This is a genomic window from Brachybacterium sp. UMB0905 (assembly GCF_002871795.1).
Classification (GTDB): domain Bacteria; phylum Actinomycetota; class Actinomycetes; order Actinomycetales; family Dermabacteraceae; genus Brachybacterium.
In genome coordinates this window covers 1-115,343 of sequence record NZ_PNHL01000009.1, presented here as the reverse complement: position 1 = coordinate 115,343, position 115,343 = coordinate 1, and the positions used below count along the sequence as shown (strand labels likewise).

Here is a 115,343-nt window from a genome sequence, read left to right as displayed (position 1 = left end):
GAGTTCTACGGCGATCCCGGATACGGTAGCCGCGGCCAGATGTATGGCCAGGACCGTCCCGTCGGCGAACAGTTCACGTGGCAGGATCAGATCTGGGAGGGCACGGAGCTTGATACCCCCTATGGCTCGGCGGATGTCTACGGCGGTGTGAACTACAGTGCGGGCGCTGGGACGACCACCGATCCCTACGGCAACACCACCGGCACTGTCGGCGCGAGGGGCAGCGCAGAGATCGGCGTGGACCAGCATGCCGATCTGCCCGGCGGCTTCGGAGCGGATATCAGCCATCGTGCGGGCATGGAAGCCTATGCCGAGGCGGGCGGCACCGTGGGCCCGGACGGATTCAGCGGCGGCGCTCGCGCAGGCTCGGGCCTGTACGCCGAGCAGACCGGAACCATCTCCCATGAATCCGGGGCATCCGCGTCGGTGACGACCTCCGGTTTCGTTGGAGCGGAAGCCCACGCGAACGCCTACTCCCACGCCACGCGGAACGCCGACGGGCAGATCAACGGCTGGTCGGCAGGATTCGATGCCAGCGCGTTCGCGGGAGCTCAGGTCTCGCAGAAGTACGAGGTCAACAGCCCCGGAGGCTGGTTCAACGCCTCGACGTCCATCAGCGAGAAGGCTGGTGCCGGAGCGGGAATCGGTGCCGGGAGCACCATCTCGACCGACGAAGTCTCCTTCACCGTCGGGGGTTCAGCCGCGAAGGGGCTGGGACTCGGTGGCTCGACCACCATCGGCATCAACCCCAACGCGATCGTGGACACCTTCACCCCGGGCGACTACAACCTCGACGATGCGATCAGCGACGGCGGTGCCTTCGTGAACGATCTGAAGGACTCCACCTCGAAGTACAGCCCCTTCTGGTGAGCTGACGGGGTGCGCGCAGAGGGGTGACGCGCTGGGCGGCTCATCGCCCCCCGCGCGTCAACCACTCCTGATGCGCCTTCTGCACGGCGGCACCAGCCCGCAGATACCACGGAGACAGCGCGGTGCTGTCATCCGGCCCCTGGGTCTTGCGCAGGGGCGTGACGGGAACCTGTCGGCCGTCGTGCAGGTGCAGGATCACGCTGCCGCCGGGCTCATGCGCGCTCGGCACCTGTACGTACGCGATCTGCTGCCACGGCACGGCGGTGCGGCGGGAGAACCCGTGGGACCATGAGATGCCCTGGGCATCCACCCTGGCGTGGGTGCGCCAGCCGAACAGCGCCGCGAGCAGACCCAGGGCGCCGATGAGCGCTCCGATGAGCAGCCATGCGATGCCGGCCAGGGCAGAGCCCTGGAGTAGGGGGACCAGCCCGTACAGGCCGGTGAAGCCGCCCATCAGGAGCAGCAGCGCCCCGATCCAGATCGCCGCTGTGCTGTTGCTGGAGCGTACGGTTCGTGGCGTCATCGGCGTCTCGGTTCCGTCCTGTCAGGTCTGATCCGTCAGCCCCCGCCCCTCAGCGGCGGGCCGGCTTCGCGGGCGGCTCGCCGAGCTCCGCGTCCTCGGCGCGCACGCTCTCACCGTCGGCGGCGCCCAGCTCGAGGGACTCGATGCGGCCCAGTGCCACGAGATCCCCGCGCGCCGCCTCCAGATGCGGGACCGCACCCTCAGCCGCGAGCAGACGCACGGACAGCAGCGGAGTCTTCTGCGAGACCTTCGCATCGGACTTGATGCGACGCAGCGCGATCGCGGCCTGCGCGACGGTGTCCAGCAGCGCGGCCTCCTGCCCCGCGGCGGCCTCCCGCAGCGGCGCAGCCTCAGGCCAGGGCTGGGTGTGCACGCTGCCCTCCCGCCACCAGGACCACACCTCTTCGGTGGCGAACACGACCACGGGGGCGAACAGCCGCAGCTGCACCTCCAGAGCGATCGCGAGCGCCGCCCGGGCGGAGTCCGCCCCGGCCTGGCCGCGCGGCGAGTTGCCGTGGGCGCGCTCCTTGACCAGCTCGATGTAGTCATCGCAGAACGCCCAGAAGAACGGCTCGATGATCTCCAGCGCCCGCGCGTAATCCAGCGCATCCTGCGCGGCGGTCGCCTGCTCCACCACCTCTGCCAGGCGCGCCAGCAGCGCCCGGTCCAGCGGATCGGTCACGGCCGACGGGTCCGCGGCCAGGCGTCCGGTCGGATCCGCGGGCGCAGCCCCGAAGCCGAGGGCGAACTTGGAGGCGTTGAGGATCTTGATGGCCAGGCGCCGCCCGATCTTCATCTGCCCCTCGTCGAAGGCAGTGTCCGCACCCTGCCGGGCGCGGCCTGCCCAGTAGCGCACCCCGTCCGTGCCGTGCTGTTCGAGCAGCCCGACGGGGGTGACCACATTGCCCTTGGACTTCGACATCTTCTTGCGGTCCGGATCCAGGATCCAGCCGTTGATCGACGCGGTGGACCACGGCAGGGAGTTCGTCAGCAGATGCGAGCGCACCACGGTGGAGAACAGCCAGGTGCGGATGATGTCGTGGCCCTGCGGACGCAGATCCATCGGATACACCCGCTCGAACAGCTCCGCATCATCCAGCCAGCCGCTCACCAGCAGCGGGGACAGCGAGGAGGTGGCCCAGGTGTCCAGCACATCGGGGTCGGCGGTGAAACCGCCCGGCTGATCCCGCTGTTCCTCGGTGAAGCCGTCCGGGGCATCCAGGGTCGGATCCACCGGCAGCTGCTCCGCACAGGGGGTGAGGATGCGGTCGTAGTCGATCTCGCCGTGCTCATCCACGCCGTACCACACGGGGATCGGCACTCCGAAGAAGCGCTGGCGGGAAACCAGCCAGTCCCCGGCCAGGTTCTCCACCCAATTGCGGTAGCGCGATTCCATGAACCCCGGATGCCAGTCGAGCTCGCGGCCGCGGGCGATGAGCTGCTCGCGCAGGCCCCCGGCCTCCGTGTCGCGGCCGCCGTTGGCGAAGTACCACTGGCGGCTGGTCACGTACTCCAGCGGCTTATCGCCCTTCTCGAAGAACTTCACCGGGTGGGTGATCTTCGTCGGCTCGCCGACCAGGTCACCGGAGGCGGTCGCCTTCTCCACCACGAGCTTCTGGGCGGTGAACACCGTCTTGCCGACCAGCTCCGCGTAGTGGGCGCGCCCCTCCGCGGTGGTGATCCAGGGGGCATCTGCGAGGAAGCGGCCATCCCGGCCGATCACCGCGCGGGTGGGCAGCTCGAGCTCTCGCCACCAGATCACGTCGGTCGCATCACCGAAGGTGCAGATCATCGCGATGCCGGCGCCCTTGTCAGGCTTGGCCAGCGGATGGGGGTGCACCGGCACCTCCACACCGAACAGCGGAGAGGTCACCGTCGTGCCGAACAGATCCTGGTACCGCTCATCATCGGGATGCGCCACGAGCGCCACGCAGGCGGGCAGCAGCTCCGGGCGGGTGGTCTCGATGAAGACCTTCTGCCCGCTGCCATCGGTCTTGGTGAAACCCAAGCGGTGGTAGGCGCCCGGCAGGTCCTTGTCCTCCTGCTCGGCCTGCGCCACCGCGGTGCGGAAGGTGACATCCCAGGCCGTCGGCGCCTCCGCCTGGTAGGCGGTGCCGGCGGCGTAGTGGTCCAGGAACGCCTTCTGTGAGACCCGCCGGGAGGTGTCATCGATGGTCTGGTAGCCCAGGCTCCAGTCCACCGACAGCCCCAGGGTGCGGAAGACGTGCTCGAAAGCCTTCTCGTCCTCGGTGGTCAGCTCGAGGCACAGCTCGATGAAGTTGCGCCGCGAGATCGGCATCTGGTTCTGCGGCTTGGCGGTCTGCGCATTGCCGCCGCGATGCGGAGGCTCGAAGTCCTCCACGTAGGGCAGTGACGGGTCGCAGCGCACGCCGTAGTAGTTCTGCACCCGCCGCTCGGTGGGCAGACCGTTGTCGTCCCAGCCCATCGGGTAGAAGCAGTTCTTGCCGCGCATGCGCTGGTAGCGCACGATCATGTCCGCCTGCGAGTAGCCGAACACGTGGCCGATGTGCAGGGCGCCGCTCGCGGTGGGCGGCGGGGTGTCCACGCTGAAGACCTGCTCACGGGTGGTGTCGCGGTCGAAGGCGTAGAGCTGCTGCTCATCCCATACCCGATCCCACTTCTCCTCCAGCCCCTCGAGGGAAGGACGGTCGGGGATCGCGGAGTCAGGGCGCGGTGCAGTCTCGTTCATGAGGGCCATTGTTCCAGGTCTGACGGACGGTGCAACGCGCGCGGACGTGGAGGGGTTCACGTGGGCGGGGGCGGGCGAGCGCAGGAGGAGAGGTCGGAGAGCACAATAGGAGGGGTCTCGCTCCTTGATTCGGAGGATTCGCATGTCCCTCGAGCGCATCGCCGTCATCTCCGACGTGCACGGCAACCTCACCGCCTACCGGGCTGTCCTCGCCGACATCGCCGCGCGCGGCATCAGGCGGATCATGAACCTCGGGGATGTGATCGGCAAGGGCCCGCGCGGGGGCGCGTGCACGGACCTGACCCGCGAGCGCTGCGAGGTGACCGTGCGGGGGAACTGGGAGGTGTTCATCGCGGGGGACGCTCCGCCGCGCACCGCCGGCTCCGCCTGGTGGAAGGCAGAGCTGAGCACGGAGCAGCGCCGCTGGCTGGTGGACCTGCCGGGCTCGCATGACCTGGTGCTCTCGGGCCGGCGCATCCGCCTGGTTCACGCCTCCCCGGTGGATGAGTTCACCCGCATCCGCCGCGACCACACCGAGGAGGAGTACGTGACGCTCATGGGGCCGACGGAGTTCGTCCGCTCCGAGGCGCCCGCAGACGTCCTCGTCTACGGCGACATCCATGATCCGTATCTGCGCTCGGGCGACCTGGGGCAGGTGGTGAGCGTCGGCTCCGTGGGCAATCAGCTCGATGACCCGGTGCCCTCCTACGCGATCCTCGAGGGGGATTCGAGCGGCGGACGCGAGGCTCCCTTCGGCATCCAGTTCGTGCGCGTGCCCTATGACGTCGAGGCCGAGATCGCCGTCGCCGAGGCGTCGACGATGCCCGCCGAGGAGACCGCGGCGTACGCGAGCGAGCTGCGCACCGGGGTGTACCGCGGCTAGCGCCCGGAACTTTCGCACCATCGCACCTTCGTCTCGAATTTTCCTCACCGGTAACCGGCACCTTCGATGGAGCGGGGTGCGCTGAGCAGGGGCGACGCGGGGGGCTCCACATATTGTTCCGGCGCTAGAAGTTACCCGTCAGAAACGCGGGGCCTGTTTATGGGTTAGCGTGCCGATCGGCAGCTCGGGAAGAGCGCCCTTTCGATCGGCACGATGGCATGCAGGACCTCCCCACCTGTATCGATGGGGCATTGTGCTGACCCTCAAAAGGGACGCTTCCCGTATTCGATGATGCAAGGAGAACATCATGCGCAGGACTCGAGGAATTGTCGGAATCATGGGCGGCGCGGCGCTTCTCGCGGCCGCCTTCGCCGGACCCGCCGCGGCAGAGACCGTCGAGGAGCACGGCCCGGAGACCCCGGAGAACAACGCCAGCCTCCCCCTGGTGGACACCTACCGGAAGTCCGACCACCTCAAGGCGAACATCCTCAACCCCAAGCCCGTGTGCAACGCCCACGAGGACTACCGCACCGTCATCTACAAGGTCACCGACGACTTCAGCCCCGTCGGCACCGTCTCCACCACCAACGAGACCGACAGCCCCATCCCGCTGACGCAGGAGACTTCCCGCAGCCAGACCATCTCCCTGACCGTCAACGGCTCGCGCACCGAGAAGGTCGACGCGAACCTCGGCGGCACCGGCAGCGGCGACAAGGGCAGCATCAACGCTGGCATCGCCTACTCGCTGGCCACCACCGTCGGCGCCGAGGCCTCCTACTCCCTGTCCTGGCAGGTCGGCCAAACCATCGGCCCCTACGAGATCCCTGCCGGCCACACCGGCGAGGCCACCTACGGCTTCCGCACCGTCTCCATGACCGGAACCCAGCAGCGATGCAAGGCCAACGGCACCTGGTCCACCCCCACCGCGTGGCGGGCCTTCGTCCCGGTGAAGAACGAGGTGCGCGTGAACACCTACGCGAACCCCGCCGACTCCCACCGCCCCTGAGCCGCACCGCCTTTCCCTGAGGAGAAACCCATGACCACGCATCAGCCCACCCGCCGCGCCGCGCTCGCCGGATCCCTGCTGGGTCTTAGCGCCCTCGCCCTCGCCCCGCAGGCCGCGCTCGCCGCGGAGCCCGCTCCCGAAAAGCCCGCCCTGGACCTCGTCCCGCATTTCACCGTCTCCGCCGCCAAGGCCGACGGGTTCGCGGGCCTGGTCGCCCTGCGGATCACCAACAACGGCGCGAAGCGCTACTACGGGGAGTTCCCGCTGGTGACCTTCCGCCTCGAGGTGCGCACCGACTCCGGCCCCGAGGGCGTGGACCGCCTGATCACTCCCGGCTGGTTCAACGGCGCCTACGCCCGTGACCTCGGCTTCGATCCGGAGACCTCCACCCGCACCTTCGAGGTCGTCCTGTCCAACCCCATCGAGGTGGGGGAGACCCAGCTGGTGGCGAACCTCAACTTCGGTGACGGAGACACCCGCCTGGGCCGCCTGCACAACTACCTGGTGGTGACCCAGACCGGTCGCCTCGAGGGCGATGAGTCCACCGCGAATGATCAGAGCGTCGACTCGCGCGAGCACACCCTGACCGACGGCGGGAAGGAGCATCCCGGCACCTTCTGATCTGAAGCCGTGGATGAGCGGAGCCCCGGGGATGGATGGCCCCGGGGCTCCGTGCTGCCCGTGCCCGCACCACAGCTCGCGCGGCGCATCCTGGCGCGCTCAGGGCACCCGGCGGGTCCACTCCTCGGTGCCGAACTTCGTCTCCACCAGCTCCCGGGCCGCCGCGAGCTCCTCCTCGGTGTAGTCGGAGGGCGTCGTGTCGTACCGGGCACGGAAGTACTCGAGGAAGCCGTCGATGATCTGCTCGCGCGCCAGACCGGTCTGCGAACGCATCGGATCCACCCGCTTGTTCGCGCTCTTGGTGCCCTTGTCGGAGAGCTTCTCCCGGCCGATCCGCAGCACCTCCAACATCTTGTCAGCGTCGATGTCGTAGCTCATCGTCACGTGGTGCAGCATCACCCCGCCGGCGAAGCGACGCTGCGCCGCGCCGCCGATCTTCCCCTGCTCGGAGGCGATGTCGTTCAGCGGCACATAGTGGGCCTTCACCCCGATCTCGGCGAGCGCCCCCATCACCCAGTCGTCCAGGTAGGCGTACGCCTGCTCGAAGGAGAGCCCCTCCACGAGTGAGGTGGGCACGACGAGGGAGTAGGTGATGCAGTTGCCGGCCTCCATGAACATCGCGCCGCCGCCGGTGATGCGGCGCACCACCCCGATGCCGTGACGCTCCGCGCCCTCCGCGTCGATCTCATTGCGCAGCGACTGATAGGAGCCGATCACCACCAGAGGTGAGTCCCAGTCCCAGATGCGGAAGGTAGGCCCGCGCCGCCCGGCCAGCACCTCGCGGGGAATCACCTCATCGAGCGCCACATGCATCACCGGCGGCAGCACCCGCGGGCCGATCACCTCGAAGGACAGGTCATCCCAGCTCGTGGCATGCCCGAGCGCGCGACGGGTCGCGATCGCGACGGCATCTGCGTCAAAGCCGATCATCTCCACCGGCTCTGGCCGGGCCTTGAGCCGCGCGGTGATCGCGGCGGCAAGCTCAGCGGCGGTGGCGCCGACGGGCATGCCCACGAGAGCGGCGTTCAGATCCTCGAGCGCTTCATCGGGCTCGAGGAAGAAATCGCCGTAGACGTGCGCGGTCGCGATCTGGTCCTCGCGGGTGGTCACGTCGACCGACACCAGTTTGCCGCCGCGCACCTTGTACTGGCCGCTCAGCACGTCCGCGGCAGGTGCGGGGATGTCGGGGACGTCGGCGGCGAGGGAGTCATGAGAGTCCATGTGGACCATTGTCGCGCGGACCGGATCCGCCGTTCTGTACCGACGATTCGGCGTTTCTGAGCCACCAGGTGGTACAAAAAGGCCGAATCGCGGGTGGGGTCAGTGCCGCGGGTGGGGTCAGTGCAACGGCGGGGTGAGGGCTTAGCGCGAGGTCAGAGCTCGAGGACGGTGCGGCGCATGCGCAGCTCGCGCTCTGCGCCGTACAGGAGTGACCCCGTGAAACCCAACGCTGACAGGTCGATCCCCGCTGATGCCCGCAGGGCAAGATCTATTGCGCTCGATGCTGCCCGCGCGGGCAACGCGATCGCCGCAGCGAAGGCGTCCCAGTGCCGTCGGTGCAGTCGTCTATCCCGCCCGTCGATGGTGAGCGCCATCGTCATATCCCGATAGACCACGGTCGAGGGGATGTCGTAGATCGGGGAGAGGCCCCAACGTCCGGACGGTTCCTGCAGGACAGCCAGGTTTTTGGCATGCAGATCCCCGTTGCCCGTAAGCTAGGCGAAGAGAAACTGCAGATACAGCGCTCGGGCGGCGATCCGTGGGGCAGAAGTCTGCGCTGCGAGCGCCCGCGTGACCTCCTCGCTGCTGAGCGCATACTTCTGAGCCGGAAGCACCCCGAGCACCTGCGCCCCGTCTTCCATGGCGAAGCGCCGCACGGTCCCGTCCGGAGCGACCTCGCGATCGAAGCGCGTGATCAGCAGCCCCTGCACGCCGTGCACGTCCTCGATGATGCGGTGCGCCGGTCAGAGCACGTAGATCAAGGTGCGCGGGACTCGTAGCGGCGAGGGGTGGGGGGTCGGTGGGCTGCTCCCCGGCGGGAACCACCTGCACGTCTCCCGGTGTGTCGGCGCCGACAGCCAGCAGCAGGCTCAGCTCAGAGGTTGTCATGACCGCAGCTCCAAGCGCATCCCTAGGACATCGGCCACGGTGAGCACGGCTGCCAGGCCGGGTGAGCCGCTGCCCTTCTCGATCTCCCGCACGGTCCGATCCGAGAGCCCCGCGAGCTCGGCGAGCTGCAGTTGGGTGAGCCCTGCCTGCTTGCGGGCGTCCCGCAGCGCGGCCCCGAGGGCGATGGCAGCGGGAGATGGTGACACGGTCATGGCGGAAGGATGCTTCCGGCTGTCACGGGATCGTCAGTGACCGCAGGGCGCGGTGCACCTCCCACACGAAGTCCGCGGTGGACTGGCTCTTGCGCGGTGCGACCGCGTAGGTCTCCGCGGGCCGCTGCGGCGTCTCCTCACGGGTCACGCGCGGGATGAGGTTCTTCCAGTCGCGGTCTCCGCCCACCCAGATGCGGTACTCGGTGGCGGAGTCATCTCCGCGCTGGAGAACCCGCAGCCCCATGGTCGTGGCCGTGAGCGCCGGTTGCCGCCGCGCCGGGGCGAGGTCGAAGCCGCGATCGCGCAGCAGCATCGGGTTCAGCACCGCCCACAGCAGCAGGCGCGCCCCTTCCAGCTCCGGGGTGGCGGCATCGCCGATCAGCTCCCTGGCCGACGGCGGGGTGCCGCCTTCGGTGCGCCAGGCGCTGCGGCGGGCCAGCATTGTCAGACGCTCCTTTGCGGCCGCGTGGTCTGCCTCGGTGCTGATGCGGCCGATGCCCAGCGGTACCGGATCCGCCCCGGCTCGCAGGAAATGCACGGGCGTCCCGTCGATCACCTCACCGAACTCCAGACCAGTGCGACCGCGCCCCACCCCCATCTGCAGGTGGGCGTCGGTCTGCCCGCGCCGGGTCGAGAAATGCGGGCTGCTGCCCAGCAGGCTGCGGCAGGCGTGGTGCATGACATCAAGGTGGGCACGGAAGTCCCGGGCGGTGGAGGTCTTGGTGAGCAGCTTGCGTGCATCCACCGGGAACTGCACGACCGGCCGGCCCGCATTTTCTCCCACCTCGGCAAGGGTCTCCCACAGGTGCGCATGCCCCGGGTCCTTCTTCGGCATCCGCCTTCCCAGCCGCGCCCAGCTGGTGGCGATCACCCCCGGCGGCACCTCCCCGGTGAGCTCCGCCCGATCCGTGCGGCGTGCGATCGCGACCAGCAGATGATCAGGCGAGGATCCGAGCGCGCCACGCATCTTCTGCAGCTGCGGCACGGAGAACGGCCCGCCCACGCGCAACGCGATCCCCAGCCGCGCCGAGCCGCCGTCCTGACCGGCCGGAGGCAGCAGCTCCGCGGTGAGATCCGGGGAGGTGCGGCGCAGGCGTGGGCCGGCAGTGATCGACCCGGTGGTGCGCTCGGTGCGAGCGACCGCGGTCAGGAAGGCATCACGCGAGCGCGGGGACATCAGCACGAACTCGAGCATGTGCCGCAGCAGCACCTCCACCCGGAGCTGACGATCGCGGCCGTCCCCCAGGTCCGGGGAGGCGGCCGAGCGGTCCACCCCGTAGGTGAGCATCTGGCCGACGGTCGCGTACGAGCGGGGCATGGTCCTCCTCCGGCGGGTGCCTGCGCGCCCCGGCTGCCCGGATGCGCGGATCCGTAGCCATTATCCCCGCCGCCCGCCCGCGCGAACAGCGACCGTGACCGTCCAGGCGTGTCCCCATCGGCCGTAAGCTCAACGCCATGAACACCGCTGCTGCCTCCGCCCCCGCCCCGCTCACCGCCATCGTCACCGGCGCCACATCTGGCATCGGCCGCGCCACGGCGCAGCGCCTCGTGGCCGACGGGTGGCGGGTGCTGGCTGTGTCGCGGCGTCAGGAGCGTCTGGATGCGCTGGCGGCGGAGATCGGTTGCGAGGTCCTGGCGGTGGATGTGACCTCCGATGAGTCCGTGAATCGCCTGGTCGCGCGGAGTGTGGAGCTATTCGGGCCGGAGCTGAATGCCGTCGTGCATGTGGCCGGTGGGGCGCTCGGCGTGGATCCTGTTGCGGAAGCGGACCTCGAAAAGTGGCAGCGGATGTATGACATCAACGTGCTGGGCGCCGTGCGCGTCACCCGCGCCCTGCTGCCCGCGCTGCGGGAGAGCGGCCGCGGGGACCTGCTGTACGTCACGTCCGTCGCCGGGCACGAGCCGTACCCGGGCGGCTCCGGATACAACGCCGCGAAGGCCGGAGAGCATATGCTCGCCGCCGCCGCGCGCCTGGAGCTGAACGGGGAGCCGATCCGCGTCATCGAGGTTGCCCCGGGCATGGTGCGCACCGAGGAGTTCTCCCTCGTGCGCCTGGGGGATCAGGAGAAGGCTGATGCCGTCTACGACGGGGTCGAGCAGCCGCTGACCGCCGAGGACTGCGCGGACGTCATCTCCTATGCCCTGAATGCCCCGCATCACGTGAACCTCGACCTCATCACTGTGCGGCCCCTCGCCCAGGCCGCGGCCCACCGCGTGGCCCGCCACCAGGGCCTCTGAGCCGCGGCGGAGCAGCGGGATGCGGCCGGGACCGAACCTGGAGACGCTCAGCCGGCAGGAGGCCAAGGACGCCGTGCGCGGCGCCGACGTGCGGCGCATCCTGGGGCTGTTCCGTCCCTACCGCGGCACGCTCGCGATGGTGTTCGCGCTCATCGTGGGCAGCGCCGTCGTCGGCATCATCTCCCCGTTCCTGATCCGCGAGATCGTCGACGTCGCCCTCCCCGAGCAGCGCGTGACCCTGCTGCTGTGGTGCGTGGCCGGGCTCATCGCCGCGACCGCCGGCACCACCGCCTTGAACGTCACCCAGTCGGTGCTGTCCACCCGGGTGGGCCAGGCGGTGATGCATGACCTGCGCGTCAGCGTCCACACGCACCTGCAGCGCATGGGTCTGGGGTTCTTCACCCGCACCCGTACCGGGGAGCTGCAGTCGCGGATCCTGTCGGACATCGGCTCCATGCAGGCGGTCATCACCTCGGTGATGACCCAGATCGTCTCCTCGAGCGCCGCGATACTCATGGCGATCGTCGCGATGCTCGCCATGGACTGGCGCCTCACCCTGTTCTCCGTGGCGGTGGTGCCGCTCGCCGTGTGGCTGAACCGCCGGGTGGCCCGGCGCCGCCGCGCGATCGTCAAGCGCCGCCAGGAGAAAGCCGCGGACCTGAACTCCTCGATCCAGGAATCTCTGTCCGTCTCCGGGATCCTGCTGGGCACCACCATGGGGCAGACCCGCGCCCTCAACGACGCCTTCACCGGGCGGTCCCGCGAGCTCGCCGACCTCGAGGTCGCCTCCGAGGTCGCCGGGCGCTGGGTGGTCGCGCTGTTCACGGCGCTCATGGCGATCATCCCGGCGCTCACCTACCTGCTGGGCGGCATGCTGCTGTTTCAGGAGGCGGACTCCCGCATCACCATCGGCACCCTCGTGGCGTTCGTCGCCCTGCAGTCCGCACTGATGCCGAACACGAACAACCTGCTGCGGGTCGCCAATCAGGTCTCCGCGTCGCTGGCCCTGTTCACCCGGGTGTTCGAGTATCTCGATGCGCCGATCACCATCACCGACGCCCCCGGTGCGCGGGTGCTCGACCCCGCGGCGGTGCGCGGCAAGGTGCACTTCGCACACGTGACCTTCACCTACCCGGGGGCCGACGGGCCAGCGCTTGCGGACGTGGACTTCACGGTGCCGCCCGGCACCCACACCGCGCTCGTCGGCGCGACCGGTTCCGGTAAGACGACCACCGGCTATCTCATGGCGCGGCTGTATGACCCTGATGCCGGCGCGATCACCCTGGACGGGTATGACCTGCGCGAGGTCACCCTCGAATCCCTCGCCGCGTGCATCGGCGTCGTCACCCAGGAGACGTTCCTGCTGCACGCCACGATCGCCGAGAACTTGCGCTTCGCCCGGCCGGATGCCACGGACGACGAGCTCGAAGCCGCGGCTCGGATCGCTCAGATCCACGACCACATCGCCGCCCTGCCCGACGGCTATGACACGGTGGTGGGGGAGCGGGGCTACCGCTTCTCCGGCGGGGAGAAGCAGCGCCTGGCGCTCGCCCGCACGATCCTGCGCGACCCGCTGGTGCTGCTGCTCGATGAGGCCACCTCAGCGCTGGACACCGCGACCGAGCGTGCTATGGCCGGGGCGCTCGAGGCCGTCTCCCACGGCCGCACCACCGTGTCGATCGCGCATCGGCTCTCCACCATCCGCCACGCCGACCAGATCCTCGTGCTCGAGCGCGGGAGGATCGTGGAGCGCGGCCCCTATGACGAGTTGCTCGCTGCGGACGGTGTCTTCGCGCGCCTCGCCGCCCGGGAGGCTGACATGCTGCCGGAGGCGGAGCGCAGCTGAGCACCGGTTGCTGAGACCGGTCATTGAGCACCGGCGACTGAGGACTACGACCAAGGGCGGATACGGCTCGACGAGGATTCATCCCCTCGCCGGATGTCCCACCCGCGCGAACTCGACAGGATCAATGTCATCACCCGCACCCCTGCGGGACAGCAATGGCAGCAGTGCCGATCAGCAGCACCGATCCGAGGAGGTTCCCGTGACCGTCACCCCGCACGATCCGGCCCGCCGTCCCATCGTCGTCGAGGAGACGAGCACAGGCCGCCCGGTGCTGTTCGCGGTGCTGCTGGCGCTCGCCGTGCTGGGCACGCTCGCGCTGCTGGTGACCGGACCGATGCTCGCCCTGGGGCATGCGATCGTCGCCGCGGTGGCGATCATGAGCGTCATGACCCTCGCCTGGGCGGTGGCCGGTCCCCGCTGGTGAACTGAGCCGCTCCGCGGAGTGCTGTGCCGCCTCGCGGGGTACTGCGGATCAGATGTCGATCTCGATCTCGCCGATGCCGCGGGAGACGCAGGTGGTCATCTGCGTGTCGTGCTCGTCCTCCATGAGGAACTCGTCCAGATGCTCCACCTCGCCGGAGACCAGCGGAACCACGCAGGTGCCGCACACGCCGCCCTCGCACGAGTAGTCCATCGAGATGCCGGCGTCCAACAGCGCCTGCAGCAGGGACTGCCCCTCCTCGACCTCGAGAGTGATGCCCGACTTCAGGCACTTGGCGGTGAAGGGCTCTCCGAACAGCGACATCCTGCATCCTTCCGGTTCGGTCGCCCCCGGCGGGGGCGCAACGCTCAAGACACCAGTGTTCCACGGGGGAGCCGGGACCTGCGGGGTGAGCCTCGCCTCGCGCGGCGTGCATCGCCTCATCCCGGGATGAATCCGGGACGGTGCCGGAGGTGGAATCCGGGGCCGACGGGACATCGTGGAGCCATGTCCAGCGCGCATACCCCCGCCCGGCAGCCCTGCCGACGGGCCATCGCCTGCACGCGGATGATCTGCGCGGCGGTCTCGGTGCTGTGCCTAATGGTCGCGATCACCACCTGCTTCGTGCTGCTGTTGGTCGGGCCGCAGCTGCAACTGTGGCCTGCCCTGCTGCTGGGGCTCATGATCCAGTTCGGGATCGTGGCGGCCCTGGTCGTCGGGCGTCGAGCGCTGTCCTGACCGATGCTGTCCAGGGCGATGTAGCGCCCGGGGGTCAGAGTACGCGCCGGTCGCGCGCCCAGCGGGTGAGCTCCCGACGGTCCGACAGCTGCAGCTTGCGCAGCACGCTCGAGACGTGGCTCTCAACTGTCCGATCGGAGATGAACAGCGAGGAGGCGGCTTCTCGGTACGTGTAGCCGCGGGCGATCAGCCGCATCACCTCCTGCTCACGCGGGGTGAGCAGATCCAGCTCGGTCGGCTCCACCGAAACTGAGCCGCGGAACGCATCGAGCACGAAACCGGCCAGGCGCGGGGAGAACACCGCATCCCCGCCCACCACACGATGCAGCGCATCGACCAGATCCTCGGCCGTGATCGCCTTGGTGACGTAGCCGCGGGCGCCGGCGCGGATCACCGCGAGCACATCCTCCTCCGCATCGGAGACGCTCAGGGCGAGTGCCCGCACGGGTCCGCCCTGCGCGGTGGTCAGCCCGTCGAGGGCGGCGGCGACTTCGGCGCCCCCACCGCCGGCGCCACCGGGCAGATGCACATCCAGCAGCACCACATCGGGTAGCAGCTCGCGCGCCATCCGTACCGCCTCGGTCACCTCATACGCAGTCCCGACCACGGTGATCTGCGGATCGGTGCGGGTGATCTCCCCGGCGACGCCCGCAGCGAAAAGGTGATGGTCATCGACGACGAGAACCCGGATCGGCCCCGACGAGGACTCCGATCCGGATAACGGGGCAGCCCCGGACGTCGGCGTGCTCATCGGCCACCTCCGGGCAGATGCAGTGCGACCTCGGTGCCGCCGCCCGGGGCGGCGGAGACAGTCGCGCTGCCGCCGGCGCGCTCCATCCGCCCGATGATCGACTCGCGCACCCCCAGCCGATCGGGCGGCACTGCAGCCGGGTCGAAGCCCGGGCCGCGATCGCGGACGAACGCCTCCACCGCGTCCTCCCGGATCTCCACGAACACGCCGACGCCGGTGCCGGCATGGCGCACCGCGTTCAGCAGCGCCTCCCGCAGCGCCGCCAGCAGGGCAGGGGAGACGTCCTCGAGCTGCGCATCGCCCACGATCACCGTGTCCACGGCCACGCCGTGCGCATCCTCCACCTGGGCACTCAGCGCCTCGACGGCCGCGCGCAGATCTGTCGGCGCATCCTCGGACTCGGCATCAGCCGCATACAGCCAGTGCCGCAGCTCACGCTCCTGCTGTCGGGCCAGCCGCCGCATATCCTCCTCCGGCATCCCGGCCCTCTGCAGCAGTACGAGGGTCTGCAGCACCGAATCGTGCAGATGTGCGGAGGTCTCCCGGTGATGCTGCGCCACAGCCCGCTGCGCCGTCTCCTCTCGCATCCCTTTCCACAGGCGCCGTCCCCACGGCACTAGCAGCGTCGCGAGCACACCGAGGATCGCCGGGCCCACCGCCAGCAGCACCAGGGCCGGGCCGGTTCCCAGCAGTGCCAGCGCGACGTACACCAGTGTCAGCAGGAGCAGCACCACCGCCGCGCCGAGCGCGGAGAGGGCCGCGCGCGGCACCTCCTGGGTGCGGCCCGACCAGCGCTGACGATCCAGATCCGGCAGCGGCGCGATACCCAGCATCACCGCCCCCGCCATCACCGCCACCGACCAGTGGACCACGAGATACTGCCCCTCCGTGGCGAAGGACTGGTACGTAGGCGGCAGCAGCATCCGCGCCAAATCGGAGATGACGGTCAGAAGTGCCGCCGCCATCGCGATGGTCACCACGAGCGCGAGCCCCAGCCAGCGCAGCACGGCGGGGAGGCGCCCGGCGCCGGGAGACGTGGCGCCGACAGCCCTGGGGGTCCCGCGCACCGCCGCGGAACTCTCCTGCAGCGCCCGGGCCCGATCCTGCTCGGCATCATCCGGCGTGACCCACCACAGCAGCACATAGCCCAGCACGAGGGCCGCACCGAGGCTCAGCTGGCCGTACCACGTGGGCCACGGCGTCCACATCGCGAACATCGTCAGCGTCCCCAGCGGCACGAGCGCCGCGCCCGCCAGCAGGATCCCGCGCACGAGAATCACCGGCAGGCGCAGCCGCGCCGCGAGCAGAGCACACGTGCCCGTCAGCACCGCGTCCTCGCGACGCCGCATCCAGGAAGCCGCCTACGCGGCAGGGATATCGAGCATGAATCCATTGTGCGCTGCGCAGCACCCTGACGCAGGGCGTCAGCGGGGGATTCCGGGGCGGCTCCGGGTGCCCTTCGGGACCGCTCCGGGACAGATCCGGGGCAGGTCAGGGCTCTGCCCGCCCGCGATCACCGCGCCGCTCAGCGAAGATGGAGCCATGTCCACATCGCCGAGAATCGCCACCGCCGCGACGGAGCGGACCGTGCAGGCCGCCCTCACCCCGCGCACGGCCCGCACCGTCGCGGACCGTGCCTGGCGCACCCATGTGCTGCTGCGGGGAGATGACCGCTGGCTCGTCGGCGTGTGCGCGGCGTGCGCCCGCGCCTGGGGCGTGCCGCGTGCGATGGTGCGGGCCCAGATCCTGCTGCTCACTCCGCTCGGGCTCGGCGTGCCCTTGTACCTGCTCGGAGCGTTGCTGCTGCCGCGCCAAAGGGCCGATGGGAACATTGTGGGAGGACCCATTCCGTGGATCGACTTGCCGCGGATCGCCCGGTACCTGTTCCTCCTCGTGGCTGCCGTACCGCTCGTGCTCGTGCTGTACGTATGGCTGAGCTTCCTGGGCTACTGGATCCCGAATGCGCTGGCGGTCTGTCTGGCCCTGGCGATGGGCGGAGGAGTGCTGCTGTGGCTCGCCGCCCGTGCCGCGGCGCGTGACCGCCGTGAGGCGATGTTCGCTCTGCTCGCCCACCGCGCTCAGCTGCTCGATGAGCCCGCGCTGAGCGCGTTCCTCGCCGAACGGCGCACGAGCCTTGAGCTCTCCGGCCTGTTCACGGCGGGCCGGGGCCCGGAGCATGACGGTCCGCACGCTGCCGGGCATGAGCGCGCCGCCCATCGGCCCTTTCGGTCGCGCCAGCCCCGCCGGCCCCGTCGGCCCGCAGCCTCTGCTCGCACGATCCTCGCCGTGCTCGCGGCGATGGTCGCGGTCACCGCCCTCACCGTGCTGCTGCTGAACGTGCAGCCGACCCTGCTGCCCCCGGGCCTGGACGCCCCGGTGCTGCCGCAGGCCGGCCCGGTCACCGTCGGCACCGCCCTCGCGGCCGCCCTCGGCGGAACGATGCTCATCATCCTGGGGGCGCGGGGCAGGCGCAGCGGCATCCTGCTGCTCGCCGCGCTGCTGGCCGCCGGTGGGGCGCTCAGCGGCGGAGCTCTGCTGCGCATCGCCCATGACCCGAGCGCCGAACCGTTCGTCCTCACCACCGCAGATCTCGAGCGGGATGGCTACCACAGCTGTCCGTCCGGGCTCGGGGAGCTGGATCGGCCCGTACTGATCGATCTCAGCGACCTGGACGCGCAGCGCGCCGAGCAGCTGCGCGCCCTCTCCTCCGCCCAGCGTCCGGATGATGTCCCGGAACCAGTGATCATCGACTGCTACCGTCCGATCGGGCAGATCACCGTGCGCCTGCCGGAGGATCCCGGGCTCGTGGCGGTGACCCTCCACGGATCCCGCAGCCCTGAGGTGCAGCGGCAGCCGGAGGACCCCGTCGTGCGCGTGTGGGGGTCTGTCGACGTCGGCGCCGTAGACCTCGAGGAGCCGGCCGCAAAGCAGGACGCTGCCGAGCAGGACGACACAGAGCACGGTGTTTCTGAGCAGGACCAGGAGGACGCATGAGCCGCCCCGAGACCGCACCCGACCTGCAGACCGCACCCGACCTGCAGACCGCGCCCGACCTGCACGCAGCGCCGAGCCCCACCGTCGGCCCGGCCCTCCCGCAGGGCCCCGCACGGAGGAGCATCGGCGGCGGCCTGCTGGTCCTGCTGATCACCGCTCTCGCTGCAGCCGCCGCGCTGCCCGTGCCGCGCTGGGAGCCGTGGCTGCTGGGCGTGCTCGCCCTCCTCGGCCTCGCCATCGTGCTCATCGTCATGGCGCTGCTGCCCCTTCCGGCGTCGGCGGCTACACTGTCGCCCATCGGCACTGACCCGGCCATCACCGGTGAGCCGCGGGAAGAACAGCCCGCTCCGCCCCGCGCGGAGAGCGCCCAGTAGAACCCGCCGGGACCAGCCCGTCACAGCTGAGGAACGAGGGGACCCGCCGCGGCGGGCCAACCGAGGTGGTACCGCGCGATCCGTCGCGTCCTCGGAGGCATAGGCATTGCACGTCCGTCGTCCCCGGAGGAACCCTCATGGTGTACCCGCTGTCCGGAGACCCGCTGGTCTCCTCGCCCGATCTGCCCGCGCTCGAGACCCGCATCATCGAGCGCTGGATCGCTGACGGCACCTTCCTGGAGTCCATCGCCCAGCGGCAGGACGCCGAGGAGTTCACCTTCTACGACGGCCCGCCGTTCGCCAACGGCCTGCCGCACTACGGGCACCTGCTCACCGGATTCGTCAAGGACGTCGTCCCGCGCTTCCAGACCATGCTCGGCAAGAAGGTGGAGCGCCGCTTCGGCTGGGACACCCACGGCCTGCCCGCCGAGCTCGAGGCCATGCGGGAGCTGGGCCTGACGGAGAAGTCTGAGATCGAGGACATGGGCATCAAGGCGTTCAACAACGCTGCCCGTGCCTCCGTGCTGAAGTACACGCAGGAATGGCAGGACTACGTCACCCGCCAGGCCCGCTGGGTGGACTTCGAGAACGACTACAAGACCCTGGACCTGCCGTTCATGGAGTCGGTGCTGTGGGCCTTCAAGACCCTGTGGGACAAGGGTCGCGCCTACGAGGGCTACAAGGTCCTGCCGTACTGCTGGAAGGACCAGACGCCGCTGTCCGCCCATGAGCTGCGGATGGATGATGACGTCTACCAGGACCGCCAGGACACCACCGTCGTGGTCACCTTCCCGCTGATCGGCGAGAAGGCCCGCGAGCTCGGCCTCGAGGGTGCGAAGGCCCTCGCGTGGACCACCACGCCGTGGACGCTGCCCACGAACTTCTCACTCGCCGTCGGCCCCGCGGTGCAGTACGTCCTGGTGCCCTCCGGTCCGCTCGGTGCGGCCGATGGATCCACCGCCGGCGAGTCCACCTATCTGCTGGCCGAGGACCTCGCCGGTTCCTTCGCCAAGGAACTCGGCTACGAGGATGCCGAAGCGGTGCTCGCCGCCGTCGGGGAGCGGCGCCTGACCGGCGCCGAGCTCGAACATGTGGCCTATGAACCGCTGTGGGACGTCTACTCCCGTGACCGCGAGCGCTGGGGGCTGCAGAACGCGTGGATCATCACCGTCGCGGACTATGTCTCCACCACCGACGGCACCGGCGTGGTCCACCAGGCCACCGCCTACGGTGAAGAGGACCAGGCGGTCAATGCCCGCTACGACATCCCCGTCGTGGTGTCCGTGGACGACGGCGCCCAGTTCCTCGACTACTTCCGAGGCACCGCGCTCGACGAGATCGCCGGGATGCAGGTGTTCGAGGCGAACCGGCCGCTGATCCGTATCCTGCGTGCCTCCGGGCGTCTCATGCGCGAAGCCAGCTACGTCCACTCCTACCCGCACTGCTGGCGCTGCCGGACCCCGCTGATCTACAAGGCCGTCTCCTCCTGGTTCGTGAAGGTCGCCGATCAGCGCGAGCGCATGCTCGAGCTGAACGAGCAGATCACCTGGATGCCGGGCAACGTCCAGCACGGCCAGTTCGGGGCGTGGCTCGAGGGTGCCCGCGACTGGGCGATCTCCCGCAACCGCTACTGGGGCACCCCCATCCCGGTGTGGAAGAGCGATGACCCGAACCACCCGCGCATCGACGTCTACGGATCCCTCGCCGAGATCGAGGCGGATTTCGGTGAGCTGCCGCGCGATGAGAACGGCGAGGTGAACCTCCACCGCCCCTACATCGACGAGCTGACCCGCCCGAACCCCGACGACCCGACGGGCACGTCCACGATGCGGCGCATCGAGGAGATCTTCGACGTCTGGTTCGACTCCGGTTCCATGCCGTTCGCGCAGGTCCACTACCCCTTCGAGAACACCGACTGGTTCGAGTCCCACAACCCCGCGGACTTCATCGTCGAGTACATCGGACAGACCCGCGGCTGGTTCTACGTCATGCACGTGCTGTCCACCGCCCTGTTCGACCGCCCCGCCTTCTCGAGCGTGATCTGCCACGGCATCGTGCTGGGCGAGGACGGCAACAAGATGAGCAAGTCCCTGCGCAACTACCCGGACGTGCGCGAGATGTACGACGCGTACGGCGCCGATGCGATGCGCTGGTTCCTCATGTCCTCCCCGATCCTGCGCGGCGGCAACCTGATCGTCGATGAGCCGCGGATCCGCGACGCCGTGCGCCAGACCGTACTGCCGCTGTGGAACGTGTGGTACTTCCTGGCGCTGTACGCCAACGCCGCCGGGGAGAAGGACGCCAGCGGGCAGCCGGCCGGCTACCAGGGACGCACGCGCCATCTGACCGACGGGGTCGACGACGTGCTGGACCGCTACCTGCTCTCGCGCACCGGCATGCTGATCCGCGAAACCCGCGAGCTCATGGAAGGCCTGGACATCGCCGGCACCGCCGCGAGCATCCAAGCGCACCTGGAGATGCTCACCAACTGGTACGTGCGGCGTTCCCGCGACCGCTTCTGGGAAGGCTCCGAGCAGGCCATTGATGTGCTCTCCACCGTGCTCGAGGCGACCCTGCGGGTGGCCGCACCGCTGCTGCCGATGGTCACCGAGGAGATCTGGCGGGGTCTCACCGGTGGGCGCTCGGTGCATCTTGAGGACTGGCCCGATGCCGAGCAGTTCCCGGTGGATGAGGAGCTCGTGATGGCGATGGAGCAGGTGCGCATGGTCGCCTCCGCCGGCAATGCGCTGCGCAAGAAGGAGGGCATCCGGGCCCGTCAGCCGCTCGCGCAGCTGACCGTCGTGCACCGTGACCCCTCCCAGCTCGAGCCCTTCGTCGGCATCATCGCCGATGAGCTGAACGTGAAGCAGGTGCGTCTGCTGGATGTCACCAGCGAGGAAGCCCGCGGCATGGGTGTGGAGCAGAAGCTCCAGGTGAACGCCCGTGCGGCCGGGCCGCGGCTTGGTAAGCAGGTGCAGCAGGTCATCAAGGGCGCGAAGTCCGGGGACTGGTCCGTGGCAGAGGACGGCACCGTCACCGCCGGCGGCCTTGAGCTCGTCGACGGCGAGTACACCCTGGACCTCGTGGCCGGTCAGGCCGCCCAGGACCAGGGCGCCGCGATCGGCGTGCTCGCCGGCGGGAACTTCCTGGTGCTCGATACTCAGCTGAGCCCGGAACTGGAGGCCGAGGGCATCGCCCGCGATGTGGTGCGCGCCGTGCAGGCCGCCCGCAAGCAGGCCGGCCTGGACATCTCCGACCGCATCCACCTCACCGTCGACGGCGACCCGACCGTCACCGAGGCGGTCGCCGCACACCGCGAGCTGCTCGCCGCCGAGGTGCTGGCCCTGGATATCCAGGTGCCTGCCGCCCCGGCGGAGGGCGCGCACGACGCCCAGGAGAAGGTCACCGGCGGCACCGTGCGGATCGGCGTGGCACGGGCCTGATCTGCACCGCACGGCACCGCCCTCGCGCTCGGCAGCGGCCGAGAGTGGGGGCGGTGCTCAATCGACAGGGGAGTTCTCCCCATCGACCACGGCAGGGCGCTCCTATACCGTCGGGGGTGACCTCGGGCACCCCGCTCTCCGAGGCAGTCGACGCCGAGGAGCCGCCATGACGTCGTTCGTCGCTGATCCCACCGCCGCCTTGTCCTTCTCGCTCGCGCGGCTGAAGGAGCCGAGGATCATGAACCCGGCGTGGCTGCCGCGCATCGACGCCGCAGCGCTCGCCCCCTCCTCGCTCGACGCGGCTCAGCAGCGCATCGTGGATCGTGCGCTCATCGCGCCCACGGTGCTGGCCCTCAGCGTCACCACCGCCTCCGAGCGTCGGGAGGTGACCGTGGTGGTGGACCGTGAGGGAGCGATCACTCTGACCCCCGACGCGGAGGGGACCTACCGCTGGGAGGAGATCGAGGTGGCGCAGACGGCGGCGCTGCTGGAAGCCCAGCTGCCCGCCGACACTCCACTCGCGGCCCCGCCGCAGATGACCGCCCGCAGTGAGAGCACCCGGCTCCCGCTCAGCCCCGAGCAGCAGCAGGCCATCGCCGCGCGCCGGGAGAGCGGGGTCCGCGCCCAGGACGCGATCGCCGCGCAAGAGGATCTCTCCCCGTTGCTGCGCGACGCGCTGCTCTCCGACGGGGACCGCGCGGTGCTGGATATCAGCCTCCACGTCCCCGCGGAGGGCGGCGAGGCACCACCGCTGCTGTTCCACCTGCTGCGGCACTGGACCGTGGGGGCGCACGGACTGTACGCGGCCGATGGAGATGAGCCGATCGCGACGGCGATCCACCGGGTTGAGGGTGGCGATGTGCTGGCCACGATGCTGCCGCTCCTGGCCGAGGGCGTGCAGCTCGCGCGCGGCGAGGCGGTGGCGGCATGACCTTCTACGGGATGGATCCGGAACAGGTGCGCACCCAGGCGGGGCGCGTGGGAGATGCCTCGCGCCAGCTGGATGAGCTCCAGCAGCGCCTGGATGCGATCACGCGCGGCGTGAGCTGGGTGGGGGAGGACAGGGAAGCGTTCCTCCAGCAGTGGAGCGGTGGGCCCTCCGCCCGGATGCGCGAGGCCACCGCTGATCTCACCGCCCGCTCCCAGCTGCTGCAGGAGGAAGCCGATCAGCAGGACCGCGCCTCCGGGGCGACCGACGGCCCCGGCCTGCCCGCCACCGGCGCTCCCGGGTCCGCCGCGGACTTCGGCGAGCTCATCGGCGGGGTCGTGGACGGGGTGCGGGACGGGATCGACTGGCTCGGTGATCGTGCCCGGGAGGCCGGTGAGGCCATCGGCGATGCGGTGGAGGGTGCTCGCGACTGGCTGAAGGACCGCTTCCAGGATGCGAAGGACTGGACGTCCGACCGGATCCAGGACGCGAAGGACTGGTTCGCCGACCGCAAGAACGATCTCGACGAGTGGTTCCAGCAGACCAAGGAGCGGTTCGACCGCCTGATCGCGGAGCTGGACCGGCCGTTCGCGGAGGTCGCCGCCGAGCGTCTCGTGAACGACATGGTCGAGGACGGCACGCTCAGCCACGTCACTGATGTGGAGGTGCTCGGGACACGCACGATCCCGGACCAGGAAGCCCCCGACAGCCTCGCGGATCTGCTGCTGGACAACGATGAGACCCGCAGAACGATCGACGGCACGGAGCCTCCGCGACAGTACCTGCCCGAGGATCAGGCCCAGATCCGCGTTCAAAAGGTGGTGGGTGCGGACGGCGTGGAGCGGTATGTGGTGCATGTGCCGCCCACGCAGGGCGCGCCTTTGCACGATGGGCTGAAGAACCCCATTCCGGGCTGGGATCAGCAGAATCAGCCCTTTGGCTGGGACAACAACCTCTATGCCATGGCCGGCAAGGAGAACGCGGGCGCGAATGCCGTGAAGGCGGCGATGGAGGAAGCGGGAATCCCGCCGGGCTCGCAGGTGGCCTTCGTCGGCCACTCCCAGGGTGGCCTGGTGGCGTCGCAGCTCGCGGATGATCCCTCGTTCAACGGTCCGGGTGGCTACCAGGTGACTGATGTGTTCTCGGTGGGCTCCCCGGTGGAGACCTTCACGCCTGCCGATTCCCGCACCGATGTGCTGAACGTCAGTCATGAGCGAGGAGGGTTCCGTCCCGGGGATGTGGTCCCGACGCTGGATATGGACGGGGCCTCGGCCCGGCACCCGTCAGGCAATCCGGCCCCGAATGTGCACGACGTCAGTTTTGGGACGCCGAAGCCCGCCGACGGGTTCGGAGGCGACATGATGGATGTGGCGCACGAGTCCGTGCGTCGCGATGGCAACGGGAACATCGACCCGAACTCCGGGTACTACGGCACGGTGCGCAACAACGGCGATGATGCGATGCTCGCCGCGAAGGATGAGCGGATGCGTGGGAAGTACTACGGGGACGGGACTACGGTCGCCGAGGACATCGTGGTGGATGTGAAGCGCGCCGACCGCTGAGAAAGGAGCCGCGGTGCCCCGGGAGCTGCTCGCGGGGCGCTGGATGAGCGGGAATCTACTCCAGGCCGTAAAGTTCGAAGAAGCGGCCCATCGACACCCAGGAGTTCTCGGAGGTGTCGAGCAGCTCGCCCACCGGCATCTCCGCCCCGTCGGTCACTCCCACGACGCCATCGGCGGGCCACCGCGCCGCGTTCTTGTCCATACGGTGGATCACCTCCACGCCTCGGCGCCACGCCTCGTCCAGAGCGTCAGGCAGCTCGTCAGCAGAGACAGAGAACGTGATGCGGCCGCTCACATTGTTGCCGAGCCCCCCACCGGGCCCGATGGTGAGGTCCACGGCCGTGACCCCTGGGGCGTCCATGATCGCTTCCTCCACAGCTCCGATGCTGGGCCGCAGGAAGCCGCAGCCGGTCAGCAGGGACAGCACGCCCATCGATCCTCCTATCAGGAGAGCTCTGCGCTGCGTCGTCATCGCTCCTCCTGGTGTCCTCGGGTCGCTCGCGGGAGCGTGGCCAGAGTACCGGGGAAGAGAGCTGCTGGCCCGGCCGATCCGTACCATCAGGGCTAGGGCGTGTCTCCAAACCTTGTGGTGGTCCTTGGTGTGATGGTGGACGGATGAGCCGACGAAGCATGTTGTCCGACGCCCAGTGGGGTGAAGCGCCCTGGGTTTCGTTCCGATTCAACTGAAGGAGAGTCGGAAGATGCTCAAGAAGTACACCCCCGGGCTGCGTGAGCGCGTCGTGCGGGTGGTCCTTGAACGCCAAGCCGCTCAAGGAGGGCCTCGCTCGCACTCCATCCGGGCCATCGTCCCGCTGGTCGGAGTCGGTGAAGAGAGGCTGCGGATGTGGTGCCACCGCCACGGCCGCGAGGTAGCACCAGTACCTGCTGGCGGGAGTCCGGCCGTAGAGATCCGCCGGTTCAAACGCGAGCTTGCTGAGGCCCGGCGCGCGAATGAGATCCTGAAGGCCGCCTCGGCTTTTTTCGCCTGGGAGCTCGACCGCCCCACGGCGAGATGATCGCGTTTATCGACGAGCACCGCGATCGTTTCGGGGTCGAGGCCATCTGCCGCACCCTTGGTGCGACAGCGTGTGGGTTCATCACCTGCCGGGCCTACGGTGCTGCGAAGACACGGGCCACCTCCGCGCGGGTGCTGCGAGATGCGATCCTTATCGAGGAACTCCGGCAGATCCGCGCGGAGAACTACAGCGTCTACGGGGTCCGGAAGATGCACCACGCGATGGTCCGGGCCGGCTGGCACATCGGGCGCGACCAGACCGCCCGGCTCATGCGGGCCGCCGGTCTGCAGGGAGTGCGGCGGGGCCGCAAGCCGATACCCAGGGGCTGGGGCTGCTGGCCCTTGAACATGCTCTGGTGAGCTCTGGTGCCAGCCCGGGCCGAGAAGGTCTGATCCACCACCGGGACCGAGGCGCCCAGTACGTCTGTCTGGCGTACTGGGCGCGCTGATCACCGCCGGGGTGAGCGCCTCAGTGGGAACCGTGGGCGACTCCTACGACAACGCACTGGCCGAGAGCGTGAACGGCCTCTACAAGGTAAGAGCTCATCCACTCCAAGCGGCTTTGGAGGTCCGTCGAGGTGGTCGAGCTGGCCACGATGGGGTGGGTGCACTGGTGGAACACCGCCCGCCTGCATGAGGCCCTCGGCTACCGCACTCCCGCGAAGGTCGAGGCGGCTTACACTCACGATCAGGACTCAGCGCCCGCTGCGCCTGACCTCGGAACGAAACCCAGGGCGCTTCGGGTCGGATCAGCGCAGGTCATCGCGCCCTACCTCGACCACCTGGTCTTTGATGACCGTGACGCCGGGGCCGATGTACCGCCCTTCGATGTCCTCCTGCAGCCCGCGAAGGGCCGGGTGCGTTGCGGTGCCCTGACGGACGGAGCCGTAATACCCAGCCGTGGGATCCACCTGGCTCGAGGACGTCCGCAGCACGCTGTTGTGGGCATTGTGGATCTGCGAGGCGGAGTCATAGGTCTGGACGGGGGCGTCGAGCCACACGTCCCGCACATTCGGTGCGCCGATGCGCGAGCCGTCGAGGCGAAAGCCGTTCAGGTCCAGGCGCGGCACCGGGTCGGCTATATGGGTCAACATCGGAGCAGGTGAGAGGGCCCCGAGGCCCTGCGGCGGGTCAGCCCAGACCGGGTTGTGCGCCACATTGATCACCTGGGTCCCGGCCTGTGCCGGGGCCACCGTCTCCACAGGGGAGCCGATGGAGAAGCTGTGGGTCACGGTGTAGGAGCCCGGTGCGCCACTGGTGTTGTTGAACAGGGGATCTGCGGCCAGCTGCGCGGCGGTGAGACCGCCCTGTGAATGCCCCACGAACATCACCTCCGCACCAGGCGGGACGCCAGCCGCCTCCAGCGCTCCCCGGACATCGGCCATGGCCGCGGACTCTTGGCCCGCCATCGACCGCAGATTAGAATCCCACCCCGCCGAGTTGCCCTGGGCACCCCACGCATCGGGAGCCCAGATCGGCTCGCCACCGGTCGGCGGGGCGTACACGATGTATCCCGCGCTGCCATCAGCCTGCCGCACCGTCTGAATGCGGATCTGGCCAGCGGCTGTCGGGTCGAACCCGCCGCCTGGTGCAGCGAGGCCGAACATCTCCCGGCGTGCTTCGTCATGGGTGTACACAAGGTCCGCGAGAGTCTGCGGAGTGCTCGGATCCTGGACCTCACGGATCCGGTGAACCTCGACGTCCGTGCGCGGATCCAGCAGCCCAGTGTCGGTGACGAGCTCCACCGGAGCGAGCGCCATCGAGCCGCCAGCGAGGATCGCACTGGCACCGAGCTCGCTGATGGTCGGCATGCGCTCGCCGGTTGCGGTGTCCTCGAGCAGACCACCGAGATGCTCCAGGTCTCCGCGCGCCTGCTCGATGCCGTCGAGATCCCATCCCAGCGTCCCGGCGCTCCAGACCAGACCGCCCAGCAGCGCGTCCGCGCCCCAGCCGATCCCGTCGGACACCAGCCCAGCCAGATGCGACATCGCGCCCTCCGCGGGAGCCTCGAGCCAGTTCGGAATCCACGGGTTATCGCGGTCCAGATACCCCGAGCCATCCCGGCCAGGCCCGATGGTTCCCCTGTCCGTCGCGCCACGCGGAGACTGAGAAGACATGGCTCCGGTCGGATCGGAGGCCGCCTCCTGCTCCGCGGCGTGGACGTACAGCTCGAGGGCATACCGCCGGAGCGTTCGCTGGGCATCGGCCAGGTCCCGGGCGGCCACGGACTCCCAGGAAGCCTGGAACGTCTCCGCGTCCTCCCCGGTCCACGCCACCGCGTGCACTGCGCAGTCCACTCGGTCCCGGAGTCGCTCGAGTGCTCCCGCAGCGCGCATCACCCGTTGGCCGTGATCGCGGGCCTGCTGCGGTGCCATCCCCCAGAAGCTGCTCATCGCACGGACTCCAGCTGGGGCGCCGCGGTGCAGCGACGCTTCTCAGTGCGCCATGGCACTGCTGCGCCCGGCAGCTCGCGAGCATCGAACGCACAGCTGCCCGCCCCCGGCGCGCTCGCCGTCGCGGGGAGCCTCGCCTGCCGCTGGACCATCATCCGCCTCCTTGGCCACAACCCGTCCCGTCCTCGTGCCGGGAGCGTAGAAGCGCACGGAGCGCCGAATCATGGGTAGGGGCTCCGATGTGGATAAGGGGGCTTTGTGGAGGAGAGGTCGTCCGCCCCGCCCCGTCGTCCCTGGTCTACAACCGTCGGTCCCGTTCGCCCTCGTAGACTGAGCGCCGCCCGATCCATCCCTGTCGACCCCGAGGAGCCGCTTCGTGCCCCGACCGTCCCGTCCGGCGATCTCGCCGCAGCTGCGCGAGGTGTACGCGGCCCTGCTTGCCCGCGCCCCGGAGAACCGCATCGAACCGGACCTGAGCCGCATCACGCGCCTGATGGACCTCATGGGCAACCCGCAAAACTCCTACCGGTCCATCCGCATCGCGGGCACCAACGGCAAGACCACCACCGCCCGCATCCTGGAACGGATCCTGCGCGAGGCCGGTCTGCGCACCGGACGCACCACCAGCCCCCACCTGCATTCGCCCACCGAGCGGATCGCAATCGACGGTGCCCCCATCGACGAGGACGGCTTCATCCAGGCTTACGAGGACGTCGCACCCTTCGCGCAGATCATCGACGCGCAGTCCGCGCAGGCTGGCGGCCCGCCGCTGACGTATTTCGAATACCTCACCGCCATGGCCTTCCAGGCCTTCGCCTCGGCCCCCGTGGACGTCGCCGTGATCGAGACGGGACTCGGCGGCACCTGGGATGCCACCGGTGCGATCAGCCCGGACGTCACGGTCATCACCCCCATCTCCCTGGACCACCAGGACTATCTGGGGGATACCATCGCCGAGATCGCGGGGGAGAAGGCCGGAATCCTCACCCGCGAAGCCACCGCCATCATCGCCGACCAGCCCTTCGAGGACGCCGCCGATGTGCTGCTCGAGCGCATCACCGCGCTCGGCGCCGAGGCCGCGATCGAGGGCCAGCAGATCGGTGTCACCTCCCGCACCCCCGGGGTGGGAGGGCAGATGCTCACCCTGCAGGGCATCGCCGGTCGCTACGAGCAGGTGTTCCTCTCCCTGCTGGGCGAGCATCAGGCCAGCAACGCCCTGCTCGCCGTCGCCGCGGCCGAGGCGCTGCTGGGCGATGGCCGCACCGCCCTGGACGGCGAGCTGCTGCATGCGTCGCTGTCCACCATCACCTCCCCAGGCCGCGCCGAGGTGGTCCGCCAGGCGCCGACGATCCTCGTCGACGCCGCACACAACCCTGCCGGCGCCCAGACCCTCGTCGAGACTGTCCGCGAGAATTTCCGCTTCACCCGCACCATCGGCCTGGTCGGCATCCTGCAGGAGAAAGACGCCACCGAGATCCTCGCCGTCCTCGAACCCCTCCTGGACACCGTGGTCATCACCCGCTCGAGCTCCCCGCGCGCCATCCCCGCCGACCAGCTCGCGGACCTCGCCCGCGACGTGTTCGACGACGAGGACCGCGTGATCGAGGAGGCGAACCTGCCCGATGCGATCCAGGCCGCCGTCGACCTCGCCGAAGAGGGCGGAGACCAGTTCGGTGGGGTCGTCGTCGCCGGATCCGTCACCCTCGCCGCCGAAGTGCGGGACCTGCTGTGCGCCGACGGGGAGGCGTGAGCATGCCGCTGGATCTCACCCCCTCGACCCGCCCCCACGGGGCGCAGCGTGCGATCAGCGCCACCGTGCTGATCATCGAGGCGTTCGTCGTATTCTTCGCCGTTCTCGTCGCCCATCAGCTGGTGCGCGAAGACCGCGTGCTCACCTGGGCTTGGGGGATTGCGACCGTGCTCGCCCTGGTGCTCGCCTCGGGGCTGCTGCGCCGCGGAGCCTGGGCATACTGGCTGGGATTCGCCCTCCAGATCCCCGTGGTGCTGCTGGGTCTGCAGGTCAGCGCCATGTGGGTGGTGGGTCTCGCCTTCGCAGCGCTGTACGCCTACGGCGCGATCAAGGGTCACCAGCTCGATGCGGAGAAGGACGCGGTCGACGCCCGGGTGCTCGCCCAGCGCGATGACTGAGCACCAGCGCCCGGCCGTTACCCTGGTGCCATGACCGCACAGCGCACCCTCGTCCTGCTCAAGCCCGATGCCGTCCAGCGCCAGCTGCGCGGCGAGATCATCCGCCGCATCGAGGCCAAGGGCTACGACATCATCGCCCTCGCTCAGCGCACCGCCACCGCCGAGGAGCTGGCCGCGCACTACGCCGAGCATGAGGGCAAGCCGTTCTACCCCGGTCTCGTGGAGTACATGGGGTCCGCGCCGCTGGTGGCCCTCGTGGTCGAGGGCGTGAACGCCATTCCCGGGTTCCGCTCCCTGGCCGGTGCCACCAATCCCACCGAGGCCGCTCCCGGCACCATCCGCGGCGACCTCGCCTGCGAGCTCGACCTGCCGGTGATCCAGAACCTCGTGCACGGCTCCGACTCCGAGGAGTCCGCCGCCCGCGAGATCGCGATCTGGTTCCCCGAGCTCGGCTGAGCCCGACCCGCCGCCCCAAGACCGTGCCGGTGAGCCCATGAGCGCGATGATCGTCACCGTGATCTTCCTGCTGCTGGCCCTGCTGCTGGCAGCGGGGATCCTCGTCGCCGTCGCGCTGCCGCATCTGCGCTCCTCCCGTGAGCGCCGCGACCAGCGTGCCCCGGAGACTCGCCACCGCTCCCGCACGGGCGAGTGACCGCACGGCTCGAGCGTGCTCGCGGGGCGTGGCGTGGCTGTGGCGTGGTGGCTGTGCGCGGGGGCGGGGCGTGCCCGCGCCTCTGCCTAGACTGTCTGCTGTCCCGCCGCATGCCGGCCCCGTCGACCTCGGAGGTGACCCGTGGAGCCTGATGCCCTACTAGCCCTGATCGCCGGTGGTGGCGGCGGGATCGTCGTCCTCGGCGCCGGTGCCTGGGCGTGGATCCGGCACCGCACGCGCTCCGGCTCCTCCGATCAGCCCGGCGAGGACACGAAGGATTCTCGCAGCACCTCCGGCGGCAGCACCGCCACCGCCGTCAAGGAACGGCCCGCCGCCCCCACCTGGGATGACACGCTCTCCGCCCCCGCGCCGCCGCGACCGAGCGACGAGCAGACCGCCCCGGCGCCGGGCGTCGAGCAGGCCGACCCGGCACAGCCCCCGGCGCCGACCGAGCCCACGGGTGAGATGGCCCCGTCGGCCGATCCCCTTGCCACTCCCACGGCCCCCGCGCCGTCCGATGCGCCCACGGACACAGCAGCGCCGGTCGAACAGGACCCGTCGGCACAGTCCGCCGCACCGGCTGAGCCCGTCGCTCCCGCGGAGCCCGTCGCTCCCGCGGAGCCGGCAGCCCCCGTCGGCCCTGTCATCGAGACCCCCGAGGCGCCCGGCGACCGCATGGTCCGCCTGCGCGAGCGACTCTCCCGCTCCGGCGCTATCGGCCGCGGCATCCTCACCCTCCTCACCCGCGGCGGTGTGGACGAGGACACCTGGGATGAGATCGAGGAGACGCTGCTGCTGGCGGACCTCGGCCCCGACGCCACCGACGAGATGATGCAGAACCTGCGCCGCCGCATCCAGGTGCTCGGCACCGACGACCCCGTGGCCGTGCGCGACGTGCTGCGCGAGGAGCTCATCACCCTCGTCAACCCCGAGCTGGACCGCCGAGTCGCCGCCACCCGCCGCACCGCACCCGACGGTACCGAAGTGCCCTCCGTGCTGCTCATGGTCGGCGTCAACGGCACCGGCAAGACCACCACCGTCGGCAAGCTCGCCCGCGTCCTCGTCGCTGCTGAGCGCAGCGTCGTCCTCGGCGCCGCCGACACTTTCCGCGCCGCCGCCGCGGATCAGCTCGCCACCTGGGGCTCCCGCGTCGGCGTGGACACCGTCCGCTCCGACCGCGACGGCGCCGACCCCGCCGCCGTCGCCTTCGACGCCGTCAAGGAGGGCATCGAGCAGGGCGCCGACGTCGTCATCATCGACACCGCCGGGCGGCTGCAGAACAAGAAGGGTCTGATGGATCAGCTCGGCAAGGTGCGCCGCGTGGCCGAGAAGGGCCTGCATGGAGACACCGTCGCCGAGGTGCTGCTGGTCATCGACGCCACCACCGGGCAGAACGGCATGCAGCAGGCTCGCGTGTTCGCCGAGGCCGTGAACATCACCGGCATCGTGCTGACCAAGCTCGACGGGACCGCCAAGGGCGGCATCGTCGTCAACGTCCAGCGGGAGCTCGGCGTGCCGGTGAAGATGGTCGGGCTCGGCGAGGGCATGGATGACCTCACGCCGTTTGACCCGTACGGCTTCGTCGACGCCCTGCTGGAGGGCTGAGAGGCCGGGGCCCAGGACGCCGGGGCCCAAGGCGCCGGGGGAGAGCGGCGGCCCGGCCTGAGCTGGGAGCCGGTGGCCTGGCCTGGGCTGGGAGCCGACGGCCTGGCCTGAGCTGGACGCGAGCGGCCTGGCCTGCGCCGCATGGCTGCGCCATCCGCCGAAAGGCGCATCGGCCCTGGACCGGGGCGCACGAGAGCCGACGGTCGTGGCGGTTCTCTCCCGGGTGCACCGGGTGCCGCCGCGGGGCGGCCACTACACTGGGGCGGTCCGCACCACCAAGGGGAATCGCTTCGTGTTCAACAACCTCTCCGATCGCATCACAGCGTCGCTGAAGGGACTGCGCGGCCACGGCCGGCTCACTGAAGCGGACGTCGACAAGACGATCCGCGAGATTCGGCGTGCGCTGCTGGACGCCGACGTCGCCGTCTCCGTCGTCCGCGAGTTCACCGGGCGGGTCCGGGAGCGGGCGCTCGGCGAAGAGGTCTCCAAGGCCCTGAACCCTGCCCAGCAGGTCGTCAAGATCGTCAACGACGAGCTGGTGGAAATCCTGGGTGGCGCCACCGGTGAGCTGCACTGGGCGAAGAACCCGCCGACGGTCATCATGCTCGCGGGCCTGCAGGGCGCCGGTAAGACCACCCTGGCCGGCAAGCTCGCGAAGTGGATGAAGTCCGAGGGGCACACCCCGCTGCTGGTCGCAGCCGATCTCCAGCGGCCCAACGCCGTGAACCAGCTGCAGATCGTCGGCGAGCGCGCCGGCGTGCCAGTGTTCGCGCCCGAGCCCGGCAACGGCGTGGGCAACCCCGTGCTGGTGGCCCTCAACGGCGTCTCCAACGCCCAGTTCCAGCAGCATGACGTCGTCATCGTCGACACCGCGGGCCGCCTCGGCATCGACGAGGAGATGATGCAGCAGGCGCGGGACATCCGCGACGCCATCAACCCCCACGAGACCCTGTTCGTGGTCGACGCGATGATCGGCCAGGACGCTGCGCGGGTGGCCGAGTCGTTCCGTGACGGCGTGGGCTTCACCGGCGTGGTGCTCTCCAAGCTCGACGGCGATGCCCGCGGCGGTGCGGCGCTGTCCATCACCGGCGTCACCGAGCGCCCCATCCTCTTCGCCTCCACCGGCGAGAGCCTCGACGACTTCGAACGCTTCCACCCCGACCGGATGGCCAGCCGCATCCTGGACATGGGTGACGTGCTCAGCCTCATCGAGCAGGCGGAGAAGGCCTTCGACCAGAAGGAGGCCCAGAAAGCCGCGGAGAAGCTCGCCAGCGGCGAGGACTTCACCCTCGATGACTTCCTGGCCCAGATGCAGCAGCTCAAGAACATGGGCTCCATCAAGAAGATGCTGGGCATGCTGCCGAACATGGGGCAGTACCGCGAGGCCCTCGAGAACTTCGACGAGTCCGAGCTGGGGAAGGTTGAGGCGATCATCCGGTCGATGACCCCGGCCGAGCGCAACAACCCCAAGATCATCAACGGCTCGCGCCGCTCCCGCATCGCCAAGGGCTCCGGCACTACGGTGCAGCAGGTCAACCAGCTGCTCGAGCGGTTCAAGCAGGCCCAGCAGATGATGCGGCAGATGGGTCGCGGCATGGCTGGCGGCGGCATGCCGGGGATGCCGGGCGGGCCCGGCATGGGCATGGGCAAGAAGTCGCGCGGCCGCCAGGCCCCGCAGCGCAAGGGCAGAAAGCCCAAGTCGAAGAACCCCGCCAAGGCAGCGCGCGAGCAGGCAGAAGCCGCGCGGAAGGCCCCCGAGGGCGGTGCAGGCGCGGGCGGTTCCGCGTTCGGTGCCGGAGCGGCCGGCCAGGGCGGGCAGGGCATGCCGGACCTCGGCGATTTCGACCCCAGCCAGCTGCCGCCGGAGATGCAGAAACTCCTCGGCGGGCGCTGACCCGCGGCGCGCCGGCCCGAGGGCCCGGCGCCTCTCCACCCTGCGAGGGCCCCACGCCGCGCCTCCACCTCGCGAGGGAGTCGTTTTGAGCCAAAATCTGGCTCAAAACGACTCCCTCGCGAGGCCGCGGGGTGCGCTGTGCTGTGGGGCCGTGCGGCGGTGCCTGCATCCACGGCACAGCGCCGGCGCCTCAGGCCGCCCGCTCAGCATGCAGGGCGCGGAGAAAAGCCTGCGGCCTGCGAATATCGGCGATGGAGATGCGCAACACCCTCCATCCCATGCGCCGCAGCGCCGCGTCCTTGCTGAGGTCCTTCTGCCATTGCGTCCGGTCCACGCGGTGGAAGTCGCTGTCGTACTCGATCGCGATGCGTTCTGCCGGATACGCGAGGTCCACGTAGTAGTGACGGCCGGTCGACGGGTCCCGCACCTTGAGGTTCGGCACGGGCTCCGGTAGCCCGGAGTCGATGAGGAGCAGGCGAGCTCGAGTCTCCATCGGCGACCACACGCCCTCGCGGGCTTCCGCCGTCGCTGCGACGACTGCGCGCGCCCCGGCTCCGCGCAGCTGACCAGCCATTCGCCGAACATCCTCGAGCGCCCATGGCATGACACACCCCTGCCCCGTGGTGACCAGCGCGTCGACGCAGATCACCAGGTCTTCGCGAGAGAACCGGCGGCTCAGTTGCTGCAGAACACGCACCGGATGGAAGAGATTCACTCCGCGGTGATCGAACGCCACGATTGGATGCGACTCATGCAGGCGAATGCGGGCTGTGGCTTTCTGACCGCCCCGGCGTTCGACGGCGCAATGCAGTGGCTCGCCGTCTGCGTGTGTCAGGCCGGCGGGGAGCGGGAGCCCGAGGTACTCCGCAGCGGTGACATGGGAGATCGGCGCGCCGGGCACAACGTATTTCTGCAGCGCGCGGACGGTTGTGCGCAAGTCTGCTGGCGCATCGGCGCGCGTCACGAAACCGGGCAACGGTGCGAGGATCTGGTCCGAGGCGAGGACCCGGGTGTGCATACCCTGGGCGAGAAGCTGTTTGCGCTGGTAGATCGCGCCCGGGCGAAGATCGTGTGCATGCCGCAGAGCCATGCTGTGACCCTAGACAGGGGCCGCCGCCCCTCGTCGCCCCGGACACCGCATTGTGGACAGCAGGGCACTGTGGAGGACGTATCGATGCGGGCACGGGGTATCGTGCACTGCGTCCAGCGTGAAGGAGTCATTCTGAGCCATTTTCTGGCTCAAAATGACTCCTTCGCGGGGTGGAGGGGGCCCCGCGCGCGGCTCGCCCGCCCCGCCAGCGCCGCGCCCGCCCCGCGCCGCGCCGCGCCCCGTAGGCTCGGGGCATGCTCCGTGACTCGATGCCTGCCCGCCGCACGCCCTCCTACCTGCGCCCCGCCCCGGACGGCGCGCCGGTGCTGCACCTGATGGGCCCGGTGATCCTCGACGAACAGCGGGAGCTGCCCGAGGCCTGGGTCGTCGGCGGGCTCATCCACCACGAGAAGCCCGAGCTGCCCCACGGCACCGAGGTGCGCACCCTGCGCGGCGCGGTCGTGCCCGGTCTCGCGGACCTGCACTGCCACCTCGGCATCGGAGACGGCGGGGGCGGGATCTCTATCGAGGAGGCCCGCGCCCAGGCCATCATCGACCGTGACACCGGGGTGCTGCTGGTCCGTGACGCCGGCTCGATCATCGACAACTCCCCGCTGCAGCAGCAGGGTGACCTGCCGCGCCTGGTGCGCTCCGGCCGACACCTCGCCCGCACCCGCCGCTACCTCATCGGATACGCCGACGAAGTGGAGCCGGCGGACCTGCCGAGTGCCGTCACCCGCGAGGCGGCCCGCGGCGATGGCTGGGTCAAGCTCGTCGGCGACTGGATCGATCGTGAGGTCGGGGACCTGCGGCCCTGCTGGGACGCGCCGACGTTCGCCGCCGCGATCGATGCGGCGCATGCCGCCGGAGCACGGATCACCACCCACACCTTCGATGAGGAGACGCTGCCGCTGGTGCTGGACGCAGGGATCGACTGCCTCGAGCACGCGACCGGTCTCACTCCCGCGACCATCGAGCGGGCTGCCGCCGATGGCGTCCCCGTGATCACCACGCTCGTGAACGTCGACGAGTTCGAGACCTACGCCAGCCAGGGTGAACGCAAGTTCCCCGACTACGCGGCGCATATGCGGCGCCTGCGGGCCGGGCGCTTCGACCGCACCCGGGACGCCCTTGACGCCGGGGTGCAGCTGCTGGTGGGGACCGATTCCGGGGGAGTGCTCGGCCACGGCATCATTCACGATGAGCTCGACGAGCTGGCCCGGGCTGGGCTGACCGCCTCCGAGATCCTCACCGCCGCGGCCTTCGCCCCGCGCCGGTTCCTCGGCGCACCGCTGCTGGAGGACGGCGACCCCGCGGACCTGCTGGTTCTGCCGGGCGACCCGCGCGATGACCACCGGGTGCTGCGCGATCTCACGCACGTGGTGCTCGGCGGGCAGATCGTCGCCTGAACCGCCGCACCCCGGTCGCCTGACCGCCGCACCCGCATACCTGGCGCCGCCTCATGTGCCCCGGGGCACAGCCTCCTGGGCTGGATCCGTGCCGCCGCCACCTGGCATACTTGACGAGCGTATGTGCCCGAGCCGGCCCTCTACCCGCTCGTGCATGACACCCCGAGGACCGTCAGCGCCCGCATCACCCCACAGGCAGCGGCGGCACTCACCCGAACATCCCTGAAGGAGAGTCCACCCACGTGGCTGTCAAGATCCGCCTGAAGCGCATGGGCAAGATCCGTGCACCGTTCTACCGCGTCGTCGTGGCAGATTCGCGCAAGAAGCGTGATGGCGCCGTGATCGAGGAGATCGGCAAGTACCACCCCACCGAGGAGCCCTCGGTCATCGAGATCGACTCCGAGCGCGCGCAGTACTGGCTGGGCGTCGGCGCGCAGCCGACCGAGCAGGTCGCCGCGCTGCTGAAGGTGACCGGTGACTGGGCGAAGTTCAGCGGTGAGGGCGACTCCGCCGGCTCGCTGAAGTCCGCGGAGGCGAAGAAGTCCGCGGAGGAACTCATCGCCGAGGCCGACAAGGCCGCCTCCGAGTCCCGTGAGGGCGCAAAGAAGGCCAAGGCCGAGGAGGAGGCTGAGAAGGCCGCCGCGGACAGCGACGAGGAGTCCTCCGACGTCGAGCCCGGCTCCGAGGAGGCCCCGGCTGAGGGTGAGTCCGCCGAGGACGCCGACGCCGCCTCCACCGACGAGGCCTGAGATGAGCGCCCGCGCCGAAGCTCTGGACCACCTCGTCCGCGGCATCGTCGACGACCCCGATGCGGTGCGTGTGACCGAGAAGTCCACGCGCCGCGGCCCGCTGCTCGAGGTGCGGGTCGCCCCCGCGGACCTCGGCCGCGTCATCGGCCGCTCGGGCCGTACCGCACGTGCCCTGCGCACGGTGACCACGGCGCTGTCCGAGGACGATGTGCGTGTGGACATCGTCGACGTCGACCGGCGCTGAGGTACCCCGCATGACCATCGGGAGCGGTGCTGCCGCGGTGACCTCCGGGTCCCGGCAGCGCCGCTCCGGTCATTCCCGCTCCCGCGCGCTGACCGGCATCGCCGCATTCGCCGCGGCCGCTGCGCTGCTGGGCGGCTGCACCGACCCCGCGCCAGAACCCACCCCCGGTGCCGGAGTGTCCGACGGGGGTGGGGCGGCCCCGGGCGATCCCACCGCAGACCCCGCCGCGGAGGCTGCGCTCGAGACCGCCTGCACCGAGTTCTACGGCGACCCTGACTACACCGCGCCCCTGTCCCGGGTGGTGCTGGACCGCGCTGCGACAGCGCCCGACATCGGCCCCTCGGACCCCTTCTTCTACACGATGACCGGTGATGACATTGACGCCGTCTTCGACGCTGCCCCCGAGGAGGCGCAGCAGGCTGCGACGGCCCTCGCCGAGTGGTTCCGCACCGAGCCCGAGCACGGCCAGGACGCCGACCGCGACGGATTCCGCGACGCCTGGGAGGGCCTGGCCGCCGCGTGCCAGGGCGCCTCGACGGCCGCCACCTGGATCATCGAGCCCGGGGAGGACGGGACGAAGCCCGCGCCGCTCGTGTGCTCGCGGATCTACGACACTCCCAGCACGCTGATCCATTTCGCCAACGCCAATGTCCTCACCTCGAACATGTTCCGCCTGGTGGGGCTGGGGGGTCGGAATGTTCCCGCGGAGCGGATGGACGATGTGCAGGCCACCGAGGATCTGCTGGCGCGGGAGAGCGCCGCGGTGGACGACGAGGCAGTGCGGGCCGGGATCGACGCGGTGCGCGTGCCATTCCAGGACGCTCTGCAGGGTGACATGTGGTCCGACGGGATCCAGCAGCCCCTGGATCAGCTCGCTGCAGCCTGCCGGGACGTCGGATATGACGTCCCCGCAGTGGTGGAGGACGAGGACAACAGTGCGGTGGTGGGCGCTCCGCGTCCCGGTGACCAGCAGGATCAGGAGACAGCATGAGCATGCGTGACGTCATCGTCGCGACCATCGGCCGGGCCCACGGCCTGCGCGGTGAGGTGGCGCTGCAGCTGCGCACCGACCAGCCCGAGGAGCGTCTGCGCCGCGGGGCGAGCTTCACCGTCATGGTCGATGGGCAGCAGCGCACCCTCACCGTGGCCCGCACCCGCCTCCAGCAGGACCGCTGGTACGTAGCCTTTGACGAGGTCACCGACCGCACCGATGCGGAGTCTCTGCGCGGCGTGGACCTCGTGATCGAGGTGGACGAGGCCGAGGAGGCCGCCGAGGACCCGGACGCCTGGTACCCCTCCCAGCTGAAGGGCCTGCCGGTGCGGCACATCGAGGATGACCGGGAGCTGGGTGTCATCGTGGATGTGGAGCACTACCCGGCGCAGGACCTGCTGGTGGTGCGCGCCGCCACGGGCCGACGGGTGCAACTCCCGCTGGTCACCCAGCTCGTGCCTGAAGTGGACCTCGAGGAAGGCGTGGTGCGGGCCGATCCGCCCGGTGGCCTGCTCGAGGAGTTGCCAGAAGACCAGCAGGGCCCGGAGCCGGAGACCAGCCAGCCGAGCCGGAAGCGCTGAGCGACTGTGCGTCTGGACGTCATCACCCTGTTCCCGGACTACCTGGCCCCGCTAGAACTGTCCTTGATCGGCAAGGCCCGCCGCGAAGGCCTGGTGGACCTGCACGTGTATGACCTGCGCGAATGGACCCATGATCGTCACCGCACGGTGGATGACACGCCACTCGGAGGCGGGGCCGGCATGGTCATGAAGCCCGAGCCGTGGGCGGAGGCTTTCGCCGCCGTGCGGGAGGCGGGGCAGGCGCAGCTGGGAGAGCAGGCGGAACCGCTGATCGTGTTCCCGAACCCGGCGGGGGAGCCGTTCGCGCAGGCCACCGCCCAGGAGTGGTCGAGCCGGCAATGGATCATCTTCGCCTGCGGCCGCTATGAGGGCATCGACGAGCGGGTGTATGAGCATCTGGCCGATGCAGGCTGCGAGGTGGCTCTGGCCTCGCTCGGTGACTATGTCCTCAACGGCGGTGAGGTCGCGGTGCTCGCGATCACCGAGGCTGTGGTGCGGCTGATTCCCGGCGTGGTGGGCAACGCCGAGTCCCTCGTCGAGGAGTCCCACTCTGAGGGGCTGCTGGAGTATCCGCTGTATACCCGTCCGGCGCGCTGGGAGGACCCGCGCGGCGTGGTCCGCGAGGCCCCCGCGATCCTGCTGTCCGGAGACCATGGCCGCATCGCCGCGTGGCGGCGCGAGCAGGCGATCTCCCGCACCCGGGAGCGACGACCGGACCTGCTGGAGCCGGGCCACGCCGAGTCCTGACAGAGGCGCGGCGCGCAGCGCCCATCGGCCTCGGAGCGGGGCCCCGGTACGTGCGCAGCGGCGGGGGAGCGGCCCCGGTCGGCCCTGCGCGGTGATGACCGGCACGAACTGTGCCCGGCCGCTTGCCGTCGCGCCGGGCGCGCTGACAGAATGACCCCTCGTGCGCACCGCGCGTCCCTCTGCCTCAGGGGAGGGCGCAAGAAGCGGTCGGGCAGGTCCGTGGCGATGGGAGTCGCCGCCAGAGGCCCAGCACACCGGTACCCGGGCTCGCCCGGGCCGGCCACACGGTTCCGCGAGGCCCCCGCCAGGGTGGCCGACGAACGACGCCGTCCGACCTGAGGCGGAGGGCAGGAGAAACAGACATGCAGAAGCTCGACGAGCTCGACAAGGCCTCGCTGCGCGAGGACCTTCCCGCGTTCCGCGCCGGCGACAACGTCAAGGTGCACGTGAAGGTCATCGAGGGCAACCGCTCCCGTATCCAGGTCTTCCAGGGCTACGTGATCGGCCGCCAGGGCCACGGCGTGGGGGAGACGTTCCGCGTGCGCAAGGTGTCCTTCGGCGTGGGTGTGGAGCGCGTGTTCCCCGTGCACGCCCCGACCATCGACAAGATCGAGGTCGTCACCCGCGGAGACGTCCGCCGCGCGAAGCTGTACTACCTGCGCAACCTCACGGGCAAGAAGGCTCGTATCCGGGAGAAGCGCGAGCACTCCTGATCCATCGGATGCGCTCTGCGACGATGTTCGGACGGCGGCGGCCCCACCTGCTGGTGGCCGCCGCCGTCTGCGTCGTGCTGATGCTCGTGGCTGCGTTCGGCGTACGGACCTTCGTGGCGCGCCCCTTCCACATCCCGTCCGCGTCAATGGCTCCCACCGTCCAGCCGGGGGATGTGGTGCTCGTGGATCGCACCGCACGCGGTACCGCTGAGCGGGGAGAGCTGGTGGTCTTCGACGGCCGCGGGTACTTCGAGCCCACCGATGAGAAGGGGGCCGGCGGCGCCTTGGGCGGCCAGTTCTGGCTCAAGCGCGTCATCGCCATCGGCGGTGACCGCGTGACCTGCTGCGGAGCCGATGGACGCATCACCGTCAACGGTGAGCCGATCGAGGAGCCGTACCTCGCTGCCGGGGTTGCGCCCAGTGAGATCACCTTCGACCTCGAGGTGCCTGAGGGGCGCATGTTCGTGCTGGGGGACAACCGCGCCGACTCCACCGATTCGCGCCACCTGCTGGGTGCACCCGGCGGCGGCATGATCCCCGTCGAGCGTGTGATGGGCCGAGCCGATCGAGTGGTGTGGCCACTGTCGCGTGCCGGCGAGCTCTGAGACTCAGGCTCGGCCGATAAGATCCCGACGATGAACGCGCCCGATCAGCACCGCACCGCCGACTCCGAGATCCCGGAGACGGCGGATCCTGTGGACGCTGCAGGCGCAGAGACCGTCGCCGCTGACCGACGCACCGCTGCCACAGATTCGACCGCCCCGGCAGGCTCCGCGGACCCGGCAGATCCGTGGGATGAGAGCGCACAGGACGCTGCCAAGCTCGAGGACGCTGAAGACGGCGAGCAGCGCCGCACGCGGCTGCCGCTGTGGCTGGACACCCTGGTGACGATGGTGGTGGCGCTGGTCATCGCGGTGCTGGTGAAGACCTTTCTGATCCAGCCGTTCTACATCCCTTCCGCCTCCATGAACCCCACCCTGCTGACGGATGACAAGATCCTCGTCTCCAAGCTCAGCCCCGGCGTGTTCGATCTCGAGCGCGGCGACGTCATCGTCTTCGAGGATCCCGGCGACTGGATCCCGGGGGACGCCACCGACAACCCCACCCCGCGGGTGCGGGTGCTGATGGCCCTGTCGCTGGTGGGTCTGGCCCCCGATCCCTCCCAGGATCACCTGGTCAAGCGCCTGATCGGCATGCCCGGGGACCGCGTGGTCTGCGCCGAGGAGGGGGCGCAGCTCGAGGTCAACGGCGTGCTCGTCGACGAGCCGTACATCAACCCCGCCACCTCCCCCTGCCAGGTCCCCTTCGATGTCACCGTGCCCGCGGGCAAGGTGTGGGTGATGGGCGACAACCGCCACGCCTCCGCGGACTCCGCCTGGCATGAGCACCACGGGGAGAACGGCTTCGTGGATCAGGCCGACATCACCGGCCGCGCCGTCACCGTGTTCTGGCCGATGGATCGCTGGTCCGGCCTGCGCGACGGCGAGGATGCCTTCGCCGACATCCCCGAGTCGCCGTGAGGGGCGCTGCGGCCCCCGACTTCACGACGGAGCTGACGCTCGCGGCCCGCTGCGGCCCCGGCCGCCGCATCGTGGTGGGCATCGATGAAGTCGGTCGCGGTGCGCTCGCCGGTCCTGTCGCGATGGGGGCCTGCGCGATCGAGATCCGCGACGGCACGGTCTCTGCGCTGCCCGAGGGCGTGCGCGACTCCAAAGCCCTGACTGCCCGGCGCCGCGAAGCGCTCATCGAACCGATCCAGCATGCGGCCCTCGCGACCGCCGTCGGCTGGGCCGGACCGGAGGAGATCGACGAGGCCGGGATCGTCACCGCCCTCACCCGCGCCGCCCTGCGCGCCCTCGCGCAGATCGAGGAGCAGACCGGGGAGGTGGATGCGGTCCTGCTCGATGGCAGCGTGGATGTCCTCACCCCCGTGCTCGCCGCCGCGGAGGGCACGGTGCCGCAGGTGGAGCTACGGGTCAAGGCCGATCGGGACTGTGCCTCCGTGGCGGCGGCGAGCATCCTCGCGAAGGTCGCGCGAGATGCGCGGATGGCCGAACTCGCCCAAGAGGCGCCCAAGTATGGGTGGGACTCGAACAAAGGCTACGGATCGGCGGTGCACCGCGAGGCGATCGACCGCCTGGGCCCGCACGCCCAGCATCGGCGCTCCTGGCGACTGGGCTCAGGGAAGCCTGCACCTGGCGTACTGTGGGAGAACCCGCCGCCCGGGCACGACAGGGAGGAGAATCGGTGAGCTCCCAGGACCTCGAGAACTACGAGTCCGATCTCGAACTGCAGCTGTTCCGCGAATACCGCGACGTTGTCAGCCTGTTCACCTACGTGGTGGAGACCGAGCGCCGCTTCTACCTCGCCAACCAGGTGGACCTGCAGGTCCGCTCCGCCGGCGGCGAGGTGTTCTACGAGCTGCGCCTGGCCGATGTGTGGGTGTGGGACATCTACCGCTCGAACCGCTTCGTGCGCTCCGTGCGCGTGGTGACGTTCAAGGACGTCAACATCGAGGAGCTCAACAAGCAGGATCTCTCCCTGCCCTGACGGCCCGACGGGCAGCGTCGGGGGCTGCGGTACAGGGACCGAGCGGCGCGGGAGCCGGGCGCTGCGACCTCTCCTCCACAATGCCCCGTCATCCACAATCTCAGCGGTGACCTATCGCACCGTGCCCCGCTCCGGCCACGCTGGCGGGCATGGATGCACTGACGAAGACCCAGCCCCCGACCGCCGGACTGCACCCACCGCAGCCCCTAGACCCCACCGCCGCGACACCCCCGCGGGCCGTGCGGGCGATGAGCACCCGCGAACTCGGCGCCGCCGGCGAGCAACTGGTCGCCGAACGCCTCGCCGCCCAGGGCTGGCAGATCATCGAACGCAATGTGCGCTTGCGGCACGGAGAGATGGACATCATCGCCCTGGACGGCACCACCCTCGTGTTCTGCGAGGTCAAGACCCGCCGCAGCTTCGTCACCGGCGTCCCGCAGGCCGCCGTGACCGGCCAGAAGCTGCGGCGTCTGCGCCTGCTGGCCGGGCAGTACCTCATGGAGCAGCAGATCCCGCACCGCGATGTGCGCATCGACGTGATCGCCGTTCACGCCCACCCCGAAGGGACCTTCACGCTTGAGCATCTACGGGCGGTGGGCTGAATGGGGCACGCCAGCACCCTGTCCGTCAGCCTCACAGGCCTGGACGGCTCCATGGTGGAGGTCGAGGCCGATGTCTCCCCGGGCCTGCCCGCCTTCGCGCTGGTGGGCCTGCCGGACTCCTCGACGTTGCAGGCCAAGGATCGGGTGCGCGCCGCCGCGGCCCGCTGCGGTCTGCATCTGGCCCAGCGTCGCATCACGGTGAACCTCTCCCCGGCCTGGCAGCCTAAGCACGGGTCCGGGTTCGACCTCGCGATCGCGGTGGCGGTCCTCGCCGCGCAGGAGGATCTGCCGCAGCCACCGCCCCCGGACACGGTGCTGCTGGGGGAGCTGGGTCTGGACGGGGTTCTGCGCCCGATCCCCGGGGTGCTTCCCGCCCTGCTGGCCGCCCGTGACGCCGGGGCACGGCGGGCCGTGGTCCCCGCTGGCAACCTGCCGGAGGCGCAGCTCGTGGAGGGCCTGGACGTGGAGGGGGCCGAGCACCTCGCGACCTTGCTGCTGCGCTGGGGTGCTGATATCCCGCCGCCCCCGGACCGGGAGGAGATCCCGGGCACCGGGGGCGCCGCCCCGCGTGAGGACGGTTCCGCAGGGCGTGAGGACACAGCGACCGGTGACGCGCCGGGCGGACATAGTCCGGATTTCGCCGATGTGATCGGGCAGGCACAGGCGCGGCTCGCCGCGGAGGTCGCCGCCGCCGGTGCGCACCACCTGCTGCTGGTGGGCCCGCCCGGGGCGGGAAAAACCATGATCGCCTCCCGCTTGCCGGGAATCCTGCCCCCGCTGGGGACCGAGGATGCCCTGGTCGTCTCCGCGATCCATTCGCTCTCCGGTGGTTTCGACGCGCGCGGTGGCCTGCTGCGCACACCCCCGTTCGAGAGCCCGCACCACACCGCGAGCGCCGCTGCTGTGGTCGGCGGTGGGGCCGGGATCGCTCACCCCGGTGCGATCTCTCGTGCCCACGCCGGGGTGCTGTTCCTCGATGAGGCCCCGGAGTTCTCCGCCCGCGTGCTAGAGGCGCTGCGTGAACCCCTCGAAACCGGGGACGTCACCTTGCATCGCACCCGCAGCGTCACCCGGTACCCCGCCCGCTTCCAGCTGGTACTGGCCGCGAACCCGTGCCCCTGTGGGAAGGCGTGGGGTAAGGGCGCGGACTGCTCGTGCAGCCCGCTGCAGCGCCGCCGCTACCTCTCGCGGCTGTCCGGCCCGGTCCTGGACCGCGTGGACATGCGCCTGCACGTGGGGCCGGCCGATATCCACCGCACCGCAGGTGAGGACACCGAACCCAGTGCGGCGATCGCGGCGCGCGTCGCCGCAGCCCGGGAGAGACAGGCAGCCCGCTATGCCGGACGGCCCTGGTCCACCAACGCCCATCTGCCCGGACCGCTGCTACGCGGGGAGTTCGCCCCCGCCCCGGCCGAACGCCGCCTCCTCGAGCACGCGGTGGCCCAGGGCCGCCTGACCCTGCGCGGCCATGACCGGGTGCTGCGCCTGGCCTGGACTCTCGCGGACCTCGCCGGTGCCGACGCCCCCGCGGCCGATCACATCGGCCTCGCCCTCACCCTGCGCGAAGGAGACCGACGATGACCAGCTCCGCCATCGACACCCACAGCTCCCGCACCGCGGCGGCCGCAGAACGGACTGCGCGCCTGACCTGGTCGCTGATCGCCGAACCCTCCGACCCCGTCGCTCACCTGGCTCGCTCCGTGCTCGGGCCAGCAGTGGCCCTCGAGGCCGCGCGGGAGGCCACCGATCATGAGCTGCTCGAGGCCCTCGGTGGCACCCTGCCGAGCGACGCCGCAGATCCGTCCCCCGGCAGTCACCGCTCCCGCGCCGCGAAAGCCTTGGCCCGCTGGCGTGCCCGCCTGAAGGTCGTGGACCTGCCGCGCGCGCTCGCCGATGCTGAGCGACGCGGCATCCGCGTCATCACCCCCGCAGATGAGGAATGGCCGATGATGCTCGGGGACCTCGAGCACACCGCCCCGCACTGCCTGTGGCTGCATGGGCCCGGACTCCTCGACGAGCTCATCACGCCCCGGAGCATCGCCCTGGTGGGCTCACGCGCCTCGACCCCGTACGGCGAGGACACCGCCGGGTCGCTGGCCGCAGCCTTCGCCGCACACGGCGGCACTGTCGTCTCCGGCGGCGCCTACGGCATCGACGCCGCCGCCCACCGTGGGGCGCTCGACGCCTCCGATGGCGCAACGATCGCTGTGCTCGCCGGGGGACTGGACCGCCTCTATCCGCGCGGCAACACGACGCTTCTCGAACGCATCCGGGAGCGGCACCTGCTGGTCAGTGAAGCCCCGCCGGGCACGGCGCCCACGCGCTGGCGGTTCCTGGCACGCAACCGGCTGATCGCCGCCCTCTCTCAGGCAACCGTGGTGGTCGAGGCGTCTTGGCGTTCGGGAGCGCTGTCCACCGCGCGCCATGCCGATGACCTCTCCCGTCCCGTCGGCGCGGTCCCGGGCCCGGTGACCTCCCCGGCGAGCGCCGGCTGCCACCGGATCATCCGCGAGCGCGGGGCCGTGCTCATTACCGAAGGACAGGACGTGCAGGACCTCCTGCCAGGCGGACCGGCGGCAGGGGAGGGGGCCTTCGCCCGCCAAGATGCACTGGATCTGCTGACCCCGGCGGATCGGCGCGTGCTGGATGCGGTCCCGCCCCGCTCTGCGCTCTCTCCGGAGCGCATCGCCCAGGAGATCGGCTTCAGCCCCGTCGAGGTCCAGGCGGCACTCGCTCGCCTGGATCTGATGGGGCACGTGGAACGGTCCGGGGGCCGGGTCCGACGCGCCCGGGCACGGTCCTGAGAGTCTTCGCGGAACGGTCTGCGGGAGACTGGATGTCATGCCCGCACCGTCCGTTCAGCCGCCCTCGCAGCCTGAGGATGCGGTGCTCAACGCCTTCATCGAGCACCTACGGCTCGAGCGCGGGCGCTCCGAGCACACCGTGCGGGCCTACCGCCGCGAGGCCGCGGGACTGCTCACCCACCTGCGCGACCAGGAGCGGATCCCCCTGGCAGAGCTCGACGTCACCGCCCTGCGGACCTGGCTCGGTGCGCGCGCCGAGACCGGTGCAAGTGCCAGCACGCTCGCCCGTTCTGCTGCGGCAGCCCGTACCTTCACCACCTGGCTCGCCGCCACCGGGCGGATCCCGCATGACGTCGGCGGGCGGCTGCGTGCCCCAAAGCGTGGCCGCCACCTGCCCGCCGTCCTCACTGGGGCGCAGGCGAAGCAGCTCCTCGACCAGGCAGGGGAAAGCAGCGCTGGCGAGAACGGAGCCGCGGGCGAGAATGGAGCTGCGGACAGCGACAGACACAGCCAACACCCTGGAGGGGACCACGCCGGGACAACCCGGTCGACCTCGAATAATGGGACCCCGGCGAATAATCGGATCCCGGCGAATAATGGGGCCCCGGCCGTGGCCGCGCTGAACTCTCTGGACCGCCCCGCCGAGGACCCGCTCGCGCAGGCGATCCAGCTGCGCGATGCCGCGGTCCTCGAACTGCTCTACTCCTCCGGCCTGCGCGTCTCCGAGCTGGTGGCACTCAACCTGCCGGGCATCGACGCCACCGCCCGCACCGTGCGCGTGCGCGGCAAGGGCGACAAAGAGCGCATCGTCCCCGTCGGCCGCCTCGCCGTGGAGGCAGTGGAGCGCTGGGTGCGCGAGGGCAGGCCCGTCGTCCTGGAGAATGCATCAGCCGCGACCGCGGGCCCCGCCCTGTTCCTCGGGGTGCGCGGAGGCCGACTCGGCGACCGGGCCGTCCGCACCCTCGTGGACCGGCATGCCGCCGCCGCCGGGATCGAACGCCACATCACCCCCCACACGCTGCGCCACAGCGCCGCCACCCACCTCGTCGAAGGCGGAGCGGACCTGCGCAGCGTCCAGGATTTCCTCGGGCACTCCTCGCTCGCCACCACCCAGATCTACACGCATGTCAGCGCCGAGCGACTGCGCCGCACCGTCGAGCAAGCCCACCCGCGCGCCTGACCCTGCTCCCGCCACGCCCCTCGACGTTCCCGCCGCAGGCCCCGACGCTCCCGCGATAGCGCCTGACCCTGCGCTCACACCAGAGCCCGCGCCAGCCCCGCCGCTCCAGGGCAGCAGCACGCTCGGCCCCCGCATCCCCAGCAGCAGCAAGGGGTCCACATAGTCCGCACCCCGCCGCGCCCCCAGATGCATGCACAGCTGCCCCGGACAGTGCCCCGGCGCCGAGCCCGGCTCCACCGTCCCCAGCACGTCCCCGGCCTGGACCTGCTGACCCCGTCGGACCGTCCCTGCCACCGGCTCATAGGTCGAGATCAGCCCGTCGGCATGCGTCACCGAGACCACCCCGCGCCCCGCCACCATCCCCACGAAGCGCACCACCCCGTCCTCCACCGCGCGCACGGATGCCCCGGCTGCGGGCACGGCCAGGTCGATCCCTCGATGCCCGGGGCTATACCGGCTCTCCGGTGCCTCGAAAACCCGCACCACCTCCGGCCGCGGCACAAGCGGCCAGATCCACCGCGCCGACGATGCCGGTGAGTCCTCCGCCCCGCCCACGCCACCGGCACCGTCCACGTCATCGGCGAGAGCCGCTGACGGCAGCAGACAGATGACGAGCACCAGACCCATGAGGACGGCGCGCAGAAGGGTGCGAGGGCGGGGGAGAGCATGTGGTGCAGTCATGCCGAGAGCCTGCCGGTCCGGCGCCTGGCTCCGCTGCCGTGCTACCCGGATTGTGGATGAGGGGGCATTGTGGAGGAGAGGTCGCCCCGGCACCCGGCCACCGGTCGCCCCGACACCCGCCCACAGGTGACGCATCACGCGCGCATGGGGTGCCCAGCGTCGGATAGACTCGCCGCAGCATCCGGTCCGTCCGGATGACTTCGCGTGCCTACCAGGGCTCGTCGGCCATCGGTCCTGATCCACCACCCGCATCCGGGCGGCGGCGAGGGCGGCCGACCACCCGGGCACCAGGCCCCGCACCATCCGGTGGCGGGGGAAGAACCGAGAAAGCAGGTCCTGCGCGAGGACCGCGGACGCCCACCGGGCGCGTCGCGCGAGCCCAGGATCGGAAGACAAGAGGACACCATCATGGCAGTCGTCACCATGCGCCAGCTCCTGGAGAGCGGCGTCCACTTCGGCCACCAGACCCGTCGCTGGAACCCCAAGGTCCGTCGCTTCATCTTCACCGAGCGCAACGGCATCTACATCGTCGATCTGATGCAGACGCTCGAGTACATCGACAAGGCCTTCGACTTCGTCAAGCAGACCGTGGCCCACGGCGGCACCGTGCTGTTCGTCGGCACCAAGAAGCAGGCCCAGGAGTCCGTCCAGGAGCAGGCCACCCGCGTGGGCATGCCTTACGTGAACCAGCGCTGGCTGGGCGGCATGCTCACCAACCTGCAGACCGTCTCCCAGCGGGTCAACCGCCTCAAGGAGCTCGAGCAGATCGACTTCGACGATGTGGCCTCCTCCGGCCGCACCAAGAAGGAGCTGCTCATGATGCGCCGCGAGAAGGAGAAGCTCGAGAAGACCCTCGGCGGCATCCGCGACATGAGCAAGGCCCCCTCCGCCCTGTGGGTCGTGGACACCAACAAGGAGCACCTCGCCGTCGACGAGGCGCAGAAGCTGAGCATCCCGGTCGTCGCGATCCTGGACACCAACTGCGACCCCGACGAGATCACCTACCCGATCCCCGGCAACGACGACGCCATCCGCTCGGTCACCCTGCTGACCCGCGTGATCGCCGACGCCGTCGCCGCCGGCCTGCAGGAGCGCCACAGCGCCTCCTCCGGTGGCGAGAAGAACGTCTCCGCCGTGGACGCTGAGCCGCTGGCCGAGTGGGAGCAGGAGCTGCTCAAGCAGTCCGAGGTCCAGCAGCAGGACGCCCCCGCTGAGGAGTCCGTCGCCTCGACCGAGGACAAGCCGGCCCAGGACGCCCCCGCCGACCAGGCCCCGGCCGAGGAGAAGTCCGAGCAGGAGAAGCCCGCCGAGGCTCCCACCGCCGAGTGACCCGCGGGCCCGAGGGCGATACCGTCGTCCTCGGGCCCCATCCCGGGGTCCCCGGACCCCTCTCTGGGGCGCCACCGCGCCCCGCCCCCTGAGCAGCACCTCCCACAAGGAAGAGGAACATGGCCAACTACACGGCAGCAGACATCAAGGAGATCCGCGAGTCCACCGGCGCGGGCATGCTCGACGTCAAGAAGGCGCTCGATGAGGCCGGCGGCGACAAGGCCAAGGCCGTCGAGCTCCTGCGCGTCAAGGGCCTTAAGGGCATCGCCAAGCGCGAGGGTCGCTCCGCCTCGGAGGGCCTGATCGCCGTCGACGTGCGCGACGCCGAGGGCGGCCAGACCGGCACCCTGGTCGAGCTCAACTCCGAGACCGACTTCGTGGCCAAGAACAGCAAGTTCGTCGCCCTGGGCGATGAGGCTGTGGCCGCCGCCGTCGAGTCCGGCGCCTCCGAGCCCGCGGACCTCGAAAAGACCCCCTTCGGTGAGGCGCTCACCAATGCCGGTGCCTCCATGGGCGAGAAGATCCTGGTGCGCCGCATCGGCCGTCTGTCCGGCGAGGTCGTCACCGAGTACATGCACCGCACCAACAAGGACCTGCCCCCGCAGGTCGGCGTGCTGGTCGCCACCGACAAGGCCGGCGCCGAGGTGGCCAAGGACATCGCGATGCACATCGCGGCGTTCACCCCCACCTACCTCTCCCGTGACGAGGTCCCCGCCGATGTGGTCGAGAACGAGCGCCGCATCGCTCAGGAGACCGCCGTCAACGAGGGCAAGCCCGAGGCCGCCCTGCCCAAGATCGTCGAGGGCCGCCTGAACGGCTTCTACAAGGAGAACTGCCTGCTGGATCAGGCCTTCGCCAAGGACAACAAGAAGTCTGTGGGCAAGGTCGTGGAGGAGGCCGGCGGCACCGTCACCGGCTTCATCCGCTTCCGCGTCGGCAACTGACCGACCCCCGCAGCACCCCGGCCGCGCGTGAGCGTGGCCACCGGCACGCGGCCCCGCACCATCGGTGCGGGGCCGCTCCGGTATCCTCACCGAGGACCCCGCGCGGAAGGACACCCATGACCCAGACGATCACCTCGCCGATCCCCGTTCTCCCCAAGAAGCAGGACGGACGCCGGGTCCTTTTGAAGCTCTCCGGCGAGGCCTTCGGCGGCGGGGCCGTGGGCGTGGACCCCGATGTCGTCTCCCGCATCGCCGGGGAGATCGCCGAGGGCGTGGCCCAGGGTGTCGAGTGCGCGATCGTGGTGGGCGGCGGAAACTTCTTCCGCGGCGCCGAGCTGTCCCAGCGCGGCATGGACCGCCGCCGTGCCGACTACATGGGCATGCTCGGCACCGTCATGAACTGCCTGGCCCTACAGGACTTTCTCGAGCAGCGCCACGTCTCCACCCGCGTGCAGACCGCCATCGCGATGGGCCAGGTCGCCGAGCCGTACATCCCCCTGCGCGCCGTCCGGCACCTCGAGAAGGGCCGCGTGGTCATCTTCGGCGCCGGTGCCGGCATGCCGTACTTCTCCACCGACACCGTCGCCGTGCAGCGCGCCCTGGAGATCGGCTGCGAAGAGGTGCTCATGGCCAAGAACGGCGTGGACGGCGTCTACGACTCCGACCCCCGCGAGAACCCCGATGCCACAAAGCTCGAGCACGTCACCTATAACGACGCCCTCCAGCAGGGCCTGAAGGTCGTGGACTCCACCGCCTTCAGCCTGTGCATGGACAACGCCCAGCAGATGATGGTGTTCGGCCTGGACACCCCTGGCAACATCACCCGGGCCATGCGCGGGGACCGCATCGGCACCGTCGTCACGGCCTGAGCGCAGCAGTCCTCGCACCGCCCGCCACGGTGGAGGACAATGGACGTAACACCCCGGCAGATGCCCTGCACCGACGATCCACCACCGAGACCCGAGGAGAACCCCGTGAACGACACGTCCAGCATCCTGAAGGACGCCGAAACGAAGATGGCGAAGTCCGTGGAGGTGACCAAGGAGGAGTTCACCACCATCCGCACGGGCCGGGCCAACGCCGCCATGTTCCAGGGCATCACCGTCGAGTACTACGGCGCCCCCACCCCGCTGAACCAGCTGGCCTCCCTACAGTTCCCCGAGGCCCGCACCGTCATCGTCACCCCCTACGACAAGTCCGCGATGTCCGGTGTGGAGACCGCTTTGCGCGAGTCCGACCTGGGAGTGAACCCCACCAACAACGGGGACACCCTGCGCATTGTGCTGCCGGCCCTGACCGAGGAGCGCCGCAAGGACTATGTGAAGCTCGCACGCACCAAGGCCGAGGACGGCCGGGTCGCGGTGCGCGCCTCTCGTGGCACCGCGAAGAAGGCCATCGAGAAGCTCGTCAAGGACAAGGAGATCGGCGAGGACGAGGGCACCCGCGCGGAGAAGGAGCTCGAGTCCATCACCAAGAAGTACAGCGAGCAGGTGGACGAGGCCCTGGCCGCCAAGGAGACCGAGCTCGAGACCCTCTGAACCGCATCGCGCCCCGCGCATGAGCCCCGCTGCATCGTCGACCGCCTCGAGCCCGCTTGAGGCGGTCGATGCCATGCCCACCTCAGATCCTGGGCGTGCACCGCGTCGTCGCGGTCCCGGCCGCAACCTGCCGGCCGCGATCGCTGTGGGTCTGGGTTTGCTGGCCCTGCTGCTGGCCTCCCTGTTCGTGCTCCCGCAGGCATTCCCCGTCGTCGCTGCGATCGCGATGGTCCTGGCCGTGCTGGAGCTGGTGCGCGCACTGTCCTTCGGCGGCCTCGCGGTCCCCGCCGTGCCGCTGCTGGTGGGAGTGGTGGGGATGGTGGTCTCCACCGTGGTCCTCGCCGAACCGGGGCTGCTGTTGTCCACCGCCGTGGCGGTGTGCGTACTGATCCTGTGGCGCATCAGCGAGTCGATGGGCCTGTCCGCCCTGCGTGATGTGGCCGGGGGAGTATTCACCCTGACCTGGATCCCGTTCCTGGGATCCTTCCTGCTGCTGCTCATGCAGCGCGACGACGGGCCGCTGCTGGTGCTGCTGGCGATCCTGGGGCCGATCGGCAACGACGTGGGCGGCTACATCGCCGGTGTCCTGCTGGGCAAGCACCCGATGGCCCCCTCCATCAGCCCCAAGAAATCCTGGGAAGGCTTCGCCGGTTCCCTGCTGCTGGGGATCACGCTGGTCGCTTCCGTGGCGACCCTCGCCCTCGGCATGCCCTGGTGGGCGGGAGTCGCGATCGGCGTGATGCTCGTGCTCGTATCCACCTGCGGTGACCTCGCCGAATCGCTGCTCAAGCGCGACCTCGGCATCAAGGACATGGGGCACCTGCTGCCCGGGCACGGCGGTGTCATGGACCGTGTGGACTCGATCCTGCTGGCCGCCCCCGCCACCTATCTCATGCTGGAGGTTCTGCTGCCATGAGCACCCCCGAGACGCCCCGTCGGCCCGGTGCCGGCGCGAACCCCGATCTCTCCCGCGAGGCCATCCCCGGGCAGAAGGTCGCCCTCGCCCCCGGCCAGCTGCAGCTGCGCCCCACCCGGCGCGGCAAGCCGCCCGCACATCTGGCAGACCTCACCCTCGCCGAGCGGCAGGACGCAGTGACGGAGATGGGGCTGCCCGCCTTCCGCGCGAAGCAGCTGTCCGTGCACTACTTCGAGCATTTCACCACCGATCCGTCGGACCTCACCGATCTCCCCGCCGACCGCCGCGAGGAGCTCGTCGAGCGCTTCTTCCCGCGCCTGCTCACGGAGGTGTCCCGCCAAAGCGCCGACCACGGCGCCACCCAGAAGTTCCTGTGGCGCCTGTTCGACGGCGCTATGGTCGAGTCGGTCCTCATGCGCTACAGCGACCGCACCACGCTGTGCATCTCCTCCGAGGCCGGCTGCGGGATGAACTGCCCGTTCTGCGCCACCGGGCAGATGGGGCTGACCCGCAACCTCTCCGCCGCGGAAATCCTCGAGCAGGTGCGGATCGCGAACCTCCTGCTCTCCCGCGAGGAGCTGCCCGGAGGCCCGGGCCGCGTGAACAACATCGTCTTCATGGGCATGGGGGAGCCGCTGGCGAACTACAAGGCCGTCGCCGCGGTGTGCCGACGCCTGAACGCCCCTGCCCCGGAGGGTTTCGGGATGGGCGCCCGTCACATCACCGTCTCCACGGTGGGCCTCGCACCGGCGGTGCGCAAGCTCACCGCCGAAGGCATCCCGCTGACGCTCGCGGTCTCCCTGCACGCCCCGGATGACGCGCTGCGCGATGAACTGGTGCCCATCAACACCCGCTACGACATCGACGACATCCTCGACGCCGCGCATGAGCATTTCCTGGCCACGGGGCGCCGCGTCAGCATCGAGTACGCGCTGATCCGGGACATCAACGATCAGCAGCATCGCGCCCAGCTGCTGGCCGATCGCCTGATCGCGCAGGGCGGGGCGCACTGGGTGCACGTGAACCCCATCCCGCTGAACCCCGTCAAGGGCTCGAAGTGGACCGCCTCAGACCCTCAGGTGGAGAAGACCTTCGTGGAGACTCTGCGCAGCAATGGGATCTCCACGACCATCCGCGACACCCGCGGCTCGGACATCGACGGGGCCTGCGGCCAGCTGGCCGCCGAGGTGATCGAGACCGACGAGCACCGCGCCGACCGTGAGGCCCGCGTGGCCCGCGTCGAAGCGGTCGCCGCGGCCGAGGAGTGACCGACGATCCGCGTCACAGCGGCGGTGCCTCCGACCCCGTCCCGACCTGCCCCGCTACAGTGACACCGACAGCACCCTGGGAGGACCACTGGTGAGCACATCCTTCGACCGCGTCTCGCGCTTCAGCATCGGCTACGACATGCATGAAGTGGACGAGTTCCTGGCCCGCGCCCGCAGCGCCTACGAGGGCCGCGACGGCAGCTTCAGCGGCGCCGATATCACCGCGGCGAGCTTCGGCACCGAGCGCGGCGGCTACGACATGCGCGTGGTGGATGAGGCACTGGATCGCCTCTCCGACGCCTTCGCGCTGCAGGCCCGCGACGACGCCATCGCCCAGCAGGGCGAGGAGGCCTGGATCGCGCAGCTCACCGAACGGGCTGAGGTCCTCAAGGAGCGCCTCGAACGTCCGGCCGGGGAGCGCTTCGCCCCCGCCGCGCAGGGCGAGCCCGCCTACGACCGGGCGGATGTGGACGCCCTGTGCGACCAGCTCATCGCCTACTTCACCGACGGGCATGCGATGAGCGTGGACGATGTGCGCCGCGCCGCCTTCGGGCGTCGCCGCGGCCCGGACGGGTACCGCGAGGCCGTGGTGGATGTGTACCTCGACCATGTCGCGGACGTGATGGCTTCCGTGCCGTGACCGGCACCCCCGCGCCGATGAACCCTGCCGCCCGCGCGGTCGCCACCACCCCGCACAGCCCGACGCGCCGCCTGGTGCTGCTGGGCTCCACCGGATCCATCGGCACCCAGACCCTCGAGGTCATCGACCGCTTTCCCGAGGTGGCCCGCGTGCACGGCCTCGCCGCCCGTGGCAACCGCCCCGAGCTCGTCGCCCAGCAGGTCCTGCACCACCGACCTGAGCACGTCGTGGTCTCCGCCCCCGACCGCGCCGAGGCCGTCGAGGCTGCCATCGGCACCGCCTGCCGCGCCGCCGGGATCCCCGCCCCGCAGCTTGCTGCCGGACCCGACGCCGTCGAGACCCTCGCCGGGTCCCTCGGCGCCGGGGACGTGGTGCTGAACGCCATCACCGGCTCGATCGGCCTGCTGCCCACCCTGGCGGCGCTCGCTTCCGGGGCGCGCCTGGCGCTCGCGAACAAGGAATCCCTCGTCGTCGGTGGGGAGCTCGTCACCCGCGCCGCCGCCGAGGGTCAGATGCTGCCGGTGGACTCCGAACACACCGCGATCGCGCAGTCCCTCGCCGGGGTGCGGCACGATCAGATCGGCCATCTCGTGGTCACGGCCTCCGGCGGCCCCTTCCGCGGCCGCGGCCGCGAGGAGCTCACGGACGTCACCCCCGACCAGGCCCTCGCCCACCCCACCTGGCAGATGGGCCGCGTGATCACCACGAACTCCGCGACCCTGGTCAACAAGGCACTCGAGGTCATCGAGGCCTGCCACCTGTTCGACCTCCCCGAAGAGCGGGTGCAGGTGGTCGTCCATCCGCAGTCCATCGTCCACTCCATGGCGACCCTGATCGACGGCTCCACGATCGCGCAGGCCAGCCCCCCGGATATGCGTCACGCCATCGGCTGGGCTCTCGCCCACCCCGAGAAGCTGCCCGGCCTCGCGCAGGCGCTCGACTTCTCGTCCGCCCAGTCCTGGACCTTCGAACCGGTGGATGAGGACACCTTCGATGCGATCACCCTCGCTCGCGCCGCCCACCGGGCGGGCGGCGGGGCGATGGCCGTGTACAACGCTGTGAATGAAGAGGCGGTCGAGGCGTTCTTCGCCGGGCGCCTGCCATTCCTCGGCATCACCGCGCTGATCCGCCGGGTGCTCGAGGACCCGGATCGTCCCCGTGTCACCCCGGCCGACGGGGTGCGTGCCCTGTTGGACCTCGAGGGGTGGGCCCGCGCGGCCGCGCGGTCTGCTCTTTCTACTCCGGAGGCCTGAGATGCTGCTGTTCCTCCTGGGGATTCTCATCATCGGCCTGGGCCTGGGGGTCTCCATCGCCCTGCACGAGATCGGCCACTTGGTGCCGGCGAAACTGTTCGGTGTGCGGGTGACCCAGTACATGATCGGTTTCGGCCCCACGTTGTGGTCCCGTCGGCGCGGGGAGACCGAGTACGGCCTCAAGGCCATCCCGCTAGGCGGCTACATCCGCATGATCGGCATGTACCCACCGCACCAGGGCGACCCCGAGGGGACGGTCCGCGAGGATTCCACGGGCCTGCTGCAGCAGGTCACGGAGATGAGCGAGGACGCCAAGAAATACGAGTCCTCGCTGTACGGCCCCGAGGACGCCCACCGCACCTTCGTGGCGCTGTCGGTCCCGAAGAAGCTCGTGGTGATGCTGGGCGGGCCGACGATGAACCTGCTGCTGTCCATCCTGTTCATGGCGATCTTGGTCAGCGGCATCGGCCTGCCGGCCATCACGCCCACCGTGCAGTCCGTCTCCCAGTGCGTCGTGCCCGCTGACGCCCCGCCGGATGCCTCCTGCGAGGGCCGCCCCGAGGCTCCCGCACTCGCCGCGGGGATCCGCCCCGGCGACACCCTGGTGCGGATCGACGGGCATGACATCCGCCGCTGGGAGGACGTCACCACCGCGGTGCGGGCTGCCGAGGACCGCACCGTCCCCGTGGTCGTCGACCGCGACGGGGAGCGGCTCGAGCTCGAGGCGACCATGATCGTCGATGACCGTCCGGTGCTCGATGAGAACGGCCAGGCCGTCCACGACGCGGACGGTAACCTCGTCACCGAGCAGGTGGGATTCCTGGGCGTCGCCGGAACCCCGGACCTCGTGCGGCAGTCCCCGCTCAAGGTGCCGGCGCTCGCCTGGGACGCCTTCACCCGCACCGGCCAGCTCGTCATCACCCTGCCGATGCGCCTCATCGACGTGGGGCAGGCGGCCTTCGGCCCCGAGGAACGCGACCCCAACGGCCCGCTCGGAGTGGTCGGAGTATCGCGCCTGGCCGGAGAGGTCGCCGCGGCCGATGAACCGGGCTTCGACCTGCGCGCCAAGGCCGGCACGATGATCTCGATCCTCGCCTCGCTGAACATGGCGCTGTTCGTGTTCAACCTCATTCCGTTGCTGCCGCTGGACGGCGGGCACGTGCTGGGAGCCCTCATCGAAGGGATCCGACGGATGATCGCCCGCCTGCGCGGCCGCCCCGACCCCGGGCCCGTGGACATGTCGAAAATGCTGCCGCTGACGAACGTTGTCGCCCTGTTCTTCCTCGTGATGACGCTGCTGCTGGTCTACGCCGACATCGTCAAGCCGATCACGCTGTTTCCCTGAGGTGGACGCGCCCACCCGTCGGCCGCTCCCCGGGGACCGGGCCGTGCAGGTGCGGTGGAGGTGTCGCACCTGACGCCACGAGCCCGCAAGTCGCCGCCATAATGGAGGGGTGACTTCCGTGAGCCTCGGCATCCCCACCGTCAAGACCCCGCCGCCGGTCCTCGCCCCCCGGCGGAAGACCCGCAAGGTCAAGCTGGGCGATATCGCCGTGGGCGGCGACGCACCGATCACGGTGCAGTCGATGACCACCACCCCCACGCATGACATCAACGCGACCCTTCAGCAGATCGCGGAGCTCACCGCGGCTGGCTGCGACATCGTGCGCGTGGCCTGCCCCCGGCAAGAGGACGCCGATGCGCTGAAGGCCATCGCCGCGAAGTCCCCGATCCCCGTGATCGCCGACATCCACTTCCAGCCCAAGTACGTGTTCGCCGCGATCGAAGCGGGCTGCGCGGGAGTGCGCGTGAACCCCGGCAATATCCGTCGCTTCGATGACCAGGTGAAGGACATCGCGAAGGCCGCGAAGGACCACGGCACCGCGCTGCGCATCGGCGTGAACGCCGGGTCGATCGACCAGCGCATGATGACCGGCGACCGCGTCACCCCGGAGGCGCTCGTCGCCTCCGCGAAGTGGGAAGCCTCCCTGTTCGAAGAGCACGACTTCCACGACTTCGGCATCTCCGTGAAGCACAACGACCCGATCATCATGGTCGAGGCCTACCGGCAGCTCGCCGCCGAAGGGGACTGGCCGCTGCACCTGGGCGTCACCGAGGCCGGCCCCGCCTTCCAGGGCACCATCAAGTCCTCCGTGGCCTTCGGGATCCTGCTCGGCGAGGGCATCGGCGACACGATCCGTGTGTCCCTCTCCGCCCCGCCGGTGGAGGAGGTCAAGGTCGGCAACCAGATCCTGCAGTCACTGAACCTCAAGCCCCGCAAGCTCGACATCGTCTCCTGCCCCTCCTGCGGCCGCGCCCAGGTGGACGTGTTCACCCTCGCCGAGGAGGTCACCGAGGGTCTCAAGCACCTTGAGGTGCCGCTGCGAGTCGCGGTGATGGGCTGCGTCGTCAACGGCCCGGGCGAGGCCCGCGAGGCGGATCTCGGGGTCGCCTCCGGCAACGGCAAGGGGCAGATCTTCATCAAGGGCGAGGTCATCAAGACCGTGCCGGAGTCCGAGATCGTCGAGACTCTGCTCGCAGAGGCGAACCGCCTGGCCGCCGAGATGGGTGAGGACGCCGAATCCGGCGCGCCCTCGGTCTCTGTGAGCTGAGCACGTCGTGTTCCGCCGCGCCGGGAGGGTCCGTGCGATCCGCCCCGCCGGTGCGGACGCTGCGCTGCAGCTCGCGCTGCGCGATCCCCTGATCAATGCCCTCGCCGGGGCGCGCCTGCAGGAGGTCGCGCACACCACGGCGCTCGGCCAGGAGTTCGTCGCGAGCGGCGAAGAGAGCGCTCCGCAGGGCCTGCTGTGGAACGGGGTGAACACCTCCCCGCTGTCCGCGAACCAGCAGGCGCTCACCGAGTTCGGCCGATACCTGGCTGGGCGCACCCGACGCTGCAGCTCCATGGTGGGGGAGCGCCGCGCCATCGAGGCACTGTGGGAGCGCGTGGCGCAGTGGTGGGGGCCGAATGTCCGGGAGTACCGGTGGAGCCAGCCCCTGCTGGCCGCCATGCCCGATGCGGAGCTGCCCGTCCTGCCGCCCGCAGGGCTGCGCGCCGCCCGCGATGCGGAGGCGGAGCTCGTGTTCCCCGCGGCCGTGGCGATGTTCCGCGAAGAGGTGGGCGTGGATCCGCTGCGCGGCGACGGCGGGCGCGGCTACCGTCGGCGCGTCGGCGAGCTCATCCGCCAGCGGCGCACCTACGTCGTCATCGAGGACGGGCAGGTGCTGTTCAAGGCCGACGTCGGTGCTCTGTTCGGCCCGGTCGCCCAGATCCACGGCGTGTGGACCCGGCCCGAGGCGCGCGGCCGCGGCATCGGCCGCAGTGCCATGGCTGAGCTGACCCGCGCCGTGCGCCGCGACCACGCCGCGCAGGTGTCGCTGTACGTCAACGACTTCAACGAGCCCGCCCGCCGCGCTTACGCTGCCGCCGGGTACCGGCAGGTGAGCGAGCTGGCGACGATCCTGTTCTGAGCGGCTTGAGGAGGATGGACGTGACGGGTGCTTGGCACGGCGGCCGGTTGACGACCGACCACGAGCGCGTCGTACGGCGTCACCTGGACGCGCCGCGACTGGTGGCGGACATGTCCTGGGGCCTGGTGGACACCGTCGTGCTGCATGTGCGGGACGGGAACCGTCAGTTCGTGGTGAAAGCCGCGGGGCCCAAGAACCACCACATCGGTCGGGAGATCACCGCGCATGAGCATTGGACGGGCCCGCTCGTGTCCGCCGGGCTCATCGGACGTATGGTCGCGGCGGATCGCCGGGCGAACCTCCTCATCACCACGTACCTGCCTGGGGAGTTGGTGGAAGGGACCGCCGTCGAGCATGATCCGGAGACCTACCGTCAGGCCGGCGAAGCGCTGCGGCTCCTCCACCGGCAGCATCGAACGCCGGACGTGGACTACGAGGCTCAGCAGCAGGAGCGCAGCCTGCGCTGGCTGAACGGCGAGCATCGGATCGCCCCGAGCATCGAGGCCCGGGTGCGGGAGATCCTCGCGTCCTGGCAGCCGTCCCCGCGCGATGTCGTGCCGTGCCACGGAGATTTCCAGCCGCGTAACTGGCTCATGGACGAGGAGCGCCTTCGCGTCATCGACATGGGACGCTTCGCGCTTCGGCCTGCGGAGACGGACCTTGCACGGCTCACCGTGCGACAGTGGCGAGAGCGTCCGACGCTCGCCACTGCGTTCCTCGCCGGATACGGGGATGATCCGCGTCAGGGAACCCAGTGGTCGATCGATCTGCTGCGCGAGGCGGTGGGCACCGCGGTGTGGGCGCACCAGGTGGGGGACGAGCGGTTCGAGGCCGAGGGGCATCGCCTGCTCGCCGAGACGCTGATGCGACCGGATCTGGACGCGCGGTGATCCGATGGCGGCCGACACGGGCTGAGCGTCCGCGTATGTCCCAGAACTTTGAGGGCTCCGCCGCTGCGCTCCCGCCGCCTCCGGTGCTCCTGTCCGGCCTGCTCGCCGTCTGTAGGTTGCGACCACTCTGTGCGCTATCGACGCTGTGTAGGCTCGATGCATGTCCGTGATGCGCACGCTGCAGGAGGTGCTCGCTGACCGGGAGAACGGCCGGCTTGCAGCGCTTTGCGCCCAGCGCGACATTGATCTGCTGGTGCTCTTCGGCAGCGCCCGACGGGACCCGCACCGCGCCGGAGACGTGGATGTCGCCTATTCCTTCACTCATGGACGTCATCACCCCCACCTGGAGGTGGTCAACGCCTTCGGGGAGCGCTACGGAGACCATGTGGACGTCATGAGTCTTGAGGGCGCGAACCCGGTGGCGCGCTACGCGGCGCTCGGCGGAGGGGAGATCCTGGTGGAGAGCACGCCGCAGAAGTTCGTTCTGTCGCAGATCGCAGCATGGGGCGAGTTCATCGACACGCAGAAGTTCCGCGACGCCGAGCTCGAGAGGCTTGCTCGATGACTCCTCGGGACTTCTCCAGCGCTGTGGTCACCCGACGGCTCAGCCTGATGCATGAGCTCCTCGAAGACCTCGAGGCGCTCGGCCCGGTGTCGCGAGAGCGCCTTGAGACGGACCGCCTCGCGCTCCGCGCGCTCGAGCGGATCATGACGCAGCTGGTGGATTGCGCGACGGATATCAACCAGCACATCGCGAGCAGCCACCGGGATGAGATCCCCGGTGACTATCGCGCGTCGTGTGACCTCGCTGCACGGACGGGCGCGATCTCCGAAGACCTCGCAGGATCGCTCAAGCCCAGCGTGGGATTGCGCAACGTGCTGACGCACGAATACATGGCCGTGGACCTCGACGCTCTCGTCTCCGCGGTCCCCCCGGCAGCGGACCAGTACGGGGCGTATGTGCGTTCGGTGGCACGGTGGGTCTCTGACCGCTGAGGAGCGGCGCCACGCTCAGTCCGGCCGATGCGCCGTGAGCACGAACTGCAGCGGGAGGCGCTCGGGGCGGTCCCGTAGCCGGTACCCGGGACCGTGCGGCTCCATGAGCTCGGGCCAGGGCATCCACGCGGCGGTCTCGGTCTCCTCGAAGGAGTCGAGCACCAGGCCTGCGTCGAGCACCGCGGTGATGATCTCCCCGATGGAGTGGTTCCACTCATGGCTCACCGTGTGGGTGATCTCCGGGGCGTCCTCGGCGGTCTCGATGTAGGTGGCGTCATCGTCCCAGGTCTGGGGCTGCTCTTGCTGGAAGTACGGCTGCTCGATACGGAACCCGGTGGACACGTCCTCGCCGATGGTCATGAACATCGGGTGGTCATCGCGGATCAGGAACCGCCCGCCGGGCCGCAGCAGGCTCGCCACCACCCGCGCCCACTCGGCGACGTCCGGCAGCCAGCACAGCACCCCGAGCGAGGTGTAGACGAGATCGAAATCCCCGGTGACCGCCTCCCGCGCCGCGTACACGTCGGAGACGACGTATTCGATGTCCGCCCCGGCTTGCTCGGCGATGCGCCGGGCTCGCGTGATCGCCTCGGGGGAGAGGTCCAGGCCGACGGTACGGGCCGACCCCAGCCGCTGCAGGCTCACGGTGTCCGTACCCAGATGGCACTGGAGATGGATGACGTCCTTTCCGGCCAGATCGCCCAGGCGCTCGCGGTCCTGCAGCACCTCCGTGGTGATGTGCGTGGGGTCCTCGATCAGTCGGGCGATGCCATAGCCGGAGGCTTCATGCACTGCGGCGCGGTCGTTCCAGTTGGCGCGATTGTCCGCGATGAGCGCGGCGCGGTCGCGCGGGGACGGTGCGTCAGGATGTGGAGCGGGGGCGTCGGGAGCGGTCATGCCCTCATCATCATCCCGCCGAGGGAGTCATTTCGAGCCATTTTCTGGCTCAGAATGACTCCCTCGCGGGGTGGCGAAGGTGGCGGGGTGACGGGGTGGTGCGGGGTGGCGGGCTGGTTCGGGGTGGTGGGGCGTGGGCGGTGCCGTGCGGGGCCGGGTGTCAGGGGTGGGCCTGTGCCAACTCATCGAGGGTGATGAGCACGTTCGCGGCGGTCCAGGCGAGCGGCGCGACCTCCGCGGGGCGGCCGTCGAACAGCACCTTCTCCGGCAGGGAGCCGTGCTCCGTGCGATGCGCGGCGAGCCAGTCCAAGATCTCGCCCGCCGAATCCGGATCCCCGGCACGGGCGAGCGCGAGCCCCAGCAGTGAGGTCGACGGAGTCCAGCTGACCCCATCCTGGCGCCACCGGGCGCCGGGCGCGATCCCGCCCGCGGGCCGCGCCAGCGTCTCCCGCAGCGCCCGCAGCTGCTCGATGCTCGCCACATCGTGCACGCCGGTGGCGTCGAGGAATGCGAGGGCGGAATCGGCCCCGCCGCCGTGCCGATGCCGCGGGAACCCCGCGGCCCCGAAGCTGCGCAGCAGCAGCGCGGTGAACGCCTCGGCCGCCTCCATATCCCGGGCCTCCCCGGTGAGCTCCGCCCCGGCACGCAGCCCCGTGAGCGTGCAGGTCATGATCCCGAGGGTCCGCCGCTGCTCTGGCAGCTCCCAGTAGTCGGGGGAGACGGGCGGGAACCCCGTGCCGCCGGCCGTCGCCTGCTGCAGCGCCGCGAGGGACCGTGAGGTGAGAGCGCCCAGGCGCTGCGCCACGTCCGCGCGGTCAGAACGTGCGCTGGCAGCGATGACCTCGGTAGCAGCCCACAGCAGCAGGCCCGTGCCATCGAACTGCCGGGGCCGATCATCGGGCGCTCGCCCGTGCACCGGGTCAAGCCGCGCCGGGAACCACCCGTCGGCCTCCTGCCAGGTCTGCACGTGCGTGAGCCACGCCCTCGCCTGCTCCACAAGGCCCACGCGGGCGAGCGCCACCGCGCAGAACGCCGTATCCCGCGGCCACACGTAGCGCCAGGACTCGCTCCACCCCGCGACCGGGGCGGGAAGACCATCGCTCAGCACCCACAGATCCGCGAGCGCCGATCGTCCGAGCTCCGCCCGCTCAGCCCCGAGCGCCCGCTCCACTCGAGCCAGCCACGGCGCTGCGGCGTCGGTGAACTGCGCTGCCCGCTCCCGCACCGGAGAGTCCTGCGGCAGATCCGCCGCGCAGCGCGTTCCCGCGGCGAGGTCGAGCGGAACCCCGCGCCCGCCCACGAGCACCCGCTGGCCGTCCCTGGCGTAGGCGACGGTGCTGGACCACAGGGGGATCACCCGCTCCCCGCTCTCGGCATGCCTCCGACTCACCACAAAACCCCCAGCGCCGACGGTGCCGAGGGCCGCGAGCGCTCCGGCGCCCCGCAGCAGCTGGCGGCGAGTGGCGGGACGGGGCATCTGCCCAGCGTACCGAGGCGGATCCGGAATGAGATCCACCCCTCACCCCATAATGCAAATGATTCCCAGTGCGGTGATAGGGTTCTCAGGGATCACCCAGAGTGCGGCCGACGGGGGAGCCCCTCCATCGGGCGCCGAACCATGCTGAGGAGGCAACAGATGACGGCACAGCTGGCACGCGCATGGCGCGTGCTGCCGGTGCTCGCGCTGACGTGGACGGTGGCGATCATGAGCGCCCTGGCCGTCCCCGCCCTGGCCGAGCAGCCGAAGGACCCCACCCCCCAGGACCCGCTGATCCTGGAGAATGGACATGTGGACGCGTTCAACGTGGGCGTGCTGGATGACGGCACGCTCGCTCTGGACCTCAAGGAGGACGTGACCGGGTCCCATGTCCACCAGGACCCCGCGAACGTTCACCTGCATGTCAGCGATAAGGCACTGATGGACGTCCCGGCCGGCATGCCCGGTGAGGGCAGCGGCCGTTACGTGCTGCCGCAGACCCAGAACCACGAGATTCTCTGGCCCGGCTGGGACACCCTGGAGACGCAGGGCAAGGGTTTCGAGGACCAGATCGACCTCGTCTTCGATGCGGTCGAGGGCCCCGGTGCGGTGCACCTGTTCGGCACCTCCGGCTTCGGTGAGGCCCAGCCGCTGCTCAAGGGCGGCGCGACCGAGCTGACCTCCGGTGCGGTGCGCGAGCAGACCTTCCCCGCGCACACCCACGCCAACTGGGTGTTCGAGAAGCCCGGTGTGTACACGATGACGGTGAAGGCCGTCGGCACCAAGGACGGTAAGGCCGTCGAGTCGAAGCCGGCGACGTACACCTGGACCGTGGGCGATGCGAACCGCGACTGGCGCCCCGAGGCGCCGGAGGACCCGGCGCCGACGGAGCCCGAGGACGAGAAGCAGAAGCCGTCTGAGCCGGGCCCCACGAAGCCCGAGGACGAGAAGCAGAAGCCGTCTGAGCCGGGCCCCACGAAGCCCGCTCCCGAGAAGCAGAAGCCGTCTAAGCGGGCCCCCACGAAGCCCGAGCAGCAGGAGCGGCTGATCCTCGAGCAGGGGCACGTGGATGCCTTCAACGTCACCGCGAAGTCCGGGCAGCTCGCCGTGGACCTCAAGGAGGACGTGACGGGCTCGCATGTGCGCCATGACCCCGCGACGGTCGAGCTGCACGTTAACGACCGTGCGATCTCGGACATCCCCGCTGGCTGGCCCGGTGAGGGCAGCGGCCGCTACGTGCTGCCGCAGACCCAGAACCACGAGATTCTCTGGCCCGGCTGGGACACCCTGGGCACGCAGGGCGGTGGCGTCGATGAGCACATCGACATCGTCTTCGAGGACGTGAAGGGCCCCGGTGCGGTGCACCTGTTCGGCACCTCCGGCCTGGGCCAGTCCGAGCCGCTGCTCAAGGGCGGCGCGACCGAGCTGACCGCCGGTGCGGTGCGTGAGCAGACCTTCCCCGCGCACACCCACGCCAACTGGGTGTTCGAGAAGCCCGGTGTGTACACGATGACCGTGAAGGCCGTCGGCACCAAGGGCGGCGCGAAGGTCGAGTCCAAGCCCGTGACGTACACCTGGACCGTCGGCGACTCCTTCCGCGGCAAGGCCGCTGAGGGCACCCAGGGCTCCGAGGGCGGTGGATCGGGCAACACCCCGGCCACCGGCGACTCCGGCGGCTCCGGCGACTCGAAGGGTGAGGGTGGCGAGGCCACCGGCGGCGGCACCGGCAACGGCGGTTCCACCGGCGGTGGCTTCCCCGGCGGCGGCACGGGCGGCACGACCCCCGTGTGCAACCCCACCGAGGTGACCCGACCGGCCACCGATGACGAGGTCAAGGCCGCCAAGAGCGGTGCGAAGAAGAAGTCCTCGGCCTCGCAGCAGAAGGTCAGCGGCTCCTTCACGGTGCCCGCGAACAGCCACGTCCACCCCAACTGGGTGTTCACCGCCCCGGGGGCGTACACGGTGCGGATCCGCCAGACCGCCACGCTCAAGAGCGGCGAGAAGGTCTCCGGCGAGACCCAGGTGCGCTTCAACGTGGGCAGCTCCGACGGTGTCACCGACGGTCACTTCGACCTGGGCACCCAGATCGCCGACGGCAAGCTCCAGCCGTCCCTGAAGGATGACCGGAACGCCCCGCCGAAGTGGGTGGATCCCTCCTCGGTGACCTTCGCTCTGGGCGATGCCGCGAAGTCCTCCGCCCCGGAGGGCATCGAGTTCCTCACCGAGCCCGGCAAGGACGTGTGGATGGTTCCCTCCGCCCAGGTGCCCGGTGTGCCGTGGGTCGGCGCGAACACCATGCACCCTTCCGTGATCGAGCAGACTGAGGGCACGGTGACGTGGAGCCTCGTGGGTGTGGACGGCCCGGGCAGCGTGGCCGTGTTCACCTCCGGCAACTTCGGCCAGGTGGTGGGGGAGAAGTGGTTCTCCTCCACGTCCTCCGCCCCCGCGGCTAAGGAGCCGAAGAAGGCCGATGGTTCCGGCATCGATGAGTCGCTGACCGAGGAGAAGGCGGCCGTCGGCCAGGTGTTCCTCGTCGACGGCAAGCCGATGGTCAAGGAGGTCGTGGGACGCACCCCCTCGGGTGAGGAGTGTGCTCTGCCCGACGGCTCCGGCAAGCTCGCCCGCACCGGTGCGACCGTCGCGCCGCTGGCCGGTGGGGCCGTGGCTCTGCTGGCCCTGGGCGGGGCGGGCATCGCCCTGGCCCGGCGGCGCCGCGCAGCACAGTCCGAGGTCGTCGGCGAGTGACCTCCACCCCGCACAGCACCACTAGCCCGCGACGACGGATCCTCACCGTCGCCGTGTGGCTGGTGGTGCTGTGCCTCGTGGTGCTTGTGCCCGGCCGCAGCACCACCGCGAGCGAGGACGGCAAGAACGCCGTGCGCGTCGTCGCCACCACCGGGATCCTCGCTGATCTGGCCCGCAACGTCGCCGGGGACCGGGCCGAGGTGATCTCCCTAGTTCCCGAAGGCGGCGACCCGCACACCTATGAGCCGAGCCTGCGGGACGCCCGCGACATCGTCCACGCCGACCTCGCCCTGTCCAACTACCTGATGCTCGAAGAGCAGTCGCTCATCCGCACCCTGGACGCGAACCTCCCGGCAGACGCCGTGCACGTGGCGCTCGCCGAAGAAGCCTCCGGCTACGGCGCTGAAATCATCCCGCTGGTCGAGCACCAGTCCCTGGACACCGTGTGGCTGGGACTGCGCGTGCACGGCGCCGACGCGATCCCCGAGGCCGGCCGCAGCGCCCAGGTCGAGATGACCATGACCGGTGTGGACGGCCCCGGTGATGTCTTCGCCTATGTCACCGGTACCTTCGGCACCCCGCAGCCGGTGTTCTCCTCCGGGGACGGCTTCGACGCCGGCAACGGCTACGCCGAGGACACCATCGGCCTACCGCTCGACGCCCACACCCACCTCAGCTGGGCCTTCACCAAGCCCGGCGTGTACCGGATGAAGCTCGCCACCCGCTACCTGCCCTCCGATGGCGGGCGCGCCCGGACGCTGGCCACGCAGACCGTGACCGTGGCCGTCGGCGTGGACCCCTCGAGCGCGCTCGGCGGCAGCACCGACCCGATGGTGCTCGAGAGCGGGCACGTGGACCTCACCGCCGATCTGGGCGGAGGGCTCGACGGCTCCACGATCGCCCTGGCCACCGACGGTTCACCCGCCGACGACACGGACCAGACCGGGGCCGACGCCGCCGCGCCGGACCCGCGGCAGATGCAGCTGCTGGACCCGCAGGAGGCCGTGATCTCCGTGCCGCCCAAGGCGCTGCTGCCCACCCCGGGGGATCCCGCCTTCCGCTTCCTGGGCCGCCCCGGAACCGACATCTACCAGCTGCCGCAGGCCGTGCTGGGCAAGCATGTCCACGGCGAGATCGACCCGCACCTGTGGCAGGACGTCAGCAATGCGCAGGCCTATGTGGAGGTGATCCGCGATCAGCTCATCAGCATCGACCCCGCGGGCGCCGGGATCTACCGTCGGAACGCCTCGGCCTACCTCGAGCAGCTCGAGGAGGTGGATGAGTACGTGCGCGAGCGCATCGACTCGATCCCCGAATCCCACCGCGAGCTCGTCACCACACACGATGCCTACGGGTATCTCGCCCACGCCTACGGGCTGAAGATCGCCGGATTCGTCGCCCCGAACCCGGCGGGGGAGCCGTCCCTCGCGGATCGGCGGCGCCTGTCCGCCACGCTTGACGGGCTGAAGGTTCCGGCCGTGTTCCTCGAACCCAATGCCCAGCGCGCCTCGACGGTGCTGACGGATGCGGCCCGTCAACACGGCATCGAGGTGTGCCCGATCCTCGGCGATGCCTTCACCCCGGAGATCACCACCTACATCGAGATGATGCGCGCCAACGCGGATTCTCTGGCCACCTGCCTGAACCCCTGAGCGGCGTGTGACCCTCTCGCCCGCTGTCCCTTCGCAAGGAGAACCTATGCGCACCTGTCCCTCCCGCCTCCGCGTGCCCGAGCGCACTGCCCTGCGCGTGCTCGCCCTGGTGATGCTGTGGGCCCTGCTCCCGGCGGTCTGGGCCGCCCCGGCCGGAGCCGATCCCACCGATGACCCGTCCCTGGACCAGGTCGTGGAGGAGGACGAGAAGCACATCAGCGGCGAGCCGGCGGAGCTGGACCACGGGCATGTGGACATCGGCCCCCGGCTGCGCGATGGGAAGATCACCCTCCACGCGCGCGATGACTCCGAGACCCCGGTGTGGCGGGACATGGATGACATCGTCTTCCGTATCCACGACGCCGGGAAAATCACCCTGCCCGACGGTGAGGACTACGCCTTCACCGGGGCGCAGGGCGGCCAGGACGTGTACGCCGTGCCGCAGGTGGAGGTGCCCGGCGTGGTGTGGCTGGGCTGGAACACCCAGGACCCGCCGCTGACCGAGGAGATCGACCGCGGCGTGACGCTGCGCCTGGTGGATGTGCAGGGGCCGGGGGACTTCACCACCTTCCTGCAGCCGGGCAACTTCGAGCCGCCGGACCTGCTGTGGGATGGCCAGAACCCGGATCCGAGGGAGCTGTGGGTGGATCTGCGCACCCACACCCACGCCAACTGGGTGTTCACCGAGCCGGGGGAGTACCTCGTGGCCCTCGAGGTGGAGGCGAAGACCCTCGATGGCACCGTGCTGCGGGACGTGCAGACCCTGCGGTTCGCCGTCGGTGATGAGGCCTCGGCCGATGCGGCCCGCGAGGCGAGCTGGGAGGCGGGCCGCGGCCCCGAGCAGGCCCAGAGCGAGGACAGCGCCGAGCAGCCGTCCGATCAGGGCGGCACGGACTCCGATGCCGCCGCCGCGCCGGAGAGCAGCGAGGAGGAGGGCGGCCTGGGCTCGACTCTGCTCATCGTCGGCGCTCTCGCGGTGGTGCTCGTGGCCGGCACGATCGTTGTGCTGCTGGTGCAGCGCCGCTCGCGCGCCGCACAGCGCGCCGCCTGGGAGCAGGACGAGGGCGAGGACCGCCCGTGACCGCCCTGTCCGTGCGTGACCTGCGGGTCTCCCTGGGTGGGCGGCCCGTGCTGACCGGCGTGGATCTCACGGTCCGCCCCGGGCTCGTGCATGCGCTGCTGGGCCCCAACGGCGCCGGGAAGACCACGCTGCTGCGCGCCATCCAGGGACTGGTGCGGATCAGCAGCGGGAGCATCGAGCACGGCGGCCAGATCGGCTACGTCCCGCAGCGGCACGATGTGGCCTGGGACTTCCCGATCACCGCCGAGCAGGTGGTGATGACCGGGCTCGTGGGGCAGATCGGCTTCTTCCGCCGCCCCCGCGTGGAGCACCACCGCGCCGTGGCGCGCGCCCTGCGGCGGGTGCGGATGGCGGAGTTGCGGAACCGGCCGATCGGCGAGATGTCCGGCGGGCAGCGGCAGCGCGTGATGATCGCGCGGGCCCTCGCCCTCGACCCGGCGGTGCTGCTGCTCGATGAGCCTTTCACCGGCCTGGACATGCCCACCCAGGAGCTGCTGACCGCCCTGTTCACCGATCTCGCGGCCGAGGGCACGGCCCTGCTGATGACCAGCCACGACCTGACCCATGCGATGGTCACGAGCGACCAGGTCACCCTGCTGAACCGCACAGTGATCGCCTCCGACGCCCCGGACCGCCTGCGCGACGAGCAAACCTGGATGCGCGCTTTCGAGGTCAGCGCCACCAGCCCGCTGCTGGCCCAGCTGGGGCTGGCCACCCGTTCGAAGGAGCCGACGTGCTGACCCCGCTGGACTTCCTGTCCGACCTGACCAACCCCCTGCTGTCCTTCCTGCCCAAAGCGCTGATCGTCTCGCTGCTCGCGGCGGTGGTGTGCGGCGCGGTGGGCTGCCACGTGATCCTGCGCGGCATGACGTTCATCGGTGATGCGGTCACCCACGCCGTGTTCCCCGGGATCGCGCTCGCCTTCGTGTTGCAGGGCTCGCTCGTGCTGGGCGGGATCCTCGCCGGGACGCTCACGGCGATCCTCATCGCCGTGGTCAGCCAGATCCGTCGGCTCGGGGAGGACAGCGTGATCGGCGTGTTCTTCGTGGCGGCCTTCGCGCTGGGCATCGTCATCATCTCCCGCTCCCCGGGATACACCGGCTCGCTCGAGTCTTTCTTGTTCGGCTCGATCACCGGCATCCCGGACTCGGCGGTGCTGTCCTCAGCCGTGTTCGCGGCGCTCGTGCTCGCGGTGCTCACCGTCCTGCACCCGCAGCTGGTCGCTGTCTCACTGGACCGCGAGACCGCCCGCGCCCTGGGACTGCCGGTGCTGCTGCTCGACATCGCGCTGTACGTGCTGGTGACCCTCGCGGTCGTCATGAGCATCCAGACGATCGGCAATGTGCTCGTGCTCGCGCTGCTGGTCACCCCGGCGGCCGCGGCGCGCATGCTCACCGACCGTCTCGTGCCGATGATGGTGCTCGCCGCTGGGCTCGGCGCCGCGAGCGCCGTGGTGGGCCTGTACCTGTCGTGGGCGATCGACCTGCCCACGGGCGGCACGATCGTGCTGGTGGCCACGGCCGTGTTCGCGATCGCCGCGGTGGCCGGGCCGCGCCACGGGATGCTGCGTCCGCTGCTGCAGCGGCGGCGCCGCGCCCGCCCGCAGCGCGCCGCGCAGGCGCCGGGCACAGCGGCGGCGGAGGCCGCGTCGGCTCCGGCTGCTCCGCTAGCATGAGCGCTGCCCCCGTCAGCGAAAGGCCCGCCCCATGATCCGTCTGTCCTCCGCGTTCATCCGCACCCTGCGGGAGGACCCCGCCGACGCCGAGGTCGCCAGCCACAAGCTTCTGGTCCGTGCCGGCTATATCCGCCGCAGCGCCGCCGGGGTGTACAGCTGGCTGCCGCTGGGTCTGAGGGTCATGCGCAAGGTCGAGCAGATCGTCCGCGAGGAGCAGGACGCGATCGGCGGCAACGAGATCCTGCTGTCCGCCCTGCAGCCCCGCGCCCCCTACGAGGCGACCGGCCGCTGGGAGGACTACGGCCCGAATCTGTTCCGCCTCCAGGACCGCCGGGAGGACGACTACCTGCTGGCCCCCACCCACGAGGAGATGTTCACCCTGCTGGTGAAGGACCTGTACTCCTCGTACAAGGACCTGCCGGCGATGCTCTACCAGATCCAAACCAAGTACCGCGATGAGGCCCGCCCCCGCGGCGGCCTGCTGCGCGTGCGCGAGTTCGTCATGAAGGACGCCTACTCCTTCGACGTCACCGATGCGGGTCTGGACGCCTCCTACGAGAAGCAGCGTCTCGCCTACCAGCGCACCTTCGAGCGTCTGGGTCTGGACACCGTGATCTGCCAGGCCGATGCCGGGGCCATGGGCGGCTCCCGCTCCGAGGAGTTCCTGCACCCCACCGAGGTGGGGGAGGACACCTTCGTCATCTCCGACGGCGGCTACGCCGCGAACGTCGAGGCCGTCACCACCCCCGCCCCCGCGGCACTCGACGAGGCGGTGATCGCGCAGCTGCCCGCGATGCACATCGAGGACACGCCAGGCGCCTCCACCATCGCGGCGCTCACCGACTTCTCCAACCAGGCCTTCCCTGGCCAGGGACCGGTCACCGAGGACGGCACCTGGACCCGCTTCGAGATGCTCAAGCACCTCGTGTACCTGCTCACCCACCCCGATGGCAGCACCGAGCCGCTGGTCATCGCGATTCCTGGCGACCGCGAGGTGGATATGAAGCGCCTCGAGGCAGCGGTGGCACCGGCGGGGGTCGCCCCCTTCAGCGATGAGGACTTCGCGCGCACCCCGGTGCTGAAGAAGGGCTACATCGGCCCCGAGGGACTGGGGGCCGATGCCCCCGCCGGCATCCGCTACCTCGTGGACCCGCGCGTGGTGCCCGGCACCCGCTGGGTGGCCGGCGCCGGGGAGAAGGACAAGCACGCCTACGACCTCGTGTACGGCCGCGACTTCACGGCCGACGGCACCATCGAGGCCGCGGAAGTGCGTGATGGCGACCCGGCGCCCGACGGCTCGGGCCCGCTGCGCCTGACCCGCGGCATGGAGATGGGGCACATCTTCCAGCTGGGTCGCAAGTACGCCGAGGCCCTGGGGCTGACTGTGCTCGACGAGAACGGCAAGTCCGTGGTGGTGACCATGGGCTCCTACGGCATCGGCGTCACCCGCGCGGTCGCCGCAATCGCGGAGAAATACCACGATGAGAAGGGCCTGGCCTGGCCGCGCGCGGTCGCCCCGGCCGATGTGCATATCGTCGCCACCGGCAAGGACTCCGCCGTGTTCGACGAGGCCGAGCGGATCGCCGGAGAGCTCGAGGCTGCCGGGCTCGAGGTCATCTACGACGACCGCCCCAAGGTCTCCCCGGGCGTGAAGTTCAAGGACGCAGAGCTGCTGGGCATGCCCACCGCCGTCGTCGTCGGCCGCGGACTGGCCGACGGGGTCGTGGAGGTGCGCGACCGGGCGAGCGGCACGGTCACTGAGGTGAGCCCGCAGGAGGTTGTGCAGAGGGTGCTCGCCGAGGTGCGCGGCGCCTGAGAGGCGCCCGCGCAGGGTCGCCGGGCTGGGGCTGCCGACGCACGCAGCTGTCGCCCCACGCAGCTGCCGGGCTCACAGGCTCGGCGGCGGCTCCACCTCGATGCCCGGCAGGGCCGTGAGGTCATCGCGCCAGGCGGCCAGGCGGTGCGCCTCGGTGAGCGCCGCTGAGAGCGACAGCGGACGATCCTCGAACGGGGCCGCCCCCACCACCGCGAGGTGCTCGATCAGCAGCTGCTGGGTCAGCAGCATCGGCAGACGCCCGGCCAGCTGCTCATCGAGCACACCGCCGGGCACCGGGTAGACAGCCCGGCGGCTGATCACGGGCGCCCCGGCGGCCTCGGCGATGTCCCCCAGGCCCGCGGCGCGGCCCCGATGGACCTCCACCAGCTTTTCCTGGGCGGAGCGTTCCCGTCCTTCGCTGCGGGCTGCGAGCGCCTCCCGCAGATACCCGGCGCGCCACTCCGCCTCCTGTGCGGAGGCGAGCGAATCCTGCAGATCGGAGGCGGCGCCGATCGACGGCGGATCGGTGGCTGGCACATCGCGCACCGGCACGATGTCCTCCGCCGCTGGGGGAGCGGGTACCTTCTCGAGCTCGAAGGCGCTGCTCAGCCGCACTGTCGCCCAGGCGATATGCGCCCCGATCGCGGAGATGGGCCGGGCGAGTGAGCCGGAGACCTGCCGCGCAGCCTGCGTGCACAGCTTCCGCAGTGCGAGCAGCGCCGCCCGCTGCTCGGCAGCGTCCGCGGGCACGTCCATCGGCGGCGCAGGCGGGGTCTGCCCGGGCTCGGGATCCTCCTGGGCTTCGATCTCCTTCTCGAGCTCCGCCCCGGTGAGCAGGGAGCGGCGCTGCACCGGCAGCGTCTGGGTGAGCGTGGTGACGATCGCCGCGCGCGCCGGATCCCGGCCATCCCCGGCCTCGGCCAGCGCATCGGCTCCCGCGATCACCCGCTCGAGCTGGCTGAGCAGATCCAGCCGGTACAGGTCATCGATGCCCGGCGGCGGAGGGGTGTACGTCGCCGGCTGCCCCAGCTCGACGGGCCCGCAGGCCGGCAGCAGCAGCGCTCCCGCCCCGCCCAGCAATCCCGCCCGCAGCAGGTCGCGCCGCGCGAGCCGGGGCGCGGGCGCGGCAGGGGAGGAGTGGATCGGGAGCGGCACGGGATGATTCTCGCATCGACCGCGGGTTGAGCGGCGCCCGCGCGCCGTGACGTCTATCCTGGATCCGAGCCCGGGCTCGCCCCGGGCTGCGCAGGCGACTGCGGCACCAGCACCCATATGGCAGGAGGAGGAGAGCAGCATGAGCGCTCCCGGCGATCGGACCATCCTGCAGCAGCGGGCCCAGGAGGTGCTCGCCCGCCACGGCCTGGTGCTGGAGGACATCGAGCAGCGCCGCAGCGGTGGCCTGCCCCTGCTGCGCCTCATCGTGGATCTGCCCCCGGACCAGCTGGGCAGCGCGGACCTGGACACCGTCGCCGAGGCCTCCCGGGAGCTCTCCGAGCTGGTGGACACCGATGACGCCCTGCTGGGGCCCAGCCCGGTGCTGCTCGAGCTGACCACTCCGGGCCTGGACCGCCCGCTGCGCGCCCCGCACCACTTCCAGCGCGCCCGCGGCCGCTTGCTGACTCTGACCGCGGCCGATGGCACCGCCTACCGTGCCCGCCTGCTGGCGCTCGAGGACGAGGTGCTGCAGCTGCGCCAGGAGCCCGGCCGCGATGAGCGCGGACGCCCCCGCAAACGGCCCGTCGGCACTCCCGAACACCTCACGCTACCGCTCGCCGAGGTGGTTAGCGCCCACATCGAAGCTGAGCTGGATCCCCCGGCGGATCTTGCCGAGCTGCTGGCCGCGGCGGCCGCGACCGATCCTGCTGAGAGCGCCCGGAACCTGGCTGAGGAGCCCCAGAACCACGCCGCGGATCCCCAGAACTACGCTGCGGATCCCCAGAACCATGCTGCGCGGCCTGCGGCCGACGCCCCGAAGGAGAGCTGAGATGGATATCGACATGGGAGCCCTGCGTGCTCTCGAGCAGGAGCGGGATATTCGCCTGCCCGTGCTGCTGGAGGCAATCCGCTCCGCCCTGCACGCCGCCTACCTGCACACCGACCACCCGGTGCGTGACTCCGAGGTGCTGATCGACGAGACCACCGGGGAGGTCGCTGTGATCGCCCGCGAGCTCGACGCCGACGGCACGGTGATCGAGGAATGGGACGACACCCCTGAGAACTTCGGCCGCGTGGCCGCCTCCACCGCCCGCCAGGTCATCTTCCAGCGCATCCGTGACCTGGAGGATGAGGCGGTGCTGGGGGAGTACGCCGATCGCGAGGGCGATATCGTCTCCGGCATCATCCAACAGGGCCGCGACCCGCGGATGGTGCTCGTGGACCTCGGCGAGGTCGAAGCGGTGCTGCCGCCGCATGAGCGGGTGCCCGGCGAGGACTACTCGCATGGTCGACGCCTGCGCGCTTTCGTCACCGAGGCGCGCCGCGGCCCCAAGGGCCCGCAGATCACCCTCTCCCGTTCCCACCCGAGCCTCGTGCGGTGCCTGTTCGCTCTCGAGGTGCCGGAGGTGGCCGACGGGACCGTGGAGATCGCGGGCCTCGCGCGAGAGGCCGGGCATCGCACCAAGATGGCCGTGCGCGCCACCGCCCCCGGCATCAACGCCAAGGGCGCGTGCATCGGGCCGATGGGCGCGCGCGTGCGCGCCGTGATGAACGAGCTGGGCGGCGAGAAGATCGACATCGTCGACTTCGCTGAGGACCCGGCCACCTACGTCGGCGGGGCGCTGTCTCCCGCGAAGGTCACCTCCGTCACCGTCATCGACGAAGTCGGCCGGGCGGTGCGCGCGATCGTCCCCCAGGATCAGCTGTCGCTGGCCATCGGCAAGGACGGACAGAACGCCCGCCTGGCCGCGAAGCTCACCGGCTGGAAGATCGATATCCGTGCCGAGGGCGCCCCGATCCCCGGCGCCGAGGAATCCGAGGTACCGGAGCAGAACTGACCGGCCCGGTGTGGCCCACACCTCCCCACTGCGGCCAGGAGAGGTCCGGTCCGCTACACTGGGGAGGCTGTTCGTCGAGCTGAGCCGCAGATCGCACCGCGGTCTGGAGCCCTGCTCGGCGGGTGCGCCCGGAACGGAGGAGGTCGCGTGGCATCACGCCGCACCGCCCATCGTCCCGAGCGCACATGCGTGGGCTGCCGCCAGGTGGCCCCGCGCGATCAGCTGCTGCGCCTGGTCCGGGAGTCCGCTCCCGGGGACGGTGCGCCGCGCGTCCGCCTCGACCCCACCCGGTCGGCCCCCGGCCGCGGGGCGTGGCTCCATCCCGACGCAGCATGCCTCGACCTCGCCCTGCGGCGAGGCGGCCTCGCCCGGTCCTATCGCGGCGCGGTCGACACCGGGCTCCTGGCCCGGGACCTCGAGGACTTCCGCTCCCACCCCACCGTGGAACAGGTAGAAGAACCCATGGACATCCGATGAGTACTCACTCATGAGCACCCTCAGGAACTAGTGGTCCGCGCCCTTCTGTCGGCCGGACCGAGACAGGAGAACAGTGGCTAAGGTCCGCGTCCACGAGCTCGCCAAGGAGCTCGGACACCCGAGCAAGGTCGTGCTGCAGAAGCTGCAGGACATGGGCGAGTTCGTCCGATCCGCCTCCTCGACCGTCGAGGCCCCCGTCGCCCGCCGCCTGCGCGCCGAGCTGCCCGCCAAGGGCGGTGACGATGCCGCGCCGAAGGACAGCGCGAAGGCGACCCCCGGCAAGACATCCGGCGCCCCCAAGCCCGGGGCGAAGCCCTCCCCGGCGAAGGCCGCCGCGCAGAGCGCAAGCTCCAAGAAGAGCGCCGACAAGGGCGCTGTGGAGAAGAAGCCCGCCGCCCCCCCCCCCGGCCCCGCCAAGCCCGCCCCGCAGAAGCCCGGCGCGCCGAGCACGCCGAAACCGGGGCAGAAGCCCCAGGCCGCCGCGAAGCCCGAGGGAACCGGCCGCCCCGCCGCTCCCAAGCCCGGCGGTGAGCGCCCCTCGCCGCGGTCCGGCGGTGCGCGCCCCGGCAACAACCCCTTCGCCAGCTCGCAGGGCATGCCCCGCCCCGGTGCCCGCAAGCCCGGTCAGCGCCCCGGCGGTCCGCGCCCGGGCAACAACCCCTTCGCCAGCTCGCAGGGCATGCCTCGTCCCGGGCAGCGTCCGGCCCGTCCCGACGGTGACGCCGGCGGCACGCGTGGCGGTGCCCCGCGTCCGGGTGCTCCGCGCCCCGGTGGCGCGCCCCGTCCCGGCGGTGGTCCCCGTCCCGGTGGCGGCTCGCGCCCGGGCATGCCCACGCCGGGCATCATGCGCAAGCACTCCCACGGCGGCCTGGCCGATGCCAAGCCCGACGGTGGCGGTCGCGGTCGCGGTGGACGTCCCGGTGGCGGCCCTGGCCGTCCCGGTGGTGGTCCGCCGCGCGGTCGCGGCGGTCGCGGCAGCACCCAGGGCGCCTTCGGTCGTGGCGGCAAGCCGGCACGCTCGCGCAAGTCGAAGCGCGCCAAGCGCCAGGAATTCGAGCAGATGCAGGCACCCGCACCGGGTGGCGTGCAGGTCCCGCGCGGTGACGGCAACACCAAGATCCGCCTGCGCCGCGGTGCGACCCTGACGGACTTCGCCGATCGCATCGACGTCAACCCGGCTTCGCTCATCACGGTGCTGTTCGCGATGGGTGAGATGGCTACGGCCACGCAGTCCCTGGATGAGGACACCTTCGAGCTGCTGGGCAGCGAGCTGGGCTACAAGATCGAGATTGTCTCCCCGGAGGACGAGGAGCGGGAGCTGCTCGAGCAGTTCGACATCGATCTGGATGCGGAGCTGGCCGAGGAGGACGACGAGGACCGCGAGCCGCGGCCCCCAGTGGTCACCGTCATGGGCCACGTCGACCACGGCAAGACCCGCCTGCTGGACACCATCCGCCAGACCAAGGTCGGGGCGGGCGAGGCCGGCGGCATCACCCAGCACATCGGCGCCTACCAGGTGCAGGTCGACCACGAGGGCGATGAGCGTGCCATCACGTTCATCGACACCCCCGGTCACGAGGCCTTCACCGCCATGCGCGCGCGTGGTGCGAAGGTCACCGACATCGCGATCCTCGTGGTCGCCGCGGATGACGGCGTGATGCCGCAGACCATCGAGGCGCTCAACCACGCCCAGGCGGCCGATGTGCCGATCGTGGTCGCGGTCAACAAGATCGATAAGCCCGAGGCGAATCCGCAGAAGATCCGCCAGCAGCTGACCGAGTACAACCTGATCGCCGAGGAGTACGGCGGCGACACCATGTTCGTGGACGTCTCCGCCCGCGAGAACCAGAACATCGACGACCTGCTCGAGGCGGTGCTGCTGACCGCGGACGCCGCCCTGGAGCTGCAGGCCAACCCCGATAAGGACGCCCGCGGCGTCGCGATCGAGGCGAACCTGGACCGCGGTCGCGGCCCCGTGGCCACGGTGCTGGTCCAGCAGGGCACCCTCAAGGTCGGCGATGCGATCGTGTGCGGTATCGGCCACGGCCGTGTGCGCGCGATGCTCGACGAGAACGGCGAGAACGTCACCGAGGCGGGCCCGTCCCGTCCGGTGCAGGTGCTGGGTCTGACCTCCGTGCCCGGGGCCGGTGACTCCTTCCTGGTGGCCCAGGATGAGCGCACCGCCCGCCAGATCGCGGAGAAGCGTGAGGCCGCGCAGCGTGCCGCGTCCCTGTCGAAGGTGCGCAAGCGCATCAGCCTCGAGGACATCAACAAGCACATGGCCGAGGGCAAGGTCGAGACCCTCAACCTCATCCTCAAGGGCGACGCCGCCGGCGCGGTCGAAGCCCTCGAGGAGGCCCTGCTGGGCATCGAGGTGGGCGAGGGCGTGGACCTGCGGATCATCGACCGCGGCGTCGGCGCTATCACGATGAACAACATCAACCTCGCTGTCGCCTCAGACGCCGTGATCATCGGCTACAACGTGCGGGCCGAGGGCCTGAACGCGGAGTACGCCGACCGCGAGGGCGTGGAGATCAAGTACTACTCGGTCATCTACAACGCCATCGACGAGGTCGAGCAGGCCCTCAAGGGCATGCTCAAGCCGGAGTTCGAGGAGGTCGAGCTGGGCTCGGCGGAGATCCGCGAGATCTTCCGCTCCTCCAAGTTCGGCAACATCGCCGGCTCCATCGTGCGCAGCGGCCTCATCAAGCGCGGTGCCAAGGCGCGCATCACCCGAAATGGCGTGGTCATCACCGAGAACCTCGAGATCTCGGGCCTGCGCCGCTACAAGGATGATGTCACCGAGGTCCGCGAGGGCTACGAGTGCGGTATCAACCTCGGGTCATTCAACGACCTGCAGGTCGATGACCTCATCACCACCTACGAGATGCAGGAGAAGCCCCGCGACTGACCCCGTCGCGGCAGGGCCCGCCCGGCCCTGCCGCCCGGGTGAGCGGGGGAGGAGTCCCGGATGAGCGTGGCGACCCTCGTGCTGAGAGCCCCCTCGGCCAACCGCGTGTACGCGCAGGCCGCGGGGGCTCTCGCACGTGCTGAGGCGCACTGGGTGCTCGGCGCCCACCGCGGAACGCCCCCGCAGCTCACGCAGCGCATGATCGGCGGGATGCCCGCCCTCGAGATCCCGGGCGCGGCAGATCCCGCGACCGCGCACCTGCTGGGAACCCTGTCCGGCGCCCACGGCCTTTTCGAAATCGTCGAGGAGGATGCTGCGGTCCCCGATCGGCCGCTGCTGCGCCCGCTGCCGACCACCGCGCCCCTGCGCCACCCCTCGGACCTCGAGACCATCCTCAAGTACCCCGGCAAGACCAACGAGCAGTTCACCGCCCTGCTGGTGAATCTCGGGGCCGCTCTGTCCGCGCACCGGGACCGCCTCGCGGCAGGGACGCTGGAGCTGCTGGACCCGCTATGCGGGCGTGGCACCACCCTGAACCGGGCGCTGCGCCTGGGCCTCAGCCCCGTCGGCGCGGACATCGACCGCAAGGACGTGGAGGCGTACCGGGCGTTCCTGACCACCTGGCTGCGCGAGCACCGCTACAAGCACAGCGTGAACAGCACGGCGCTGAGGGTGCATGGTGAGCAGCTCGGAGTGCGCGTCGACGCTGAGCTCGCCGAGGACAAGGCCGCTCATCGGGCCGGACGCACCCAGCAGCTGCGCCTTTTGGCCTGCGACACCACCCGCCTGTCCAAGGTGCTGCCGAGCCGCAGCATCGACGCCCTGGTCGCAGACCTGCCCTACGGGGTGCAGCACGGAGCTCGCTCCCGCGATGCCTGGCAACGCTCACCCCTGGAGGTGCTGCGTGCGGCCGCCCCCACGTGGCGGTCGCTGCTGCGCGACGGCGCCGGGCTGGCGCTGGCCTACAACCGCCGCACCCTCGAGCATGCCGCGGCCACAGACGCCCTCGCCGCCGCCGACCTGCGCATCATCAGCCCGGACGGTGCCTTCCGGCATCGAGTGGACGCCTCTATCGACCGTGACGTCCTGCTTGCGATCCCCACCACCCACCCCCAGGCCGAGCAGCTCGCTGCACTCGGCGCCTCTGCGAAGGAGACCCCATGACCGACAACCCCCGCGCCCTGCGCCTGGCCGACCGCATCAAGACCATCGTCGCCACCCAGCTCGACACCCGCGTGAAGGACCCGCGCCTGGGCTTCATCACCATCACCGACTGCCGCGTCAGCGGCGACCTGCAGCACGCGACCCTCTTCTACACCGTGTTCGGCTCCGAGGAGGAGCAGGCCGGCACCGCCGCGGCGCTGCAGAGCGCGACGGGCATGCTGCGTCGCGAGGTGGGCCGCCAGACCGGCGTGCGCCTGACCCCCACCCTGGAGTTCATCCCCGACGCCGTCCCGGAGAATGCCCGCGTGATCGAGGATCTGCTTGCCGAGGCCCGCACCCGCGACGCGGATCTCGCGACCTCCCGCACCGGCGCCGCGTACGCGGGGGAGGAGAACCCGTACCGTGAGCCCCGCGCTGAGGGCGACGCCCTCGACGACGAGGACGCTCGGACCGGCATCGACGCTGAGGACGACGAGCAGGCGTGAGCACTGCCCCGCACGGCATCCTGCTGGTCGACAAGGCGCCGGATCGCACCAGCCACGACGTCGTCGCACGGGCCCGCTGGCTGCTGGGCACCAAGAAGGTCGGCCACGCCGGGACCCTTGATCCGATGGCCACCGGCCTGCTGATTCTCGGCATCGGCCAGGGCACCCGCCTGCTCACCCACCTCGTGGGGCTGGACAAGACATATACGGCCACAATTCGGCTGGGCCAGGCGACCACGACTGATGACCGAGAGGGAGAGGCACTCGGCGAGGCCGTGGATGCCACGGGGCTCGCTGCTGAGCACATCGAGCAGGTGCTTGAGACTCTGCGCGGCGACATCCAGCAGGTGCCCTCCACGGTCAGCGCCATCAAGGTGAACGGTCAGCGCGCCTATGCCCGCGCCCGCGCCGGGGAGGACGTCGAGCTGGCGGCCCGCCCGGTGCGCATCAGCCGCTTCGAGATCACCGCCCGTCGCACCGACGGCCCCTACCTGGATCTCGATGCCGTCGTTGATGTCTCCTCCGGCACCTATGTGCGGGCCCTCGCCCGCGACCTCGGGGCCGCGCTCGGTGTGGGCGGGCACTTGACGGAGCTGCGCCGCACCGGCATCGGCCCCTTCGACGTCGCGGACGGCGTGCACGTGCCGGCCCGCGGGGAGGGCGATGACGTCGAGCTGCCGCTGCGCGGCCTCGGTGAGACCGCCGCGGCTGTGCTGCCGACGCTCGCCGTCGCGGAGCCGAGCGCCCGGGACCTCCGCCACGGCAAGTTCGTGAAGCTGGGGAAGTCGCCGCACGAGCTCGGGGAGTACGAGCAGGTTGCCGCTCTCGACGCGGCGGGACAGCTGGTTGCCGTGGTGAGCCCGGAGTCCGCCGAGCGCTGGCGGCCGGTGCTCGTCATCGCTCCCGAGGCCCTGCAGCCCCCGTCGGCCTGACCCGCGGCGCACAGCCGACGCGCGCAAGAGCGTGACGCGACCCACCGGACGCGCCCGACACGCCGTCCATGCCGCTCGAGTGCACCGATCTGTGCCACCAGCGGCACGTATCGGTGCTCTCGGCGGGGCGGTGCCAGCGTGTCGCCGGGCGACCGGGACGTTCAGCATGTCAGGTCTCAGCGACGGGCCTGCTCAGCGACTCGGCGGCTCAGCCGTGCGGGCCTGCTCAGCGGCACAGCTGCGCGCCGGGCCTGCTCAGCCCCTCAGCTGCGCACCGCGAGCGCTCAGTAGTGCACCTCGACGCGGGTGCCCATGCTCGCCCAGTCGTACAGCCACTTCGCATCGGAGACCGGCATGTTGATGCAGCCGTGCGACCCGGAGTAGCCGAAGGAGGAGCGCCATGGCGCGCCGTGGAAGCCGTAGCCGGCGTGGAAGTACTGCACCCATGGCACATCCGGGGTGTAGTAGTACTTCGGGTGGCCCTCCGGGTAGTACGCCGCGTTGGTCATGTCCTGACGGTCATACCGCAGGTAGATCTCGAAGGAGCCGGTGACGGTCTCATTGCCTTCCTTGCCGTCGACCATCAGGCGCGGGCCCCACACCGGGCTGTCGCCCACGTACGCGGTGACCGTCTTTGCGGTCAGGTCCACGTCGATCCACTTCTCGCCATCGGCAGGAGCATTCGGATCCGGGCTGTCGTCCTCGCCCTCGTCGTCGTCCTGCTCCTTGGGAGCGTCGACCTGCTCGACCTTGGACTCCAGGGTGCGCGTCTCGAATGCGGCCTCGAGCGGCGTGGTGCCCTTCAGCGCGGCGATGAGCTCCTCCGCAACGGCGTCGGTATTCGTGATCTCCAGGCCGTCCTTCTTCTCGGAGACGACCTTGACGACCTCGCCGTCCTCATCCACCTGCTCGATGCCGTCCTTCGGCTCCACCGCGTCCTGATCGGCGCGGGCGGCGACCCACTCGCGCACCGCGTCCTCATCCACGCTCAGCACGAGCTTCGACTCCGCCTTATCGGCGGCGACGGAGAGCCAGCTGCTGCGGCGCTCGGCGCTGATCTCGTGGACGGTGCCGTCGGCGCCGGCGATGGACATCGGCTGCTCGAGAACCTTCTCGATCGTGCCGACGACCTTCTGCGCGTCCTCGGTCGTGATCGCCGGGGCGATCTGCTCGACCGGCTGGTCCACCGTGAAGTCCTCGAGGGAGGCGGCCTGCTGGGTCACCGCGTCCACGAGGGTCTGCGGGTCGATGCCCTGACCGTCCTGGCCGGGGGTGACGTCCCAGGTCTGCTGCTCCTCATTGAAGGCGACGGAGGCGTTCACGGGGCTGGTGCGGTCCTCGGGCACCAGGCCCTTGCCGAAGGCCGCCACGGCCGCCTCGTCCACCGCGACCACGGGCTCCACCGCATGCTCGCCGGACCAGGTCGCAGCGATCGTGGCGGGCAGGGAGTCGTCGCGCTCCACGGCCCGCTGGGCGGTGGCCTGCGCGTCCACGGTCACGCCGAGCTCTGCGAGCGACGCGTCGATCTGCTTCTCGCCAGCGCTCACCGAGACGGTCACCGCCTCGCTGCGCTCGCTGACGAAAGCGGCGATCTCCTCGGGCGTCTGCCCCGCGACATCCTTGCCCAGCACGGTGGTGCCGGGCAGGGCGCGGCCGTCGAACTGCTTGGCGTACGCGTAGGCGCCGCCGGCCAGCACGACGGCGAGAACGGCGAGGACCGCCACGACCACAAGGGCCGTGCGGCGCCCGCGACGGCCGCTCGGGCGGGACGGGCCGCCCAGCGCGGCCGCATCGGTCACGTTCGTCATGGATCCTGCTTCCATTTTCCGGCGGCCGACGTGCTCGCTCGGCGCTGCTGCGCGGCGTGAGCACGGGGGCCCCTCCCCGGGACCGCCTCGCCAGTAAGGGTATCGGAGCGTTCTGTCGCAGGGCAGTGGGATCGCGCCCGATATTGATCACAGGTGTACGACGATCATGATCGTCGGCAGCGCCGTGGCCTATACAGTGGTCCCGGTCGCGACCGGCCCGGTTCGCGACGACGCCACCTGTTCCCGGTGCGTATGCACCCGGCCCCGGAAGGACCAGCCCGTCCCGTGACCCGCCTCCCGCTCTGGCACCATCTGCAGGAGGTGCCCGCCGACCTCGGCGCCACCGCGGTCACGATCGGCAACTTCGATGGCGTCCACCGCGGCCATCGTCACATTCTCGAACAGCTGCAGCGGCAGGCCGAGGTGCGCGATATCGCGCCGGTGGCGATCACCTTCTGGCCCCACCCCCGCCACGTCATGACCGGCACCGTTCAGCCTCCGCTGCTGACCGGACACGCCGACCGCGACCGTCTGCTGCTGCTCACCGGTCTGCGCGGCGTGCTGGACCTCGAGTTCACTCTCGAGTTCGCGCAGCACTCCCCGGAGGAGTTCGTGCGGATCTTCCTCGTGGAGGGGCTGGGCGCCCGCTGCGTGGTGCTCGGCGAGGACGCCCTGTTCGGCCGGGCCAATGCGGGCACCATCGAGACCATGCGCGAGCTAGGGCAGAAGTACAACTTCGATGTGATCACCGTCGGTGAGATGGGCGTGGACGGGGAGGGCACCGGCCGCATCTCCTCCTCCCGCATCCGCACGGCGCTGCTGGAGGGCGATATGCGCACCGCCACCGAGGGACTGGGGCGCCGCCACACCGTCACCGACGTGGTCCACCACGGCTTCCGGCGCGGCCGTGAGCTGGGCTTCCCCACCGCGAACCTGGGGCCCCGCCCCGAGGGCCTGATTCCGGCTGACGGGGTCTATGCCGGGTTCTGCACCGTCACCGCGCAGGATCCCGCCCATGTGGGCACTGCGCCGCTCGCTGGCGCGCCGTGCACCATCTCCATCGGCACCAACCCCACCTTCGCGGATGACGGCACTCCACGCCGCACCGTCGAGGCCTACGTCCACGACGACCATGACCTCGAGCTGTACGGCGACACGCTGCGCCTGGAGTTCGTCCAGCGCCAGCGCGAGACCGTGAAGTTCGACTCCGTGGACACTCTGATCGCGCAGATGCACGAGGACGTCGAGGTGACCCGCCGCACTCTCGCCCTCGAGCCCTCCCGAGGAGAGGTCACGGGCTGATATCCTGCTCGGGCCGTACTTCCGGCCGCGGAGAGCATTCCGCCCCACGGCATCCCGAACCGCAGCGCATCATCGCGCCCCGCGGTGTCCGGATGTCCGCATCACCCGATGCAGCACCCGCCCTGGGCAGGTGCTGGGGCGCGCTCGCCCCAGAGCCCGGGACAGAAGGTCCCGGCGCGCCGCGCAACCGACCCGAGGAGAACCACATGGCCTTCGACACCGCCACCAAGCAGGCGATCATCGATGAGTACAAGACCGGCGAGGGCGATACCGGTTCGCCCGAGGTCCAGGTCGCGCTCCTGAGCCACCGCATCAAGTACCTGACCGAGCACCTGAAGGCCCACAAGCACGATCACCACTCGCGCCGCGGTCTGATGCTGCTGGTCGGTCAGCGCAAGCGTCTCCTGCAGTACCTGCAGGACGTCGACATCGAGCGCTACCGCTCGCTGATCAAGCGTCTCGGCATCCGCCGCTGACACCGATCCGCCGCTCGCCCCTTCGGGCGGGCGGCGGTTTCACTGTGCCGGGCGCGGCTTCGCCCAGCCCGACCACCTGACCATCTCTCACCCTCTTCCGTCCCGACACAGGTTCGGTCCTCGGCAGTGACCTGCGGAGCACGCCCCCATCGGGCAGGCGCGGCACCGCGGGTGAGTGACGAAGGCCGCACCCGACGGGCGGAGCGACGCAAAGGAGAACCTCATGGCCATGGACGGCCCTGATATCACCGCCACCACCGCAGTCATCGACAACGGCTCCTACGGGCGGCGCGAGATCCGTTTCGAGACCGGACGGCTGGCCCAGCAGGCCGCCGGTGCGGTCGCCGTGTACCTCGACGACGACACGATGGTCTTCTCGGCCACCGCCGTCTCGAACAAGCCCAAGGATCAGTTCGACTTCTTCCCGCTGACCGTGGACGTGGAGGAGCGGATGTATGCCGTCGGCCGCATCCCCGGCTCCTTCTTCCGCCGCGAGGGCCGCCCCACCACGGACGCGATCCTCGCCGCCCGCCTGACCGACCGCCCGCTGCGCCCCGCCTTCGTCAAGGGCCTGCGCAACGAGGTCCAGGTGGTTCTCACGGTCATGGCCGTGAACCCCGATGACGCCTATGACGTCGTCGGCATCAACGGCGCTTCCGCCTCCACCCAGATCTCCGGCCTGCCGTTCTCCGGCCCCATCGGCGGTGTGCGCATCGCCCTCATGCCGGACCAGCAGGGCGGCGGCCAGTGGGTCGCCTTCCCCACCTTCTCCCAGCAGGAGGAGGCCGTGTTCTCGATGGTCGTCGCAGGCCGGATGGTCGGCGATGACGTCGCGATCATGATGGTCGAGGCCGAGGCCACCGACAACTCCTGGGAGCTGGTGAAGAACCAGGGCGCGATCGCCCCCACCGAGTCCGTGGTGGCCGAGGGTCTGGAGGCCGCGAAGGTCTTCATCCGCAGCCTGTGCGTGGCCCAGCAGGAGCTGGCCGACAAGGCCGCCAAGCCCGTGCGCGAGTTCCCGCTGTTCCTGGACTACCAGGAGGACGCCTACGGCATCGTCGAGAACGCCGCCACCGAGCGCCTGTCCGAGGTCATGTCGATCGCCGGGAAGCAGGAGCGCGAAGAGCGCACCGAGGAGCTGCTGGCTGAGATCCAGGGCGAGCTCTCCGGTGAGGGCCAGCAGCTCGAGGGCCGCGAGAAGGAGGTCACCGGTGCCTACCGCGCCCTGACCAAGAAGCTCGTTCGCAAGAAGATCCTCACCGAGGGTGTACGCATCGACGGTCGTGGCCTGCGGGACATCCGCGCGCTCTCCGCTGAGGTGGAGGTGCTGCCGCGCGTGCACGGCTCGGCCCTGTTCCAGCGCGGTGAGACCCAGATCCTGGGTGTGACCACGCTGAACATGCTCAAGATGGAGCAGCAGATCGACTCGCTGGGCCCGGTGGATCGCAAGCGCTACATCCACCACTACAACTTCCCGCCGTACTCCACCGGCGAGACCGGCCGCGTCGGCTCCCCGAAGCGCCGCGAGATCGGCCACGGCATGCTCGCCGAGCGCGCCCTGGTGCCGGTGCTGCCCTCCCGTGAGGAATTCCCGTACGCGATCCGCCAGGTCTCTGAGGCGATGGGGTCCAACGGCTCCACCTCGATGGGCTCGGTGTGCGCCTCGACCCTGTCGATGCTCAACGCCGGTGTGCCGCTGCGCGCCCCGGTGGCCGGCATCGCGATGGGCCTGGTCTCCGACACCGTGGACGGGGAGACCAAGTACGCGGCGCTGACCGACATCCTGGGTGCTGAGGACGCCTTCGGCGACATGGACTTCAAGGTGGCCGGCACCTCCGAGTTCGTCACCGCCATCCAGCTGGACACCAAGCTCGACGGCATCCCCGCCTCCGTGCTGACCGGTGCGCTGGCGCAGGCCCACGAGGCGCGCCTGGCGATCCTGGGGGTGCTGAACGAGGCGATCGACGCGCCCGATGAGATGAGCCCGCACGCCCCGCGTGTGCTCGCGGTGACCATCCCGGTGGACAAGATCGGCGCGGTCATCGGCCCCAAGGGCCAGATGATCAACCAGATCCAGGACGACACCGGTGCGGACATCACCATCGAGGACGACGGCACCGTGTACATCGGCGCGACCGACGGCCCCTCCGCCGAGGCTGCCCGCTCCGCCGTGAACGCGATCGCGAACCCGATGGTCCCCGAGGTGGGCGAGCGCTACCTGGGCACCGTGGTGCGCGTGGTGGACTTCGGCGCCTTCATCTCGCTGACCCCCGGCAAGGACGGTCTGCTGCACGTGACCCAGCTGCGCAAGCTCAACGGCGGCAAGCGCGTGGAGAACGTCGAGGACGTCGCAAAGGTGGGCCAGAAGATCGAGGTGGAGATCCGCGAGATCGACGCCCGCGGCAAGATCTCCCTGGCGGTCATCGAGGACGAGAAGTCCGAGGAGAAGCCGGCGGAGAAGACGGTCTCCGAGGATGCCGTGGCCTCCGAGGAGCCCACCGCCGAGTGAGCTGAGGCCCAGGCCTCCCTTCACATTTGTCAGGTCCGGTGGCATGTTCGTTGCGAGCATGCCACCGGACCTGACATTTGTGTATGTGGGGCAAGCGTGGCGCGGGCGGTGCGAGGAGCGCTGGGGGGCAGGTGCGCGGTCTCGATGCAGGGTCTGTGGCCGGGGGGCGTTGTTACGCTCTGGGGAACAGCCGCGCGGCCCCGACACGGTGCCGGTGAGGCGGACGGAGATCCGGGGGTGGGATGACGATGTTCCAGGGGATGGAGACCGAGCAGGGGCGGCAGCACGCCGAGCGGATGCGTGCCGCGCACAGCAGCCTGCAGCAACAGTGGGATGGCCTGCACCAGCAGGTCACCAGCATCGATGTGCACTGGCGGGGGCCGGATGCGGAAGCGTTCACCCAGCAGTGGGCGACCGTGCATGCCGGGGGTATCGAGGTGCTCGAACATCTGCAGGAGCTGGTCCACGAGCTCATCGAGCACGCCCAGCAGCAGGACCAGAGCTCTGCGGCGGATGATCACTGGGCCGGTGCAGCGCCAGGGAGCACGCCCGGTGAGAGGCGTGAAAATGGCCCGCCCTGGATCCCGGGCGCAGCTTTCAACCCCGGTGATGGGGTCACGACGATGAACGACCCCGCTATTCAGAAGGCGTGGGAGGGGATGTCCGATCGTGAGCGCAGAGCTGTGCTGCGCGAGGTGGTCAAGGATGAACTCGAGGCTTATGGGATCAATGCCCGTGGCTGGTTTCCGAGCATCGAGACCCGTTTCTTCCCCGGGTGGATGAACGGCGGGGCCATCTCGCTTCCAACCGGCGTGATCTACCTCAGCAACGATCTCCTGAAGAGCCCGTACGGCTTGCAGATCGCGGCCCACGAGGCCAGGCACCAGGTGCAGTACGAGATGATCCGCCGCACCGATCCCGATCCGTGGGATATCTTGACCGGTGACGACAACAGCGACAAATACGAGCAGGTCGAGCGCGACTACGGCTTCACGCGCGAGGAGATCGAGCAATGGCGCCACGAGTTCAAGGTGTGGAATTACGAGTTTCCCCCGTCTGGTGACCCGAATAATCCCGAGTACCAGGAGCAAATGCAGCGGTATCTGGACCAGCAGGTTGAGGTCAACGCCCGGGAGCGTGAAGACGAGTTCGCCGACGTGTACACCTCCGAGGATCTAGAGCAGGACATGCGCGATGCCGGAGTGCGGTGACGCCGAGGCGCACCCGGGCCGCCGGGGCATGCTCGCGGCGGGTGCGCTGCTCGGTATCGGGCTGCTCGCGGGCTGCGGAGGTCCGATGGCGAGCACCTGCTACGAGGGCGATGTCCCCGCGGATGAGCTGCCCGATACGGGGTTCGAACTGCCCTTCGGGCTCCCCGTCGAGACGTTCCAGCGCAGAGAGCCGCAGCTGATCCCGGGGGCGATCGCGGTGAGCCCCGATGGAAAGACTGCGGTGGCCCTCGAGCCACCCGACCGCAAGTTCCTGGACCTCAGCCGCACGGCGGGAACCACCTACTGGGACGTCGCAAGCGGTCAGATCATCGAGCGTCGCGATGACTGGATGAGCGGGGCGCTCGCATGGCACCCCAGTGGAGAGCTGCTCGCCGTCTCCTCCCAGGAGCGCATCCTGCTGATGAGCCCGGACGGTCAGGCGCAGTGGACCCTCGGGGGACACCAGGAGTCCACCCGCCGCGTCGTCCGTGAGATCCGTGATCTCGCCTTCAGTCCCGACGGCGAGCGCCTGGCATCTCTCAGCACGGACCGCACCGTCCGCCTGTGGTCCGCCGCCCCGGGCACGTGCGATCCCGGCCGGGTCCTCTCCTGGCGGCATCGGCCGATCGCCCTCGCCTTCAGCCCGGACAGCGCGGTGCTCGGCATCCTGCTGGAGGAGGGCGGACTGCTCCTGCATGACGGTCGCACCGGCGAGAAGCTCTCGCAGAGCCCCGGCCAGGAGGTCCAGGGCATGGCCCTCGCCTGCAGCGCCGACGGCGTCTTCGTCATCTCCGATCAGGAGACAGGGACGCTGCGTACCGTCGCGCTCGATGGGACGGTGGCCGACGGGCCCGCGCTGCCGACGAACTGCGGACAGTACGCCGCCGCCGGCCCCGACGGGCAGGTCGTGCTCACCGGCACCGGCAGTGACCTCGCGCTGTGGACTCCGGGGCAGACGGAGCTGCAAGTGCTCACCCCCGAGGTCGACGACTCCGCTCCGAGCCCCATCACCGAACTTGGCCGACCCGCCATCGCCCCGGACGGCACGCTGTACGTCATCTCCCGCTGGCAGGGCATCCTCCGCTTTGACGGCACGAGCTGGGGCACCTTCGAGATGCCGTGAGGCGCACGGCATCTCGTCGGCGCCACCACCCCGTCCGCAGCAGCTCATGGAACAATCGATTGGTGCCTGTGGACCTGATCTATAACGACCCCGCCTCCGACGTCGTGCTCGATGCCACCGCCGGTGTGCGCCGCAGCATCCTGCCCGGCGGAGTGCGGCTGCTGACCCAGACCGACCGCACCGTCCGCTCCGCGACGCTCGGCCTGTGGCTGCAGGTGGGATCGCGCGACGAGACCCCGCAGCATGCCGGCTCCACGCACGTGCTCGAGCATCTGCTGTTCAAGGGGACCGCGCGCCGCAGTGCCCTCGACATCGCCGCGGCTTTCGACGAGGTGGGCGGGGATTCCAATGCGATCACCGCCAAGGAGCACACCCTGTACTACGGGCGGGTGCGCTCCGCGGATCTGCCGATGGCAGTGGACGTGCTGACCGACATGGTCACCGCGAGCCTGCTGCAGGAGGAGGCGCTGCTCACCGAGCGCGAGGTGATCCTCGAAGAGCTCGCCATGGCGGAGGATGACCCGAACGACGTCGGCTACGAGACGTTCCTCGCCGATGTGCTCGGTCCGCAGACGGCACTCGGCCGACCCGTCGGCGGCACCGCACAGACTGTCAGCTCGCTTGACATCGAGGATGTGCGCGCCCATTACGCCGAGCACTATCGGCCCGAGAACCTCGTGGTCACCGCCGTGGGGGATCTCGACCACGATCAGCTCGCCCAGCTCCTGATCGCAGGGCTGCGCCGTGGCGGCTGGGAGCTGACCGACGGCGCCCTCCCGCAGCGCCGCAGCCCCGCCCTGCAGGAGGGACCCGGCCCCGTGAGCACGCCCTCGGACCTGGCCGCGCTGCGTCCGCACCGCCTCACCCGCCCCACCGAGCAGAACCACATCTACCTGGGCGGACAGGGCGTGACCGCCCTCAGCGAGCAGCGCCACACCCTCTCGGTGCTGATGTCAATCCTGGGCGGCGGGATGTCCTCCCGCCTGTTCCAGAACATCCGCGAACAGCGCGGACTCGCCTACACCGTGTACTCCTTCAGCTCCGGGTATCGGGATGCGGGCCTGTTCGGCATGTACGCCGCCTGCCGCCCGGGCCGCACCGCCCAGGTGGTCGAGCTGCTGGCCGCGGAGATGGACCGCATGGGCAGCACTGGCGTCACCGAGCAGGAGCTCACGCGTGCTAAGGGCCAGATCACCGGCTCGTTCGCCCTGGGGCTGGAGGACACCAGCTCTCGGATGGGGCGGCTCGGCACGATCGAACTGGCCCACGGCCGGTACACGAGCGTCGATGAGACCCTGGCCCGCATCAGCGAGGTCACCGGTGAGCAGGTGCGCGAGCTCGCGCAGCGCTTCGCCACCTCGATCAGCACCCGCGTGGAGGTGGGGCCGGAGCACCCGGCCTGACCCCTCCCACCCAGCGCCCCGCCCACGGGCACGCCCGAGCGACCAGACCCACCGTCCCACTCCAGCGCCCGCCCCCGCATCGTTCCCCGCCCCATCGTCCTCAGGAGGATCCGTGACCGCATCCAAGACCAGCACCCCCGAGCAGACCTCCGCCCTGATCCGCGTGGCCGTGATCGGCGCCGCCGGTCGCATGGGCAGCGCCGCCTGCGCCGCCGTGGAGGAGGCCGCGGATCTTGAGCTCGTCGCCCGCATCACCGACGGCGATGACCTCGCGGGTATCACCGCGGCCGGCGCGCAGGTCGCGATCGACTTCACCGTCCCGGCCGTCACCGCCCAGAACGTGGCCTGGCTGGTGGAGCACGGCGTGCACGCGGTCGTCGGCACCACCGGCTGGAGCGAGGAGAAGCTCGATGCCCTGCGAGCCCAGCTCGAGCACGCCCCGGGGATCGGTGTGCTCATCGCCCCGAACTTCGCCATCGGCGCCGTGCTCGCCATGCGTTTCGCCGAAATGGCCGCCCGCTACTTCGACAGCGCCGAGGTGATCGAGATGCACCACCCGGACAAGCTCGACGCTCCCTCCGGCACCGCCCGCCACACCGCTGCCGCCATCGCTCGCGGACGCGCCGCCGCCGGGCTCGGCCCCGTGCCCGATGCGACCGACACCGACCCCGACCACGCCCGCGGCGCGGTCGTGGACGGGATCCACGTGCACGCGGTGCGCCAGCGCGGCCTCGTGGCGCATGAGGTCGTGCAGTTCGGCTCGGCCGGGGAGCAGTTCCTGCTGCGACACGACTCCTTTGACCGCATCAGCTTCATGTCCGGCGTGCTGCTGGGCGTGCGCGAGGTCGCCTCCCATCCGGGCCTCACCGTGGGCCTGGACGGCTACATGGACCTGGGCTGATCTGCCATGCCGAAGGGACTGGGGCCGCGGATCTTCGTGGCCGTCCTGCTGCTGATCACGCTCGCCTACTGCTATGGCCTGGGCTGGATCGCCTGGGGCTTCCTGCGCGCCGGGGGAGTGATCGGCTACGGGCTCGCACTCGGCATCGCACTGCTGCTGGGGCTCACCGTGTGGGTGACCTGGCGGGAGGTGCTGTTCGGACTGGGCACCGCGCGGCTGGCCCGCGAATACACCCCACCCGCAGATGGCGGTGCGCACGGGGCCAACGGGACCGATGGGGGCGAAGGGGCCGACGGGGCAGACGGGGCCGATGGGACCACCGGGGGCAAGGGGGCCGATGGGGCGGTGCCCGCACCCGCGGATCCGCGCGCCGAGTTCGAGGCCGCCCGCGCGGCCGTCGAGGACGGCGGCCAGGACGACTGGCAGGCCTGGTATCGCCTGGGCCTCGCCTATGACGCGCTGCGCGACCGTCGCCATGCACGCATGGCCACCCGTCGGGCCCTCGAGGCACGCGGCCGCTGAGCGACGGATCCCCACCGCGGAGCAGAACGCCGCTGCCACAGGCTTGATACCGTCGAGCCATGCACCCTGCTGTGACGGACGCCACGGATGAGTACCCCTTCGACCTCGGCTCCTACCGCCGTGAGGTCTCCACGACCGACCCGGAGGCCGCTGAGTGGTTCCGGCGCGGGCTGATCTGGACCTACGCCTTCAACCATGAGGAGGCCTACGGCTGCTTCGTGCGCTCGGCGCAGGCAGACCCCGGATTTGCGCTCGCCCACTGGGGCGCCGCGTATGTGCTGGGTCCGAACTACAACAAGCCCTGGGCGGACTTCGATCCCGAGGACCTCGAGCGCTCCCTCGCGCACGCCGCCGAGCACACCCGGCGCGCCCTCGACCTTGCGTCCGATGCGCCCGCCGTGGAGCGCGCGATCATCGCGACGCTCCCGCACCGCTACCCGGTCGAGCAGCCGCCGGCGGGGGAGGACTGGCCGGAGCAGTGGGTGCTCGGCTACGCCGAGGCCTGTCGAGAGCTCTACCGTGATCACCCCGATGACCTCGACGTCATCGCAATCCACCTCGATGCTCTGCTCGGGGTGCGGCCCTGGGAGCTGTGGGATCTGCGCACCGGGGAGCCCGAGCCCGGGGTGCCCACCCTGGAGGCGAAGGACGTCGCGGACCGTGCGCTCGTGGACCCGCAGGCCCGTCAGCACCCCGGCGTGCTGCACATGGCGATCCACCTGATGGAGATGTCCGGCCAGCCCGAGGCGGCGCTCTGGGTGGCGGACTGGGCACGGGATGTGGTGCCCGACGGCGGCCACCTGGTGCACATGCCCACCCATATCGACGTGCTGTGCGGCGACTACCGCCGCGTCATCGAGACCAATGAGCGGGCGGTCCAGGCCGATGAGCGCTACCTCGCCGCGCGCGGCGGGGAGAACTTCTACACCCTGTACCGGGCGCACAACCTGCACTTCGTCATGTATGGGGCGATGTTCCTCGGGCAGAGCCAGAAGGCCATCGACGCGGGGCGGCGCCTTGAACAGACCCTGCCGAAGGAGCTGCTGACGGTCACCTCCCCGCCGATGGCGGACTGGCTCGAAGGCTTCTACCCGATGACCATGCACGCCCTGATCCGCTTCGGCCGCTGGCAGGAGATCCTCGACGAGCCGCTGCCCGAGGACCAGAATCTGTTCTGCACCACCACCGCCGTGATGCACTACGCCAAGGGCGTGGCGAGCGCCGCGCTCGGGGACGTGGAGGCCGCCCGGGACCACCGTCGGCTCTTCCACGCGGCCGTCGAGCGCGTCCCGCATTCCCGCACCGTCTTCAACAACACCTGCCGGGACATCCTCGAGGTGGCCGCGGCGATGCTCGACGGGGAGATCGAGTACCGCGCCGGGAACCACGACGAGGCCTTCGCGCATCTGCGTCGCAGCGTCGAGCTGGACGACTCCCTGCCGTATGACGAGCCGTGGTCCTGGATGCAGCCCACCCGCCACGCACTCGCCGCACTGCTCATGGAGCAGGGCCGCCTGGATGACGCCGAGCAGGTGTACCGCGAGGACCTGGGCTATGAGCCGTCGATCCCGCGCGCGAACCTGCACCCGGACAATGTGTGGAGCCTCCACGGCTACCACGAGTGCCTCGTGCGCCGCGGGGCCGATGAGCTCGCCTCTGTGGTCAAGCGCCGCCTGGACATCGTCCGCGCCCAGGCCGATGTGCCGGTGACCGCGTCCTGCGCCTGCCGCCTGGAGGCCATGGGCCCGACGGCGCGAGCGGCCGCCGGGCCGCTCCCGCTGGGCTTCGCCGCCGCCGCGACAGAGAGCGGCGGATGCTGCACCGGGGATGCATCGGCCGATGAGGGCTGTGACCAGGCCGCTGAGGATACGGACGGTGCCTGCTGCGAGAACCCTCAGGCTTGACGCAGCACCCGCACGGGGTCGATGCGGCTGGTCAGTGCCGTGGGAGCGGCTGCTGCCAGCATCGTCACCACCAGCACCAGCCAGGCGACGGCCAGGTGAAAGCTCCAGCGCGGTGCAGGCAGGAGTCCCAGGTGGTGCATGAGCAGCATCACCGCGGTCCCGGCGGTCACCCCGGTCAGCGTCAGCGCTGCCACATGCGCGAGCGCGATCACGATGATCTGACTTCTGCTCGCCCCGAGCACGCGGCGGCGTCCGATATCGCGCTGATGCAGGAGCGTCCACACCCCCACCAGGATCATGACCACTCCACCCCCGATCACCAGCGCCCCGATGAGCGCTGTGGTGCCGGAGCGGCTGATATCACGGCGGACGGTCTGCGCGGCCTCGCGTGCCTGGGAGCTCCCGTCCACGGTGATCTGCTCTGTGCTCAGCAGGGCGATGGCATCGCGTTCGTGCACGGTCGGATCGGTCCCCGCCGTGCCGATGATCAGCAGGCTGCGCACCTCGATCTGGTCCCCTTCGACCAGCCGGAGAGCAGTGCCGTCCAGCCGCGGGACGTCCTCGGCGCTGGCGTGATACACCCCGCTGACCGGCCAGGTCACGCCGTGAAGGTCCTGGTAGGCGTAGTGCTGCAGGTCCCCGTCGGCGCTCAGCCATGACTCGGGGATGTAGATGCCGGCCGTGCCGCCTGACGGCACCTGGAGCGCGGATTTCCCAGTGCTGAGCACGATGGCAGGGCGTACGGGGACGGGCGGCCCTCCGGGAGCGGTCGCCAGGGGGACCACATCGGCTGCGGGCCCCAACGCGGCGACCACCTCGACATCGCTGCGCTGGGCGTAGGCCGCGAGCGCATCACGGGAGACGGTCACTGGTGTGTCCGCCGTGATCACGGTCGTGCGCAGCGCGGGTGTGGAGAGGTTCTGCTCCACGCGGTGACGCAGGGCATCTCCTTGCCCGGCTGTCGAGTCGATGAGGACGGTGCAGAGCGCGACGAGGGTGAGAACTAGTGCAGAGAGCACCGGGGCGCGGCGGATTTCGCCGAGTGCTTCACGCAGCAGCGTGCGCGCGGACACCGCGGCCCTCCCATCGCAGAATCCGATCGCAGCGGCGCGCAAGCTCTTCGTCATGGGTGACCACGAGAACCGCGGCCTCGTGGAGGTGGGCACGCTCCAGCAGACGCTCCACGACCTGAGATCCGCTGGTGGCATCGAGGTTGCCGGTCGGCTCATCGGCCAGCAGCACAGTTGGGTCCTTCACGAGCGCCCGGCACAGCGCGACGCGCTGGGCCTGTCCTCCCGAGAGGTCGCGCACGGTCGAGCCGGCCTTGGGGGCCATCCCGACGTGCTCGAGGAGCTCGTGCGCGTATCGCGTGGCCTGCGGTGGGGGGATCCCGGCGAAGAGCGCACCTTCGATCACGTTCCCGAGCACGCTGCGGCGAGGATCGAGCATCGCGTCCTGGAACACGAAGCCGATGCTCTGCGCACGAAGCCGACTGCGCTCCGCGTCGCGGAGAGTGTCCACACGCTGGCCGTGCAGAGAGATCCGGCCGGTGTGCGGGGTGAGCATCAGCCCGGCCAGGTACAGCAGGGTGGACTTCCCACAGCCTGATGGCCCCACCATCGCTGTCACCGATCCAGCGGGAATCTGCAGGTGCAGGTCGGCGACCACGGCGGTGTCGTTGCCGGGGTAGCAGTACGTCACGCCATCCAGGTCGATCATCCGGAGCGGTCCTCCGGGGCAACGATCAGCACTTCGCTGCCCGGATCAATACCGCTGACAATCGCCGCGCCACGATCGGCGATCTGCACCGTTACCGGAAGATGGGCGCCCTCGCGCGTGGTGACATAGGTACTGCCATCAGGTTTCTGCCGTAGCGCCGCCACGGGGACGAGCGGCCCGGTGGTTTTCTCGGCAAGGGTGACGGTTGCGGAGAGCCGTTGTCCGTTGCGGAGGGGAGCGCAATCGGAACCGCAGGGCTCCGGCAACGTCACGGGGATCTGGATCCGGCCGTCCTCGAGGGTTGTCGGAGCACCAGTGATGGCGTGGAGCGTCTCGTCCTCGAGTGGCACAGTGACAGGAAGCCCCTCCCGAAACTCAGCAGCGATGTCTCCCTCGGAGTGAATGGCAAAACTCGGTGCTGCCTCGAGCACCTGCGCCACCTCCTGCCCGCTGCTGAGCACGCTGCCGACGTGAACTCCATCGGTAGCTAAGACGCTGGCGGGAAGCTCAGGAACGAAGATCAGCTCGGCGGGAGTGATGATCGCGGCGGCAGGGCCGGTGATGTCGTGCTCGGCGTGCCAGCGGATGACGGCTGTCTCCGTGGCCGGTCCGAATTCGCCGTCGATCGGGACCTCGCGGGGTAGGTGACCCGTGGCACGGAGGAACGTCTGGAGCTGTTCGACATCGCTCCCACTCATGTCGCGCTTCATCTCTCGGAAAGCAGGAACCTTCCCTTCAGCAGCAATGACGGGTTCCTCATTGATCCAGAGAAGCGGATCGCCGACGTCGATCATCTCGTCAGCCACCGGCCGTGTGAGCGTGCCGTCGCGCGGGGCGCGCACCGTGAGCGCGTTGGCGCGCGTCACGGTGACGGCGGCAGGGATGGTGTGCCCGAGCGTCCCTTCGGTGACCGTGACGAAGGTCGGCGGTGGGGGAGAGTCCGCTGCCTCGGTGCGAGTCGCCACGGATGTTGCGGCGAACCACGTGATCACCAGGGCCATCACGATCCCGATGGCGCCGATCACCAGGCGCGGGCGAACGGCGGACATCACCCGCATGTCGCCTGGGCTTCCTCAAGCGCTTCCACCCCGTCATTCTCCGCGACGGAGCCCCACGGATCCCAGGCCGCTCCCTTGGACTCGATCCACGTTTCCCGCGACGGTGGCTCCTCGACTGTGTAGCCCTCGTCGGTGAGGCATTGCGCCTGCTCGACAAGTTCGTCGTACACCGCAGACAGATACTCCGGGTCCGCAGCGGGCGGTGGGCCGATCGCCCCCGCCTTCATCAGCTCCTTCTCGCACAGCTCGTAGACCCGATCGAACTCTTCCTCAGTGACGACGGTGTTGTCATATTGGAAGCCGCCATCGGAGGTGACCTCGATGGGAAGCCCCTCTCGGTTCATGCACTCCCCGATGGCCTCAGCGCGTTCTTCGTAGACGACACTAGGCGGCGTGGAACCATCTGGTGCTTGCCCGCCAGCCTCGTCTGGTGGATTGTCTGAGCAACCTGCGGCCACTGCGAGGATGAGCGTCGCCCCGAAAGCCCACGTCGGTAATCGAAATGCCATTCGTGGATTATGGGGGTAGTCAGCGTGCACAGTAGGCAGATGACTTGTCGTAGCCAAAATACCCCTTACCCCCGGTAATGTAGTACGACGCACTGGGGTATCCGAGGCCGAGGTAGGTGGTACGAACATAGCCGGCATCCGCGTATTTCTTTGTTGTGTTGCGCTGAGTGTGCGAGTGTTCTCCGTCGGCGTAAATCTTTGTGGCCACGGGACTGTCAGTGTTACAGGTCTTAGTGCCCTGCTCGGCCCCCGCGTAAGCATGGGCGGATGCTGCCGATGCTGCCGTGAGGAGCACTGCTGTCATGGCGAAGGTTAGACGACGGCGCATGTGAATCCCCCAAAATCGCTTCTACTTCATCGTGAGAAACTTCGTTGACAGTTGTGCTGTCGGTAGTGACGTTAGTCGGGTGCGGACGGTATCGCAAGTGAACGTTCGGTAAACCAGAAAAGAAGGGAGGGTGTATCGACTTGGGTTGCTGGCGGGATTCGGGGGACCGCGAGTGGTGCGGTGCTAGCTCCGTGCTGTCATCAGTCTGCGCGGAAGCCTTCGCCCCGTCAGCCCCAGCCCAGCGCTCGCAGCCCCGCGGCGGTGGCCGCAGCAGCGATCACCACCACGAGGAACGGCACGCGCCGCCACAGCAGCAGCGCCGCCACCCCCAGGGCCACCAGGCGCGTATCGAGCTGGAGGGACTGCCCGCTGGTGGCGGCCTGCGTGGCCACCAGCGCACCCAGCAGCGCGATCGGCAGCAGCGTGGTGATCCGGGAGATGCGCGGACGCTCGAGCACCTCCGGCGGCACCTGGTAACCGATCCACTTCTGGACGAAGGACAGCGCCGAGGCGGCGAGCACCGCGATCCATAGCAGGCTCATCGGGCCTCCTTCCCTCGGTCCCCTCGGATCCCATGGTTCCCGTGCTTTCCATGCTGGGGCCGACGGGGATCCGGCCCGGCCCGCAGCCCCGCCACCACCGCGACCAGCGCCGCCGCTAGCACCGGCAGTCCCGGCGGCAGCAGCGGCGTGGTGATGAGCGCGATGAAAGCCGCCGCCACCGCGATCGCCACCGCATCCCGGGAGCGCAGGCGCGGCCACAGCAGGGCGAGGAAGGCAGCGGCCGCTGCCGCGTCCAGTCCCCAGGCCGCCGGATCCGCTACATGCTGACCGGCCAGCGCCCCCAACAGGCTGAACAGGTTCCAGAAGATATACACCGCCACCCCGGCCGCCCAGAACCCGGCCCGACGGTGGGCGGGCGTCGTCCCGGTGGTGGCCAGGGCTGCGGACTCGTCGATCGTCAGCTGCGCTCGCAGCAGCCCGCGCACCCCGCCGCGCGGCAGGGAGGGCGCCAGCATCAGGCCGTACAGGGTGTTGCGGATCCCCAGCAGCAGCGCCGCGAGCGCCGCCCCCATGGCGGAGCCACCGCCGCCCATCACGCCGATGAAGGCGAACTGGCTGCCGCCGGTGAACATGATCAAGGACAGCACCATCGCCTGGGCGACGCTGAGGCCGGAGGCGGTGGCGAGCGCACCGAAGGAGATGCCGTACAGTCCCGTCGCGATCCCGATTCCCAGGCCCGTGCGGCGGATCCGGCGCAGCTGCGCGGCCGGGAGCTGCGCGGACTCGGGCAGGTCAGCGCTATCGGGCGTCGGGTGCGGGGAAGTGGTCATGATGGCGGCCACCCTAGGGTCCCCGCACGGCGCTGCGTCGCGCGTGTCCACGGCCCGATATGGGATCCTGCCGGTATGAGCACCACGTCGTATCCCACCGCCGCGAACGGCCCGGACCTGCCGCTGCGCACCCAGGCCCTGCTGCTGGACATGGACGGCACGCTGATCGACTCCGGCGACGCCGTGGAGCGGGCCTGGAACCAGCTGCTGCAGGAGCTCGGCGGCGGCCTCACCTTCTCCCACGCCATGCACGGCAAACCCGCTCGACAGACGCTGCGCGAGCTCTACCCGGACTTCAGCGAAGAGCAGATCACTGCCGCGCACCGCCGCATCGAGGAGCTCGAGATCGCGGACGTCGCCGGGATCGAGGTGCTGCCCGGCACGCAGCGGCTGCTCGGCGAGCTTGATGCCGCCGCCGAGCAGCTGGGGCGCCCCACCTGGACCGTCGTCACCTCCTGCACCCGAGAGCTGTTCACCGCCCGCTGGGAGCGCACCGGTCTGCCTGAGCCCGCGCACACCGTCACTGCCGACCAGGTCACCCGCGGCAAGCCCGACCCCGAGCCCTACCGTGTGGGCGCCGAACGCCTCGGCGTCGAGCCTGCGCAGGCCGTGGTGATCGAGGACGCGGTGGGCGGCCTCACCTCCGGGCGCGCCGCCGGCTGCCCCACCATCGCGGTGACCAGCACCACCCCCGCCGCGGAGCTCGCCGACCTCGCGGGCGCCCTGATCACCTCCCTGGATGACCTCGAGGTGCACGTGGACTCCGAGGACCTGCTCGTCACCCGCCGCGGCGGCTGAACCTCACAGACCCCGCCGCGGGGCTGACGGGGTGGGCGTTGATAGGCTCGACCAGCCCTCCCGCGCGAGGCGCGCAGTCAGCCCCGTCGGCCCCCACCCCGTCGGTCCCGGACCCGCTGCCGCGCGGTACGGAAGCGGCATCACGTCCCCCTCGAAAGGACTCGCCCCATGTGCGGAATCGCCGGCACCTACGGCTTCGGTGACCTCACCGAGGACATCGCCCGACGGATGAACTGCGCCCTGGCCCACCGTGGCCCCGACGGCGAGGGCATCCACGTGTCCGGTGACGTGGGCCTGGCGCACCGTCGGCTCTCGATCATCGACCGCGAGCACGGCGCCCAGCCGATGACCACCGCTGATGGCCGCTACACGATCGTCTACAACGGCGAGACCTACAACTACCTGCCGCTGCGCGAGGAGCTCGAGGGCCTGGGCCATCAGTTCCGCACCGCCTCCGACACCGAAGTGCTGCTGGAGGCCCACGCCCAGTGGGGCATCGAGGCCTACGACCGCTTCAACGGCATGTTCGCCTTCGCGATCCACGACGCCGAGGCCGGCAGCCTCGCGCTCGCCCGCGATCACTTCGGCATCAAGCCGCTCTACTACTGGGTCGACCCGGAGATCGCTGAGGGCGAGACGCCGCGCGTGCTGTTCGGCTCCGAGATCCGCTCCCTGCTGGCCGCGAAGGTGTTTCAGGCCGCGCCCGATGACCGCGCCGTCTACCGCTACCTGAAGTTCCGCGTCCAGGACGATGACGCGCAGACCTTCTTCGCGGGCGTGCGCCGCCTCATGCCCGGCCAGGTCCTCACCATCACCCGCGACGGCGTGGAGCTCGCCTCCTACACCCGCCTGCAGGAGGAGCTGCGGGAGATCGCCCGGCAGCCGGGCCGCCCCTATGACGAGTCCGTCGTCGCCGAGTACCGCGAGCGCTTCGAGCAGGCGGTGCAGCTGCGCCTGCAGTCCGAGGTGCCCGTCGGCACCTCCCTGTCCGGGGGCCTCGACTCCTCCGCCGTGGCCGCTGTGATCGCCCGGCACCTGCGCGAACAACCGCAGGATGAGTCCTTCGCCGCCGTCGGTTCGCGCCAGAACACCTTCTCCGCCGTGTTCCCCGGTTCCCGTAACGACGAGGAACGGTACGTGGATGCGCTGCTGGAGGACTACTCCGGGCAGATCACCGCCCACAAGATCCACCCCCAGCCGCCCGCCTTCCTCGAGGACCTGCGCGACTTCGTGCGCACCCAGGAGGAGCCGATCATCTCCACCGGCCCCTACGCGCAGTACGCGGTGATGCGCGAGGCCAGCCAGCACGTGACCGTGCTGCTGGACGGCCAGGGCGCCGACGAGATGATCGCCGGGTACAACCCGTACTTCTACGTCTACCTGCGCCAGCTGCGCCGCCAAGGCCGCTTCGCCGAACTTGCCAAGGAGATGGCCGGCTCCCGCGACATCCTGCGCAAGCTCGCCAAGGTCCGCTTCTCCGGCCGCACCGAGGTGCCGATCGAGGCGCTGCTGAACAACGAGTTCGTGGCCGCCCACCAGCACGAGAAGGTCACCTCTGTGCAGGATGACCTCAAGGAGCGGCTGCTGGAGGACACCTTCCGCTCCTCCCTGCCCTCGCTGCTGCGCTACGAGGACAAGAACACAATGCGCTTCAGCATCGAGGGGCGCGTCCCGTTCGTGGACAAGGAGCTGCTGAAGTTCCTGTTCTCCCTGGATGAGTCCGCGATCATTCACCGCGGCTGGAACAAGCGGATCCTGCGCGAGGCCATGGACGGGATCCTCCCGGACATGATCGCCCGGCGTCGCAACAAGATCGGCTTCACCACCCCGGAGAGCGAATGGTTCCGGGCGGTCGCCCCGCAGCTGCGCGAGATCTTCGCCTCCGAGTCCTTCGCCTCCCGCCCCTACTTCGAGGCGCAGTCCGTCGTCGCTCTGTTCGACGATTACATCGCCCATCCTGAGAACTACGGCACGCTGATGTTCTGGCGCCTGCTGAACGTGGAGCTGTGGATGCGCACCTTCTTCGACGACGCCGACGGGGCCGGACGCGCCCTCGGCGACGACGCCGCGGATCCGGCGCCCGCCCCGGTCATCGCCCCGGCGGTGGAGCCCGCGGAGGGGGAGCCTGCCGAGCAGGAGTCCGCGGCGGAGGAGATCGCCCCCAAGAGCGACTATGTCGCCAATGAGGGCAAGGAGCTGGACCTGGTCTCCGCAGCCGACGGCCACACCTGGCGGCGCTTCCCGCTGCAGACCGAGCTGGTGGACAAGGACACGGACCTCACCGCGCTCGTGCGCGGCCACGTCGAGCGCTTCGCCGCCGACCTGCCCGCCGATGCCCTGCCGGACGGCGCCCCCTGGTACTACGTGATCAGCGAGAAGATCATCGCGATCACGCAGGGCCGCTCCTGGTTCACCTGGGAGATTCAGCCCCGCCGCAGCGCCCGCCTGCTCAGCCGCTTCGTCACCCGCACCCCGGCCGGCATCGGCCTGGGCGACCCCACCACCATGGAGCTTGCGATCCGCGAGGTGGGTCTGCCGCGCATCCTCGCTGCCTCCGCCGCCGGGGCGGCCGGGAAGCTGGTGCGCCGCAAGGGCCTGTTCTACGAGGTCGTCGGCGCGAACGTGCGCGCGATCGACGGCCCCACCCCGTACTCGGCCTTCCCCTCGAACGTCTCCGCGAAACTGCCGCCCAAGGATCCCGACGGTGTATCCGCGCAGCTCTCGGCCGCGATCCGCGTCGCGGACCTGCCTCAGTCACTGAAGGAGTCCTTCCGCGGCACCGTGGTGATGGATGCCAACGACATCGGCCGCAATGTGCTGGGATCCGATGTGGATGTCCCCGCCGCGCAGCTCGAGGCGACCTTCGCTGACAACCCCCTGGGGCAGGGCCGCCAGCGCACCCCGATGGCGATCCTCGCGGACCTCGGGAGTGCGTCGCAGCGCTGACGCCAGAGGAGACCGGACTAGGCTTCGAGCACCAGGACGTCCCCGGGAGGAGACCATGACCGCAGGCACTGCGCGCACCGACCGCCCCTTCGGAACGCTGGGGACCGCGATGGTCACCCCGTTCACGGCCGACGGCTCCGCCGTGGACCTCGACGCCGCGCAGCGCCTTGCCGCGCACCTCGTCGAGGGCGCGCATGACCTGCTGGTGATCTCCGGCACCACCGGGGAGGCCCCCACCCTCTCCGATGCGGAGAAGGTGCAGCTCGCGCGCGCGGTGCGGGAGGCCGCCGGTCCCGAGGTCATGATCCTCGCGGGGGTGGGCACCTACGACACCGCCCACTCGATCGAGCTGGCCCGCGCCCATGCGGACCTCGCTCTGGACGGCCTGCTCGTCGTCACCCCCTACTACTCCAAGCCCACCCAGGCGGGGATCATCGCCCACACCCGGGCGGTGGCCGATGCGACCGACCTGCCCGTGATGCTCTACGACATCCCCGGCCGCAGCGGTGTGCCGCTCGAGCTCGAGACCCTGCAGCGCCTGGGCGAGCATGAGCGGATCCTCGCCGTGAAGGACGCGAAGGGCGATCTGCAGCAGGCCGGCATCGTCATGGCCAGCACCGATCTCGCCTACTACTCCGGTGAGGACGCCCTGAACCTGCCGTGGCTCGCGATCGGAGCCGCGGGCCTGGTGTCCGTCGTCTCCCAGGTGGCGCCGCAGCTCGAGCGTGAGCTGGTGGACGCCGTGGAGCGCTCCGATCTCGCCGCGGCGCAGGACGCGCACCATCGCCTGGTCCCCGTGGTCCAGGCCATCATGACCCGCCTGCCGGGCGCGGTCGCAGCCAAGACCGCGCTGCACCTGCAGGGGGTGCTCCCCAACGCCGCGATGCGCGGCCCCCATGCCCCGGCCGATGAGGACCAGGTGAGTGCGCTGCGCACCGCCCTGGACGCCGTCGGCCTGCTCTGACCTTTCCTGATCTCGCCCTCTTGGAGGCTTCCGTGACCGAGACCATCTTCGCCGAGCGCCTGAACCAACCGCCCAAGCTCAAGCCCGGCACCCTGCGCGTGATCCCCCTGGGCGGCCTGGGGGATGTGGGCCGCAACATGTCGGTGCTGGAGGTGGAGGGCCGCCTGCTGGTCATGGACTGCGGAGTGCTGTTCCCCGAGGATTCCCAGCCCGGCGTGGACCTGATCCTGCCGGACTTCGACTACATCCGGGACCGGCTCGATGACATCGCCGCGATCGTCCTCACCCACGGACATGAGGACCACATCGGCGCCGTGCCCTACCTGCTGCGCCTGAAGCCCGATATCCCGCTGGTGGGCTCGCAGCTGACCCTCGCCTTCGTCGAGGCGAAGCTGAGGGAGCATCGCATCACCCCGTACACCCTCGCTGTGAAGGAGGGGCAGAAGGAGTCCTTCGGGCCCTTCCACTGCGAGTTCGTGGCCGTGAACCACTCCATCCCCGACGCCCTGGCCGTGTACGTCGAGACCAGCGCCGGCACCGTGCTGAACACCGGCGACTTCAAGATGGACCAGCTGCCGCTGGATGGCCGGATCACCGACCTGCGCGCCTTCGCCCGCCTGGGGGAGAAGGGCGTGGATCTGTTCATGGTGGACTCCACCAACGCGGAGGTCCCCGGGTTCACGGTGGGGGAGCAGGAGATCGGGCCGACGCTCGCCGCCCTGTTCGCCCGCGCGAAGCAGAAGATCGTCGTCGCCTCCTTCTCCAGCCACGTCCACCGCGTCCAGCAGGTGCTCGACGCCGCCGCAGAGCACGGTCGCAAGGTCGCCTTCGTCGGCCGGTCCATGGTGCGCAACATGGGTATCGCTGCCGAGATGGGCTACCTCGAGGTGCCCGATGACGTCCTCGTGGACGTCAAGCGCATCGACCAGCTGCCCGATGACCAGGTGGTGCTCATGTGCACCGGTTCCCAGGGTGAGCCGATGGCGGCGCTCGGCCGCATCGCCAACCGCGACCACCGCGTCTCCGTCGGCCCCGGGGACATCGTGGTGCTCGCCTCCTCCCTCATCCCCGGCAACGAGAACGCCGTGTTCCGCGTGGTCAACGGGCTGATGGCGCTCGGCGCCGAAGTGGTCCACAAGGGCAATGCGAAGGTTCACACCTCCGGGCATGCCAGTGCCGGCGAGCTGCTGTACTGCTACAACATCGTGCGGCCCAAGAACGTTATGCCGATCCACGGCGAGGTGCGCCACCTCATCGCCAATGGCAAGATCGCCGAATCCATGGGCACCGATCCGGAGCGGATCGTGCTGGCGAAGGACGGGCACGTTGTGGACCTCAAGGACGGGGTCGCGAAGGTCGTCGGGGAGATCCCCAACGGCTACGTGTACGTGGACGGCTCGAGCGTGGGCGAGATCTCCGAAGCGGACCTCAAGGACCGCCGGATCCTCGGCGATGAGGGCTTCATCTCCCTGTTCGCCGTGGTCAACTCGGAGACCGGCGCACTCATCGCGGGCCCGGAGATCCACGCCCGCGGTGTCGCGGAGGATGATGCGGTGTTCGAGAAGATCCGCCCGGACATCATCAAGGCGCTCGAGCAGGCCGTCGTGGACCAGTCCAACCGCCGCGACACCTACCAGCTGCAGCAGGTCATGCGCCGCGTCGTGGGGCGCTACGTCTCCCAGCGCCTGCGCCGCCGCCCCATGATCATCCCGATCGTCGTCGAGGCCTGAGGCGCGCGGGCGCGGCGAGTGCGCGTGCCCGCTGCCTGCCCCGCCCGGGCCCGTTCCGCGCCCGCTGTGGGTGACGCATGCCGCTGCTTCCCGGGCTGAGAGTGCCCCGGGAGGTACCCTGGGACCTATGGCGACACGTACGTCTTCCCCCGCACGTGCGTCGAAAGGCTCCTCGCGGTCCTCTGCCGCGGGCTCCTCGCGGACCCGCGCGGCCGCGGCGAACGACCCCTCGACGCTTCCTCTGCCGGTGCGCGCAGCGCGCTCTGGCTATCTGGCGATCGCTCGCATGGTCGGCGGTCTGGTGCGCTCGATCGGCGTGCAGCGCTGGGAGGTTGCTCCGGAGATGCGCCGCGATGGCTACGCGCTGCTGCTGATGCTCATCGCGGCCCTCGTGGCTGTGGTCGAGTGGTGGCAGGCCGCCGGGCCCGTGCTCGGCGCGGTGCACACGGTCGTGGCCGGCACCTTCGGCATCTCCTCGATGGTCATCCCGTTGCTTGCGGTCGGCTGGTCGCTGCGCATGTTCCGCCGCCCCGACCAGGTGCGCGCCAACACCCGCATCTCCCTGGGCATCTCGCTGATCCTGGTGGCGATCTCCGCGATCGCCTCGACCAGCGCCAAGATGCCCGCCCCCGCCGACGGCATCGCCGCCCTCGCCCGCGGCGGTGGCGTGCTCGGCTATCTCGCCGCCGCCCCGCTGATCGCGCTGCTGCCCCCGGTCGCCGTGATCATCCTGTACGCCCTGGTCATCGCCTTCGGTGTGCTCGTGCTGACCGCCACGCCGGTGGAGTCGATCCCCTCTCGCGTGCGCGGCGTGTACGACGTGCTCGTGGGCCGCAGCGAGGAGGAGGACGAGGAGCGCATCGCCTTCGGCCTTCGTCCGCGCCGGCCCGATCCCGCGCTGCATGAGCAGGAGACTGCGGTGCAGCCGGCCGGTCGCACGCGACGCCGGACCCGCCAGGAGAAGGAGGCCGAGGCCGCCGAGCGCGACCACGAGACCTTCGGCTACGCGGGCGATGAGGCCTTTGAACAGGGGGTCGAGGAGGGCGGTCCGGGCCGGGGCCGCAAGGGACGCGGCCGCAAGAAGGCCGCCTCCGCAGCGGCCGCGGGGCCGCGCCGCGGCGCTCCCGAGGACCCCACCGAAGTCTTCGACGTGGTCCAGGACGAGAACCAGCGCGCCAAGACCTTCCCCGAGAAGGGCGCGGGTGCGACCACCCCGATGCCCACCGCGAAGGGCGGTGCGAAGCCCGCCGCTGGGGCGCCGAAGCCCACGCAGCCGGTCGCGACGAAGCCCGCCGCACAGGAGAAGCCCGAGCTGGTGCCCCCGCCGATGGGCGATCTGCCGCGTGCCGGGGAGCAGCTCGAGCTGGCCGGGGACATCGTCTACACCCTCCCCGACTCCGACTTCCTCATCGAGGGCCCGCCGCACAAGACCCGCTCGGAGACCAACGACCGCGTGGTCTCCGCGCTCGAGGAGGTCTTCGAGCAGTTCAAGGTCAACGCCGACGTGGTCGGCTTCTCCCGCGGCCCTACGGTCACCCGCTACGAGGTGGAGCTTGCGCCGGGCACCAAGGTCGAGAAGGTCACCGCGCTCGACAAGAACATCGCCTACGCGGTGGCCAGCGCCGATGTGCGCATCCTCTCGCCGATCCCCGGCAAGAAGGCCATCGGCATCGAGATCCCCAATACCGACCGCGAGACCGTCGCGCTCGGCGATGTGCTGCGCAGCCCCGTCGCGCGCCGTAATGAGCATCCGATGGTGATGGGCGTGGGCAAGGACGTCGAGGGCGGCTACGTCGTGGCGAACCTCGCGAAGATGCCGCACCTGCTGGTCGCGGGCGCCACCGGCGCCGGTAAGTCCTCCTTCGTCAACTCCATGATCACCTCGATCCTCATGCGCTCCACCCCGGAGGAGGTGCGCATGGTGCTCGTGGACCCCAAGCGCGTGGAGCTCACGATCTACGAGGGCATCCCGCACCTGATCACCCCGATCATCACCAGCCCCAAGAAGGCCGCCGAGGCCCTCGAATGGGTGGTCAGGGAGATGGACGCCCGTTACGACGACCTCGCGGCGTTCGGCTTCAAGCACATCGATGACTTCAACAAGGCGGTGCGTGCCGGGGAGGTCACGCCCCCGCCCGGTTCCGAGCGCAAGCTCGCCCCGTACCCGTACCTGCTGGTCGTGGTCGATGAGCTCGCGGACCTCATGATGGTCGCCCCGCGGGACGTGGAGGCCTCGATCCAGCGCATCACCCAGCTGGCCCGCGCCGCCGGGATCCACCTGATCCTCGCCACGCAGCGCCCGTCGGTCGATGTGGTCACCGGCATCATCAAGGCCAACGTGCCCAGCCGCCTCGCGTTCGCCACCTCCTCCCTGCAGGATTCGCGCGTGATCCTCGATGCACCCGGCGCAGAGAAGCTGATCGGTCAGGGCGATGCCCTGTTCCATCCGATGGGCAAGGCCAAGCCCATGCGCGTCCAGGGTGCGTGGGTCAACGAGTCGGAGATCCACAAGGTCGTCGACCACGTCAAGAGCCAGATGAAGCCGAACTATCGCGAGGATGTCACCGTCGCGGCGGCCAAGAAGCAGATCGACGATGACATCGGTGATGATCTCGATGTGCTGCTGCAGGCCGCGGAGCTCGTGGTCACCACACAGTTCGGCTCCACCTCGATGCTGCAGCGCAAGCTGCGCGTCGGCTTCGCGAAGGCCGGCCGTCTGATGGACCTGCTGGAGTCCCGCGAGATCGTCGGCCCCTCCGAGGGATCCAAGGCCCGTGACGTCCTCATCCACCCCGATGACCTGGGAACGGCCCTCGCCCGCATCCGCGGCGAGGAGGAGGATCCCGCACCGGTCACTCCCGGCGAGAGCGAACCCTACGCCGATGACGCTGTGGACACCGACGCGGATGCCGCCGCAGCCGGCGCCGAGGGGCACGCCGAGCAGGATGACCGCTACGGCACGGACCCCCTCGCCGAGGATGGCAGCGAGCACGCGATCGACTACTACGACGATGACGGCGAGGACCCCGACTCCGAGGACGCTTGGAGCTTGACGGGCCGCTGAGCCGCCCCGCCTGTTCCACGTCATCGCATCTGCCGCGGCCGCCCCGTCGGCCCCCTGTAGCCAAGGAGAGACCATGAGCGCACCGGCCGCCCCGCAGGCCCCCCTGTGGAACATCGCTAACATCCTCACGATGCTGCGCTGCGCCATGGTGCCGGTGTTCGTGTGGCTCGCGGTGGTGCATGCCGAATCGGTGGGCGGACGCCTGCTGGTGACCGCCGTGTTCCTGGTGGCGATGGCGACCGATGCCCTGGACGGCCACCTGGCCCGCTCGCGGAACCTCATCACGGACTTCGGCAAGATCGTCGACCCGATCGCCGATAAGGCCATCACCGGCGCCGCCTTCATCATGCTCTCGGTGTGGGATTACATCCCCTGGTGGATGACGATCCTGATCCTCGTGCGCGAGTTCGGGATCACCATCATGCGCTTCACGATCCTCTCTCACGGGGCACTGCCGGCGAACTGGGCCGGCAAGCTCAAGACGGTCTTCCAGACCATGGCGATCACCTTCTGCCTGCTGCCCTTCGAGCTGTGGTGGCCTCCGGCTTACTGGATCGGCTGGACGCTCGTGCTCATCGCCGTGATCCTCACCGTGTGGTCGGGGCTGGTGAACCTCAAGGACGGTCTGCGGTTGCGCCGCGAGGCCCTCGCTGGCGGCACGAACCGGGCATGACCGCCTCGGTGCCGGGGGAGCGCATCGACCCCACCGCGCTGGTGGCCGCGGCCATCGCGCAGGACCTGCGTCTGGCGACCGCCGAATCCCTCACGGCCGGGGCCCTCGTGGCGCGCCTGGTGGATGTGCCCGGGGCGAGCGCCACCGTCGTCGGGGGAGCGGCCTGCTACAGCCTGGATGCCAAGACGCGCGTGCTGGGCGTCGGTGCGGAGCTGCTGGCCCGCGAGGGAGCGGTCACCGCGGAGGTCGCTCGACAGATGGCGCGCGGCGCCCTCGAGCTGTATGCCGCGGATCTCGCGGTCTCCACCACGGGTGTGGCTGGGCCCGGGCCCGATGAGCGCGGGGTGCCCGCCGGGACGGTCTGGCTGGGCCTGGCCCGGCGCGGCGCCGAGCCACTCGCCCGTGAGGTGCATCTCAGCGGGGATCGGGCGGCGGTGCGTGCCGCGAGCGTGGAGGCAGCCCTCCAGCTGCTGTCCGAGCACGTGGACCGCCCGGCCCAGGAGAGCCCGCGCCGCGCGTGACCTCTCCTCCCCAGGCACGCGTCATCCACAATGGAGCACGGCACCCAGCGGGCATTCGGACGTGTGCCACTACACTGCGGGGAACACGGAAGCGGGCAGCGGCGTTGGAAGAGCCGTGATGAGTTCGATCCACCGGGCCCCGACGGCCCGGCAGATGCCCCAGAACCACCCCGGCGGCACCCGGCACCGCAGACCCGCGATCCGGCTTCAGCACACGCCGCCCGCGAGCCCGATGAAAGGAGGAAGGCCCATGATCCTGTTCCGTCAGGAGCTCGGAGACGTCCTGCGTGAAGCCCGTCGCGCCCAGGGCCGCACTCTGCGGCAGGTGTCCTCCGACGCCCGCGTGTCCCTCGGCTACCTCAGCGAGATCGAGCGCGGCCAGAAGGAGGCCTCCAGCGAGCTGCTGGTCTCCGTGACCGACGCCCTCGGCCTGCCGCTGTCCTACGTGCTGCGCGAGGTCTCCGAGCGCATCGCCGTGGCTGAGCACGTCACCATCCCGGACACCGTCCCGGACGGACTGGCCGACGACGCTGCCCCGCTGGTCGGCGCGCACTGAGGTGCGCCGCAGCGAGTTCACGGAGCTGTCGGAGCACGTCTTCGGACCGGCTCTGGCCCGCGCCTACATCACCGACCTCGTGCTTGAGGAGGTGGGCGGATTGACCGCCTACGAAGCCCTCGAGCGCGGGGTCGCCGTGCGTCGGGTGTGGACCGCGCTGTGCGATGCCATGGATGTGCCCGAGGCTGACCGCTGGGAGGTTCCGCCCGAGCAGCGCCGCCGCTGAGGTGTCGACGGTGCGGATGGGCGCGGGCGCGGGGAGCTCCCCGGTGCACGGAGCATGACCAGCAGTGCGTCGGGGGGCGTGAGACACGCGAGACACGCCGCCGTAGCATCACCCATTCGAACGTCTGTTCGGTACTGTGTACTGCGACGGCCTCACCGGCCGCCATCTCGACCTCTCCTCCACAATGCCCCGTCATCCACAATCGGGCGGGGCCTGCGGCGAATGTCGGGGTCGGCTCCTACTGTGGCCATACACGGACACGACGTCGGCACACCCGGCACCCCAGGAAGGAACACGCACATGGCAGCTTCGAAGTCCGCCACCAAGGACCGCGCCTCCTCGCTCGACAACGCCCTCGCGCAGATCGACCGCCAGTTCGGCAAGGGCTCGATCATGCGTCTGGGGGATGACACCCGCCCGCCGGTCGAGGTGATCCCCACCGGTTCGGTGGCCCTGGATGCCGCGCTCGGCATCGGCGGTCTGCCTCGCGGCCGCATCGTGGAGATCTACGGTCCGGAGTCCTCCGGCAAGACCACCGTGGCCCTGCACGCGGTCGCCAACGCTCAGCGCAACGGCGGCATCGCCGCGTTCATCGACGCGGAGCACGCACTGGACCCGGAGTACGCCAAGAAGCTCGGCGTGGACACCGACGCACTGCTGGTCTCCCAGCCGGACACCGGCGAGCAGGCCCTGGAGATCACCGACATGCTGATCCGCTCCGGGGCGCTGGACATCGTGGTGATCGACTCCGTGGCCGCCCTGGTGCCCAAGGCCGAGATCGAGGGCGAGATGGGTGACTCCCACGTGGGTCTGCAGGCCCGGTTGATGTCCCAGGCGCTGCGCAAGCTCACCGGCGCCCTGTCCGCCTCCGGCACCACCGCGATCTTCATCAACCAGCTGCGCGAGAAGATCGGCGTGTTCTTCGGGAGCCCCGAGACCACCACCGGCGGCAAGGCCCTGAAGTTCTACGCCTCGGTGCGCATGGACATCCGTCGCATCGAGACCCTCAAGACCGGCTCCGACGCGGTGGGCAACCGCGCCCGCGTCAAGATCGTCAAGAACAAGATGGCCCCGCCCTTCAAGCAGGCCGAGTTCGACATCCTCTACGGCGAGGGCATCTCCCGGGAGGGCGGGCTGATCGACCTCGGCGTCGAGCACGGGATCGTCCGCAAGTCCGGAGCCTGGTTCACCTATGAGGGAGACCAGCTGGGCCAGGGCAAGGAGAACTCCCGCCAGTTCCTGAGGGACAACCCGGACCTCGCCGCAGAGATCGAGGAGAAGATCCTGCGCACCCTGGGGGTGGGCAAGTACGCCGCGCAGCCGGAGGCCCCGGCAGAGGGGGACGCCGCCCTCGGGGAGGACGAGTTCCTCGACGAGGACGTCCCGGCCACCATCTGATCTGTGGATCACCCGCCGATGACCCCATCTGCACCGCGCGATGCCGATGCCCCGCGGGGCGTCAGCATCGCCGATCCGGATGCGCGGGTGCGCAGCGAGCTGAAGCGGCGCACCCGGGAGATCCTCGAGCGCGAGCGGCCGGGCGCGGATCCGGAGGCGATCGAGCGTGAACGCACCGTGGTGCGCGAATGCCGTCACCTGCTGCGCCTGCTGTCCACTCGGGCCCGCTCCGAGGGGGAGCTGCGCAGCAAGCTCACCGAGCGCGCCGTGCCCGCTGCGCTCGCCCAGGAGGTCATGGATCGCCTGGAGCGCGCCGATCTGCTGGATGATGCCGCGTTCGCTGCGGAGTGGGTGCGTCAGCGCCGCCAGCTGCGCGGTCTCGGGGACGAGGCGCTGCGCCGTGAGCTCCGCGACAAACATGTCGCCGAGGCCCACATCGATGCGGCTCTTGCCGCGGGGGAGGACAGCGAGGAGCAGCGCTGCCGCGAGCTCGTGCGCTCGCGCCTGGATACCCAGGACCGTCGCCGCCTGCGCCGGGAACGCGACGGTGCGCACCGGCGACGCCTGGCGCGCAGGCTCGATGCCCTGCTGACCCGCAAGGGCTATCCGGGGGACATGGCGGTGCACGTCATCTCCGGGGAGCTGCGCCGCGCCGCCGACCGGTCGTGAGCGATCCGACGTCCCCGGCCGCCGACGAGGCGGGGGATGCCCCGTACCCTGGATCCACCATGACTGCCGACCCCTCGCTGCGTGCTGATTCGCCGATGAGCACAGACATCACCGCCCCTGCCGATACTGCCCTGCCTGTGTCCGATGCAGCCCCGCGCGGCACCTATCAGGTGCGCACCTTCGGCTGCCAGATGAACGTCCACGACTCCGAGCGCCTGACCGGTCTGCTGGAGTCCTCCGGCTACGTCGCCGCGCCGGAGACCGCCGACCCCCGCAAGGGTGAGGTGGACGTCGTGGTGTTCAACACCTGCGCGGTGCGCGAGAACGCGGCGAACAAGCTGTACGGCACCCTGGGCCATCTGCGCCCCGGCAAGGACGCGAACCCCGGCATGCAGATCGCCGTGGGCGGCTGCCTGGCGCAGAAGGACCGCTCCGTCATCGTCGAGCGTGCCCCCTGGGTGGACGTCGTCTTCGGCACGCACAACATCGGCTCCCTGCCGGTGCTGCTGGACCGGGCCCGCCACAACAAGCAGGCCGAGGTGGAGATCCTCGAATCCCTTGAGGTGTTCCCCTCCACGCTGCCCACCAAGCGGGAGAGCGCCTACGCAGCCTGGGTGTCGATCTCCGTGGGCTGCAACAACACCTGCACCTTCTGCATCGTCCCCTCGCTGCGCGGCAAGGAGAAGGACCGCCGCCCCGGGGAAATCCTCGCCGAAGTGCGTGACGTCGTGGACTCCGGCGCGATCGAGGTGACGCTGCTGGGCCAGAATGTGAACTCCTACGGCGTGGAGTTCGGCGACCGCGGCGCCTTCGCGAAGCTCTTGCGCGCCTGTGGAGAGATCGACGGGCTCGAGCGGGTGCGGTTCACCAGCCCCCACCCGGCCATGTTCACCGATGACGTCATCGACGCGATGGCCGAAACTGAGAACGTCATGCCGCAGCTGCACATGCCGCTGCAGTCCGGCTCTGACCGCATCTTGAAGGCCATGCGCCGCTCCTACCGTTCCAGGAAGTTCCTGGGGATCCTGGAGAAGGTGCGCGAGCGCATCCCGGAGGCTGCGATCACCACGGACATCATCGTGGGATTCCCCGGGGAGACCGAGGAGGACTTCCAGCAGACCCTCGAGGTGGTCGAGGCGTCCCGCTTCTCGAGCGCCTTCACCTTCCAGTACTCCATCCGCCCCGGCACACCCGCCGCGACCATGGAAGACCAGATCCCCAAGTCCGTCGTGCAGGAACGGTTCGAGCGCCTCATTGCGCTGCAGGACCGGATCACGTTCGAGGAGAACCAGAAGCTCGAAGGCCGCACTGTCGAGGTCCTCGTCGCCGAAGGGGAGGGGGACCGCGATCAGGAGACCCGGCGCCTGTCGGGCCGGGCTCGCGACCACCGCCTGGTGCACTTCACTCTGCCCGCGGATCTGCCGGAGACGGCGCGGCCTCGCCCGGGCGATCTGGTGGAAGTGACCGTCACGCGCGCCGCCCCGCACTACCTCATCGCCGACAGCGCCCTGCAGCTGGCACCCGGCGAGCACAGCGCCCCGGGCCGTTTCGCGGTGCGGCGCACCCGCTCCGGTGACGCCTGGGAGGCGGGGGAGCTGGGGCTCGATGCCAGCTGCGGCACCGGCAGCGGCGCGGCACCGAGCGGCCCAGTCACGCTCGGGATACCGAGCCTGCGCCGCTCCTGAGGGGTCCTCCCCACGGCGGGGATCTCCCCGAAGCGCCGACGTCCGCGCAGCGCAGACCTCCGCGCAGCGCTAGCTGTAGTTGGTCTGGGGTGTACCAAGGTTCTTGGACAGTCTTCTATGAGGAAGGATCAAGGACATGGCAGGAAGATCCAGGCGTAAGTTCAGTCCCCAGTTCAAGGC

103 protein-coding genes and 3 pseudogenes (1 of these 106 running past the window's edge) are annotated in these 115,343 nt (G+C 70.2%); 83 read left to right on the top strand and 23 right to left on the bottom strand.

What is annotated here, in order from left to right:
* A protein-coding gene (locus tag CJ197_RS10350; protein WP_102236666.1) for a hypothetical protein crosses the window boundary here: on the top strand, positions 1-870 show its 3' portion. The gene continues 471 nt to the left of window position 1, outside the view; only the last 870 of its 1,341 coding nucleotides appear in the window; its start codon lies off the left edge, out of view; it ends in the stop codon at positions 868-870.
* 40 nt (positions 871-910) lie between these two features.
* Here the strand turns inward: CJ197_RS10350 and CJ197_RS10345 are convergent, their stop codons facing one another.
* Positions 911-1,393 carry a PH domain-containing protein gene (locus CJ197_RS10345; RefSeq protein ID WP_102236665.1) on the bottom strand — a complete coding sequence of 161 codons (483 nt, stop codon included), beginning with the start codon at positions 1,391-1,393 and terminating at the stop codon, positions 911-913.
* A 49-nt stretch (positions 1,394-1,442) separates the two neighbouring features.
* Positions 1,443-4,103 (bottom strand): valine--tRNA ligase, encoded by a 2,661-nt coding sequence (valS, locus tag CJ197_RS10340; protein WP_102236699.1) that lies wholly within the window; start codon positions 4,101-4,103, stop codon positions 1,443-1,445.
* Between the two features lie 142 nt (positions 4,104-4,245).
* On the opposite strand from valS, the gene CJ197_RS10335 reads away from it, so the two are divergent.
* The 3 genes from CJ197_RS10335 (at position 4,246) to CJ197_RS10325 (ending at position 6,613) form a co-directional block, all read left to right on the top strand.
* The gene (locus CJ197_RS10335) at positions 4,246-4,986 is read left to right on the top strand and encodes a metallophosphoesterase (protein ID WP_102236664.1); all 741 of its coding nucleotides are present in this window, start codon (positions 4,246-4,248) and stop codon (positions 4,984-4,986) included.
* Positions 4,987-5,293: 307 nt separating this feature from the next.
* A complete protein-coding gene (locus CJ197_RS10330) occupies positions 5,294-5,992 on the top strand; it encodes a hypothetical protein (protein WP_102236663.1) in 699 nt (232 codons plus the stop codon).
* Between the two features lie 30 nt (positions 5,993-6,022).
* A complete protein-coding gene (locus CJ197_RS10325) occupies positions 6,023-6,613 on the top strand; it encodes a hypothetical protein (RefSeq protein ID WP_102236662.1) in 591 nt (196 codons plus the stop codon).
* Between the two features lie 99 nt (positions 6,614-6,712).
* Here CJ197_RS10325 and CJ197_RS10320 read toward each other — a convergent pair whose 3' ends face one another.
* The 4 genes and pseudogenes from CJ197_RS10320 to CJ197_RS10300 form a co-directional block, all read right to left on the bottom strand.
* The gene (locus CJ197_RS10320; protein WP_158239443.1) at positions 6,713-7,771 is read right to left on the bottom strand and encodes a biotin/lipoate A/B protein ligase family protein; all 1,059 of its coding nucleotides are present in this window, start codon (positions 7,769-7,771) and stop codon (positions 6,713-6,715) included.
* 215 nt (positions 7,772-7,986) lie between these two features.
* Positions 7,987-8,562: pseudogene (locus CJ197_RS15575) on the bottom strand (HipA domain-containing protein).
* Between the two features lie 156 nt (positions 8,563-8,718).
* Positions 8,719-8,934: a helix-turn-helix domain-containing protein gene (locus tag CJ197_RS10305; protein WP_102236658.1), complete on the bottom strand. Its 216-nt coding sequence runs from the start codon at positions 8,932-8,934 to the stop codon at positions 8,719-8,721.
* Between the two features lie 22 nt (positions 8,935-8,956).
* Positions 8,957-10,252, bottom strand: a complete 1,296-nt coding sequence (locus CJ197_RS10300; protein ID WP_102236657.1) for a hypothetical protein — start codon at positions 10,250-10,252, stop codon at positions 8,957-8,959.
* Positions 10,253-10,389: 137 nt separating this feature from the next.
* Here CJ197_RS10300 and CJ197_RS10295 point away from each other — a divergent pair, with 137 nt between their 5' ends.
* The 3 genes from CJ197_RS10295 (at position 10,390) to CJ197_RS10285 (ending at position 13,442) form a co-directional block, all read left to right on the top strand.
* Positions 10,390-11,172 carry an SDR family oxidoreductase gene (locus CJ197_RS10295; RefSeq protein ID WP_102236656.1) on the top strand — a complete coding sequence of 261 codons (783 nt, stop codon included), beginning with the start codon at positions 10,390-10,392 and terminating at the stop codon, positions 11,170-11,172.
* Positions 11,173-11,191: 19 nt separating this feature from the next.
* A complete protein-coding gene (locus CJ197_RS10290) occupies positions 11,192-13,018 on the top strand; it encodes an ABC transporter ATP-binding protein (RefSeq protein ID WP_102236655.1) in 1,827 nt (608 codons plus the stop codon).
* Between the two features lie 199 nt (positions 13,019-13,217).
* On the top strand, positions 13,218-13,442 hold the full coding sequence (locus CJ197_RS10285; protein ID WP_102236698.1) for a hypothetical protein: 225 nt from the start codon (positions 13,218-13,220) through the stop codon (positions 13,440-13,442).
* A 48-nt stretch (positions 13,443-13,490) separates the two neighbouring features.
* On the opposite strand, the gene CJ197_RS10280 is transcribed toward CJ197_RS10285, so the two are convergent.
* Entirely contained in the window at positions 13,491-13,763 is a 273-nt protein-coding gene (locus CJ197_RS10280; protein ID WP_102236654.1) for a 2Fe-2S iron-sulfur cluster binding domain-containing protein, read from the bottom strand.
* Between the two features lie 183 nt (positions 13,764-13,946).
* On the opposite strand from CJ197_RS10280, the gene CJ197_RS10275 reads away from it, so the two are divergent.
* Positions 13,947-14,177, top strand: a complete 231-nt coding sequence (locus CJ197_RS10275; protein WP_102236653.1) for a hypothetical protein — start codon at positions 13,947-13,949, stop codon at positions 14,175-14,177.
* A gap of 34 nt (positions 14,178-14,211) precedes the next feature.
* Here the strand turns inward: CJ197_RS10275 and CJ197_RS10270 are convergent, their stop codons facing one another.
* Positions 14,212-14,928 (bottom strand): response regulator transcription factor, encoded by a 717-nt coding sequence (locus tag CJ197_RS10270; RefSeq protein ID WP_102236652.1) that lies wholly within the window; start codon positions 14,926-14,928, stop codon positions 14,212-14,214.
* Complete coding sequence (locus tag CJ197_RS10265; RefSeq protein WP_146007750.1) at positions 14,925-16,277, bottom strand: ATP-binding protein; 1,353 nt, start codon at positions 16,275-16,277, stop codon at positions 14,925-14,927. Before CJ197_RS10265 ends, CJ197_RS10270 begins: the two co-directional genes overlap by 4 nt.
* Before the next feature lie 193 nt (positions 16,278-16,470).
* Here CJ197_RS10265 and CJ197_RS10260 point away from each other — a divergent pair, with 193 nt between their 5' ends.
* From CJ197_RS10260 to CJ197_RS10240, 5 genes are all read left to right on the top strand, one after another.
* Positions 16,471-17,922: a PspC domain-containing protein gene (locus CJ197_RS10260; protein WP_102236650.1), complete on the top strand. Its 1,452-nt coding sequence runs from the start codon at positions 16,471-16,473 to the stop codon at positions 17,920-17,922.
* The gene (locus tag CJ197_RS10255; protein WP_102236649.1) at positions 17,919-18,296 is read left to right on the top strand and encodes a hypothetical protein; all 378 of its coding nucleotides are present in this window, start codon (positions 17,919-17,921) and stop codon (positions 18,294-18,296) included. The genes CJ197_RS10260 and CJ197_RS10255 overlap by 4 nt, the downstream gene beginning before the upstream one ends.
* 137 nt (positions 18,297-18,433) lie before the next feature.
* Complete coding sequence (ileS, locus tag CJ197_RS10250) at positions 18,434-21,739, top strand: isoleucine--tRNA ligase (RefSeq protein ID WP_102236648.1); 3,306 nt, start codon at positions 18,434-18,436, stop codon at positions 21,737-21,739.
* A gap of 166 nt (positions 21,740-21,905) precedes the next feature.
* Positions 21,906-22,670, top strand: a complete 765-nt coding sequence (locus CJ197_RS10245; protein WP_102236647.1) for a hypothetical protein — start codon at positions 21,906-21,908, stop codon at positions 22,668-22,670.
* A complete protein-coding gene (locus CJ197_RS10240; protein WP_102236646.1) occupies positions 22,667-24,229 on the top strand; it encodes a hypothetical protein in 1,563 nt (520 codons plus the stop codon). Before CJ197_RS10245 ends, CJ197_RS10240 begins: the two co-directional genes overlap by 4 nt.
* A gap of 55 nt (positions 24,230-24,284) precedes the next feature.
* On the opposite strand, the gene CJ197_RS10235 is transcribed toward CJ197_RS10240, so the two are convergent.
* Positions 24,285-24,662 carry a hypothetical protein gene (locus CJ197_RS10235; RefSeq protein ID WP_102236645.1) on the bottom strand — a complete coding sequence of 126 codons (378 nt, stop codon included), beginning with the start codon at positions 24,660-24,662 and terminating at the stop codon, positions 24,285-24,287.
* Positions 24,663-24,930: 268 nt separating this feature from the next.
* Between CJ197_RS10235 and CJ197_RS10230 the strand changes: the two are divergent.
* Positions 24,931-25,924 (top strand): annotated as a pseudogene (locus CJ197_RS10230) (IS3 family transposase); the annotation flags it as partial.
* Between the two features lie 69 nt (positions 25,925-25,993).
* Here the strand turns inward: CJ197_RS10230 and CJ197_RS10225 are convergent.
* Positions 25,994-27,637 (bottom strand): hypothetical protein, encoded by a 1,644-nt coding sequence (locus CJ197_RS10225; protein ID WP_102236644.1) that lies wholly within the window; start codon positions 27,635-27,637, stop codon positions 25,994-25,996.
* 376 nt (positions 27,638-28,013) lie between these two features.
* On the opposite strand from CJ197_RS10225, the gene CJ197_RS10220 reads away from it, so the two are divergent.
* The 6 genes from CJ197_RS10220 to ffh all read left to right on the top strand — a co-directional run bounded on the left by CJ197_RS10220 (position 28,014) and on the right by ffh (position 33,936).
* Positions 28,014-29,387 carry a folylpolyglutamate synthase/dihydrofolate synthase family protein gene (locus tag CJ197_RS10220; protein ID WP_102236643.1) on the top strand — a complete coding sequence of 458 codons (1,374 nt, stop codon included), beginning with the start codon at positions 28,014-28,016 and terminating at the stop codon, positions 29,385-29,387.
* Between the two features lie 2 nt (positions 29,388-29,389).
* On the top strand, positions 29,390-29,785 hold the full coding sequence (locus CJ197_RS10215) for a DUF4233 domain-containing protein (RefSeq protein ID WP_102236642.1): 396 nt from the start codon (positions 29,390-29,392) through the stop codon (positions 29,783-29,785).
* A 30-nt stretch (positions 29,786-29,815) separates the two neighbouring features.
* Positions 29,816-30,241, top strand: a complete 426-nt coding sequence (gene ndk / locus CJ197_RS10210) for a nucleoside-diphosphate kinase (protein ID WP_102236641.1) — start codon at positions 29,816-29,818, stop codon at positions 30,239-30,241.
* Positions 30,242-30,278: 37 nt separating this feature from the next.
* The gene (locus tag CJ197_RS15155) at positions 30,279-30,437 is read left to right on the top strand and encodes a hypothetical protein (protein ID WP_158239438.1); all 159 of its coding nucleotides are present in this window, start codon (positions 30,279-30,281) and stop codon (positions 30,435-30,437) included.
* A 141-nt stretch (positions 30,438-30,578) separates the two neighbouring features.
* Positions 30,579-32,042: a signal recognition particle-docking protein FtsY gene (ftsY, locus tag CJ197_RS10205; protein ID WP_102236640.1), complete on the top strand. Its 1,464-nt coding sequence runs from the start codon at positions 30,579-30,581 to the stop codon at positions 32,040-32,042.
* A gap of 292 nt (positions 32,043-32,334) precedes the next feature.
* On the top strand, positions 32,335-33,936 hold the full coding sequence (gene ffh, locus CJ197_RS10200) for a signal recognition particle protein (RefSeq protein ID WP_102236697.1): 1,602 nt from the start codon (positions 32,335-32,337) through the stop codon (positions 33,934-33,936).
* Positions 33,937-34,126: 190 nt separating this feature from the next.
* On the opposite strand, the gene CJ197_RS10195 is transcribed toward ffh, so the two are convergent.
* Positions 34,127-35,026 carry an endonuclease domain-containing protein gene (locus CJ197_RS10195; RefSeq protein ID WP_102236639.1) on the bottom strand — a complete coding sequence of 300 codons (900 nt, stop codon included), beginning with the start codon at positions 35,024-35,026 and terminating at the stop codon, positions 34,127-34,129.
* A gap of 254 nt (positions 35,027-35,280) precedes the next feature.
* Between CJ197_RS10195 and CJ197_RS10190 the strand changes: the two genes are divergently transcribed.
* The 15 genes from CJ197_RS10190 (at position 35,281) to CJ197_RS10120 (ending at position 47,596) form a co-directional block, all read left to right on the top strand.
* On the top strand, positions 35,281-36,435 hold the full coding sequence (locus CJ197_RS10190; protein WP_102236638.1) for an amidohydrolase family protein: 1,155 nt from the start codon (positions 35,281-35,283) through the stop codon (positions 36,433-36,435).
* 242 nt (positions 36,436-36,677) lie between these two features.
* Entirely contained in the window at positions 36,678-37,184 is a 507-nt protein-coding gene (gene rpsP / locus CJ197_RS10185) for a 30S ribosomal protein S16 (RefSeq protein WP_102236637.1), read from the top strand.
* Between the two features lies 1 nt (position 37,185).
* The gene (locus tag CJ197_RS10180) at positions 37,186-37,428 is read left to right on the top strand and encodes an RNA-binding protein (RefSeq protein ID WP_102236636.1); all 243 of its coding nucleotides are present in this window, start codon (positions 37,186-37,188) and stop codon (positions 37,426-37,428) included.
* Positions 37,429-37,438: 10 nt separating this feature from the next.
* Positions 37,439-38,419 carry a hypothetical protein gene (locus tag CJ197_RS10175; protein WP_233190841.1) on the top strand — a complete coding sequence of 327 codons (981 nt, stop codon included), beginning with the start codon at positions 37,439-37,441 and terminating at the stop codon, positions 38,417-38,419.
* Complete coding sequence (gene rimM / locus CJ197_RS10170) at positions 38,416-39,000, top strand: ribosome maturation factor RimM (RefSeq protein ID WP_102236634.1); 585 nt, start codon at positions 38,416-38,418, stop codon at positions 38,998-39,000. The genes CJ197_RS10175 and rimM overlap by 4 nt, the downstream gene beginning before the upstream one ends.
* A 6-nt stretch (positions 39,001-39,006) precedes the next feature.
* Positions 39,007-39,747 (top strand): tRNA (guanosine(37)-N1)-methyltransferase TrmD, encoded by a 741-nt coding sequence (gene trmD, locus CJ197_RS10165; RefSeq protein ID WP_102236633.1) that lies wholly within the window; start codon positions 39,007-39,009, stop codon positions 39,745-39,747.
* A gap of 362 nt (positions 39,748-40,109) precedes the next feature.
* Complete coding sequence (gene rplS, locus CJ197_RS10160; protein WP_102236632.1) at positions 40,110-40,460, top strand: 50S ribosomal protein L19; 351 nt, start codon at positions 40,110-40,112, stop codon at positions 40,458-40,460.
* A gap of 8 nt (positions 40,461-40,468) precedes the next feature.
* The gene (lepB, locus tag CJ197_RS10155; RefSeq protein ID WP_102236631.1) at positions 40,469-41,065 is read left to right on the top strand and encodes a signal peptidase I; all 597 of its coding nucleotides are present in this window, start codon (positions 40,469-40,471) and stop codon (positions 41,063-41,065) included.
* Positions 41,066-41,095: 30 nt separating this feature from the next.
* On the top strand, positions 41,096-41,980 hold the full coding sequence (lepB, locus tag CJ197_RS10150; protein WP_233190839.1) for a signal peptidase I: 885 nt from the start codon (positions 41,096-41,098) through the stop codon (positions 41,978-41,980).
* The gene (locus CJ197_RS10145) at positions 41,977-42,711 is read left to right on the top strand and encodes a ribonuclease HII (protein WP_233190837.1); all 735 of its coding nucleotides are present in this window, start codon (positions 41,977-41,979) and stop codon (positions 42,709-42,711) included. The genes lepB (CJ197_RS10150) and CJ197_RS10145 overlap by 4 nt, the downstream gene beginning before the upstream one ends.
* Positions 42,708-43,010, top strand: coding sequence for a DUF2469 domain-containing protein (locus tag CJ197_RS10140; protein WP_102236629.1), 303 nt, complete (start codon positions 42,708-42,710; stop codon positions 43,008-43,010). The genes CJ197_RS10145 and CJ197_RS10140 overlap by 4 nt, the downstream gene beginning before the upstream one ends.
* A 149-nt stretch (positions 43,011-43,159) precedes the next feature.
* Complete coding sequence (locus CJ197_RS10135) at positions 43,160-43,612, top strand: YraN family protein (RefSeq protein ID WP_233190835.1); 453 nt, start codon at positions 43,160-43,162, stop codon at positions 43,610-43,612.
* The gene (locus tag CJ197_RS10130; RefSeq protein WP_102236628.1) at positions 43,613-45,193 is read left to right on the top strand and encodes a YifB family Mg chelatase-like AAA ATPase; all 1,581 of its coding nucleotides are present in this window, start codon (positions 43,613-43,615) and stop codon (positions 45,191-45,193) included.
* Complete coding sequence (dprA, locus tag CJ197_RS10125) at positions 45,190-46,416, top strand: DNA-processing protein DprA (RefSeq protein WP_102236627.1); 1,227 nt, start codon at positions 45,190-45,192, stop codon at positions 46,414-46,416. Before CJ197_RS10130 ends, dprA begins: the two co-directional genes overlap by 4 nt.
* 37 nt (positions 46,417-46,453) lie before the next feature.
* Entirely contained in the window at positions 46,454-47,596 is a 1,143-nt protein-coding gene (locus CJ197_RS10120; protein ID WP_102236626.1) for a tyrosine recombinase XerC, read from the top strand.
* Between the two features lie 210 nt (positions 47,597-47,806).
* Here CJ197_RS10120 and CJ197_RS10115 read toward each other — a convergent pair.
* Positions 47,807-48,223 (bottom strand): annotated as a pseudogene (locus CJ197_RS10115) (murein hydrolase activator EnvC); the annotation flags it as partial.
* A 462-nt stretch (positions 48,224-48,685) separates the two neighbouring features.
* On the opposite strand from CJ197_RS10115, the gene rpsB reads away from it, so the two are divergent.
* The 14 genes from rpsB (at position 48,686) to CJ197_RS10045 (ending at position 61,522) form a co-directional block, all read left to right on the top strand.
* On the top strand, positions 48,686-49,606 hold the full coding sequence (gene rpsB / locus CJ197_RS10110) for a 30S ribosomal protein S2 (protein ID WP_102236625.1): 921 nt from the start codon (positions 48,686-48,688) through the stop codon (positions 49,604-49,606).
* A gap of 119 nt (positions 49,607-49,725) precedes the next feature.
* Entirely contained in the window at positions 49,726-50,550 is an 825-nt protein-coding gene (gene tsf / locus CJ197_RS10105; RefSeq protein WP_102236624.1) for a translation elongation factor Ts, read from the top strand.
* A 116-nt stretch (positions 50,551-50,666) separates the two neighbouring features.
* Entirely contained in the window at positions 50,667-51,419 is a 753-nt protein-coding gene (gene pyrH, locus CJ197_RS10100; RefSeq protein ID WP_102236623.1) for a UMP kinase, read from the top strand.
* A gap of 147 nt (positions 51,420-51,566) precedes the next feature.
* On the top strand, positions 51,567-52,088 hold the full coding sequence (frr, locus tag CJ197_RS10095; protein ID WP_233190848.1) for a ribosome recycling factor: 522 nt from the start codon (positions 51,567-51,569) through the stop codon (positions 52,086-52,088).
* Between the two features lie 73 nt (positions 52,089-52,161).
* Positions 52,162-53,004: a phosphatidate cytidylyltransferase gene (locus CJ197_RS10090; protein WP_233190834.1), complete on the top strand. Its 843-nt coding sequence runs from the start codon at positions 52,162-52,164 to the stop codon at positions 53,002-53,004.
* On the top strand, positions 53,001-54,272 hold the full coding sequence (gene rlmN / locus CJ197_RS10085) for a 23S rRNA (adenine(2503)-C(2))-methyltransferase RlmN (RefSeq protein ID WP_102236620.1): 1,272 nt from the start codon (positions 53,001-53,003) through the stop codon (positions 54,270-54,272). Before CJ197_RS10090 ends, rlmN begins: the two co-directional genes overlap by 4 nt.
* 91 nt (positions 54,273-54,363) lie before the next feature.
* A complete protein-coding gene (locus tag CJ197_RS10080) occupies positions 54,364-54,912 on the top strand; it encodes a DivIVA domain-containing protein (protein ID WP_102236619.1) in 549 nt (182 codons plus the stop codon).
* 17 nt (positions 54,913-54,929) lie between these two features.
* Positions 54,930-56,165, top strand: a complete 1,236-nt coding sequence (gene dxr / locus CJ197_RS10075; protein WP_102236694.1) for a 1-deoxy-D-xylulose-5-phosphate reductoisomerase — start codon at positions 54,930-54,932, stop codon at positions 56,163-56,165.
* Between the two features lies 1 nt (position 56,166).
* A complete protein-coding gene (locus CJ197_RS10070) occupies positions 56,167-57,510 on the top strand; it encodes an RIP metalloprotease (RefSeq protein WP_102236618.1) in 1,344 nt (447 codons plus the stop codon).
* A gap of 109 nt (positions 57,511-57,619) precedes the next feature.
* Entirely contained in the window at positions 57,620-58,777 is a 1,158-nt protein-coding gene (ispG, locus tag CJ197_RS10065) for a flavodoxin-dependent (E)-4-hydroxy-3-methylbut-2-enyl-diphosphate synthase (protein WP_102236617.1), read from the top strand.
* A gap of 7 nt (positions 58,778-58,784) precedes the next feature.
* Positions 58,785-59,636: a DUF4081 domain-containing GNAT family N-acetyltransferase gene (locus CJ197_RS10060; protein ID WP_102236616.1), complete on the top strand. Its 852-nt coding sequence runs from the start codon at positions 58,785-58,787 to the stop codon at positions 59,634-59,636.
* A 20-nt stretch (positions 59,637-59,656) separates the two neighbouring features.
* On the top strand, positions 59,657-60,526 hold the full coding sequence (locus CJ197_RS10055) for an aminoglycoside phosphotransferase family protein (protein WP_233190831.1): 870 nt from the start codon (positions 59,657-59,659) through the stop codon (positions 60,524-60,526).
* Between the two features lie 160 nt (positions 60,527-60,686).
* On the top strand, positions 60,687-61,091 hold the full coding sequence (locus CJ197_RS10050; RefSeq protein WP_102236615.1) for a nucleotidyltransferase family protein: 405 nt from the start codon (positions 60,687-60,689) through the stop codon (positions 61,089-61,091).
* Positions 61,088-61,522 (top strand): DUF86 domain-containing protein, encoded by a 435-nt coding sequence (locus tag CJ197_RS10045; protein WP_158239437.1) that lies wholly within the window; start codon positions 61,088-61,090, stop codon positions 61,520-61,522. The genes CJ197_RS10050 and CJ197_RS10045 overlap by 4 nt, the downstream gene beginning before the upstream one ends.
* 15 nt (positions 61,523-61,537) lie before the next feature.
* Here the strand turns inward: CJ197_RS10045 and CJ197_RS10040 are convergent, their stop codons facing one another.
* The gene (locus CJ197_RS10040) at positions 61,538-62,419 is read right to left on the bottom strand and encodes a bifunctional 2-polyprenyl-6-hydroxyphenol methylase/3-demethylubiquinol 3-O-methyltransferase UbiG (protein WP_102236613.1); all 882 of its coding nucleotides are present in this window, start codon (positions 62,417-62,419) and stop codon (positions 61,538-61,540) included.
* Between the two features lie 160 nt (positions 62,420-62,579).
* Positions 62,580-63,896, bottom strand: coding sequence for a hypothetical protein (locus CJ197_RS10035; protein WP_102236692.1), 1,317 nt, complete (start codon positions 63,894-63,896; stop codon positions 62,580-62,582).
* Positions 63,897-64,055: 159 nt separating this feature from the next.
* Here CJ197_RS10035 and CJ197_RS10030 point away from each other — a divergent pair, with 159 nt between their 5' ends.
* From CJ197_RS10030 to CJ197_RS10005, 6 genes are read left to right on the top strand one after another with little or no spacing between them, the layout of a single operon-like run.
* On the top strand, positions 64,056-66,641 hold the full coding sequence (locus tag CJ197_RS10030) for a choice-of-anchor M domain-containing protein (RefSeq protein WP_158239436.1): 2,586 nt from the start codon (positions 64,056-64,058) through the stop codon (positions 66,639-66,641).
* The gene (locus tag CJ197_RS10025; RefSeq protein WP_199173908.1) at positions 66,638-68,293 is read left to right on the top strand and encodes an anchored repeat ABC transporter, substrate-binding protein; all 1,656 of its coding nucleotides are present in this window, start codon (positions 66,638-66,640) and stop codon (positions 68,291-68,293) included. The genes CJ197_RS10030 and CJ197_RS10025 overlap by 4 nt, the downstream gene beginning before the upstream one ends.
* A 46-nt stretch (positions 68,294-68,339) precedes the next feature.
* Positions 68,340-69,374 (top strand): choice-of-anchor M domain-containing protein, encoded by a 1,035-nt coding sequence (locus CJ197_RS15150; RefSeq protein WP_102236611.1) that lies wholly within the window; start codon positions 68,340-68,342, stop codon positions 69,372-69,374.
* Positions 69,371-70,114, top strand: a complete 744-nt coding sequence (locus CJ197_RS10015) for an anchored repeat-type ABC transporter ATP-binding subunit (protein WP_102236610.1) — start codon at positions 69,371-69,373, stop codon at positions 70,112-70,114. The genes CJ197_RS15150 and CJ197_RS10015 overlap by 4 nt, the downstream gene beginning before the upstream one ends.
* Positions 70,108-71,049, top strand: coding sequence for an anchored repeat-type ABC transporter permease subunit (locus CJ197_RS10010; RefSeq protein WP_199173907.1), 942 nt, complete (start codon positions 70,108-70,110; stop codon positions 71,047-71,049). Before CJ197_RS10015 ends, CJ197_RS10010 begins: the two co-directional genes overlap by 7 nt.
* Positions 71,050-71,080: 31 nt before the next feature.
* Positions 71,081-72,865, top strand: coding sequence for a proline--tRNA ligase (locus CJ197_RS10005; protein ID WP_102236609.1), 1,785 nt, complete (start codon positions 71,081-71,083; stop codon positions 72,863-72,865).
* Positions 72,866-72,937: 72 nt separating this feature from the next.
* Here the strand turns inward: CJ197_RS10005 and CJ197_RS10000 are convergent, their stop codons facing one another.
* Positions 72,938-74,020: a DUF4439 domain-containing protein gene (locus CJ197_RS10000; RefSeq protein ID WP_233190829.1), complete on the bottom strand. Its 1,083-nt coding sequence runs from the start codon at positions 74,018-74,020 to the stop codon at positions 72,938-72,940.
* A 139-nt stretch (positions 74,021-74,159) separates the two neighbouring features.
* On the opposite strand from CJ197_RS10000, the gene rimP reads away from it, so the two are divergent.
* From rimP to truB, 7 genes are all read left to right on the top strand, one after another.
* Positions 74,160-74,849 (top strand): ribosome maturation factor RimP, encoded by a 690-nt coding sequence (gene rimP / locus CJ197_RS09995; RefSeq protein ID WP_102236608.1) that lies wholly within the window; start codon positions 74,160-74,162, stop codon positions 74,847-74,849.
* A gap of 1 nt (position 74,850) precedes the next feature.
* Complete coding sequence (gene nusA / locus CJ197_RS09990; protein ID WP_102236607.1) at positions 74,851-75,858, top strand: transcription termination factor NusA; 1,008 nt, start codon at positions 74,851-74,853, stop codon at positions 75,856-75,858.
* Between the two features lie 147 nt (positions 75,859-76,005).
* Positions 76,006-76,335, top strand: a complete 330-nt coding sequence (locus CJ197_RS09985) for a YlxR family protein (protein ID WP_102236606.1) — start codon at positions 76,006-76,008, stop codon at positions 76,333-76,335.
* A 73-nt stretch (positions 76,336-76,408) separates the two neighbouring features.
* Positions 76,409-79,246 (top strand): translation initiation factor IF-2, encoded by a 2,838-nt coding sequence (gene infB / locus CJ197_RS09980; RefSeq protein ID WP_102236605.1) that lies wholly within the window; start codon positions 76,409-76,411, stop codon positions 79,244-79,246.
* Between the two features lie 60 nt (positions 79,247-79,306).
* Positions 79,307-80,410, top strand: coding sequence for a TRM11 family methyltransferase (locus CJ197_RS09975; RefSeq protein WP_102236604.1), 1,104 nt, complete (start codon positions 79,307-79,309; stop codon positions 80,408-80,410).
* The gene (gene rbfA, locus CJ197_RS09970; protein WP_102236603.1) at positions 80,407-80,895 is read left to right on the top strand and encodes a 30S ribosome-binding factor RbfA; all 489 of its coding nucleotides are present in this window, start codon (positions 80,407-80,409) and stop codon (positions 80,893-80,895) included. The genes CJ197_RS09975 and rbfA overlap by 4 nt, the downstream gene beginning before the upstream one ends.
* Positions 80,892-81,827 carry a tRNA pseudouridine(55) synthase TruB gene (gene truB / locus CJ197_RS09965; RefSeq protein WP_233190827.1) on the top strand — a complete coding sequence of 312 codons (936 nt, stop codon included), beginning with the start codon at positions 80,892-80,894 and terminating at the stop codon, positions 81,825-81,827. Before rbfA ends, truB begins: the two co-directional genes overlap by 4 nt.
* 284 nt (positions 81,828-82,111) lie before the next feature.
* On the opposite strand, the gene CJ197_RS09960 is transcribed toward truB, so the two are convergent.
* Positions 82,112-83,635, bottom strand: coding sequence for a L,D-transpeptidase family protein (locus CJ197_RS09960; RefSeq protein WP_102236602.1), 1,524 nt, complete (start codon positions 83,633-83,635; stop codon positions 82,112-82,114).
* 285 nt (positions 83,636-83,920) lie between these two features.
* On the opposite strand from CJ197_RS09960, the gene CJ197_RS09955 reads away from it, so the two are divergent.
* The 9 genes from CJ197_RS09955 (at position 83,921) to CJ197_RS09915 (ending at position 94,986) form a co-directional block, all read left to right on the top strand.
* Positions 83,921-84,937 (top strand): bifunctional riboflavin kinase/FAD synthetase, encoded by a 1,017-nt coding sequence (locus CJ197_RS09955; RefSeq protein ID WP_102236601.1) that lies wholly within the window; start codon positions 83,921-83,923, stop codon positions 84,935-84,937.
* 206 nt (positions 84,938-85,143) lie between these two features.
* Entirely contained in the window at positions 85,144-85,413 is a 270-nt protein-coding gene (rpsO, locus tag CJ197_RS09950; protein ID WP_102236600.1) for a 30S ribosomal protein S15, read from the top strand.
* Positions 85,414-85,642: 229 nt separating this feature from the next.
* On the top strand, positions 85,643-87,922 hold the full coding sequence (locus CJ197_RS09945; RefSeq protein ID WP_158239435.1) for a polyribonucleotide nucleotidyltransferase: 2,280 nt from the start codon (positions 85,643-85,645) through the stop codon (positions 87,920-87,922).
* A 260-nt stretch (positions 87,923-88,182) separates the two neighbouring features.
* Complete coding sequence (locus tag CJ197_RS09940) at positions 88,183-89,133, top strand: WXG100 family type VII secretion target (protein ID WP_158239434.1); 951 nt, start codon at positions 88,183-88,185, stop codon at positions 89,131-89,133.
* An 85-nt stretch (positions 89,134-89,218) separates the two neighbouring features.
* Positions 89,219-90,256 carry a WD40 repeat domain-containing protein gene (locus tag CJ197_RS09935; protein WP_146007748.1) on the top strand — a complete coding sequence of 346 codons (1,038 nt, stop codon included), beginning with the start codon at positions 89,219-89,221 and terminating at the stop codon, positions 90,254-90,256.
* A 62-nt stretch (positions 90,257-90,318) separates the two neighbouring features.
* Positions 90,319-91,659, top strand: coding sequence for a pitrilysin family protein (locus CJ197_RS09930; protein ID WP_102236596.1), 1,341 nt, complete (start codon positions 90,319-90,321; stop codon positions 91,657-91,659).
* A gap of 112 nt (positions 91,660-91,771) precedes the next feature.
* Positions 91,772-92,560: a 4-hydroxy-tetrahydrodipicolinate reductase gene (dapB, locus tag CJ197_RS09925; RefSeq protein WP_102236595.1), complete on the top strand. Its 789-nt coding sequence runs from the start codon at positions 91,772-91,774 to the stop codon at positions 92,558-92,560.
* 6 nt (positions 92,561-92,566) lie between these two features.
* Positions 92,567-93,082 carry a hypothetical protein gene (locus CJ197_RS09920; protein WP_146007747.1) on the top strand — a complete coding sequence of 172 codons (516 nt, stop codon included), beginning with the start codon at positions 92,567-92,569 and terminating at the stop codon, positions 93,080-93,082.
* A 59-nt stretch (positions 93,083-93,141) separates the two neighbouring features.
* Positions 93,142-94,986 carry a M48 family metallopeptidase gene (locus tag CJ197_RS09915; protein WP_102236594.1) on the top strand — a complete coding sequence of 615 codons (1,845 nt, stop codon included), beginning with the start codon at positions 93,142-93,144 and terminating at the stop codon, positions 94,984-94,986.
* Here the strand turns inward: CJ197_RS09915 and CJ197_RS09910 are convergent.
* The 6 genes from CJ197_RS09910 to CJ197_RS09885 all read right to left on the bottom strand — a co-directional run bounded on the left by CJ197_RS09910 (position 94,977) and on the right by CJ197_RS09885 (position 99,933).
* Positions 94,977-96,059: an ABC transporter permease gene (locus CJ197_RS09910; RefSeq protein WP_102236593.1), complete on the bottom strand. Its 1,083-nt coding sequence runs from the start codon at positions 96,057-96,059 to the stop codon at positions 94,977-94,979. The two genes, CJ197_RS09915 and CJ197_RS09910, sit on opposite strands and share 10 nt — an antisense overlap.
* Entirely contained in the window at positions 96,034-96,705 is a 672-nt protein-coding gene (locus tag CJ197_RS09905; RefSeq protein ID WP_102236592.1) for an ABC transporter ATP-binding protein, read from the bottom strand. The genes CJ197_RS09910 and CJ197_RS09905 overlap by 26 nt, the downstream gene beginning before the upstream one ends.
* The gene (locus tag CJ197_RS09900; RefSeq protein WP_102236591.1) at positions 96,702-97,763 is read right to left on the bottom strand and encodes a peptidoglycan-binding domain-containing protein; all 1,062 of its coding nucleotides are present in this window, start codon (positions 97,761-97,763) and stop codon (positions 96,702-96,704) included. Before CJ197_RS09900 ends, CJ197_RS09905 begins: the two co-directional genes overlap by 4 nt.
* Complete coding sequence (locus CJ197_RS09895) at positions 97,754-98,107, bottom strand: hypothetical protein (protein ID WP_102236590.1); 354 nt, start codon at positions 98,105-98,107, stop codon at positions 97,754-97,756. Before CJ197_RS09895 ends, CJ197_RS09900 begins: the two co-directional genes overlap by 10 nt.
* 720 nt (positions 98,108-98,827) lie before the next feature.
* Positions 98,828-99,142 (bottom strand): AzlD domain-containing protein, encoded by a 315-nt coding sequence (locus tag CJ197_RS09890; RefSeq protein ID WP_102236589.1) that lies wholly within the window; start codon positions 99,140-99,142, stop codon positions 98,828-98,830.
* A complete protein-coding gene (locus tag CJ197_RS09885; RefSeq protein ID WP_102236686.1) occupies positions 99,139-99,933 on the bottom strand; it encodes an AzlC family ABC transporter permease in 795 nt (264 codons plus the stop codon). The genes CJ197_RS09890 and CJ197_RS09885 overlap by 4 nt, the downstream gene beginning before the upstream one ends.
* Positions 99,934-100,008: 75 nt before the next feature.
* On the opposite strand from CJ197_RS09885, the gene CJ197_RS09880 reads away from it, so the two are divergent.
* The 12 genes from CJ197_RS09880 (at position 100,009) to miaB (ending at position 115,163) form a co-directional block, all read left to right on the top strand.
* Positions 100,009-100,731 carry an HAD-IA family hydrolase gene (locus CJ197_RS09880; protein ID WP_102236588.1) on the top strand — a complete coding sequence of 241 codons (723 nt, stop codon included), beginning with the start codon at positions 100,009-100,011 and terminating at the stop codon, positions 100,729-100,731.
* A gap of 168 nt (positions 100,732-100,899) precedes the next feature.
* Positions 100,900-103,677: an asparagine synthase (glutamine-hydrolyzing) gene (gene asnB, locus CJ197_RS09875; RefSeq protein WP_102236587.1), complete on the top strand. Its 2,778-nt coding sequence runs from the start codon at positions 100,900-100,902 to the stop codon at positions 103,675-103,677.
* A 55-nt stretch (positions 103,678-103,732) separates the two neighbouring features.
* Positions 103,733-104,641: a 4-hydroxy-tetrahydrodipicolinate synthase gene (gene dapA / locus CJ197_RS09870; RefSeq protein WP_102236586.1), complete on the top strand. Its 909-nt coding sequence runs from the start codon at positions 103,733-103,735 to the stop codon at positions 104,639-104,641.
* A gap of 32 nt (positions 104,642-104,673) precedes the next feature.
* Entirely contained in the window at positions 104,674-106,371 is a 1,698-nt protein-coding gene (locus CJ197_RS09865; RefSeq protein ID WP_102236585.1) for a ribonuclease J, read from the top strand.
* A gap of 127 nt (positions 106,372-106,498) precedes the next feature.
* Entirely contained in the window at positions 106,499-109,435 is a 2,937-nt protein-coding gene (locus CJ197_RS09860) for a DNA translocase FtsK (RefSeq protein ID WP_102236584.1), read from the top strand.
* 73 nt (positions 109,436-109,508) lie between these two features.
* Positions 109,509-110,108, top strand: a complete 600-nt coding sequence (gene pgsA, locus CJ197_RS09855) for a CDP-diacylglycerol--glycerol-3-phosphate 3-phosphatidyltransferase (RefSeq protein ID WP_102236583.1) — start codon at positions 109,509-109,511, stop codon at positions 110,106-110,108.
* Positions 110,105-110,629, top strand: a complete 525-nt coding sequence (locus tag CJ197_RS09850) for a CinA family protein (protein ID WP_102236582.1) — start codon at positions 110,105-110,107, stop codon at positions 110,627-110,629. The genes pgsA and CJ197_RS09850 overlap by 4 nt, the downstream gene beginning before the upstream one ends.
* Positions 110,630-110,879: 250 nt before the next feature.
* Positions 110,880-111,185 (top strand): helix-turn-helix domain-containing protein, encoded by a 306-nt coding sequence (locus CJ197_RS09845; protein WP_102236581.1) that lies wholly within the window; start codon positions 110,880-110,882, stop codon positions 111,183-111,185.
* A gap of 1 nt (position 111,186) precedes the next feature.
* Positions 111,187-111,411 carry a DUF3046 domain-containing protein gene (locus CJ197_RS09840; protein WP_102236580.1) on the top strand — a complete coding sequence of 75 codons (225 nt, stop codon included), beginning with the start codon at positions 111,187-111,189 and terminating at the stop codon, positions 111,409-111,411.
* Positions 111,412-111,711: 300 nt separating this feature from the next.
* Positions 111,712-112,809: a recombinase RecA gene (gene recA / locus CJ197_RS09835; RefSeq protein WP_102236579.1), complete on the top strand. Its 1,098-nt coding sequence runs from the start codon at positions 111,712-111,714 to the stop codon at positions 112,807-112,809.
* 18 nt (positions 112,810-112,827) lie between these two features.
* Positions 112,828-113,478 (top strand): regulatory protein RecX, encoded by a 651-nt coding sequence (locus CJ197_RS09830; RefSeq protein ID WP_158239433.1) that lies wholly within the window; start codon positions 112,828-112,830, stop codon positions 113,476-113,478.
* Between the two features lie 95 nt (positions 113,479-113,573).
* A complete protein-coding gene (gene miaB / locus CJ197_RS09825; protein WP_102236684.1) occupies positions 113,574-115,163 on the top strand; it encodes a tRNA (N6-isopentenyl adenosine(37)-C2)-methylthiotransferase MiaB in 1,590 nt (529 codons plus the stop codon).
* Positions 115,164-115,343 lie beyond the last annotated feature (180 nt).

Bases quoted from the DNA above. Each gene is read 5' to 3' on its own strand.
- CJ197_RS10345 (WP_102236665.1), bottom strand. From the start codon at position 1,393: ATGACGCCACGAACCGTACGCTCCAGCAACAGCACAGCGGCGATCTGG.
- valS (WP_102236699.1), bottom strand. From the start codon at position 4,103: ATGAACGAGACTGCACCGCGCCCTGACTCCGCGATCCCCGACCGTCCT.
- CJ197_RS10335 (WP_102236664.1), top strand. From the start codon at position 4,246: ATGTCCCTCGAGCGCATCGCCGTCATCTCCGACGTGCACGGCAACCTC.
- CJ197_RS10330 (WP_102236663.1), top strand. From the start codon at position 5,294: ATGCGCAGGACTCGAGGAATTGTCGGAATCATGGGCGGCGCGGCGCTT.
- CJ197_RS10325 (WP_102236662.1), top strand. From the start codon at position 6,023: ATGACCACGCATCAGCCCACCCGCCGCGCCGCGCTCGCCGGATCCCTG.
- CJ197_RS10305 (WP_102236658.1), bottom strand. From the start codon at position 8,934: ATGACCGTGTCACCATCTCCCGCTGCCATCGCCCTCGGGGCCGCGCTG.
- CJ197_RS10300 (WP_102236657.1), bottom strand. From the start codon at position 10,252: ATGCCCCGCTCGTACGCGACCGTCGGCCAGATGCTCACCTACGGGGTG.
- CJ197_RS10295 (WP_102236656.1), top strand. From the start codon at position 10,390: ATGAACACCGCTGCTGCCTCCGCCCCCGCCCCGCTCACCGCCATCGTC.
- CJ197_RS10290 (WP_102236655.1), top strand. From the start codon at position 11,192: ATGCGGCCGGGACCGAACCTGGAGACGCTCAGCCGGCAGGAGGCCAAG.
- CJ197_RS10280 (WP_102236654.1), bottom strand. From the start codon at position 13,763: ATGTCGCTGTTCGGAGAGCCCTTCACCGCCAAGTGCCTGAAGTCGGGC.
- CJ197_RS10275 (WP_102236653.1), top strand. From the start codon at position 13,947: ATGTCCAGCGCGCATACCCCCGCCCGGCAGCCCTGCCGACGGGCCATC.
- CJ197_RS10270 (WP_102236652.1), bottom strand. From the start codon at position 14,928: ATGAGCACGCCGACGTCCGGGGCTGCCCCGTTATCCGGATCGGAGTCC.
- CJ197_RS10265 (WP_146007750.1), bottom strand. From the start codon at position 16,277: ATGCGGCGTCGCGAGGACGCGGTGCTGACGGGCACGTGTGCTCTGCTC.
- CJ197_RS10260 (WP_102236650.1), top strand. From the start codon at position 16,471: ATGTCCACATCGCCGAGAATCGCCACCGCCGCGACGGAGCGGACCGTG.
- CJ197_RS10255 (WP_102236649.1), top strand. From the start codon at position 17,919: ATGAGCCGCCCCGAGACCGCACCCGACCTGCAGACCGCACCCGACCTG.
- ileS (WP_102236648.1), top strand. From the start codon at position 18,434: ATGGTGTACCCGCTGTCCGGAGACCCGCTGGTCTCCTCGCCCGATCTG.
- CJ197_RS10245 (WP_102236647.1), top strand. From the start codon at position 21,906: ATGACGTCGTTCGTCGCTGATCCCACCGCCGCCTTGTCCTTCTCGCTC.
- CJ197_RS10240 (WP_102236646.1), top strand. From the start codon at position 22,667: ATGACCTTCTACGGGATGGATCCGGAACAGGTGCGCACCCAGGCGGGG.
- CJ197_RS10235 (WP_102236645.1), bottom strand. From the start codon at position 24,662: ATGGGCGTGCTGTCCCTGCTGACCGGCTGCGGCTTCCTGCGGCCCAGC.
- CJ197_RS10225 (WP_102236644.1), bottom strand. From the start codon at position 27,637: ATGAGCAGCTTCTGGGGGATGGCACCGCAGCAGGCCCGCGATCACGGC.
- CJ197_RS10215 (WP_102236642.1), top strand. From the start codon at position 29,390: ATGCCGCTGGATCTCACCCCCTCGACCCGCCCCCACGGGGCGCAGCGT.
- ndk (WP_102236641.1), top strand. From the start codon at position 29,816: ATGACCGCACAGCGCACCCTCGTCCTGCTCAAGCCCGATGCCGTCCAG.
- CJ197_RS15155 (WP_158239438.1), top strand. From the start codon at position 30,279: ATGAGCGCGATGATCGTCACCGTGATCTTCCTGCTGCTGGCCCTGCTG.
- CJ197_RS10195 (WP_102236639.1), bottom strand. From the start codon at position 35,026: ATGGCTCTGCGGCATGCACACGATCTTCGCCCGGGCGCGATCTACCAG.
- CJ197_RS10190 (WP_102236638.1), top strand. From the start codon at position 35,281: ATGCTCCGTGACTCGATGCCTGCCCGCCGCACGCCCTCCTACCTGCGC.
- CJ197_RS10180 (WP_102236636.1), top strand. From the start codon at position 37,186: ATGAGCGCCCGCGCCGAAGCTCTGGACCACCTCGTCCGCGGCATCGTC.
- CJ197_RS10175 (WP_233190841.1), top strand. From the start codon at position 37,439: ATGACCATCGGGAGCGGTGCTGCCGCGGTGACCTCCGGGTCCCGGCAG.
- rimM (WP_102236634.1), top strand. From the start codon at position 38,416: ATGAGCATGCGTGACGTCATCGTCGCGACCATCGGCCGGGCCCACGGC.
- rplS (WP_102236632.1), top strand. From the start codon at position 40,110: ATGCAGAAGCTCGACGAGCTCGACAAGGCCTCGCTGCGCGAGGACCTT.
- lepB (WP_102236631.1), top strand. From the start codon at position 40,469: ATGCGCTCTGCGACGATGTTCGGACGGCGGCGGCCCCACCTGCTGGTG.
- lepB (WP_233190839.1), top strand. From the start codon at position 41,096: ATGAACGCGCCCGATCAGCACCGCACCGCCGACTCCGAGATCCCGGAG.
- CJ197_RS10135 (WP_233190835.1), top strand. From the start codon at position 43,160: ATGGATGCACTGACGAAGACCCAGCCCCCGACCGCCGGACTGCACCCA.
- CJ197_RS10130 (WP_102236628.1), top strand. From the start codon at position 43,613: ATGGGGCACGCCAGCACCCTGTCCGTCAGCCTCACAGGCCTGGACGGC.
- dprA (WP_102236627.1), top strand. From the start codon at position 45,190: ATGACCAGCTCCGCCATCGACACCCACAGCTCCCGCACCGCGGCGGCC.
- CJ197_RS10120 (WP_102236626.1), top strand. From the start codon at position 46,454: ATGCCCGCACCGTCCGTTCAGCCGCCCTCGCAGCCTGAGGATGCGGTG.
- rpsB (WP_102236625.1), top strand. From the start codon at position 48,686: ATGGCAGTCGTCACCATGCGCCAGCTCCTGGAGAGCGGCGTCCACTTC.
- tsf (WP_102236624.1), top strand. From the start codon at position 49,726: ATGGCCAACTACACGGCAGCAGACATCAAGGAGATCCGCGAGTCCACC.
- pyrH (WP_102236623.1), top strand. From the start codon at position 50,667: ATGACCCAGACGATCACCTCGCCGATCCCCGTTCTCCCCAAGAAGCAG.
- frr (WP_233190848.1), top strand. From the start codon at position 51,567: ATGGCGAAGTCCGTGGAGGTGACCAAGGAGGAGTTCACCACCATCCGC.
- CJ197_RS10090 (WP_233190834.1), top strand. From the start codon at position 52,162: ATGCCCACCTCAGATCCTGGGCGTGCACCGCGTCGTCGCGGTCCCGGC.
- rlmN (WP_102236620.1), top strand. From the start codon at position 53,001: ATGAGCACCCCCGAGACGCCCCGTCGGCCCGGTGCCGGCGCGAACCCC.
- dxr (WP_102236694.1), top strand. From the start codon at position 54,930: ATGAACCCTGCCGCCCGCGCGGTCGCCACCACCCCGCACAGCCCGACG.
- CJ197_RS10070 (WP_102236618.1), top strand. From the start codon at position 56,167: ATGCTGCTGTTCCTCCTGGGGATTCTCATCATCGGCCTGGGCCTGGGG.
- CJ197_RS10050 (WP_102236615.1), top strand. From the start codon at position 60,687: ATGTCCGTGATGCGCACGCTGCAGGAGGTGCTCGCTGACCGGGAGAAC.
- CJ197_RS10045 (WP_158239437.1), top strand. From the start codon at position 61,088: ATGACTCCTCGGGACTTCTCCAGCGCTGTGGTCACCCGACGGCTCAGC.
- CJ197_RS10040 (WP_102236613.1), bottom strand. From the start codon at position 62,419: ATGACCGCTCCCGACGCCCCCGCTCCACATCCTGACGCACCGTCCCCG.
- CJ197_RS10035 (WP_102236692.1), bottom strand. From the start codon at position 63,896: ATGCCCCGTCCCGCCACTCGCCGCCAGCTGCTGCGGGGCGCCGGAGCG.
- CJ197_RS10030 (WP_158239436.1), top strand. From the start codon at position 64,056: ATGACGGCACAGCTGGCACGCGCATGGCGCGTGCTGCCGGTGCTCGCG.
- CJ197_RS15150 (WP_102236611.1), top strand. From the start codon at position 68,340: ATGCGCACCTGTCCCTCCCGCCTCCGCGTGCCCGAGCGCACTGCCCTG.
- CJ197_RS10005 (WP_102236609.1), top strand. From the start codon at position 71,081: ATGATCCGTCTGTCCTCCGCGTTCATCCGCACCCTGCGGGAGGACCCC.
- rimP (WP_102236608.1), top strand. From the start codon at position 74,160: ATGAGCGCTCCCGGCGATCGGACCATCCTGCAGCAGCGGGCCCAGGAG.
- nusA (WP_102236607.1), top strand. From the start codon at position 74,851: ATGGATATCGACATGGGAGCCCTGCGTGCTCTCGAGCAGGAGCGGGAT.
- CJ197_RS09975 (WP_102236604.1), top strand. From the start codon at position 79,307: ATGAGCGTGGCGACCCTCGTGCTGAGAGCCCCCTCGGCCAACCGCGTG.
- rbfA (WP_102236603.1), top strand. From the start codon at position 80,407: ATGACCGACAACCCCCGCGCCCTGCGCCTGGCCGACCGCATCAAGACC.
- CJ197_RS09960 (WP_102236602.1), bottom strand. From the start codon at position 83,635: ATGACGAACGTGACCGATGCGGCCGCGCTGGGCGGCCCGTCCCGCCCG.
- rpsO (WP_102236600.1), top strand. From the start codon at position 85,144: ATGGCCTTCGACACCGCCACCAAGCAGGCGATCATCGATGAGTACAAG.
- CJ197_RS09945 (WP_158239435.1), top strand. From the start codon at position 85,643: ATGGACGGCCCTGATATCACCGCCACCACCGCAGTCATCGACAACGGC.
- CJ197_RS09940 (WP_158239434.1), top strand. From the start codon at position 88,183: ATGGAGACCGAGCAGGGGCGGCAGCACGCCGAGCGGATGCGTGCCGCG.
- CJ197_RS09935 (WP_146007748.1), top strand. From the start codon at position 89,219: ATGGCGAGCACCTGCTACGAGGGCGATGTCCCCGCGGATGAGCTGCCC.
- CJ197_RS09920 (WP_146007747.1), top strand. From the start codon at position 92,567: ATGCCGAAGGGACTGGGGCCGCGGATCTTCGTGGCCGTCCTGCTGCTG.
- CJ197_RS09915 (WP_102236594.1), top strand. From the start codon at position 93,142: ATGCACCCTGCTGTGACGGACGCCACGGATGAGTACCCCTTCGACCTC.
- CJ197_RS09905 (WP_102236592.1), bottom strand. From the start codon at position 96,705: ATGATCGACCTGGATGGCGTGACGTACTGCTACCCCGGCAACGACACC.
- CJ197_RS09900 (WP_102236591.1), bottom strand. From the start codon at position 97,763: ATGCGGGTGATGTCCGCCGTTCGCCCGCGCCTGGTGATCGGCGCCATC.
- CJ197_RS09895 (WP_102236590.1), bottom strand. From the start codon at position 98,107: ATGAACCGAGAGGGGCTTCCCATCGAGGTCACCTCCGATGGCGGCTTC.
- CJ197_RS09890 (WP_102236589.1), bottom strand. From the start codon at position 99,142: ATGAGCCTGCTATGGATCGCGGTGCTCGCCGCCTCGGCGCTGTCCTTC.
- CJ197_RS09885 (WP_102236686.1), bottom strand. From the start codon at position 99,933: ATGACCACTTCCCCGCACCCGACGCCCGATAGCGCTGACCTGCCCGAG.
- CJ197_RS09880 (WP_102236588.1), top strand. From the start codon at position 100,009: ATGAGCACCACGTCGTATCCCACCGCCGCGAACGGCCCGGACCTGCCG.
- asnB (WP_102236587.1), top strand. From the start codon at position 100,900: ATGTGCGGAATCGCCGGCACCTACGGCTTCGGTGACCTCACCGAGGAC.
- dapA (WP_102236586.1), top strand. From the start codon at position 103,733: ATGACCGCAGGCACTGCGCGCACCGACCGCCCCTTCGGAACGCTGGGG.
- CJ197_RS09860 (WP_102236584.1), top strand. From the start codon at position 106,499: ATGGCGACACGTACGTCTTCCCCCGCACGTGCGTCGAAAGGCTCCTCG.
- pgsA (WP_102236583.1), top strand. From the start codon at position 109,509: ATGAGCGCACCGGCCGCCCCGCAGGCCCCCCTGTGGAACATCGCTAAC.
- CJ197_RS09850 (WP_102236582.1), top strand. From the start codon at position 110,105: ATGACCGCCTCGGTGCCGGGGGAGCGCATCGACCCCACCGCGCTGGTG.
- CJ197_RS09845 (WP_102236581.1), top strand. From the start codon at position 110,880: ATGATCCTGTTCCGTCAGGAGCTCGGAGACGTCCTGCGTGAAGCCCGT.
- recA (WP_102236579.1), top strand. From the start codon at position 111,712: ATGGCAGCTTCGAAGTCCGCCACCAAGGACCGCGCCTCCTCGCTCGAC.
- CJ197_RS09830 (WP_158239433.1), top strand. From the start codon at position 112,828: ATGACCCCATCTGCACCGCGCGATGCCGATGCCCCGCGGGGCGTCAGC.
- miaB (WP_102236684.1), top strand. From the start codon at position 113,574: ATGAGCACAGACATCACCGCCCCTGCCGATACTGCCCTGCCTGTGTCC.